At 35.0% G+C, this 115,343-nt stretch carries 99 protein-coding genes and 1 tRNA gene; 49 read left to right on the top strand and 51 right to left on the bottom strand.

All coding sequences use genetic code 11. The features are described 5' to 3' along the window. Positions 1-94 precede the first annotated feature (94 nt). Complete coding sequence (gene folP / locus AC4FQ5_RS14045) at positions 95-949, top strand: dihydropteroate synthase (RefSeq protein WP_491144278.1); 855 nt, start codon at positions 95-97, stop codon at positions 947-949. 286 nt (positions 950-1,235) lie between these two features. Here folP and AC4FQ5_RS14040 read toward each other — a convergent pair whose 3' ends face one another. The 6 genes from AC4FQ5_RS14040 to AC4FQ5_RS14015 all read right to left on the bottom strand — a co-directional run bounded on the left by AC4FQ5_RS14040 (position 1,236) and on the right by AC4FQ5_RS14015 (position 11,503). Further along, a complete protein-coding gene (locus tag AC4FQ5_RS14040) occupies positions 1,236-3,689 on the bottom strand; it encodes a hypothetical protein (RefSeq protein ID WP_491144276.1) in 2,454 nt (817 codons plus the stop codon). A gap of 141 nt (positions 3,690-3,830) precedes the next feature. Beyond that, the gene (locus tag AC4FQ5_RS14035; RefSeq protein WP_491144274.1) at positions 3,831-4,067 is read right to left on the bottom strand and encodes a hypothetical protein; all 237 of its coding nucleotides are present in this window, start codon (positions 4,065-4,067) and stop codon (positions 3,831-3,833) included. Positions 4,068-4,110: 43 nt separating this feature from the next. Continuing rightward, the gene (locus tag AC4FQ5_RS14030) at positions 4,111-6,528 is read right to left on the bottom strand and encodes a hypothetical protein (protein WP_491144272.1); all 2,418 of its coding nucleotides are present in this window, start codon (positions 6,526-6,528) and stop codon (positions 4,111-4,113) included. Positions 6,529-6,672: 144 nt separating this feature from the next. Beyond that, complete coding sequence (locus AC4FQ5_RS14025) at positions 6,673-7,419, bottom strand: hypothetical protein (RefSeq protein ID WP_491144270.1); 747 nt, start codon at positions 7,417-7,419, stop codon at positions 6,673-6,675. A gap of 243 nt (positions 7,420-7,662) precedes the next feature. Then, positions 7,663-10,146: a DUF5686 family protein gene (locus tag AC4FQ5_RS14020; RefSeq protein ID WP_491144269.1), complete on the bottom strand. Its 2,484-nt coding sequence runs from the start codon at positions 10,144-10,146 to the stop codon at positions 7,663-7,665. Between the two features lie 268 nt (positions 10,147-10,414). Then, on the bottom strand, positions 10,415-11,503 hold the full coding sequence (locus tag AC4FQ5_RS14015; RefSeq protein ID WP_491144267.1) for a Gfo/Idh/MocA family protein: 1,089 nt from the start codon (positions 11,501-11,503) through the stop codon (positions 10,415-10,417). 92 nt (positions 11,504-11,595) lie between these two features. On the opposite strand from AC4FQ5_RS14015, the gene AC4FQ5_RS14010 reads away from it, so the two are divergent. Continuing rightward, positions 11,596-11,976: a winged helix-turn-helix transcriptional regulator gene (locus tag AC4FQ5_RS14010; RefSeq protein ID WP_491144266.1), complete on the top strand. Its 381-nt coding sequence runs from the start codon at positions 11,596-11,598 to the stop codon at positions 11,974-11,976. A gap of 130 nt (positions 11,977-12,106) precedes the next feature. Here the strand turns inward: AC4FQ5_RS14010 and alaS are convergent, their stop codons facing one another. Continuing rightward, complete coding sequence (alaS, locus tag AC4FQ5_RS14005; protein WP_491144264.1) at positions 12,107-14,710, bottom strand: alanine--tRNA ligase; 2,604 nt, start codon at positions 14,708-14,710, stop codon at positions 12,107-12,109. A 468-nt stretch (positions 14,711-15,178) separates the two neighbouring features. Between alaS and msrA the strand changes: the two genes are divergently transcribed. After that, a complete protein-coding gene (msrA, locus tag AC4FQ5_RS14000; RefSeq protein WP_491144262.1) occupies positions 15,179-15,835 on the top strand; it encodes a peptide-methionine (S)-S-oxide reductase MsrA in 657 nt (218 codons plus the stop codon). A gap of 29 nt (positions 15,836-15,864) precedes the next feature. On the opposite strand, the gene AC4FQ5_RS13995 is transcribed toward msrA, so the two are convergent. The 3 genes from AC4FQ5_RS13995 to AC4FQ5_RS13985 all read right to left on the bottom strand — a co-directional run bounded on the left by AC4FQ5_RS13995 (position 15,865) and on the right by AC4FQ5_RS13985 (position 18,335). Beyond that, complete coding sequence (locus AC4FQ5_RS13995) at positions 15,865-16,503, bottom strand: hypothetical protein (protein WP_491144260.1); 639 nt, start codon at positions 16,501-16,503, stop codon at positions 15,865-15,867. Positions 16,504-16,584: 81 nt separating this feature from the next. After that, positions 16,585-17,430 carry an ABC transporter permease gene (locus AC4FQ5_RS13990; RefSeq protein ID WP_491144258.1) on the bottom strand — a complete coding sequence of 282 codons (846 nt, stop codon included), beginning with the start codon at positions 17,428-17,430 and terminating at the stop codon, positions 16,585-16,587. A 2-nt stretch (positions 17,431-17,432) separates the two neighbouring features. Continuing rightward, on the bottom strand, positions 17,433-18,335 hold the full coding sequence (locus AC4FQ5_RS13985) for an ABC transporter ATP-binding protein (RefSeq protein ID WP_491144256.1): 903 nt from the start codon (positions 18,333-18,335) through the stop codon (positions 17,433-17,435). A gap of 117 nt (positions 18,336-18,452) precedes the next feature. Here AC4FQ5_RS13985 and AC4FQ5_RS13980 point away from each other — a divergent pair, with 117 nt between their 5' ends. The 4 genes from AC4FQ5_RS13980 to AC4FQ5_RS13965 all read left to right on the top strand — a co-directional run bounded on the left by AC4FQ5_RS13980 (position 18,453) and on the right by AC4FQ5_RS13965 (position 23,327). Further along, the gene (locus AC4FQ5_RS13980; protein ID WP_491144254.1) at positions 18,453-19,802 is read left to right on the top strand and encodes an AAA family ATPase; all 1,350 of its coding nucleotides are present in this window, start codon (positions 18,453-18,455) and stop codon (positions 19,800-19,802) included. A 440-nt stretch (positions 19,803-20,242) separates the two neighbouring features. After that, entirely contained in the window at positions 20,243-21,202 is a 960-nt protein-coding gene (locus tag AC4FQ5_RS13975) for a T9SS type A sorting domain-containing protein (protein ID WP_491144252.1), read from the top strand. 208 nt (positions 21,203-21,410) lie between these two features. Beyond that, positions 21,411-22,523 carry a peptide chain release factor 2 gene (gene prfB / locus AC4FQ5_RS13970; protein WP_491144250.1) on the top strand — a complete coding sequence of 371 codons (1,113 nt, stop codon included), beginning with the start codon at positions 21,411-21,413 and terminating at the stop codon, positions 22,521-22,523. 87 nt (positions 22,524-22,610) lie between these two features. Beyond that, positions 22,611-23,327, top strand: a complete 717-nt coding sequence (locus tag AC4FQ5_RS13965) for a DedA family protein (RefSeq protein ID WP_491144248.1) — start codon at positions 22,611-22,613, stop codon at positions 23,325-23,327. A 162-nt stretch (positions 23,328-23,489) separates the two neighbouring features. Here AC4FQ5_RS13965 and AC4FQ5_RS13960 read toward each other — a convergent pair whose 3' ends face one another. Next, positions 23,490-24,350, bottom strand: a complete 861-nt coding sequence (locus AC4FQ5_RS13960; protein ID WP_491144246.1) for an alpha/beta hydrolase — start codon at positions 24,348-24,350, stop codon at positions 23,490-23,492. 315 nt (positions 24,351-24,665) lie between these two features. Here AC4FQ5_RS13960 and AC4FQ5_RS13955 point away from each other — a divergent pair, with 315 nt between their 5' ends. Both AC4FQ5_RS13955 and AC4FQ5_RS13950 read left to right on the top strand, forming a co-directional pair. Further along, positions 24,666-25,547: a DUF808 family protein gene (locus AC4FQ5_RS13955; protein WP_491144244.1), complete on the top strand. Its 882-nt coding sequence runs from the start codon at positions 24,666-24,668 to the stop codon at positions 25,545-25,547. Between the two features lie 133 nt (positions 25,548-25,680). Next, positions 25,681-26,598, top strand: coding sequence for an acyltransferase family protein (locus AC4FQ5_RS13950; RefSeq protein ID WP_491144243.1), 918 nt, complete (start codon positions 25,681-25,683; stop codon positions 26,596-26,598). Positions 26,599-26,786: 188 nt separating this feature from the next. On the opposite strand, the gene AC4FQ5_RS13945 is transcribed toward AC4FQ5_RS13950, so the two are convergent. The 6 genes from AC4FQ5_RS13945 to proS all read right to left on the bottom strand — a co-directional run bounded on the left by AC4FQ5_RS13945 (position 26,787) and on the right by proS (position 33,559). Beyond that, on the bottom strand, positions 26,787-27,137 hold the full coding sequence (locus AC4FQ5_RS13945) for a prevent-host-death protein (RefSeq protein ID WP_491144241.1): 351 nt from the start codon (positions 27,135-27,137) through the stop codon (positions 26,787-26,789). An 84-nt stretch (positions 27,138-27,221) separates the two neighbouring features. Beyond that, on the bottom strand, positions 27,222-28,343 hold the full coding sequence (gene dnaJ / locus AC4FQ5_RS13940; RefSeq protein WP_491144240.1) for a molecular chaperone DnaJ: 1,122 nt from the start codon (positions 28,341-28,343) through the stop codon (positions 27,222-27,224). Positions 28,344-28,413: 70 nt separating this feature from the next. Next, positions 28,414-28,950: a nucleotide exchange factor GrpE gene (locus AC4FQ5_RS13935; protein WP_491144239.1), complete on the bottom strand. Its 537-nt coding sequence runs from the start codon at positions 28,948-28,950 to the stop codon at positions 28,414-28,416. 228 nt (positions 28,951-29,178) lie between these two features. Then, positions 29,179-30,501, bottom strand: a complete 1,323-nt coding sequence (locus AC4FQ5_RS13930; protein ID WP_491144237.1) for an Nramp family divalent metal transporter — start codon at positions 30,499-30,501, stop codon at positions 29,179-29,181. A gap of 123 nt (positions 30,502-30,624) precedes the next feature. Next, a complete protein-coding gene (locus tag AC4FQ5_RS13925; RefSeq protein ID WP_491144235.1) occupies positions 30,625-31,959 on the bottom strand; it encodes an OmpA family protein in 1,335 nt (444 codons plus the stop codon). A gap of 124 nt (positions 31,960-32,083) precedes the next feature. After that, positions 32,084-33,559, bottom strand: a complete 1,476-nt coding sequence (gene proS / locus AC4FQ5_RS13920) for a proline--tRNA ligase (protein WP_491144233.1) — start codon at positions 33,557-33,559, stop codon at positions 32,084-32,086. 146 nt (positions 33,560-33,705) lie between these two features. Between proS and AC4FQ5_RS13915 the strand changes: the two genes are divergently transcribed. Both AC4FQ5_RS13915 and AC4FQ5_RS13910 read left to right on the top strand, forming a co-directional pair. Next, on the top strand, positions 33,706-34,776 hold the full coding sequence (locus AC4FQ5_RS13915) for a prolyl-tRNA synthetase (RefSeq protein WP_491144232.1): 1,071 nt from the start codon (positions 33,706-33,708) through the stop codon (positions 34,774-34,776). Positions 34,777-34,832: 56 nt separating this feature from the next. Then, positions 34,833-36,239 carry an OmpP1/FadL family transporter gene (locus AC4FQ5_RS13910; RefSeq protein WP_491144230.1) on the top strand — a complete coding sequence of 469 codons (1,407 nt, stop codon included), beginning with the start codon at positions 34,833-34,835 and terminating at the stop codon, positions 36,237-36,239. 171 nt (positions 36,240-36,410) lie between these two features. Here AC4FQ5_RS13910 and AC4FQ5_RS13905 read toward each other — a convergent pair whose 3' ends face one another. Together AC4FQ5_RS13905 and AC4FQ5_RS13900 are read right to left on the bottom strand one after the other, a co-directional pair. Beyond that, positions 36,411-37,130 carry a ZIP family metal transporter gene (locus AC4FQ5_RS13905; RefSeq protein WP_491144229.1) on the bottom strand — a complete coding sequence of 240 codons (720 nt, stop codon included), beginning with the start codon at positions 37,128-37,130 and terminating at the stop codon, positions 36,411-36,413. After that, positions 37,130-37,855: a class I SAM-dependent DNA methyltransferase gene (locus AC4FQ5_RS13900; RefSeq protein WP_491144227.1), complete on the bottom strand. Its 726-nt coding sequence runs from the start codon at positions 37,853-37,855 to the stop codon at positions 37,130-37,132. The genes AC4FQ5_RS13905 and AC4FQ5_RS13900 overlap by 1 nt, the downstream gene beginning before the upstream one ends. 136 nt (positions 37,856-37,991) lie before the next feature. On the opposite strand from AC4FQ5_RS13900, the gene AC4FQ5_RS13895 reads away from it, so the two are divergent. The 5 genes from AC4FQ5_RS13895 (at position 37,992) to AC4FQ5_RS13875 (ending at position 43,927) form a co-directional block, all read left to right on the top strand. Continuing rightward, positions 37,992-39,161, top strand: a complete 1,170-nt coding sequence (locus AC4FQ5_RS13895; RefSeq protein WP_491144225.1) for a THUMP domain-containing class I SAM-dependent RNA methyltransferase — start codon at positions 37,992-37,994, stop codon at positions 39,159-39,161. Between the two features lie 301 nt (positions 39,162-39,462). Continuing rightward, complete coding sequence (locus AC4FQ5_RS13890; RefSeq protein WP_491144223.1) at positions 39,463-40,467, top strand: glycosyltransferase family 2 protein; 1,005 nt, start codon at positions 39,463-39,465, stop codon at positions 40,465-40,467. 186 nt (positions 40,468-40,653) lie between these two features. Further along, positions 40,654-41,412, top strand: a complete 759-nt coding sequence (locus tag AC4FQ5_RS13885) for an NAD-binding protein (protein ID WP_491144221.1) — start codon at positions 40,654-40,656, stop codon at positions 41,410-41,412. Between the two features lie 199 nt (positions 41,413-41,611). After that, on the top strand, positions 41,612-42,067 hold the full coding sequence (locus AC4FQ5_RS13880; RefSeq protein ID WP_491144219.1) for a hypothetical protein: 456 nt from the start codon (positions 41,612-41,614) through the stop codon (positions 42,065-42,067). 231 nt (positions 42,068-42,298) lie between these two features. Continuing rightward, a complete protein-coding gene (locus AC4FQ5_RS13875) occupies positions 42,299-43,927 on the top strand; it encodes an NADP-dependent glyceraldehyde-3-phosphate dehydrogenase (protein ID WP_491144217.1) in 1,629 nt (542 codons plus the stop codon). 159 nt (positions 43,928-44,086) lie between these two features. Here the strand turns inward: AC4FQ5_RS13875 and AC4FQ5_RS13870 are convergent, their stop codons facing one another. Continuing rightward, complete coding sequence (locus AC4FQ5_RS13870; protein WP_491144216.1) at positions 44,087-44,917, bottom strand: alpha/beta fold hydrolase; 831 nt, start codon at positions 44,915-44,917, stop codon at positions 44,087-44,089. 375 nt (positions 44,918-45,292) lie between these two features. Here AC4FQ5_RS13870 and AC4FQ5_RS13865 point away from each other — a divergent pair, with 375 nt between their 5' ends. Both AC4FQ5_RS13865 and AC4FQ5_RS13860 read left to right on the top strand, forming a co-directional pair. Further along, positions 45,293-45,787, top strand: coding sequence for an RNA polymerase sigma factor (locus AC4FQ5_RS13865; protein WP_491144214.1), 495 nt, complete (start codon positions 45,293-45,295; stop codon positions 45,785-45,787). 24 nt (positions 45,788-45,811) lie between these two features. Next, positions 45,812-46,411, top strand: a complete 600-nt coding sequence (locus tag AC4FQ5_RS13860; RefSeq protein ID WP_491144212.1) for a hypothetical protein — start codon at positions 45,812-45,814, stop codon at positions 46,409-46,411. 35 nt (positions 46,412-46,446) lie between these two features. Here AC4FQ5_RS13860 and AC4FQ5_RS13855 read toward each other — a convergent pair whose 3' ends face one another. Next, a complete protein-coding gene (locus AC4FQ5_RS13855) occupies positions 46,447-47,994 on the bottom strand; it encodes a S41 family peptidase (RefSeq protein ID WP_491144210.1) in 1,548 nt (515 codons plus the stop codon). A gap of 150 nt (positions 47,995-48,144) precedes the next feature. Between AC4FQ5_RS13855 and AC4FQ5_RS13850 the strand changes: the two genes are divergently transcribed. Continuing rightward, positions 48,145-49,239 carry an MBL fold metallo-hydrolase gene (locus AC4FQ5_RS13850; protein ID WP_491144208.1) on the top strand — a complete coding sequence of 365 codons (1,095 nt, stop codon included), beginning with the start codon at positions 48,145-48,147 and terminating at the stop codon, positions 49,237-49,239. Here AC4FQ5_RS13850 and AC4FQ5_RS13845 read toward each other — a convergent pair whose 3' ends face one another. Next, the gene (locus AC4FQ5_RS13845) at positions 49,240-49,527 is read right to left on the bottom strand and encodes a GNAT family N-acetyltransferase (RefSeq protein WP_491144206.1); all 288 of its coding nucleotides are present in this window, start codon (positions 49,525-49,527) and stop codon (positions 49,240-49,242) included. Between the two features lie 294 nt (positions 49,528-49,821). On the opposite strand from AC4FQ5_RS13845, the gene AC4FQ5_RS13840 reads away from it, so the two are divergent. Next, complete coding sequence (locus AC4FQ5_RS13840; protein WP_491144204.1) at positions 49,822-50,250, top strand: hypothetical protein; 429 nt, start codon at positions 49,822-49,824, stop codon at positions 50,248-50,250. Positions 50,251-50,385: 135 nt separating this feature from the next. Beyond that, on the top strand, positions 50,386-51,576 hold the full coding sequence (locus AC4FQ5_RS13835; protein ID WP_491144203.1) for an MFS transporter: 1,191 nt from the start codon (positions 50,386-50,388) through the stop codon (positions 51,574-51,576). 198 nt (positions 51,577-51,774) lie between these two features. On the opposite strand, the gene AC4FQ5_RS13830 is transcribed toward AC4FQ5_RS13835, so the two are convergent. The 3 genes from AC4FQ5_RS13830 to AC4FQ5_RS13820 form a co-directional block, all read right to left on the bottom strand. Next, the gene (locus tag AC4FQ5_RS13830) at positions 51,775-53,994 is read right to left on the bottom strand and encodes an NADP-dependent isocitrate dehydrogenase (protein WP_491144201.1); all 2,220 of its coding nucleotides are present in this window, start codon (positions 53,992-53,994) and stop codon (positions 51,775-51,777) included. 104 nt (positions 53,995-54,098) lie between these two features. Then, positions 54,099-55,217, bottom strand: coding sequence for a DUF8740 domain-containing protein (locus AC4FQ5_RS13825; RefSeq protein ID WP_491144199.1), 1,119 nt, complete (start codon positions 55,215-55,217; stop codon positions 54,099-54,101). Positions 55,218-55,229: 12 nt separating this feature from the next. Further along, a complete protein-coding gene (locus AC4FQ5_RS13820) occupies positions 55,230-55,682 on the bottom strand; it encodes a T9SS type A sorting domain-containing protein (protein ID WP_491144197.1) in 453 nt (150 codons plus the stop codon). Positions 55,683-55,844: 162 nt separating this feature from the next. Between AC4FQ5_RS13820 and tpx the strand changes: the two genes are divergently transcribed. The 23 genes from tpx (at position 55,845) to gcvP (ending at position 78,894) form a co-directional block, all read left to right on the top strand. Beyond that, entirely contained in the window at positions 55,845-56,342 is a 498-nt protein-coding gene (gene tpx, locus AC4FQ5_RS13815; protein ID WP_491144195.1) for a thiol peroxidase, read from the top strand. A gap of 86 nt (positions 56,343-56,428) precedes the next feature. Then, positions 56,429-58,774, top strand: a complete 2,346-nt coding sequence (locus tag AC4FQ5_RS13810) for an adenylate/guanylate cyclase domain-containing protein (RefSeq protein ID WP_491144193.1) — start codon at positions 56,429-56,431, stop codon at positions 58,772-58,774. A gap of 9 nt (positions 58,775-58,783) precedes the next feature. Beyond that, positions 58,784-60,796, top strand: a complete 2,013-nt coding sequence (locus tag AC4FQ5_RS13805; protein WP_491144191.1) for an adenylate/guanylate cyclase domain-containing protein — start codon at positions 58,784-58,786, stop codon at positions 60,794-60,796. Between the two features lie 143 nt (positions 60,797-60,939). Further along, on the top strand, positions 60,940-61,524 hold the full coding sequence (locus tag AC4FQ5_RS13800) for an HD domain-containing protein (RefSeq protein WP_491144189.1): 585 nt from the start codon (positions 60,940-60,942) through the stop codon (positions 61,522-61,524). An 8-nt stretch (positions 61,525-61,532) separates the two neighbouring features. Beyond that, positions 61,533-62,411 (top strand): YitT family protein, encoded by an 879-nt coding sequence (locus AC4FQ5_RS13795; RefSeq protein ID WP_491144187.1) that lies wholly within the window; start codon positions 61,533-61,535, stop codon positions 62,409-62,411. A gap of 284 nt (positions 62,412-62,695) precedes the next feature. Next, positions 62,696-63,907 carry a DUF763 domain-containing protein gene (locus tag AC4FQ5_RS13790; RefSeq protein WP_491144185.1) on the top strand — a complete coding sequence of 404 codons (1,212 nt, stop codon included), beginning with the start codon at positions 62,696-62,698 and terminating at the stop codon, positions 63,905-63,907. A gap of 201 nt (positions 63,908-64,108) precedes the next feature. Continuing rightward, entirely contained in the window at positions 64,109-64,699 is a 591-nt protein-coding gene (locus AC4FQ5_RS13785; protein WP_491144183.1) for a Crp/Fnr family transcriptional regulator, read from the top strand. Between the two features lie 78 nt (positions 64,700-64,777). After that, entirely contained in the window at positions 64,778-65,185 is a 408-nt protein-coding gene (locus tag AC4FQ5_RS13780) for a VOC family protein (protein WP_491144182.1), read from the top strand. A gap of 110 nt (positions 65,186-65,295) precedes the next feature. Further along, on the top strand, positions 65,296-65,820 hold the full coding sequence (locus tag AC4FQ5_RS13775) for a DinB family protein (RefSeq protein WP_491144180.1): 525 nt from the start codon (positions 65,296-65,298) through the stop codon (positions 65,818-65,820). Positions 65,821-65,903: 83 nt separating this feature from the next. Next, the gene (locus AC4FQ5_RS13770; RefSeq protein ID WP_491144178.1) at positions 65,904-66,335 is read left to right on the top strand and encodes a VOC family protein; all 432 of its coding nucleotides are present in this window, start codon (positions 65,904-65,906) and stop codon (positions 66,333-66,335) included. 64 nt (positions 66,336-66,399) lie between these two features. Beyond that, the gene (locus tag AC4FQ5_RS13765; RefSeq protein ID WP_491144176.1) at positions 66,400-66,813 is read left to right on the top strand and encodes an SRPBCC family protein; all 414 of its coding nucleotides are present in this window, start codon (positions 66,400-66,402) and stop codon (positions 66,811-66,813) included. Between the two features lie 35 nt (positions 66,814-66,848). Beyond that, on the top strand, positions 66,849-67,091 hold the full coding sequence (locus AC4FQ5_RS13760; RefSeq protein WP_491144174.1) for a DNA-directed RNA polymerase subunit alpha C-terminal domain-containing protein: 243 nt from the start codon (positions 66,849-66,851) through the stop codon (positions 67,089-67,091). Positions 67,092-67,099: 8 nt separating this feature from the next. Beyond that, the gene (locus tag AC4FQ5_RS13755; protein ID WP_491144172.1) at positions 67,100-67,966 is read left to right on the top strand and encodes a VOC family protein; all 867 of its coding nucleotides are present in this window, start codon (positions 67,100-67,102) and stop codon (positions 67,964-67,966) included. A gap of 11 nt (positions 67,967-67,977) precedes the next feature. After that, entirely contained in the window at positions 67,978-68,847 is an 870-nt protein-coding gene (locus AC4FQ5_RS13750) for an SDR family oxidoreductase (RefSeq protein ID WP_491144170.1), read from the top strand. A 31-nt stretch (positions 68,848-68,878) separates the two neighbouring features. Next, positions 68,879-69,307: an SRPBCC domain-containing protein gene (locus AC4FQ5_RS13745; protein ID WP_491144168.1), complete on the top strand. Its 429-nt coding sequence runs from the start codon at positions 68,879-68,881 to the stop codon at positions 69,305-69,307. Between the two features lie 78 nt (positions 69,308-69,385). Continuing rightward, positions 69,386-69,829 (top strand): SRPBCC family protein, encoded by a 444-nt coding sequence (locus AC4FQ5_RS13740; RefSeq protein ID WP_491144166.1) that lies wholly within the window; start codon positions 69,386-69,388, stop codon positions 69,827-69,829. An 84-nt stretch (positions 69,830-69,913) separates the two neighbouring features. Beyond that, complete coding sequence (locus tag AC4FQ5_RS13735) at positions 69,914-70,372, top strand: DoxX family protein (protein WP_491144164.1); 459 nt, start codon at positions 69,914-69,916, stop codon at positions 70,370-70,372. 173 nt (positions 70,373-70,545) lie between these two features. After that, positions 70,546-72,549 (top strand): S9 family peptidase, encoded by a 2,004-nt coding sequence (locus tag AC4FQ5_RS13730; protein ID WP_491144162.1) that lies wholly within the window; start codon positions 70,546-70,548, stop codon positions 72,547-72,549. 397 nt (positions 72,550-72,946) lie between these two features. Then, positions 72,947-73,501 carry an RNA polymerase sigma factor gene (locus AC4FQ5_RS13725; protein WP_129536695.1) on the top strand — a complete coding sequence of 185 codons (555 nt, stop codon included), beginning with the start codon at positions 72,947-72,949 and terminating at the stop codon, positions 73,499-73,501. A gap of 11 nt (positions 73,502-73,512) precedes the next feature. Then, complete coding sequence (locus AC4FQ5_RS13720; RefSeq protein WP_491144159.1) at positions 73,513-73,851, top strand: hypothetical protein; 339 nt, start codon at positions 73,513-73,515, stop codon at positions 73,849-73,851. Positions 73,852-74,084: 233 nt separating this feature from the next. Next, entirely contained in the window at positions 74,085-74,354 is a 270-nt protein-coding gene (locus AC4FQ5_RS13715) for a hypothetical protein (protein ID WP_491144157.1), read from the top strand. Between the two features lie 435 nt (positions 74,355-74,789). After that, the gene (locus AC4FQ5_RS13710; protein ID WP_491144156.1) at positions 74,790-75,440 is read left to right on the top strand and encodes a DnaJ domain-containing protein; all 651 of its coding nucleotides are present in this window, start codon (positions 74,790-74,792) and stop codon (positions 75,438-75,440) included. A 595-nt stretch (positions 75,441-76,035) separates the two neighbouring features. Continuing rightward, the gene (gcvP, locus tag AC4FQ5_RS13705) at positions 76,036-78,894 is read left to right on the top strand and encodes an aminomethyl-transferring glycine dehydrogenase (protein WP_491144154.1); all 2,859 of its coding nucleotides are present in this window, start codon (positions 76,036-76,038) and stop codon (positions 78,892-78,894) included. 75 nt (positions 78,895-78,969) lie between these two features. On the opposite strand, the gene AC4FQ5_RS13700 is transcribed toward gcvP, so the two are convergent. Beyond that, complete coding sequence (locus tag AC4FQ5_RS13700; RefSeq protein WP_491144152.1) at positions 78,970-79,389, bottom strand: DUF1801 domain-containing protein; 420 nt, start codon at positions 79,387-79,389, stop codon at positions 78,970-78,972. A 22-nt stretch (positions 79,390-79,411) separates the two neighbouring features. Continuing rightward, a complete protein-coding gene (locus tag AC4FQ5_RS13695; RefSeq protein ID WP_491144150.1) occupies positions 79,412-80,113 on the bottom strand; it encodes a hypothetical protein in 702 nt (233 codons plus the stop codon). A 316-nt stretch (positions 80,114-80,429) separates the two neighbouring features. Between AC4FQ5_RS13695 and AC4FQ5_RS13690 the strand changes: the two genes are divergently transcribed. Further along, positions 80,430-83,432 carry a LamG-like jellyroll fold domain-containing protein gene (locus tag AC4FQ5_RS13690; RefSeq protein WP_491144148.1) on the top strand — a complete coding sequence of 1,001 codons (3,003 nt, stop codon included), beginning with the start codon at positions 80,430-80,432 and terminating at the stop codon, positions 83,430-83,432. A gap of 353 nt (positions 83,433-83,785) precedes the next feature. Here AC4FQ5_RS13690 and AC4FQ5_RS13685 read toward each other — a convergent pair whose 3' ends face one another. From AC4FQ5_RS13685 to AC4FQ5_RS13650, 8 genes are all read right to left on the bottom strand, one after another. Next, entirely contained in the window at positions 83,786-86,050 is a 2,265-nt protein-coding gene (locus tag AC4FQ5_RS13685; RefSeq protein ID WP_491144146.1) for a multicopper oxidase family protein, read from the bottom strand. A 57-nt stretch (positions 86,051-86,107) separates the two neighbouring features. Next, on the bottom strand, positions 86,108-86,989 hold the full coding sequence (locus tag AC4FQ5_RS13680) for a DUF3347 domain-containing protein (protein ID WP_491144144.1): 882 nt from the start codon (positions 86,987-86,989) through the stop codon (positions 86,108-86,110). Positions 86,990-87,187: 198 nt separating this feature from the next. After that, complete coding sequence (locus tag AC4FQ5_RS13675; protein WP_491144143.1) at positions 87,188-87,394, bottom strand: hypothetical protein; 207 nt, start codon at positions 87,392-87,394, stop codon at positions 87,188-87,190. Between the two features lie 337 nt (positions 87,395-87,731). Beyond that, positions 87,732-89,195 carry a ligand-binding sensor domain-containing protein gene (locus AC4FQ5_RS13670; RefSeq protein ID WP_491144141.1) on the bottom strand — a complete coding sequence of 488 codons (1,464 nt, stop codon included), beginning with the start codon at positions 89,193-89,195 and terminating at the stop codon, positions 87,732-87,734. Positions 89,196-89,241: 46 nt separating this feature from the next. After that, on the bottom strand, positions 89,242-89,613 hold the full coding sequence (locus AC4FQ5_RS13665) for a hypothetical protein (RefSeq protein WP_491144139.1): 372 nt from the start codon (positions 89,611-89,613) through the stop codon (positions 89,242-89,244). Continuing rightward, complete coding sequence (locus tag AC4FQ5_RS13660; RefSeq protein ID WP_491144137.1) at positions 89,610-90,317, bottom strand: AAA family ATPase; 708 nt, start codon at positions 90,315-90,317, stop codon at positions 89,610-89,612. Before AC4FQ5_RS13660 ends, AC4FQ5_RS13665 begins: the two co-directional genes overlap by 4 nt. Positions 90,318-90,381: 64 nt before the next feature. Next, a complete protein-coding gene (locus tag AC4FQ5_RS13655) occupies positions 90,382-90,882 on the bottom strand; it encodes a MepB family protein (RefSeq protein ID WP_491144135.1) in 501 nt (166 codons plus the stop codon). Between the two features lie 577 nt (positions 90,883-91,459). Further along, complete coding sequence (locus tag AC4FQ5_RS13650; protein ID WP_491144133.1) at positions 91,460-92,191, bottom strand: endonuclease; 732 nt, start codon at positions 92,189-92,191, stop codon at positions 91,460-91,462. A 70-nt stretch (positions 92,192-92,261) separates the two neighbouring features. On the opposite strand from AC4FQ5_RS13650, the gene AC4FQ5_RS13645 reads away from it, so the two are divergent. Both AC4FQ5_RS13645 and AC4FQ5_RS13640 read left to right on the top strand, forming a co-directional pair. Continuing rightward, the gene (locus AC4FQ5_RS13645) at positions 92,262-93,617 is read left to right on the top strand and encodes a deoxyguanosinetriphosphate triphosphohydrolase (protein ID WP_491144379.1); all 1,356 of its coding nucleotides are present in this window, start codon (positions 92,262-92,264) and stop codon (positions 93,615-93,617) included. A 71-nt stretch (positions 93,618-93,688) separates the two neighbouring features. Then, complete coding sequence (locus AC4FQ5_RS13640) at positions 93,689-94,636, top strand: SPFH domain-containing protein (protein ID WP_491144131.1); 948 nt, start codon at positions 93,689-93,691, stop codon at positions 94,634-94,636. A gap of 34 nt (positions 94,637-94,670) precedes the next feature. On the opposite strand, the gene AC4FQ5_RS13635 is transcribed toward AC4FQ5_RS13640, so the two are convergent. The 5 genes from AC4FQ5_RS13635 to AC4FQ5_RS13615 form a co-directional block, all read right to left on the bottom strand. Next, a complete protein-coding gene (locus AC4FQ5_RS13635) occupies positions 94,671-95,012 on the bottom strand; it encodes a DUF4377 domain-containing protein (RefSeq protein WP_491144130.1) in 342 nt (113 codons plus the stop codon). Positions 95,013-95,038: 26 nt separating this feature from the next. Next, complete coding sequence (locus AC4FQ5_RS13630; protein WP_491144127.1) at positions 95,039-95,362, bottom strand: Mpo1-like protein; 324 nt, start codon at positions 95,360-95,362, stop codon at positions 95,039-95,041. 260 nt (positions 95,363-95,622) lie between these two features. Beyond that, positions 95,623-95,696, bottom strand: a tRNA-Arg gene (locus tag AC4FQ5_RS13625). Between the two features lie 60 nt (positions 95,697-95,756). After that, positions 95,757-97,526, bottom strand: a complete 1,770-nt coding sequence (locus AC4FQ5_RS13620) for a TonB-dependent receptor (protein ID WP_491144125.1) — start codon at positions 97,524-97,526, stop codon at positions 95,757-95,759. Positions 97,527-97,606: 80 nt separating this feature from the next. Continuing rightward, positions 97,607-100,570: a tetratricopeptide repeat protein gene (locus AC4FQ5_RS13615; RefSeq protein ID WP_491144123.1), complete on the bottom strand. Its 2,964-nt coding sequence runs from the start codon at positions 100,568-100,570 to the stop codon at positions 97,607-97,609. Positions 100,571-100,821: 251 nt separating this feature from the next. On the opposite strand from AC4FQ5_RS13615, the gene AC4FQ5_RS13610 reads away from it, so the two are divergent. Then, positions 100,822-102,489 (top strand): APC family permease, encoded by a 1,668-nt coding sequence (locus AC4FQ5_RS13610; RefSeq protein WP_491144121.1) that lies wholly within the window; start codon positions 100,822-100,824, stop codon positions 102,487-102,489. Next, on the top strand, positions 102,489-102,758 hold the full coding sequence (locus AC4FQ5_RS13605; protein WP_491144120.1) for a hypothetical protein: 270 nt from the start codon (positions 102,489-102,491) through the stop codon (positions 102,756-102,758). The genes AC4FQ5_RS13610 and AC4FQ5_RS13605 overlap by 1 nt, the downstream gene beginning before the upstream one ends. A 203-nt stretch (positions 102,759-102,961) precedes the next feature. On the opposite strand, the gene AC4FQ5_RS13600 is transcribed toward AC4FQ5_RS13605, so the two are convergent. From AC4FQ5_RS13600 to AC4FQ5_RS13550, 11 genes are all read right to left on the bottom strand, one after another. Continuing rightward, positions 102,962-103,783 carry an alpha/beta fold hydrolase gene (locus tag AC4FQ5_RS13600; RefSeq protein ID WP_491144118.1) on the bottom strand — a complete coding sequence of 274 codons (822 nt, stop codon included), beginning with the start codon at positions 103,781-103,783 and terminating at the stop codon, positions 102,962-102,964. A 201-nt stretch (positions 103,784-103,984) separates the two neighbouring features. Further along, positions 103,985-104,503, bottom strand: coding sequence for a DsbA family protein (locus tag AC4FQ5_RS13595; protein WP_491144116.1), 519 nt, complete (start codon positions 104,501-104,503; stop codon positions 103,985-103,987). Positions 104,504-104,505: 2 nt separating this feature from the next. Beyond that, complete coding sequence (locus tag AC4FQ5_RS13590; protein WP_491144114.1) at positions 104,506-104,967, bottom strand: redoxin domain-containing protein; 462 nt, start codon at positions 104,965-104,967, stop codon at positions 104,506-104,508. Between the two features lie 152 nt (positions 104,968-105,119). After that, positions 105,120-105,680: a hypothetical protein gene (locus AC4FQ5_RS13585; protein WP_491144112.1), complete on the bottom strand. Its 561-nt coding sequence runs from the start codon at positions 105,678-105,680 to the stop codon at positions 105,120-105,122. 310 nt (positions 105,681-105,990) lie between these two features. Further along, a complete protein-coding gene (locus AC4FQ5_RS13580) occupies positions 105,991-106,542 on the bottom strand; it encodes an antibiotic biosynthesis monooxygenase (protein WP_491144110.1) in 552 nt (183 codons plus the stop codon). A gap of 12 nt (positions 106,543-106,554) precedes the next feature. After that, a complete protein-coding gene (locus AC4FQ5_RS13575) occupies positions 106,555-108,765 on the bottom strand; it encodes a hybrid sensor histidine kinase/response regulator (RefSeq protein WP_491144108.1) in 2,211 nt (736 codons plus the stop codon). 252 nt (positions 108,766-109,017) lie between these two features. After that, positions 109,018-109,713, bottom strand: coding sequence for a LytR/AlgR family response regulator transcription factor (locus tag AC4FQ5_RS13570; protein WP_491144106.1), 696 nt, complete (start codon positions 109,711-109,713; stop codon positions 109,018-109,020). A gap of 70 nt (positions 109,714-109,783) precedes the next feature. Then, positions 109,784-110,257, bottom strand: a complete 474-nt coding sequence (locus AC4FQ5_RS13565) for a Dps family protein (protein WP_491144104.1) — start codon at positions 110,255-110,257, stop codon at positions 109,784-109,786. Positions 110,258-110,534: 277 nt separating this feature from the next. After that, positions 110,535-113,339: a hypothetical protein gene (locus AC4FQ5_RS13560; protein WP_491144103.1), complete on the bottom strand. Its 2,805-nt coding sequence runs from the start codon at positions 113,337-113,339 to the stop codon at positions 110,535-110,537. A gap of 2 nt (positions 113,340-113,341) precedes the next feature. Next, positions 113,342-114,349, bottom strand: a complete 1,008-nt coding sequence (locus AC4FQ5_RS13555; protein WP_491144101.1) for a hypothetical protein — start codon at positions 114,347-114,349, stop codon at positions 113,342-113,344. 19 nt (positions 114,350-114,368) lie between these two features. Further along, entirely contained in the window at positions 114,369-115,172 is an 804-nt protein-coding gene (locus AC4FQ5_RS13550) for a fimbrial biogenesis chaperone (protein WP_491144100.1), read from the bottom strand. Positions 115,173-115,343: the final 171 nt, after the last annotated feature.

Here is a 115,343-nt window from a genome sequence, read left to right as displayed (position 1 = left end):
TGATTATTTTTTTTAAAGCATATTGATTAATGATTATTTTTGCATTGTGAATATCATAACAGATAAAACTCAAAATTCACAATCTTAAAAAGCCATGCTGTCAAATTCTCAAACACTGAAACCTTTTCATTCAATCAATTGTAATGGTCAATTAGTAGATTTATCTGTCCCGAAGATTATGGGAATTCTGAATCTGACACCGGATTCTTTTTCAGATGGCGGCAGGTTTAACAGTGAAAAATATGCGCTTGAGCATGCTGAAAAATTAATCAATGACGGCGCTTCAATCATTGATATAGGTCCTCAATCTACACGACCGAATGCAGAATTTTTGGATAGTGATGAAGAAATCAGGAGGATTGGAAACATCATTTCATCAGTTAAAAAAGAATTTCCTGAAACTCTAATTTCTTTAGATACTTTTTATGCTGAAACGGTGAAATTCGGTTATAATGAAGGAATTGATATTGTGAATGATATTTCAGGCGGACAATTTGATGAGAAGATGTTTGATACTGTTGCTGAAACAAAGCTTCCGTATATTTTAATGCACGTTAATTCTTCTTATAAAACCATGCATGAAAAAATTTCTTATACAGATATTACATTATCTTTGAATCAGTATTTTTCTAAAAAAACGGACGAATTATTAAAAAAAGGCATCAAAGATATTATTCTTGATCCGGGTTTTGGTTTTGGAAAAACAGTGGAAGATCAGATAAAAATGATTGATGAAGCTGAGTTTTTTGATTTTGGAAATTTTCCTTTACTGATCGGGATTTCGAGGAAATCTTTTATTTATAAACCTTTGGGGAAATCTGCTTTGGATATTAATGAAGAAACGCAAAAACTTCACATGAAAGCTTTAAAGCAAGGAGCGAAAATTTTGCGTGTGCATGATGTGGCTGAAGCCAAGAAAACGATTGATGATTTTTTAAATAATTGGTAATAATTGTTTTAACCGATATATTTTTAGCTGTCAATCCTACATTAAGTTTGTCATTCCGGAGGAATCTAAACTGTCCGATCAGAGCTTGGGAGATTCCTCCGGAATGACAAAACTGTGTTAGAGTTCTTCTAAAGGATAAGATTTTATTACACTCCATCTCAATGTAAAAGGAATCTAAACTGTCTAATCAGAGCTTAGTAGAGATGCCTCCGGAATGACAAAGACTGTGTAGATTTCTTATAAAGTGACAAAATTTATTAAACTTCCCTCTTTATTTAAGTCTATTCTAAAATCCTAATAATTTCAGTTTAAACTGAATGGCAAAATTATCTTTGAATTTCGGACTGTTGTAATATCCGACTCTATAGAAAAATCCTAAGTTGAATTGTGACGAAAGGAAATTATTCCATTCCAAGCCTAATTCATTGTACAAATGATCCAGTTTTTCAAATTCAAATTGGTGGAATTCCTTGTTTTTCATATCACCAATTGTTCCTCTGTAAATAAAGTCAAAGCTTGAAACATTTTTCCCGAAACTTTTAAAATACCAAGGAAGTCTATGCGTTAAATAAGCACCTACAAATTTATCATTATAATATTTTCCACCTTCCATTGTTGCGAAACCTAAGTAGGAAGTCAGGTTAAAATTCAGTCCGCCATGACCGTTTCCTAAACCATTCATTGTGAAGTTTTTCCAGATCGGTGCTTCGCCTGTGATGATTCCACCGTAAGCTCTGATTCCGGTGACGCCTAATTTTGTTTTAAAATTATGCACAAATAGTGCATCAAATCTGCTGAAATTAAAATCTCCGTCTAACGTTTTAAATCCCTGTTCATAATTCAAATAGACTTCCGGTAAATTTTGCTCGTAAGTGTATTTTCCGGTCGGAGTCATGATGTTTTTCGAATTGGGAGAGTATTTTAAAGTGATTGTAGATGAAGCCATATCAAATTGGCTTCCTAAGCCTTTGTAATTGTAAGCAAATTTAGATTCTTCCTGAGTTTTTTTTGCTGAGACATTTACCGTTAATCCATTGGTGATATCATTTTCGTAACTTACTTTAAAACCTTCATATCCATAGAAAACGCCATTGTTTAAGGCAACTCCTGAGTTCATGATTTTCATTCTGAAGTTCCATAAATTTTCTGAGAAACGACCTGCAGCCATCACATCATTAAAATATTCCACACGGAAAAACGAATTTTTATTTAGAGTGGTACGAACGTCAACACCGGCTCCATATTTAAAGTCTTTATCATAAATTCCGTAGGCAAAGTATGCATCAGGAGAAATGTATTTGTTGAATTTTTCGTTCAGTTTTGCACCTGCTCCAAAACGAAAATGCTCATATTTATTGTACCCAATGATTTTTGCCAAATCAAAATCTACTATTCCTACTCTTATTTTTCCTTTCAGTAAACCGGTTAAAGCTTTTGCTTTTTGATCCAACTTATATTTGCTGCTCAGACTGTCAATTTTAGAATAAGTCGTTACTTCACGATCAGTAAGGTTTTCAGTACGATATTGATCAATCAATTTTCCGTCAGAGTTTTTCACATCAATTGTGTAGCCTTTAAAATCCTGTGGTTTTTCTTCAATGGGAGTTTTAAAATCGAAATAATCGGCAGTCGCAAAAGCATAGCTTCCAAATTTCTTTTTAGCACTTTTTTCCGCTTCTTTTTCTTCTTTGGTTTTGCTTTTATCAGACTTATCATCTGTATCAAAAGAGGTAGAACCCATTTTCAGTTTGTAGTTTTCTTTTACCAAAAACCATTTGTTTTCAATGGGCTTCCATATGCTTGTAATACTGCCTTCACTTCTGATTTTGCTGTTGCTTTCTATTTTCTTCAGGGCATAGCTTTCTTTGTCGACATAAATATATCCGTTGAATTTTCTGCTGTTCGCTGCTTCTTTGTAACCAACCTGACGAAAACGGATCACATAATTTTGTCTTCCGTCAATTTCTATAGAATCAGTAAGGAAAAAACGATAAAGATTTCTGTTTTCTTCTTTGATTTCTTTCGGAATTACATTTCTGTTGGAACGGAAAGCCATCAGTTCGTAGATAGGTTCCTTTAAACCTGCAATTTTATTATCAAGGATATTGGTTTTCTCACCGTATTTTTTTGAATATAAACTTTGTGAAGCTCTTTCCCACAGAAACATTTTGCTTTTACCGACTAATTTCATCAGGTTGACAGATTCCAGAGAATCTTTTCTTTCCTGAGCTTTCATAGGTTGCTGCGGAAGATTTTTGAGAGAATCGATTCGGTTGGCGATGTAGGCATTGTAAGCTTTGATGCTGTCTTCATCAAAATCCAATGAAATTTTTTCGTAAGATTTAAATGAATAAGAATCTAAGCTTAGCGGCGAATTCTGTTTATAATTATCATTGATTTTTCTAAGAATTTCTAAAGCTCTCGGATCACTTTTGTCCTCCAGAATTACGGTTTGGATATTTTGGGTTTTAGGATCGGCTTTGCTCAAAAAGACTTCCATCACCTTGTCTACAACCACATCGTCTTCATAAAATCCTCTCGCAGAAACTTCTACTTTTTTACATTTTGTTCTGAAGCTGAGAATCCCTGAAGCGTCGGTTTTCCCTATGGCTTTATCGTTGCAAAGAATGGTTGCATTAGGAATTGCAGCCTGATCAGCAGAATTTTTAACAATAATTTTCGACTGTGAAAAAATGCTGATGCATCCGAAAGACAACAGCAGGATATAAATTTTGTTCATAAAGGATTTCTAACAATTAAATTTGATCAATTTGTTGATTTTACATTTTCCTATTTCAGGAATTTGAAAATCGTGTAAATCAAATCAGCTATGGCAAATAAAGTGCCGCAGATGTTAAAAATTCTTAATATAATTTATTTATCAGTTAAGATGAGCTTGTTTTTCTGCAAATTCTTTAGAGAATTTTATTCTGTCTTCTTCCAGTTTTTCCTGATTACCGGGTAAAATATAATTAAAGAGAATTTTGTTTTCGTTGTCCAGAAAAATCATTTCTTTTTCTTCGCCATCGATCATCTGTGAGAAAATCGACCACATTGAGGTATCTTTTAATCTTAGCAATTCAAAAAACTGTTCTGCTTTTATTTCTATTTTTTTCATTGATTTATTTTAATTACTTATTAATCATTACCGATCACTCATATTAAAACTCCAAGAGTTTTAACTTAAACTGAAAGGCAAAATTCTGTTTAAAACTGTATGTTGTATAATATCCCACTCTGTAAAAAACACCCAAATTGAAGTACGAAGAAAGGAAATTATTCCATTCCAATCCAACTTCCTGATACAAATGATCTAATTTTCTGAATCTGAAATCATGATATTCAGGGTGTTTCATATCACCGATTGTTCCTCTCAATACAAAATCTAAACTCGAAACATTCTGTCCGATACTTTTAAAATACCACGGAAGTTTGTGAGTAAAATAATATGCAACAAATTTATCATTATAAAATTTTCCGCCTTCCAAAGTTGCAAATCCTAAATAGGAAGTAAGGTTAAAATTAATATCCCGGCTCGGCGACGCCAAACCGTTCATCGTGAAGTGTTTCCAGATTGGTGCTTCACCCAGAACCAATCCGCCGTATAATCTCACTCCTGTTGTTCCTAATCTTGTTTTGAAATTCTGTACATATAAGGCATCAAAACGGGTATAATTAAAATCTCCGCCCAGTGTTTTAAAACTTTGTTCAAAATTAAAATACAATTCGGGATATTTCTGATCGATCAGCGATTTTCCCTGTGGAGTCATGATATTGGCAGAGTTTGGAGAATATTTCAACGTTACCAGTGTGTTGAAATTTTCGAAAGTTGCCCCGCTGTTTCTGAAATTATAATCGAATTTTGCCTCTTCAGTATTTCTTCGTGCGGCAAAAGCTAACGTCAGACCGTTGGTTACATCATTTAGATAAGATACAGAAGCACCTTCATAACGGTAGTATTTATCATTGTTGATATTGTTTCCATAGTTCATCATCCGCATTCTGAATGTCCAGAGTCTGCGGTAAAATTCGCCGGAAGAGTTGACATCATCGTAATATTCAATCCGGAAAAATGAATTCTTATCCAAAGTCGTTTTAATATCCAGCCCAATTCCGTATTTAAATTTTTCGTCACCCAAACCATATGCAAAATAATAATCCGGTGAAAAATATGGATTAAAATTTTCATTGAGTTTCCCTTTTAAACCCAGTCTGAAACCTTCGTATAAGTTGTAATTGATGATTTCTCCAATATCAAAATCAAAACTTCCGGATCGTACCTGTCCGTTAATTAAGCCTGTTAAAATTCTTGCTTTACGGTCGATATTGTATTTTTTTCCTAAACTGTCGATGACGGAATAGGTATTTTTTTCTCTTTCAGATAAAGGCTCGGTCCGGTATTTTTGTAAAGTTTTTCCGTCTGCATTTTTTACTGTGAAAGTGTATCCCTTAAAATCTTTAGGATCTTCTTCGGTTGGTGATTCGTAGTCAAAATATTTTGAACTCAGATAGGCATAAGTCCCGAAACTTTTTTTGTGCTTTTTTGAGTAGCTTTCTTCATTTTCAACAGTTTTTTCAGGATTATTCATCTTCATTCGGCTCATTCTCAATTTTACGCTTTCTTCAGCAAGAAACCATTTATTATTAAATAAAATCCAGGTACTTGAAATATTTCCTTCGTTTTTATCTTTGCTGATGCTTTCTATTTTTTTTATACCGAATGTTGCCTTGTCTATATAAAGATATCCGCTGAATTTTCTCCTTTTAACCGACTTTTTATAACTTACTTCACGAAAACGGATAACATAGTTTTCTCTTCCGTCAATTTCAATCGAGTCGGTAAGATAAAATCTGTATAAACCACGGTTTTCCTGCCTGATCTGATCCGGAATTTTATCTCTGTTTCCCTGTAAAGCGATCAGTTCATAAATCGGTTGTTTCAGTCCGGAAATGCGGTTGTCGAGAATATTGACTTTTTCGCCGAGTTTTTTAGAATACAGAAATTCCTGGGCTCTTTCCCAAAGAAACAATTTGCTTTTAGAGAAAATCTTCCTTGCAGAGACATCATTGATGGAATCTTTTGTTTTTTGCTTTTTAAATAAATTAAAATTGCTGTTAAAAACTTCGTTGTATGCAGAAATACTGTCCTGATCGATGTCTAAAGAAATTTTTTCGTAAGATTTATAGGTATAAGAATCTAAACTTTTTGGCGAGTTGCTTTTAAAAAGCTGATCGACTTTTCTCAGGATTTCCAAAGCTTTGGGATCACTTTTGTCTTCCAGAATAACGGTTTCGATGGACTGTGTTTTTGATGAAGTATTGATAAGAGTGACAGTCATCTCATCTTCTACCAAAGCACTTTCTTTAAAATAATTCTCTGCGGTAATCTGAATACTTTTGCATTTGGATTTAAATTCTAAAAATCCGTTGCCATCTGTTTTCCCGATAATTTTGTTGTTGCAGGAAATTTTTGCGTCTGCAATAGGTGTTCCTTTGATTTCATTAATTACTGTAAGCTTTGATTGTGAATAACCAAAAAAGAAAGCCCACAGAAACAGAACAATAAGAACCCTTTTCATAACAAATTTGTCGGTCAAAATTACTGATATTTCTTCTTTCAGGAAAGTTTTTCAGGGATCAATTTTTTAAAGATAATGCATGAAAAACTCCGGAAAAATTTAATTTCCGGAGTTGATTTTTATTTTTAAGAAAAAGAAATGATATTATTTCAAATCGCTTTCGGTAATCACAATTTCTTTAATGACTTTCCCTTTAGAATCGGTGTAAACATATTTTAAATTATTGACACCTAAAACTGCAGTCTGTTTGAAAATCTGTTGAATTTGCGGAGTCTTGATCATTTCGTCTTTCATCAATTTATCTGCACCTTCAACGTTCAGCATTTTAATGTAGCTGTCCGGAACTTCATTGGTATAAACAAGATTTTTATCTTTATCAGCTGTGATGCTTACAATTTTTGTTCCTGTAGTCTGATCAACCATCGGAAGATTTTTGTTGAATGTTTCAAGGATTTGATTAAGCTGATCGCTGTTTGGTTTTTCTCCTTCTGCGATCGATTTAAAATCCACAGATTTATTAAGGTTATTCTTGTCGATTGTTTTATCGACGATCACTTTTGAATCTGCGCTGTAAACTTTCAGATTAAATTTAACTCCGCTTTCAAAAAGTTCTTTTCCTATTTTTTCACTTTTAATTGCCTGAGCAATCAGATCGGGAAGAGATTTGCTGACCAGTTCGCTTTCAAGATTGTCACTCTGATAGTTTGTATTGACATCAATATTGACCTGATCTGCATTTGTGGAGCTCGCTTTTGTTGATTTGATCATCTGATTCATCATCATGGATGATGAATTGTTGTACATCCTGACAAAATCCTGAATTTTGTCTTCTTTCGTTTGACACGCCATAAGCATCAACGAAGCAAAAATAATTGTGAATAGTTTTTTCATAAATAATATTTAAGAAAAGATACTAACAAAACAGAAACCATTTCACTTCTGTTTAACATTTTTATAAATATTTTCAATTAGCTATAACTCACTTTCTAACACTATGCTTGTTATCCGTAGGAATCTAAACTATTTCATGAGCAGTGTACTGAGATTTCTCCTGAATGACAAAACGACTGGTGAATTTTAGCGTTATGATTGAAAATTGATACCAAAAACAATCTATGACAATGAAAATTTTTTTTAATTCAAAACACTAAATCTCAATTTAATCCCAAAGTTATCCTTGAATTGCGACGTCTGATAATGTCCCAATCTGTAAGAAAATCCAACCCCGAAACTTCTGCCCAAAAATCGATTCCAGATCAACCCGACTTCCTGATAATAATGATCGAGCACCTGAAAATCAAACTGATGATCGCCTCTGTTTTTAAAATCACCGATTGCAGATTGATATTCCAGTTCGATATTTGAATATCTCGAACCAATCGTTTTAAATCTGAACGGTAAGTTTTGTGAAACCTTAAAGGCTACAAATTTATCGGCAAAGAAAGTTCCCGAAGGCATTGTTGCAAAAGCCAGATTATTCGGAGTGTTGATATTTGAATACCAATGATCCGGATTTCTGTCGTTCTGACCGGCAATCTCAAAGTTCTTCCAAATTGGTGCGGTTCCGGAAGAAATTCCACCAAAAAGTTTCAGACTGGTGATCCCCAGTTTTGATCTGAACTGATGAATGATCAATGCATCGGCTCTATAATAATCTAAATCTCCGCCTAATGCATCAATTCCTTTTTCGAAATTCATATAAATCTGTGGAAAACCTTTCTCATAAGTATATTTTCCGCTTGGCGTCATGATATTTTTATCGTTTGGTGAAAATTTTAGAGATAGAGTAGTGCTTACATTGTCAAAACGGTTCCCTAAATTTTTGTACTGATAATTAAAAAGTGCTTCCTGTTTCTCTTTATTCACGGCGATTTTCATGCTTAATGAGTTGGAAATATCATATAAGAATGACGCTCCCCATTTTTGATTTTTATAAAAATTGGCATTGTGCAGATCTAAATTCAGGTCATTCACTTTCATCATCATATCCCACATGTTATTGCTGAATCTTCCTGCTGCAAAGACATCATCCACATAATCGATCCTGAAAACCGAAGTTCTTCTGGAAGACAATTTCATGTCAAGACCCAAACCGTATTTCCAGGTGTGATCTTTAAATCCGTAACCGAAATAACCGTCCGGAGAAAATGTTTTGTTGAATTTCTCATTTAATTTCACCCCGGCTCCCAAACGCAAACCCTGATATTTATCGTAGCTGAAAAATTTAGTCAGGTCAAAATCTATCATTTTGTAACGCAGATTTCCTCGCATCAATTGGGTCAGAAAACTCAGTTTCTTTTCAAAATCATGTTTCTGTACAAAGCTGTCGATCTTCACATACGTTGCGCTTTCTCTTGCGGTCAGGCTGTCGGTTCTGTATTGCTGAAGCAGACTGCCGTCAGCATTTTTCACCTCCAGAGAATAGCCTTTAAATTCAGATGCTTTCTGCGCTTCATTCAGTTGGAAATCGAAGAAACGGTTTTTCACATACAGATAATTTCCGAAAGTTTTTTGGTTGTATTTTTTTCGGTCGCTCAGTTTTTCGCCTTTCTTTAAAGTATCCGTTTTTATGCTGTCTTTTTTTGAAGTATTAAATGTCTGGTCGCCCATTTTCAGCTTGATGTCTTCATAATCAAGAAACCATTTTCCATCAATCGGTTTCCAGACAGAGACAATGTCGGCTTCGCTTTTCTTTCTACTGGCACTTTCAAACTTTTTCAGCGCATATGTTTCGGAATCCACATAGATTTTTCCGTTAAACTTTCTCGGATTCTGCTTTTTCTTGTCGGTGATTTCCTTGAATTTGATGACATAAGTTTTTCTGCCGTCTAATTGCAAAGTATCCGACAGATAATAATTAAAAAGCTTTCTGTTTTCCGGTCTCAACTGTCTTGGAGTTCTGTCTAGATGAGAAAGATTAATCGCCACAGCCTCATAAATCGGATTTTTAAAACCCGACATTCTGTTGTCGATGATGTTGGTTTTCTCGCCGAACTTCTGAGAATATTTATACTCCGTCGCTTTTTCCCAAAGAAACATCTGACTTTCCTGGGTAGCGTCGAGCAGATCTTCGCCGATCAGAGAATCCTTCTTTTCGCTTTCTTTTTGCTTAAATTCTGATTTATCAACCTTCGAAAGAGAATCTTTTCTCGTTTCGAGGAAATTTTTAAAAGTATCAATTGAATCTTTATCGACATCAATCGAAAATTTCGAGTACGATTTGAAATTGTAAGTATCTAAAGATTTGGGCGAGTTTTCTTTTTCTCTTTTATTCACTTCATCCAGAATTCTAAGTGCACGCGGATCACTTTTATCGGTGATCACCACTTTATCAATATTGCTCTGTTTTTCAGACAGCGGCTGCATCGCCACTTCCATTGCTTTTTTAACGTCAACAGTGACATCTTCAAAATTACTTGCGAGAATTTCAACTTTCTTACATTTTGTTTTAAAAGATAAGACGCCGTCAAAATTGGTTTTTCCCAAAAGATTATCGTCGCAGTAAACGGCTGCATCACGAATCGGTTTTTTATCGGTTTTACTGAAAACTTTCACTGAAGTCTGCCCGAAACAGAACACCACAAAAAATAAAAAGAGCGGAGATAGAAGTTTGGTCATCGAGTTTTTTATTAATAAGACAAAACTATTGATAAGAAGGTTACAAAACCATAACGGAAAATATAATCTTTTGTTAAAAATAATAGTTGGCTGTATTTGCTTTATAGAAAGCTGATTATTGGGTTTTTCAATTCTCGTGATGAGGATTAATGGGATTTATTTAAGAGATTTTAAGGCTTGTCTTTAAAACAAAAACTTCTCGATACGAGTTTCTACAAAACTCTACTCGAAGTGACGACTCCGTTTACACGAAACAAGATACGCCCCGTTAATCGAACTTCGTCGCAGACAGTTCTATAGCATTCAGCAATTCAAAAAGTTGTACAGCATTATCAAAGGAAGGTGCTTCTCGGGTATTGTTTTTAATGTCGCCTGCGAGCAACTTATAGATTCGGGCAACATTTCCTACTATTGGATCTTCAGGAAAATTATTCATAATCTCCGCAGGGACTTTCATTAATTGGAGTTCTTTCTCAATTCCTTTTGCTCCAAAGATGGATAGGGGCATCAGCTGTCCGTGCCCTAAATCACCTCTTACCTGTATGTCGCCTTCTGTTCCGTTAATTTCCCATAATAAATTAGTACCTCGTGAAACGCCACCCCGATAATGTACAGAAATAGCCGCACCATTTTCTAATGTACCGATTACCATAATTTGATCCTCCGCTGTTTTCGATTTTACCTCACCTGTTTCCAATACTTTCACCGTATCGAAATTGCTTATCATTTTGGAACTGAGCTCCAAAAAACTTCCCAATACACTGGTAACACCGGCCAATGTATGTGCCAATGGTATCGTCAGCATTGTAGCGCCGTTTGCTTTATCCGACAAATAAGATAAATCTGCAACGGTCTCCTTCCCCCAATTTCCGCCCGAACCAATCAAGGTTGTAGATAAAACTTTCCCTACATAACCATCCTTAATGATTTGCTTCAAATACAAAATTTCGGGTGCTACCACCATCTGAGTTCCTACAACTGCCACAACATTTTGTTTCGCAGCTATTTCGGCTAAAAGTCTGGTTTCTTCCAAGCCATTCCCCAGTGGATGTTCACAATAGACATGTTTACCTGATTCCAATGCAGCTTTTACCAACTCAAAATGATAGGGCACTTTTACGGTAACGATGACCAGATCTATTTCTGGCGAGTTGATCAGTGCTTCTGCATTTTCAAACGCATAGGGAATTTGGAATGCTTCTGAAGCTCTTTCTGCACTCTGATAGGTCGTATTGGCTACACCAAGAATTTCAAAATCATCTCCCAAAAACTTTAATGCCGGTATATGTGATTTTGATGCCCAATGACTATCGGGATTTAAACCTATAATTCCGACTCTGATACGATTTGTTTTCATTTTTCCTTTTAATTGAATTGCAAATTTACAAGCAAACAATTAGCTTTGTATAGCACACATGCAATTGTATGGTACAAACAAAAATGTAAGTAATGGCAAAAACTAAAGAAACCTCGACAAACAATCAGAATAAAATTTTTATTACCGATTGTAACGTTACCTACGCCGTTCAGTTGGTGGGAGGCAGGTGGAAACTTCCTATTTTATTACAGTTGGAAAAAGAGAAAAAGCGTTTCGGAGAATTAAAAAAAATAATTTCCAATATCACCGAAAGAATGCTCACTCTACAGTTAAGAGAATTGGAAAAAGATGGTTTAGTAATAAGAACGGTCTATGCAGAAGTTCCGCCAAGAGTTGAATATGAATTAACGAAAATTGGAAAGGAACTGATGCCTGTTTGCAAAGAACTGCATCAATGGGGAGCAAAACATAAGATGGCAGTATTTGAAAGTGATAACACTAAAGTAAAATAGTAATTGTTCTAAGTAATTTATTTAATGAGGACATCAATAATTTTTGATATATAAAGAATCCCTTTCAAAAAACTGAAAGGGATTCTTCATTATAGCAACCGTAAAGCGGTAGTATATCCTTGTAAATTAATTAAAGATTCAAAGCCTTCTGATAAGCATTTTCCAGACCATCAAGATTCTTTCCGCCTGCAGTTGCGAAGCCCGGATTTCCTCCGCCGCCGCCTTGGATTTCTTTTGCTAAATCTTTCACAATCGTTCCTGCCTGATAACTTGAAGCCAGATCATCGGAAATTCCAACGGTAATCATTGGTTTTCCGTCGTGATCTGATAAAACAATCGTCACAGAAGTCGGGATCTCTTTCTTCAACTGGAATACAATATCTTTTACCGAACCTGCATCCAGAGAAGTTTTCTTGACCAAAAGCTGTTTGTCGCCTTTGTGTTCGTAAGCCGTTTTCCAGTCACCGATTTCGCCTTTTGCTTTTTCTTTTTTAAGAGATTCAACTTCAGATTTCAATGCTGAATTTTCTTCGATTAATTTCTCGATTGATTTTACGATGTCTTTAGATTTAAGCAATTGAGAAAGTTCAACCACCTGTTTTTCTAAACTCTTGAAATATTCTTCAGATTTGTCTCCTGAAATCGCTTCAATCCTTCTGATTCCTGCTGCAACAGAACTTTCAGAATTGATTTTAAAATGACCGATTTCGCTGGTATGTTTTACGTGAGTTCCACCGCACAATTCTTTCGAAGTTCCAAACTGGATCATTCTCACGCTATCGCCGTATTTTTCACCAAACAATGCCATTGCACCTTTGTCGATTGCCTCCTGAATTGGAATATTTCTAAACTCTTGAAGAGCAATATTCTCCTTAATCTTTGCATTGACTTTTTCTTCAATCAAAGCTAATTCTTCCTCCGTCATCTTACTGAAATGCGAGAAGTCAAAACGCAGATAATCAGGACCCACGAATGAACCTTTTTGTTCAACATGAGTTCCTAAAACTTCTCTTAAAGCTTCGTGCAACAAGTGGGTTACAGAGTGGTTTGCCTGAGAATTTTTTCTTTCAGTTGCGTTTACTTTAGCATAAAATACAGCTCCTGCATCTTTCGGAAGTCCGTTGATTAAGGAAATGATCAATCCGTTTTCCTTTTTAGTTTCTAAAACTTCAAAGCTTTCAACCGCATTTTCCAAAACACCTTTATCACCGATTTGTCCACCACCTTCAGGATAGAAAGGGGAGTTGCTCAACACCACCTGATAAAATTCTCCGTCTTTATTTTCTACTTTTCTATATCTTGTAATGTAAGTTTCCGCTTCAATTTGGTCATAACCTACAAAATTTTCAGGTTTTTCTTCTAAAACAACCCAGTCGTACACTTTAGAGGCTGAGTCTTGCTTGGAACGTTCTTGTTGTTCTTTTCTTTTAGCTTTAAATCCAGGTATATCAATCGTCAAACCTTTTTCTTCTGCAATAATTCTCGTTAGATCATCAGGGAAACCATACGTGTCGTACAATTCAAAAACCTCCTGCGTCGGCAATACTTTTTTACCATCAGAAATAGTCTGCTGAATTAATTTATCAACTCTTAACAAACCTGTTTCTATTGTTTTTAAGAAAGATTCTTCTTCACTTTTTATAACTTCAGTAACTAATTTTCCTTGCTTTTCCAACTCTGGGAAGAATTTTCCCATTTGATTTTGAAGAACGGCCACCAATTCAAAAAGGAAAGGTTCTTTTCTGTCTAAAAATCTATAAGCGTAAGAAATTCCTCTCCTTAAAATTCTTCTGATCACATACCCTGCACCTCCGTTTGAAGGCAACTGTCCGTCTGCAATTGCAAACGAAACCGCTCTGATGTGATCTACGACAACACGGATCGCAATGTCTTTTTCATCGGTTAAAATTCCGGTATATTTTTTACCTGAAAGCTCTTCAACTTTAGCAATCAACGGCGTAAAAACATCAGTATCATAGTTGGATTCTTTCTGCTGTAAAGCCATACAAAGACGCTCGAATCCCATTCCTGTATCAATGTGTCTTGCAGGAAGATTTTCCAGAGAACCGTCAGCTTTTCTGTTGAACTGCATGAAAACGAGATTCCAGATTTCAACCACTTGAGGATGGTCATTATTCACCAATTCCAAACCTGAGATTTTAGCTTTCTCTTCGGGAGTTCTCAAGTCTACATGGATTTCAGAACAAGGTCCGCAAGGTCCGCTTGCTCCCATTTCCCAAAAATTATCTTTTTTGTTCCCGTTGATGATTCTGTCTTCAGAAACAAATTGTTTCCACAAATCATAAGCTTCAGTATCTCTTTCAAGATTTTCTTTTTCGTCGCCTTCAAAAATGGTTACGTACAAATTTTCTTTAGGGATACCGTAAACTTCTGTCAACAATTCCCAAGCCCAAGAAATGGCTTCTTTTTTAAAATAATCACCAAAAGACCAGTTTCCCAGCATTTCAAACATCGTGTGGTGATACGTATCACGACCTACATCATCCAAATCGTTATGCTTTCCGGAAACTCTCAGACATTTTTGTGTATCGGCAATTCTCGGTGCTGTAGGAGTTTTGTATCCTAAGAAAAAATCTTTGAACTGCGTCATTCCCGAGTTGGAAAACATCAGTGTGGGATCGTCTTTTAACACGATCGGTGCTGATGGAACGATAAGGTGGTTTTTACTTTTAAAATAGTCTAAAAACTGTTGGCGTATTTCCTGTGAAGTCATTTTTTATAGCTTTTGATATCAAAAAAATTGATAAGGATGCAAATTTAATATTTTTAAGTGATTGTAAGATACTGTTGTTGGGAATTTATAGATGTTCTGAATTGTTTTTACTAAAGTTAAGATGTTTATTCAAAAGTCGTCTTTGTTATTACGCAGGAATCTTTCCAGTGAAATTCAAATGTTTAGATTCCTCCGGCATGACAATTTGAGCACATATTTTTTTAAAAAATTAATTCTTTCAAACTCAACAAAAAAACACCAACCCAAAATTTGGAAAAATATGATCAAAAATTTTCATTTAAACTTTAAATCAAAACCGTTCTGATTTGTTTTTTCGTATATATAATTAGGTAAAATCGTCCTGTGAAAATTCTTGAAAATCCAATTTAATTTTAGCGTGAAATTTGCATCTAACTAAAGTGTTCTAAAAATTACATCAACAAAATGATTAAGCATAACAAACAAAAAATGAAAAACATATTCATATTACTCGGAATGTTTCTCGGAATCGCTGTATTTGCAGCAGGTTGCGGAGATTCAAAAAAAATGAAAACAAAGGAAATCAACAAAGAAAAAGAAAATGAGACCATTATGGATGGAGCCAATGTAAAAGAAGTTTACTTCGCAGGTGGATGTTTTTGGGGAACTGAACATTTATTTCAACAAGTGAGAGGAGTTGTGAAAACCGAAGTAGGATATGCCAACGGAAAAACAAAAAATCCTACGTATGAAGAAGTTATTAGCCATACAACAGGTTTTACGGAAGCTGTGAAAGTGAAATACGACGCAGATGAGGTAGATTTGAAACTATTGATTGAGCTTTATTTTAAATCAATCGACCCTACGACTTTGAACAGACAGGGAAATGATGTGGGAGATAATTACCGTAGCGGAATTTATTTTACGGATAAAAATACAGAAGCCATCGTAAAAGCTGAGGTTGAAAAATTATCCAAAAATTATTCTAAGCCGGTCGTTGTAGAAGTTGAGACTTTAAAAAATTTCTATAGAGCAGAAGATTATCATCAGGATTATCTTAATGCAAATCCGGGTGGATATTGTCATATTGAACCAGGGCTTTTTGAAGAAGCTAGAAATGCAAACCCACCAAAAGCGAAAAAATAAAAATAAAAGTTGTTGAAAGGCAGCTTTTTTTAGTTTAAAAATCTTTCTTTAAAGCTGAACATTGATATGTTTAGGAAGATTAAGAAGCCGAAGATTATGTATAACGCTTCTTTTGGAAGTTGCTTTATGAAAAATTGAGAATCATCGAAAAATGTTGGCTTATATTCATCACGAATTACATCATTACAAAGTAAACAATCATATTCAATCTCTTTTGCATTTGGATCTCTGTAAAAATGCCCCGCAAAAATATGTCCCGTTTTATCTAAATCTAAACCATAAGTTTCTTGTTTAGCAATAGCCATATCGTTAAGTAAAGATGCAAAATCACCATAAGTATTGTTGTTATCTAAAATAAATTCGATGCCGGTTTCTTTTTCATTTCTTTTTTGCAGTTCCTTAAGTTTTAAAACGTAAAATTTAGAATTGTTTTTTGCGGAATTTGGCTCAACGATTATTTTTTGATACTTCCAATTTCTTAATGGCTCGAAAGTCATGAATTGCTCTTTTAGAGGAATATTAGGATTGTATTTTGCAGGTAAACCCAAATCCATAACATTTGGAATTGGTTCATTTAGTTTTCGGTTTCCGAAATACCAAAACAAAACAGGAATCAATAATGCACTTATCAATCCCGGAACATAGTATATTTTCTTCCCTGAAATCATGGGTTTAAATTTAAATAAAAAAAGTGACTCAATAATGAATCACTTTAGTATTTGAATAATTTATATCTGATAAAAAGAAAGTTACCAGTCTCTTCTCTTTAAAATCAAATAAGAGCCAATGATAAAGATGGCGCACCAAACGAGACAGGCAATCAAACTTTCTGTAGGGTAAGTGAATTCATACTTTAAACCCATTGCTTTTGCCATATTCAGTCTCAGCATTGGGTTTGGAATCAGGCTCGACATACTTTCCAATGGGAAAAGCTTACTGAAGAAAAATTCATTTTGAAGAATTTCATTTCTCTGAGCTCCCTGCATTCCCGTTAATCTTGAATACGCTTCAATTCCTCCGATTACAGCTTCTCCAACCCAGATCACGAAAAATGCCAGAAATACAAATACCGATTTTCTTAAAAGAATTGATAAAAACATAAGGAAACAGAAAAAAGAAAATAGTTTCACGAAATAATTTCCAATGAAAAATATTTCTTTAAAAACCATTTCAGAATCCTGTACAGTAGAATAGTTTTTACCTAAAAATAAGGTGATTGCAAAAACGATTGCGGTAGAAATCACGGTAAAAATCGTAATGGTAATGAGTTTTGAACCAATGAATTCTTCTCTGCTCAGTCCGTCAATGGTATTTTGCTTAAACATTCGGTTACTGAATTCCTGTGAAATAGAAAACACAATGATTAATCCTAAGAATATCTTGAGCAATGCAACAGTCCATGTTGTAAAATTCCAGATTCCCGGGAAATCGTACATTCCCTGTTCTTTCAGGTTGATCGGATTTCCAAAAAGCTTAAGATCTGCTAAACCTATAAAGAGAAGAGCAATCAAAATGGCAAAATAGAGGATCGTAAAAACCTTAAATGGTCTGTAATTCAGGTTTTTGTAATATTCGAGTTTTAATAATTTCATCATGATTAATTGTTGTTTTTTACAAGTTCAAGGAATTGGGTTTCAAGAGATTGTTTTTTCTTAGCCAGATGAGACAAGAAAATACCTTTTTCTGCAAGTTTCTGATTTAAGCCTGATGCGGAAATCGAAGCATCGTCACGAACTTGTGCTTTAACGATTTCACCATCAATTTTTGCTGAGGTAAACCACTGAAGTTCTTCTAAAGCGGTCAGAAGTGAAGCATTGTTGTCAGCTTTCAGTTCAAAATAGCCATCGTTGCTGGTCATTCCGTCAACGGCTCCGGAATAGATAGCATTTCCGTCTTTCAGAACAATTACGTGGCTACATATTTTTTCAATCTCATCCAAAAGGTGACTTGCAATAATGATAGTGATCCCCTGTTTTGCAATTGTTCCGATGATTTCTCTGATCTGAATGATTCCTTCAGGATCCAAACCATTCGTTGGTTCGTCCAAAATCAAAACTTCAGGATTATTCAGCAAAGACGAAGCAATCGCCAAACGCTGTTTCATTCCTAAAGAAAATGTTTTAAAAGTGTCTTTTTTTCTTTCCAAAAGTCCCACTGTATTTAAAACTTCATCAATTCTTGAGTACGGAGTTCCTTTGATCTCAGCAACAATTTTAAGATTGGTTTCTGCACTTAAATAAGGATAAAAATTGGGCTGTTCGATGATCGCACCGATTTTTTTCAGCGTTTCAGAATCCGTTCCCTTTTTTCCAAACCAAAACCAATCGCCGCTTGTAGGATTGATGGTTGAAAGAAGCATCCCGAATGTGGTAGATTTTCCGCTTCCGTTGGGACCGAGAAGTCCGTATACATTGCCTCTTTCCACATCAAAGGAAATATTGTTGACAACGACTCTCTTGAATCTTTTAGTCAGATTTTTGACTGATAAAACTTTTTCCATGTAGTTTGTTTATACTCTAAAAAGTCTCTCTTTTTTGTGAAATGTTACAAGTCAGACAGAAATAAAAACAATTTTTAATATTAAAATATTAAATTTGATTGAACTAACAGATGATTTATGAAGTTAACAGAACTTGCAAAAGAACTCAGTGTATCGCCGGAAAGCATTAAATTTTTTATCCAGGATTTTGATCTTGATTTAAGTGACTGTATCTCAACTAATTTTGAGGTGAAAAAAGATTTTGAAAAGTTTGCCCGTGAAAATGCAGATTTTCTGAGAGATTATGAAAAAGATTTAGACAAAAATAAAACCCTGGATCACATTGCTAAAACCATCAATCAGCCAAAAGAAAAAATAGAAAAGGCAATCAAAGATACAGATCCCAATATTTTTGATAACGGGTTTTTCCGCTCATCGATTTCCAGTTATGGGATTGATCAGAAACTGGGTGGCAATTATTCATTCGTATATGATTATTTTGGGTACAAAACCAGTCTTCAAAAACGTGATTTTATAGGCTACAGAGATTTGTTTTTTTATATTTCTACGGTTCTGGAACCTTTTTTAAATGAAAAGCAGATCAAAGACTGGGGAATTCACAAACCTGCCGGAATTATTCTTTACGGACCTCCCGGAAGTGGTAAAATTTTCTGGGCAAATAAAATTGCTGAAATTATCAACTATAATTTTAAGGAAGTAAAAAAGAATTATTTGGGAACTTCTTACGTAGACGGAAACAAAACCGATTTCAATGATTTCTTGGTCAATACGATGAATGCCGACAAAGTTTTGCTTTTTATGGATGATTTTGATCAAATTATGACTGAGAGAAAAGCAGAGAAAGACATTCCCTCATGTAATCTGGAAGCTCAGGAAATTATCCTTCATTATATCAGCAAATTTGAAAAAGAAGATCTTCTGATGATCGGGTCTGCCAATTCTGTTTCAGAGATTGATAAAGAAATTATGGCACCCGGAAGATTTGATGTTTTGGTTCCCGTGTTTCCTCCAAATGCTTCCGAAAGGTCTGAAATCATTTTATATATGATGACAAAAGGTCTGGAAGAAGACTCGCTTTTGTACAAGATTCTAAAAAATAATAAAGCCGACAAAATCCCATTCTGGAATAATATTGCTTCAAAAATGAAAGTTTTCAGCAATACCATGCTCATCGATTTTACCCAAAGTCTGAAAAAACGTATAAAAAATCTCTACCAAAAAAACAGAAACGAAAAATTGGTAATCGATCAGAAAATTCTGAGTGCTGCGTTACGTGACGCTGCAAGTAAGCTTACAGAAGAGTATCTGGAGCAGATCGCAAGATTTTTGGCAGATGTTATTATCAATAATCCCGAAGATTTTCAAACAAGAATCAATGCATTAAAAACTGAACTTGAAACATACCGTATTGTGGAAGAGCCGAGAAGAGCGATCGGTTTTCAGCATAATGATGGTGATGAAGAATAAGTTTGAAACTTTTATTTAAGTCAAGTATAAAAATAGAGCGATTTTTTCTTGGCTGACTTGTAGTATTTCTTATTTTTTATTCAGTATTTAAGAGTTTTCCTTTCCATTAATCAGCTTTGTAAATTATCGGATGATTTTATTTTATTAGTGATAATAAGTTTTTATCATTCGATAAATTCTGTCTTATAATGTCTTTGGATTCTTCAAACGACATAAAATAATCAATTTAAAGATCAGTAAGTATTTATTGAGTAGCCGTTTTTTATTGTAGAGTATGTCTAGAGTAGTGCATTTAACAACGGCTCTTCTATATTTGTTCATGTTTTCCTGTACCAGGTGATTTGAAATTATCCTGATTTTCAAAATTTCACTCTGCAAAAACATAAAACTGAACATGACTCATTTAAATAAAAACTAATCAAAAATTAATACGAAAATTTATGAAAAGAAAACTCTTCTCTCTTGGCATTATCTTTACTTTGACTCAGGTAAATGCCCAAACTTACCAAAAATTATCACTCTCAGGATTCAATGCAGATGTCATTGCAAATGGAGTAGGATCAGCGTTAAGTTCTACAACTGCAAGTTTAGACAAGGATACAGATAATTTTGCGTATATGTCAAAAGATTTTAAAGTAAATTCATCGGCTACAGCTCTTACTTACGGATTGCCCGAAACCGGACTTATCACTTCTGCAGTGGCAACAACAAGCGGATTATCCTATCAGCTGGCTTCTTATTCTGCCAATAATTCTTTAAGACTTCCCAATGCAAACGACACGGGAACTCTTACTTTGACAACTCCGTATACTGCAAACAATGTATATGTACTCGCTGTGAGCGGAAGCGGTCCTTCGGTTGGCGATATTACGGTTAATTTTCAGGATGGGACTTCGCAGGTTTTTTCAAGTACAACTTTTCAGGATTGGTATGGTGGAAGCAGCTTTGCAATACAGGGAATCGGCAGAATTAACAGAGCGTCAAATGCTTTGGATGCGGGAGGAGGAATCAATCCAAGAATTTATCAGATTCCTTTAGCTATCAGTGCTTCGAACCAATCTAAACCCATCATATCTGTCACATTCAAAAAAACGTCTACTGAAGTAACAGTGATGAATATTTTTGCAATCTCGGTACAGACAACTCAGCTTTCAGTTTCTGACACAAAATTGGTGAGAGAAAAAACAGTTTATCCTAATCCGTTTTCAAGCGAACTAAATTTTGAAAATATTTCAGATATCGTTTCCATTGATGTTTTAGATGTGTCAGGAAAAACCATTAAACAGAATTTACAACCGCAACCAAAAATGGATTTATCATTTTTAAATAAAGGAATTTACATCATTGTTTTAAAAAATAAAAACGGAACATCTTTTTCTCAGAAAATTGTCAAAAAATAGTTTCTTTAATTAGAAAACGCTTTAAAAATTACTCAAACCGTTTACTTGTAAGCGGTTTTTGTATGTAACACCAATGAAATTTAAAGTGATTTAATTCACAAAATGATTTTGCATTATCACAAAAAATAAGCTGAAATTGTTCAAACCTAAATTTCGGGAATTATAAACTCTCAATTTTAAATCTTATTTTTGCAAAAAAGAAATATTCGTGATCAATAACGACCAGATAAAAGAAATTCAATCAAGAATTGAAGACCTTCATAAATATCTTCAAATCGATAAAAAGAAGATAGAAATCTCCAATGATGATGAAAAAACTGCGGCTCCGGAATTTTGGGATAATCCTAAAACTGCTGAGGTTTTTTTGAAACAGCTCCGTTCAAAGAAAAAATGGGTAGAAGATTATGAAGAGATCAACACTCAGTTTGAAGATCTGCAGGTTTTGATGGAATTTGCAAAAGAAGATCCGGATTCTGAAAAAGAACTCGACGAAAGCTTTCCGCTTTTGATGGAGAAAATTGAAAATCTGGAATTTAAAAACATGCTTTCCAATGAAGGGGACGAGCTGTCAGCGGTTCTGCAGATTACAGCCGGGGCAGGAGGAACTGAAAGTTGCGACTGGGCGGCAATGCTGATGAGAATGTACACAATGTGGGCAGAAAAACAAGGTTATAAAATCAGAGAACTCAATTATCAGGAAGGGGAAGTTGCAGGAGTGAAAACGGTAACCTTAGAAATTGAAGGTGAATTTGCTTTTGGTTATCTGAAAGGAGAAAACGGTGTTCACAGGCTGGTAAGAATTTCACCTTTTGATTCTAATGCAAAACGTCACACAAGTTTTGTTTCAGTTTATGTCTATCCTTTGGTAGATGATACAATTGAGATCAACATCAATCCTGCCGATATTTCATTTGAAACAATGCGAAGTTCCGGAGCGGGTGGACAAAACGTGAACAAGGTAGAAACTGCGGTTCGTCTTCGTCATGCACCAACAGGAATTATCATCGAAAACTCAGAATCGCGTTCTCAGCTTCAGAATAAAGAAAAAGCAATGCAGCTTTTGAAATCCAGACTATACGAAATGGAACTGGAAGAACGGTTAAAAGCCCGTAACGAAATCGAAGCCGGCAAAATGAAAATCGAGTGGGGAAGCCAGATCAGAAATTACGTAATGCATCCTTATAAATTGATAAAAGACGTTCGCTCCGGTCATGAAACTTCAGATGTTGATGCAGTAATGAACGGAAATCTCACCCCTTTCCTCAAAGCCTTTCTGATGGCAGATGGAACGGCGGTTTCAGATGATGATCTCGACCTTTAAAATATCATGTTTACATTTCTGTTAAAATATGCTAATATATTTTCAGCATAATTTTATTAAGCTTATTTTTGTTCATCATCATTACTTATGGAAGATTTCAATAGCTGGAGAGATTTATTAAACCCTGAATTTTATATAAAAATGGGTGGGTTTTGGCTTATTTTGTTTATCATTTTTGCCGAGACAGGGTTATTTGTAGGGTTTTTCCTTCCGGGAGATTCACTGTTGTTTGTTTCAGGAATTTATGCGGTCGAAATCATCAAAGAGACCTTCGGATCTACAGGAAGTGATTTCTTAGATACTACTATTCTGGCTTCTGCAGTAGCGGTGGCGGCAATTATCGGTAATCAGGTAGGGTATTGGTTTGGAAACAAAACAGGACCGGCTTTATATAACAAAAAAGATACGTTCTTATTTAAAAAGAAATATCTTTATCAGGCACACGATTTTTTTGAAAAAAACGGAGCTTTAGCTATCATCATGGCAAGATTTTTACCCGTGGTAAGAACTTTTACACCCATCATCGCCGGAATTGTAAAGATGGATAAAAAAGATTTCCTCAGAGACAATATCATCGGTGGTGTTTTGTGGTCTTTCTTGCTGATTTTTGCAGGACATTATCTGAATGAGCTGTTTGCGGTACAATTCGGGATTGATCTTAAGAAAAAATTAGAATACATCATCATTGTTATTGTGTTGATTACAACCTTACCGGTGATTCTTAAATTTATGTTGGGAGCACCAAAAGAAAATCCGAAACTGGAGGATGAGACTTTGGAAGACCTGATCGATAAAGAGAAATAATTATTTTAAAAAAATAAAAAGAATGTTTGTCCTTCCGGAGAAATCTAAACGTTCTAATTTCATTGCTGAGATTGTCCGGAAGGACAAATATTTTTTAAAAATATTAAAATTGATTTTAAACAGACTTTAAAATATAAAAAAAATAACCTGCTCAAAAGCAGGTTATTTTTTTATCCATTCCAGAATATTTGGATAAATGATGCTGTCTCTTTTCTTTTTACTGAAAAATCTCGGTGCGTGACCCGTGTTTTCCATAAAAACCAATTTGTGAGGAACGTTCCTTGCTGTCAGGGCAGAATCTAATGCCAATCCCTGCTTTTGGTTTACCAGAAAATCCTGATTTCCCTGAAACAAAAGTGTCGGAACATTTGTAATATTGGCAATCGGACTTGCTTTCTGAAATTCATCAGACAGATTTTTCCTCTCAAATTTGCTTCCCACCATTTTCTGAACTGTTCCTGATGTGTATTTTGAATAAAATGAATTCAAGTACTCATGCGAATAAAAATCAGTCGGACCGCTCAGCGAAATAATTTTCTTGATTTTATCTGAATTCTGATAGCCGTAGAGTAATGCTAAATGTCCTCCTGCACTTTCGCCCAAAAGAATATAATTGTCCGGTAAAAGCTCAGCCTTTTCTGCTAAAGAATTGAATTTTTCAATGACAGAATTGATGTCTTCAAGTTGTTCTTTGTAAGTTAAATGTTTGGAAACCAAGCGGTAATTCATATTAATGCTTGGAATATTATTTTCAAAAAGCATTTTCTGAATTTTGATCATATGTTCTTTTCTACCATATTTCCAGGCTCCCCCGTGAACAATTAAAACAACTGGCGAATCCTGAGTATACTCTGCAGGAAGAAAAACATCCATTTTCTGACGTTTGTGTTCACCATATTTTAGATTGTAAATTTTCTGACTGTCTTTCCCCACCCAAACGCGAAATTTAGAATTACAAGAATTTAATACTAAGCCTATCAATCCTAAAACAAAGAAATGGTAATTGAGAATCAGCTTTTTCATAGAGTAAAGGTAAGAAGAAAATATTTTTTTTAAAGGAAATTATTTGTTTAGATCTGTTGAAATAAATCATTACCTCAAAATTTATATAATGTTGTCATACAGGAAGCATCTAAAATATTAAGCTTAGATTTTGTAAAATGACAAACTCTTCAGATAATGTTCTGTTTGATCTTATTTTTATAAATGAATTTTAATAATTTTTTTCATCAATATCATTTTCATGAAAAATCCTCAACTAAAAACAATCCCCAATCCCAAATTAAAACATTATTTTTGTCTGGATTTTAACCACTATTAAAAAAATATTAAAATATTATGGCTTCTGGTTTTTTTGCGATTTTAGACGATATCGCTGCTTTAATGGATGATGTTGCTGTAACAAGCAAAATTGCAACTCAAAAAACAGCGGGAATTTTAGGAGATGATTTAGCGGTAAACGCAGAAAAAGCAACTGGCTTTATGTCTTCGCGGGAAATTCCTGTGCTTTGGGCAATTACAAAAGGTTCATTTATCAATAAACTGATTATTCTTCCTGTCGTATTTCTGCTCAACTGGCTGTATCAGCCTGCAATCAATTACGTTCTGATCTTGGGAGGCTTTTATCTTGCTTTTGAAGGTGTAGAAAAAATCATTGAATTTTTATTTCACCGAAAGAAAGAAGGGCATGAAGTAATAGAAGAAAGCGAAAAAGAAGAAAGCGCCGAAGATTCTGAAAAGTCAAAAATAAAATCTGCAATAACCACTGATTTTATTTTATCTATAGAAATCGTAATCATCGCTTTGGGGACGGTTTTAGAAGAAAGTCATCCGTTTATCACCCAAATTCTCGTGACAAGTTTGGTGGCATTCATTGCTACAGTAGGTGTATACGGAATTGTTGCCCTTATCGTGAGAATGGATGATGCAGGGTTTAAATTAATTAAAAAAAGCAACGGAAAAGGTTTTTTTGCCAAGCTTGGTCAGTTTCTGGTTGATGCTTTGCCTTGGATTATAAAATCTTTGGGTGTGATCGGTACTGTTGCATTGATCATGGTTGCAGGTGAAATTTTTGCCCACAGAATAGATTATCTTCATCATTTTTTACCAACGTGGCCTGCAATACTGAAACAGGTGGTTTTTGGTTTAGCTGGTGGTTTAGTAGGGGTTGCACTGTTCACAGTGGGAAAGAAAGGGTATTCTTTAGTAACCAAGAAATAGTTTAATGATAAAATATCAATATCCTGCTTTGATTCAAGTCGAGGCAGGATTTATTTTTTAATGAAATTTCATTTACTTTTGTGCTTAAGAAACATCTGGAAATTCAGTATAAATAGTTTAGTTGTCTTCGTTTATGGGTAGAAATTTAACAATTGATATTTTAAAAATTATACTGGCATTTTTTGTCGTGTTTCTGCACATGAATTTTCTCAAAGAAACTTATCCGGTTTTAAGTTATGTCTTGGTGAATGGACTTTTTAGAATAGCTGTTCCCGTTTTTTTAGTCATTACAGGATTTTATTTCTTTCACATAGATCATTCTAAGAAGCTTAAAAAATGGCTTTTCAGAACGTTTCTTTTGTACACAATCTGGATGATGATTTACATATCGTATTGGAAGGATAATGAACAGGTGTTATTGACCCTGATTTTTGGTTATCATCATTTATGGTATCTGATCGGAACCTGTTTTTCGGGAGTTATTCTTTTTCTGTTGCGAAAACAAAATTCTTCTTTACTGTTTTTTCTTGCAGTATTTTTATTTTTGATCGGCTATGGAGTACAGATCTTAGGAAATCTTCATTATTTCGAAAAAGAACAGGATTCGGTTTTGAATATGTATCTTCTCTATCGAAATTTTCTCTTTGTGTGTTTCCCTTTTTTGACCATTGGTTTTTTAATTAACAGACACCAGACAGATCTGTCAACATATAAAAATTCTTATCTATTGTTGATCCTATCGGTTTTTTGTGTGATGTCAGAAGCATTTTTCAATTATTATTCGGTAAGTGCAGAAAGTACAGATATCTTATTTTCGTTGCTATTTGCCTGTCCTTTAGTGTTTTTATATTTTAAAAATGTTTACATTAAAACCAACACCAAAATTTTAGCAAACCTTTCAACAGCGATTTATGTTGTACATCCGCTGATCATGAAATCAAGTTTTTATATAGAAATTCAATCTTTTAAAGTCTTGATTTTCTTGTTGTTATTGATTCCGATAAGCTTTGCTTTGGTTTTTCTCAACAATAAATTAAAGTATCTGCTTTAAATTTAATCCGTACATCTCTGGTCTGAATCAAACTTAAAGCAGATACTTTAATTCACATATTTTAAACTTCTCAGATGAATTTTTTCACCTGAGTTTTTGCTGTCGTGATAAAATAAATACCGTTTATTATCTATTTAAACTGATTGATGCTCTATTTCAGTAATTGCTTATAGAAATACAGAAATTTTTTAATTTAAATTATAATTCATAATCACCAATCTCAAAATAAAATGAACAAAGTCTTGTTGTGCATCATTTCTGCTAATGAGCTTGTTTTTGTATTCGTAAGTACTGAAAACTTTGATTAAGGTTTTATAAGTATTGTAATCTTCATCCTTAATTCTGAGTTTTACGTGTCCGTCTTTTCTTTTGATAAGTTGGTCATCTAAAGTTCTGACCTTAAATAACACATCGCATGATTTTGGAACCAAACCATAATATCTTTCTACAATATTTACTTTGAAAGCATCAAAGACAATTGTATTAAAAACAAGATTACCATTAGAATCTGGTGTGCGAAGCTGAAGTTGATAGTTCATATTGAGTTTCTACCTTTAAATATATAAAATTAAAAATTAGATTAAAGTGAAAAAAAGAGACTTATGCAAAGCCTCTTTTTTTATTTAGTTGAATAAATCCTTCACTTTATCAAAGAAAGTTTTTTCCTTTCCGGATGGCTCTGCAACCATATCACCGCTTGACATTTGTTTTTCAAAGAAATCTTTCTGTTCCTTATTCAGCGTCTGTGGGGTCCATACATTGATGTGGATAAACATATCACCTTTTCCGTAGCTGTCGATGCTTGGTAAGCCTTTTCCTGCCAATCTCAATATCTTTCCGGATTGAGTTCCTGCATCAACGGTAATTTTTACTTTTCCGCCAACGGTCGGGATTTCTTTTTTCGTTCCCAAAGCTGCTTCAGCAAAAGAAACGTACAGCTCCTGATGAAGATTATCACCTTCTCTTTTGATGGTTTTATCTACTTCTTCCTCTACAATCACAAGTAAGTCTCCCGGAACGCCGCCAAATGGCGCATCGTTTCCTTTTCCTCTCACATTCAGCTGAATGCCGTCTCTTGCACCTGCAGGAATGTTGATGGTAATTTCCTCTTCATCTTTTATTAAACCTTGTGCATTGGCTCCTGCAGGAATTTTATCGGCAACTTTACCGATTCCCTGACAGGTTCCGCAAGTAGTCTGAGTCTGCATCTGTCCGAACATCGTGTTCATCACCTTCATCTGAACTCCGGCTCCGTTACACGTAGGACATGTTTTTGAAGTGGCGCCTTCTGCCATCTTCATTTTTTTTACTTTAAGAGTTTTTTGAGTTCCGTTTACCATCTCTTCAAGATTCAGCTTGATTCTGATTCTCAAATTAGAACCTTTCACCTGCTGACGACCACCGCCGCCACCGCCGAATCCTCCGAAACCACCGCCACCGAAGATGTCACCAAACTGGCTGAAGATGTCTTCCATATTCATTCCACCGCCGAAACCACCGCCGCCAAAACCTCCTGCTCCGCCAACTCCTGCGTGACCATATTGGTCATAACGCGCTTTCTTGTTGTCGTCACTCAGTACTTCATAAGCTTCTGCTGCTTCTTTAAATTTATCTTCAGCTTCCTTATCGCCCGGATTTTTATCAGGGTGATATTTGATTGCCATTTTTCGGTATGCTTTCTTTATTTCGTCGGCACTCGCAGATTTGCTGACCTCAAGAACCTCGTAATAATCTCTCTTTGACATATTTTTATAAGTAATGAGTAATGGGTAATAAGTAATCAAATATTGATTGCTTATTACCCATTACTGATAATTAATTTCCTGTTACCACTTTTGCAAAACGAATTACTTTGTCACCTAAAGTATATCCTGTTTCGATCACATCTACAATTTTACCTTTCAAATCTTCCGAAGGTGCAGGGATTTGAGTAATCGCCTCGTGGAAGTCTACATTGAAACTATCTCCTGCTTTTACTTCCATTATTTTTAAACCTTTCTCAGTCAGTTTGCTTTTGAATTTCTGATAAATCAATTCAACGCCCTGAAGATCGGTAGGATTGCCATTTTTGGCAATTTCTTTTAAAGCTCTTTCAAAATCATCTAAAACGCCTAACATAGAAACCATCATTTCCTGGTTGGCATAAGTGAAGAATTCCATCTTCTCTTTTGATGTTCTTTTTTTATAGTTTTCAAACTCTGCGTACAATCTGATGTAACGGTCTTTTTCTTCTGCCAAAAGTTCTTCGGCAGTAGGCGCTTCTGTCACATTTTCCTGTGTTGTTTCTTCAGTTTGAGTGATGTTTTCTTCCTGATTATTGATATTTTCTTCGTTGATATCCTGATTTTCCATGTTTCAATAACTTTTTATACTCCATGTTTGTCAAAGATTTTGCCAAAGAAAAAATCAGGACATTTAGGCAGATATTGTCATTAGTCAAATGTTGAAAAATTGACTGAAACCCTAGCCCCGATTGCAGTGGAAATCCTTTTTTGAAAAAAAAGATTGCAACGGAAAGCGGGAAAAAGCTCTAAAAAAATGATTTGATGCTAAATTGACGATTTGCAATCATCTCAAAAATTATTCTCCGAAAAACGTTTGATATAAAAGATAAAGATTCAGAATAATAATGACACCGGAAATAATCCAGACACAGATTTTCAGAAAAGGTTTGTTTGCAAATTCTCCCATTTTGGCTTTGTCATTAGTAAACATCACCAATGGTACAACCGCAAAACTCAACTGCATTGACAAAATTACCTGACTTAAGACCAAAAGATCAGTCGTGCCCTGTTCGCCATAGATAATGGTCACAATCAATGCCGGAATTACAGCAATTAATCTGGTGATGAGTCTTCGCAACCAAGGTTTTAATCTGATATTTAGAAAACCTTCCATTACGATTTGTCCGGCAAGTGTTCCTGTAAGTGTAGAATTCTGTCCGGAGGCTAAAAGTGCAATCGCAAAAGCAATACTTGCCATTGATGCACCTAAAATCGGTGTCAACATTTTGTAGGCATCATTGATATCTGCAATGTGTTTATTTCCGGTTGTGTGAAAAGTTGCAGCCGCCAGAATTAAAATTGCAGCATTGATAAAAAATGCCAGCAATAGCGACACTGTACTGTCTAAAGTTGCAAATTTTATCGCTTCTTTTTTTCCTTTTGTATCTCTCGTATAATCTCTGGTTTGAACGATACTGCTGTGGAGATAAAGATTGTGAGGCATTACTGTTGCCCCCAGAATTCCTATCCCGATGTAGAGCATGGCAGGATTGGTAATGATTTCTTTCTGTGGAATTAAGCCTCCTAAAATTGCATTGATTTCAGGTTTGGAAATGATAATTTCATATCCAAAACATGCGAGAATGATAAATATAAGACCTCCGACAATACTTTCGATCCAGCGAAAACCTTTTGCCTGAAGCAGTAAAATGATCAGCACGTCAATAGTTGTAATGACAATTCCCCATGTTAACGGAATTCCAAAAAGTAAATTTAAAGCAATCGCAGAACCAATGACTTCTGCTAAATCACAGGCGGCAATGGCAATTTCGCAGAAAACCCAGAGTATAAAATTTGTGGTAGGTTTAAAATGATCTCTACAGGCTTGTGCAAGATCTCTTTCTGCAACTACACCTAATTTTACAGATAAATGCTGCAAAACCATTGCGAAAATATTGGATATTAAAATCACTGAAAGCAGAGTATACCCGAACTGTGCTCCTCCTGCAATATCTGTTGCCCAGTTTCCGGGATCCATATATCCTACGGCGATCATTAAGCCGGGTCCGGCAAATGCAAGGTATTTTCGCCAGAAACCTGAACCTTTAGGTATTGAGATTGAGGAGAAGACCTCAGGTAATGAGTGGGATGTTTTATCTTTTCGCCAGGCGTTTTTCATACTGAAGTTTCATATTGTTAGAAATGACTAACAAATTTAATTAAATAAATGAAATGAAAAAGGTATTCACATAAAAAATCCCGAAAATATTCCTTCGGGATTTAATTTGATATTTAAATAAGATTATTTTGTAAATCTTACTGCCATTTTTCTGTCGGCAGCTCTTTCTTCGTCTGTTGCAGCTGCATCAACTGTCGCAAACTGACTTCCGTAGCCATCTGCTCCTGTCACTTGTGCTCCAACACCTTGTTTAGATAACCAATCTTTGATATAAGTAGCTCTTTCACCGGAAAGTTTTACATTGTTAGCCTCGTTACCGACTTTATCAGTATATCCGCCAATTTTGATTTTAGCTTCAGGATATGCTTTTAAAATAGCTACTAAATTTTCTAACTGACCTTGAGAACCTGCCTCCAATTCTGTTGAGCTTCCCATTTTGAAGTTAACGTGATCAAAATTATACCAATTATCTTTTAAAGCTGCATCATCAGCTGCACTTGCATAAGATCCGCTTTTCAGGAAAGTAATCATGTTGTCTTCCATTCCTCCTTTATAACCTTTTAATGCTGTACCGTTTAAATCGATATTTTCATCAACTTTAGTAGTTGTCATTGTGGTCGCAGTGTCATTCTGCATTGAAGAACTATCTGTTGTTGTATTCAAAGAATCACCTGCAACAGTTGTCGTTGTAGTGGTTTCTTTCTTATTGCACTGCTTCCATAAAAAGTAAGACGCAGCAATCAATAATAGTAAAGGTAAAAGCCATTTCCAGATTGATCCGCCGTCAGAAGTTGTAGGTCTTTCCGGAAAAGTTCCGCCATCAGCAACACTTTTCGTTACTTCGATTTTAGGCTCCTCATTTGAAGCAGGAGTTGGCGTCGGAGTAGGTGTAGAAACTGGAGAAGTTTTAATGGCATCATTATCATTATCAAACTTATATCCTTTTGCCCAGTCTCCAACATTTAAAGATGCTAAAGAAAGTCCTGCTGGTAGCAATGATGAAACGATACCTTTCTGATCATTCAGTAAACTTGAAATTCCTGACTGATCAAGATTATTATCTGCTGCGTATTTTCCTACTGCACCCACAGTTGCTCCTGTGACTAAATTAAGTAATGAAGATGAAGAATTATTACTTATCCCAGCATAGGTTGCAATAGAATTGACTAATCCACCAAGTTTATCACCAAAAATAGAAGATAACAAACTCTGTACCCAAGTATTGTTAGATGCAAGTTCAGGTAAATTTCCTAAAATTCCCTGCGAAGGTGCAGCCTGAATTGCATCTAAAACTGCCGGATTATCTGAATTGTTCGCCAAACCTCCCACAACTGCGGGTAACAAACCTCCGATAGCTTTTGAAATACCGGATTCACTTTCGCCTAATTGCGATGCAGCCTGTGTTACCAATGCAGAACCAAGCTGTCCTTTAATAAGATCAATAATGTTTAATGACATAATAAATTATTTGATTAATGTGATATAAATTTAATCAAAAATCTATCCAAATGTTAATTTCAAAAAAAAATCTTTAAAAATTTCATCAATTTTTAAAGATTTCCTAATTTTATTAAGCTGGATGTTAATATGCTTTCGCAAATAAAACTCGTCTGGCTGATGGTTTTCCTGAAATTAGAGAAACACCTTCTTCGATATCATCATCCAAAGGAATACAACGGATTGTAGCTTTAGTTTCATCTTTTATCTGTGCTTCTTCTTCATCTGTTCCGTCCCAATGTGCATAGATGAAACCTCCTTTTTCTTCTAAAACTTTTTTAAATTCCTCATACGTGTCAACTTTTGTAATATTGTCTTTTCTGAAGTCAAAAGCTTTGGTATACATATCTTGCTGGATGGTTTTCAAAAGATCTTCAATGTAAGAATCTAAACCTTCCAATGGACGTGTTTCTTTCGTAAGGGTATCTCTTCTTGCGATTTCGACAGATTTATTTTCTAAATCTCTTTGACCCATTGCAATTCTCAAAGGCACACCTTTTAATTCGTATTCGGCAAATTTCCAGCCCGGTTTGTTTTGAGTATCGTCATCAAATTTCACAGAAATTCCTTTTAATTTTAATTTATTCTGAATTTCTAAAGCAACCTCACTGATTTGATTTAACTGCTCTTCACCTTTGAAAATAGGAACAATCACCACCTGAATCGGAGCTAAAGTAGGAGGTAAAACCAATCCGAAATCATCAGAGTGCGTCATGATCAAAGCACCCATCAAACGTGTTGAAGTTCCCCAGGATGTTGCCCAAGCGTGCTCTATTTTTCCTTCCTTGTTGGTGAATTTCACATCAAATGCTTTTGCGAAATTTTGACCTAAAAAGTGAGAAGTTCCAGCTTGAAGTGCTTTTCCATCCTGCATCAATGCTTCGATGCAATAGGTGTCATCTGCACCTGCAAATCTCTCAGACGGAGTTTTTACACCCATAATTACAGGCATTGCCATGAATTTTTCTGCAAAATCTGCATAAACGTTATTCATTTTTTCTGCTTCTTCCAAAGCTTCATCCTTTGTAGCGTGAGCTGTGTGACCTTCCTGCCACAAAAATTCGGAAGTTCTTAAAAATAAACGGGTTCTCATTTCCCAACGGACAACATTTGCCCACTGATTAATCAAAATCGGCAAATCTCTGTAAGATTGAATCCAGCCTTTATAAGTATTCCAGATGATGGCTTCTGAAGTAGGACGTACAATAAGCTCTTCTTCTAATTTTGCATCCGGATCAACAATCAGCTTCCCAGGATTATCAGGATCGTTTTTTAAACGGTAATGGGTTACAATTGCGCATTCTTTGGCAAAACCTTCAGCATTCTTTTCCTCAGCTTCAAATAAACTCTTGGGAACGAATAGCGGGAAGTAAGCATTAACGTGACCGGTCTCTTTGAATCTTTTATCCATTTCGTCACGCATTTTTTCCCAGATCGCATATCCGTAAGGTTTTATAACCATCGATCCCCGCACTCCCGAGTTTTCAGCTAAATCTGCTTTTACAACCAATTCATTATACCATTTGCTGTAATCTTCGCTTCTTGAGGTTAATTTTGCCATTAATTTTATTTTAATATTTTTAACTTTTCTATATTATTGTAATCTAAAAATAAAAATCTATTTTTGATAGATATTTGTAACCAATAATTGGTATATTTTTGGTACAGATTGCAAATATAATTTAAATTAAAAATTTTTACATTATCATGAAAAGAAATATACATAAAAATTTACTTGGGATGCTAAAGTCTAAAGGGGTTTTAGCTGTTGCAGGTGGTTTACTATTAATGTCCTGTGGTGCTCAGGTAGGAGGTTATAGTGAAACTGACGGGGTATATTATGATCCTAATAAAGATACACTACCCGAAGGTGTGATCATCAATGGTGATCAGGGAAACAGAGTAGGAGAGTATTATGACTACTATCCGGAATCCAGTATTGTAGAAAATTCTCAAATCAACTCTGCAGAATACGAAACCAGATATGATTCATGGATTAATTCTAATAACAATGGTAATGCCACAGATTCTGACTGGGGCAACTTTGCAGGAAATGAGACCAACATCTACGACAACTCTTGGGGTTGGGGAATGGGATGGGGTTCACCTTGGGGATGGTATGGCGGTTACAGTCCTTACTGGGGATCTGGCTGGGGCATGGGAATGTCATTCGGCTGGGGAAGCTCTTGGGGATGGGGCGGATACAATCCATATTGGGGTATGGGATGGAATTCTCCTTACTGGGGAATGTATAATCCTTACTGGGGATATGGAGGTTATGGCGGCTGGTACGGTGGCGCAGGATATTGGGGTGGTAACTACTACAGACCTGTTTACAGAAGAAGTGGTGCAAACGGAAGAGGATTTACAAACAATACAGTAGGGATCAATAAATATAATGGAAACAGTTCTGGTTTCAGAAACGGCAACAATGGTTCTGGCATGAGAAATGGTCAAGGTCAGGGTGGTTTCAGAAATAACAATGGCGGTTTCAGACAGGGGACGACCAATGGTGGTTACAGACAAGGAACTATGAACGGTGGTTTCAGAAATCAGTCTGGAACAAGAAATCCTAACTATCAACAAAGACCTAATTATAATACAAGACCAAACTATAACCAACAATCTCAGCCAAGATCAAACGATAACGGTGGTTTCAGATCAGGAGGTTTCAACTCTGGAAGCAGCGGCGGCGGATTTAGATCCGGTGGTTCTTCTGGCGGAGGAGGAATGAGATCAGGCGGCGGAGGCGGCGGCTTCAGATCAGGTGGTAGATAATTAATAAAAAACTCAATAACTATTAATAAATAATGTTAAAAAAATCTTTAGTCATAATGAGTATTTCTGCAGCATTTTTTGTGCAGGCTCAGGATATTTCAGTAATCAGGAACTCGATTGATGTATATTCAAATACTCCAATGGTAGGTTCTTCGAAATTCAATGCGATGGCTGGCTCAAACGGAGCTTTAGGTGGTGATGGTACTGCGTTGCTTACCAACCCTGCGGGTATTGGTGTGGCGATTGCGGGAGATATTTCAGGAACTTTATCATTTACTAATAATAAAAATACAGCGTCTCTAGCTGGCTCATCAATCAACTACAATATTGATAAGTTCAATGTTGGGAACGTAAATGGTGTGGCAACTTTTCAGCTGATGACAGAAACTCCATGGAAGTTTATTAATGTAGCTGCCAATATTTCAACAACGTCTTTAGAAGATTATATTGAATCACCGGGAAATTCTAATGTTTCCATTGCCAAAAACCTTGTTGATTCAGGTGGAAATAATGTTGTAGGAAATATGTCTTATTTAGGTCATGCTTACAACAGATATGGTACTCAGACTAAATTCAATGTAGGTGTGGGTGCCAATTATAATAATGCTTGGTACTTTGGAGCCAGTTTGAATATGCATGGTGTTGATATGGAGCAATACGACAGTGCGGTTTTCGGATTAGATTTAGATAATTCTGTTACTACTTTTGATAAACAATACACTCCATATTCTGAAAAATCAAGCGGTTTTTCCGGAAGTTTAGGTATTATTGGCAAAATGAGCAATCAGCTGAGATTGGGTGCTTCAATCGAATCGCCAACTTGGTGGACGATTGATAGAGCCTACAGAGATTATTATGATGGCGGAGATGGTATTTACTACGATAATTTTGTGGAAGACAGAACTTTCAGATCTCCAATGAAAGCGACTGTGAGTGGTGCATTCGTTCCAAACAAAAATTTTGCGATCAATGTTGACTATACTTTAGGTTTAACGAAACCAAGATATAAAGTACAAGGAGCAGCAGAAACTGAATTGAATTCTTTCTTCAGCGACAACTACAAAAATTTATCAGAAATTAAGGTTGGTGCAGAATACAGAATCAAAGCTTTGAGATTGAGAGGTGGTTACTCTTACGCTTCAAGTCCGTTTGATACGACTACGATCAATGCTTTTTCTAATACGGGAAGCGTAGGAAATAACAGCTATAGCAACTTTATTTTAGGAGACAGAAGTACAATTGGTGCAGGTATCGGATATGATTTCGGACCATTTTATATTGATGCTGCTTATCAAAACATTACTTCAGATTATAAAAACCCGTTTTTGGCTGGATATGAGTTTGATAATTACAATACAGGATATTACTCAGGAGATTTTGACGTAACAACTCCAAATTCAGTAGTGTCAGATGTGAAAAATGTAAGAAACAATTTCTTCCTTACTCTAGGCTGGAAATTTTAAACAGAAATTTTACTTAAACATATAAAAAGGCTTCGAATTATTTCGAAGCCTTTCTTATTTTATTGAATTAAATAAGTTGTGTAGATAAAGACTTTTTTAAAATCTGCCTAATTTGCTAAATCTGCGAGAGCCTAAAAATTTAAACAACTCATTTAATTTAAATTGAATCGATTAATGATGATGACCATGATCATGCGAATGAAACAAATGCATTACCAGAGCCAAAGAAACTCCCAACATCACCAATCCAATTTTTGACCAGTTGATATTATGGTTTTTATTGCTTTCAAAAATAATCACTGATGAAATATGTAAAAAAATTCCACCCACGATTGCTAAGAAATATGGCTGTAAATCAGGATTAAAATAATTTCCTAATAACATTCCCATTGGTGAAGCTAATGCAAATAAAGCAACAATCAACAATGAAGGATACGAAGCTTTTGCACCTGATCTGTTAAATAAAAAAGCGCCCAAAATAAACGAAATCGGAAGATTGTGAAACAAAATTCCTAAAAGATAAGGTGACAACGGATTGGTTTCATTTGCCAAAGGAATTCCCTCAATAAAAGCATGAATGAAAAGTCCTACCATTAAAGCGACAGGCAAAATATTGCTGCTTTCATTGTGGTGATGAAAATGTCCGTGCTCAAAACCTTTGGTCAGTGCTTCTAGAATCATCTGAAGTAAAACCCCGCCGATTACGAAAATTCCTAAATTCTCGCTTACTTTTGAAGAATATACCTGTGGAAACACTTCGTTTAAACAGATTGTAATCAGAAAACCTGCACTTAAAACCAGAAGATTTTTTGCAAACTGCTCTTTTTTACCAAAGAGTTTTCCGAGAAAAACTCCCGCAATTACACTTAAAATCAGTAAAATAAAAATCATTATTTTTTCTTAAATAAATTGATGCAACGAGGCGTAATTTCTTTCTGAAAATCATTCAGCTGATAATCTCCCCAGATTTTTATCCTTTCAAAACCACATTCTTCAGCGTAGTTTTTTATCGTATCCAAAGTATGAAGTTTTACTTTTTCAAAAAAATGATAAGATTTGCCTTCATCTTCAAAACGAATATCTTTAATAATATGTCTTCCTTCGATTTTTTTGGAAACATTAAAATCAATACCTTCTCTATGAACAGTCGTTTCCGGAACGATGACGCTTCTTACATATTCTTCGTTCAGATAATCCAGAACAAAATATCCGTCAGATTTTAAAGCATTGTAAACAGACTGGAAAACATTTTTATCATCAGCTTCATTATCAAAATATCCGAAGCTTGTAAAGAGGTTGAAAACTGCATCTACAGGTTCGGAATCGATGGGATTTCGCATATCATGAACTTTAAATCGCAGACTTTCATTTTCAAATTGTTTATCAAATTCAATACTTTGATGAGAAAGATCCAAGCCAAGAACGTTGTAGCCCAATTTATTTAAAAAAACCGAGTGTCTTCCTTTTCCGCAGGCAAGGTCAATAATCTTTGAAGATTGGGGAAGTTCAAGTTCCTCTGTCAATTTTGTAATAAAATTTTCTGCCTCTGTATAATCCCTGTTATTGTAAAGCAAATGATAATAAGGCGTATCAAACCAAGATTCAAACCATTCCATAATGCAAAAATAACTAAATTTGTGCGGTTAAAAGAAATGTATTTTAAATATTGAAGAATTGAGATATTCAATTAAAGCAAAAATTAAATATATAATATTCTGATTATTAAATAATTAAATCTTTTAATTGCAACTTATGGATACAGAAAATATAAAAATTCAGATAAAAACATTCTTCGGATTAGAAACTGTTTTAGGGGAAGAAATCAAAAAACTGGGCGGAAAAAACGTAGAGCTTAAAAATCGTGCAGTAAATTGTGAAGGAGATCTTGGTTTTCTTTACAAAATCAATTATTCTGCAAGAACGGCGCTGAAAATCCTCGTTCCAATAGAAGAATTTAAAGCCTACAACGAAACTAAATTTTACGAAAGACTTTTCAAATTTGAGTGGGACGACTTTATGAGTGTTGATCAGACTTTTGCGATCGATTCTACGGTGAATTCTGAAAGATTCAGTCATTCGCAGTTTATGACGTTTAAAATGAAGGATGCGATCGTTGATTTTTTCCAAAACAGATACGGAAGAAGACCAAGCATTGAAACGAAATCTCCGGATATTAAATTTCACCTTCACATTGATAGAGAACTGGTGACGATCTCTCTGGATTCTTCCGGTGATGCTTTATTTAAAAGAGGATACAGAAAAGAACAGGGTGAAGCACCGATCAACGAGGTTTTGGCAAGCGGAATGCTTCAGTTAGCAGGTTGGGACGGAAAAGGAAACTTTCTTGATCCGATGTGCGGTTCCGGAACGCTTTTGATTGAGGCTGCGATGATCGCAATGGATCTTCCGGCACAAATTTTCAGAAAGAGATTTGCTTTTCAGAACTGGAAAAACTATGATGAAGCTTTATTTACTAAAATCAAAGAATTCAGAATAGAAAGGATAAGAGAATTCCACGGAAAAATCGTTGGTTATGATATTGATGGGAGAATGCTTGATGCAGCGAGAGACAATATAGAATCTGCAGAAATGGAAGACGTCATCGAAGTAAGAAGAGAAAATTTCTTTGATACCAAGAAAGATATGTTTCCGTTATTAATGGTTTTCAATCCGCCTTATGATGAGAGAATTTCTATCAATGATGATGATTTCTACAAAAAAATAGGAGATACTTTCAAAACAAATTATCCGAATACTCTGGCATGGCTGATTTCTTCAGATCTTGATGCTCCAAAGAAAATCGGATTGCGACCTTCAAGAAAAATCAAGCTTTTCAACGGAAAACTGGAAACCAGATTTTTGCAGTATGAAATGTATGAAGGAACGAAGAAGTTGCATAAAATTGAAAATAAAGAAGACTAAAATACGTTCTGAATATTTAATTTCAAAATAGCTTTATAAAAAATAGAACTTCATTTGAAGTTCTATTTTTGTTTATTAGAAGCCGATTTGTCATTGTTTAATTGAATCTCTTTATCATTGTTATGCCGCATTTTTGTCATTCCGCAGGAATCTCGACGGTAAATTTTACATAATAATATTTAATTCTATGTTTGATTCCTGCGAAATGACAAACTTTGTGATTCGTTGTTTTTATATTTTAATTAACGGTAAACTGTTTGTAAGTTCATTCCCGAATAATTAATTTTGAAAAAAATTCCACTTGAATCCGACCATTTCCATTGTTGTTGCCATATTTAACCGTAGAGACGAGCTTTTTGAACTTCTCAATTCGCTGACTTTTCAGACTGATAAAGTTTTTGAGATCATTATTGTTGATGATGGATCTTTGATCGATCTTAAACCTACTATTGGTAATTTTGATGGAATTTTAGAGATTAAATATTTCAGAAAAGACAATTCGGGCCCTGGTTTGTCGAGAAATTATGGTTCAAAAAGAGCTTCCAACGAGTGGCTTGTTTTTGTAGACAGCGATGTGATTGTAGAGAAAGATTACATTCAGAATATCAAAAAAAACATTCTCACCATTCCTTGTGATGCTTTTGGAGGTGCAGATAAAGCACATAAAGGGTTTAATCTGATGCAGAAAGCAATTTCCTATTCAATGACTTCGGTTTTTACAACAGGCGGAATCAGAGGAAATAAAAAAGCGGTTTCAAAATTTCAGCCAAGAAGTTTCAATATGGGAGTGAAGAAAGAAGTTTTTGAAAAAGTGGGCGGTTTTTCCGAAATGAGAATCGGTGAAGATCCGGATTTATCGATGACGCTTTGGGAAAACGGTTTTACAACTGCTTTTTTCGATGATATTGCAGTTTATCATAAAAGACGTGTGGATTTTGGGAAGTTTTCAAAACAGGTGTACCAATTTGGTTGTGCAAGACCAATTCTCAATCAAAGACACCCAAAATATGTGAAAATCTCTTTTGCATTTCCTACTTTATTTTTATTAGGATATATTTTAGGATTTATAGAGTATTTTATTATCGGAAGAGGCATTATTCTCGCATTTTACGGATTGTATACTTTTATGGTTTTGATTCATGCAATGATTGTTACAAAAAATATTGCAATTGCCGGAATGGCTGTTATTTCAACTTATATTCAGATGTTTTCGTACGGCTACGGATTTTTAAAATCTTGGATTTTGCTGAATGTTTTCAGGATGAAACCAGAAGAAGCATTCCCAAAACATTTTCACAGAAACTAGTGAATGATCGATTTTTCAGATTAAATAATCATAAACCGAGAGGCTGCCAAGTTTTTAGTTTATAAAGCTGATTGATTAAAATTAAGAATTAGGTTGATGGAGTTCTGAAAAAATTCTTCCTATTAACACGGATATTTTGGAATTCTTAAATTATATACTAATTACAACAGATATTAAGTATTTTATATGAAAAAATTAGGAATTATCGGTTGTGGTTGGTTGGGAACTCATATTGCAGAAAGATTATCAAGCCAATATGAGATTTTCGCAACAACAACTACACCATCGAAAATTAGAGAGTTAGAATCTAAAGGCTATCATGCTGTTTTGGCAAGTTTCTCCGACGAGCTCGATTCAGAAATGAAAGAATGGGAAGCTGCATCAGATTTAGATTCTATCATTATCAGCGTCCCATTTTCCGGAATCAGAGGTGCGCAAATTCCGATGAATGGCAAACGGGAGAACCTGCTCAACTTTCTGGGAGATTATAAAGGTCAGTTGTTTTTGATGAGCTCTACAGGAGTTTATCCTCAGGATGAAAAAGAATTTACAGAAGAAGATCAACCTGCCAAAAATGTGGAAAGTGAAAGTTTCATTCTGGAAAAATTTCCTTACACCAATATTTTGAGATTAGCTGGATTGATGGGAGATCAAAGGCTTTTAAAGAATTACAATATATCCGACCTGGATCAGTTGGTGAATCATATTCATTACACGGATATTTGTGCAGTTGTCGAGAAAATGCTGGAAAATCAATCTCTATCAAAAGTGTATAATGTAGTTGCACCTGTGCATCCGAATAAAGAAGAAGTTATTAATGCTCAAAAGGATTTATCTTACGAAGGAGAGAGAACGACAGTTGGCAGAACTATTTCACCTGAAAAATTGATTAATGAATTGAATTTTGAATTTCAATATCCGGATCCGAGATATTTTCATTTGTAATGTTTAAGCCTATAAGTTGGAAAGTCTTTATTAAATTTAATTAAAGAAATTTATTATTTTTTGTCTCGTATTATGATATTAAAAATATAAAATAAAATTATGATAGCTGAAATAGAAAAATTTATCGAAATTCAAAATAATATTGATGAGATTCTAAAGAATTCACCTTTCAAAATGTCATATTAATACACATTATTCTTTGAAAAAATATTTCGCCCAACATTATAAAAAACAATTCATATTAAAAACTGAAGATCATAAGGAGATCGGAAGAATTGATGATGAAAGCAGTTTCTTTTTCAGAAGAAATTCGATTGAATATAAGCTCAGAACATATGATATTAAAAATGTCGGTTTCCTTAAAAATGACGTTGAGCTTTACCTGAATAAAAAAGTTATTTATTTTACAGATTTAGCTAAAGAAAGAATTATAAAATTGGGAGAAAATGTAAAAATTTATAATTTTAAATTGCTTGAAACGAAGAAGTTGTTCGAAAAAGAGAAATTGCTGATAGAAATCCGTACTGAGAATAAAAATTTTAAAAATCTGATTTATCATGTTGAAGTTGATGATTCTGTTGATGATTTGTTAATTCTGCTTTTTCTTCATTATTCAACGAAAGAATTTAATTCTATCGGAGGTGATGGAGATTAAAATGATCAGGCAATTTCTGATTGTTGGAGTATCTCAAAATTTAATTTTTAAAGCTTTAATCCTTATTCCTAAATAATCTTGTCTGAAGAATTTGCCACAGTAGAGATTAAATTTAATTCAAACACCCGAAAAATAGAGCAAATCTATGAATTGGCTATTCCGAAAGTCAATCTTTAGCTCTAACTTTATTCTTTCAAATTTTCAAATTCAAATTATTAAAAAGAAAAATTTATGAGTTCAGCAAATACAGAATTATTTAAGGAAATTTTTAAAAGCGAAAACGAGATTCCTGAAGAATATAAAGTTGAGGAAATTCATCAGAGCGTCTATCTATTAAACGGCGAATTGGTAGAGTGGAAGGGCGAAGTCACAGAAATTTATTCACCGGTTTTCATCCGAACCGGAAACGGTTTAGAAAGAAAATTGTTGGGGAGTATTCCCAATATCGGACCAGATGAAGCAATGGAAGTTCTTGATGCTTCGGTAAAAGCATATAATAATGGTCTTGGAGAGTGGCCAACTATGTCTGTGGAAGGCAGAATTAAGTGTATGGAGAAATTTGTGTATTTAATGATCAAAGAACGTGATCTCATCATCAAATTGCTCATGTGGGAAATCGGGAAAACTTTGCCGGATTCTACCAAAGAATTTGACCGTACCGTAGATTATATCAACCAAACCATCGATGCCTTAAAAGATCTTGACCGTGAATCTTCACGTTTTCAACAGGCAGAAGGTACGATTGCGCAGATCAGAAGAGCACCGCTGGGAGTGGTATTGAGTATGGGACCTTTTAATTATCCATTAAATGAAATTTTCACCACATTGATTCCTGCTTTGATTATGGGAAATACAATCTTATTTAAACTTCCTAAACATGGTGTTTTGGCACATTATCCTTTATTAAAAGCATTTAAAGAAGCTTTCCCGAAAGGAACGGTGAATACATTGTATGGTAAAGGTTCAGAAATTATCACACCCATTATGGAAAGCGGAAAAGTAAATGTTTTGGCTTTCATCGGTTCAAGTAAAGTTGCGAACGGGCTAAAAAAATTGCACCCAAAAGTCAACAGATTAAGAGCTATATTAAGTTTAGATGCAAAAAATGCAGCCATTGTTACCAAAAATGCCAATCTCGATATTGCCGTAAGCGAAATTATTCTCGGAGCGCTTTCTTTCAACGGACAACGTTGTACTGCTCTGAAGTTAATTTTTGTACAGAAAGATGTTGCAGAAGAATTTACTCAAAAGCTAACTGCTGCAGTCTCTGCCTTGAAGCCAGGCTTACCTTGGGAAAAAGACGTGAAAATTACACCGCTTCCTGAAGCCAATAAACCACCGTATCTTCAGGATTGTATTGAAGATGCATTATCAAAAGGCGCAAAAGTTCTGAATGAAAATGGTGGGTACAACGAAGAATCATTCGTTTTTCCTGCCGTAGTTTATCCGGTAAACAATGATATGAAATTGTATCATGAAGAGCAGTTCGGGCCGATTATTCCTGTGGTTCCTTTTGAATCGATTGATGAGCCGATCGATTATCAGGTGAATGCTTCGCATGGAATGCAGGTCAGTATTTTCAGCGAAGATGCGCTGGAAGTTTCAAAACTGATCGATCCTTTTGTGAATTTGGTGAGCCGTGTAAATATTAATTGTCAGGCTCAGAGAGGTCCCGATGTTTTCCCGTTTACCGGAAGAAAAGATTCTGCGGAAGGTACACTTTCTGTTTTTGATGCGCTTCGTTCGTTCTCGATCAGATCACTGGTTGCTGCAAAATCTACGGAATCTAATAAAAATCTTCTGAACACGATTGTCAGAGATCATGATTCTAACTTTTTGAGTACAGATTATTTGTTTTAATGAAGATTTTATTGTTATATTTTTTAATCAATATCTTTTTAAAATTAGTTATATGTAATAATATAGAATCTATGCGTGAAAATTATTGAAGAGGAAATATCTAAGATAAGTAACGGGCAGCCAATTATTTGGCTGCCCGTTGTTCTATGTGAATATATTTTAATTAGCTGTTAAAAACTGAACCAAAACATTGTTTAATTTATCGGCGTGTGTCACATTAAGTCCGTGAGGTGCGCCTTCTATTACGATAAAATCATTATTCACAATTCCCTGTGCAGCCTGTCTTCCGGCAGTAGCAATAGGAACTACTTTATCATCGTCACCATGTACAATCAATGTTTTCACTGTGACATTTGATAATTCAGGACGGAAATCTGTGTTTGCCCAGCTTTCAGCACATTTTATTGTAGCGATAGGAGAGGCGCATGAAGCAATACTCCAATCATATTCCAATTGTGCTTCGCTAACGGTTTGTGACAGTAATCCGTAATTGTAAAAGTTTTTGTGGAAGGTTTGGAGGAAGGTAACTCTATCTTTTTTCAGGTTTTCCATGATTTCATTTAAATCTGCTTCAGGAACACCGTCAGGATTATCTTCTTTCTGCTTTACGATAGGGATGATTGAAGAAATTAATGCGATCTTATCTACGTTTTCAGTACCGTAATTGGATAAATAACGTACTACTTCGCCGCCTCCCATTGAGAATCCGAAAAGGATGACGTTTTTTAATTCTAATTGTGTAATTAGTTCGTGAAGATCGGCAGTCAGTCCGTTATAATCATATCCGTCAAGCGTTGGTGCTGACTTTCCGAAACCTCTTCTGTCGTAAGTAATAACACGGTAACCGAGCTCCAAAAGTACAGGAACCTGCAGTTCCCATGATTTTCCGCTCAATGGCCATCCGTGAATTAAAATAATAGGCTGACCTGTACCAAAGTCTTCATAATAAAGTTCAAAATTTTGGCTGTCTTGTTTTTTAATGTAAGGCATATTGATATTTTTTGTGATGTGATTTTTTTAAACACAAATTTTGCGCCACCACAGGTGTGAAATAAAGATGTGGTATCTGTTTTTTGAATTGATGAAGAAATTTTCGGCTTCTCTCAGGCTTCAATTATCCGAGTAGTTTCTCATTCTGAAGAATCTCAGTGTTTAAATTAATTTTTATTTAGATTCATCCGGAATGACAAAGTGAATAAAAATTTAATTTTAAAATGTAGATGTAAACCTGTAAAGATTATTTGCTATAAATATTAACCTTGACTTAGGTTGATGAATAGCACATAAATTATTTACATTAGATTTATCTTGAAAAAAATGTAACATTTATTTTAAACCACTACTAACTCCACAGAGTTGAAAGCCATGACCTCATTAGAACAGGAATTTTTACATAAGATCGAAAAACATAAAGGAATCATTTTTAAGATTTCCAAAATGTACATGGATGATAAGGATGACCGAGACGATCTTTTTCAGGAAATTACCTATCAGGTCTGGAAAGCGTATTCAGGTTTCAGGGGCGAGAGTGAATTTTCTACCTGGTTGTACAGAATTGCTTTAAATACCGCCATCGTCTTTTTAAAATCTGAAAAGAAAAGAAGTTTCATCGAAAACGAAGATTTCACGGATTATAAAATCATTGAGGATGAATACGATCACGAAAAGGAAGAAAAACTTTCTGAAATGTATAAAGCGATCAATCAATTAAATCCTATCGATAAAGCTTTTATCTTCTACTATCTGGAAGATTTCTCAGGTAGAGAAATTGCTGACCAAATGGGAATCTCCGAAGGAAATGTGCGGGTAAAAATGAATCGCGCAAAAAATAAACTCAAAGATATCTTAAACTCAAAATAAGTTTTAATTTAAAAAATAACAAAAATGAATATAGATGAACTGAAAAACGCATGGAACGATGATGTTTCAGACGAAACACCAGAAATCAGTATCGAACAAAACAATAAGATCAATCTTCCACTCGAGAAAATCAGAAAAAATATGAGAATGGAATTCTGGTCAACAATCGGAATTTTAATCTTTGGCTTTGCTGTTGTATGGATCCCCGTTCCCGAAGCTCCGTTTAAATTTAAGTTTTATCTGACAGTATTGTTATTTTCAATGGTGATCGTAGTATCATTTTTCTTCAGTAAATTTTTTAAATTGTATAAAGACATAAGCAGTCCGATGATGAAAACTTATGATTCTCTCAGGGATTTGATGTATCAGTTTGATCTGAATAAACAGTATTATCTTTCATTTATGCTTTCATTTGTCCCTTTTTTGGTGTGTGAACTGATTATCGTGATTGAATTTCTTCCTCACCGTAAACCCTTGAGTGACCTCAAAGTTGCCACAACGATTATCTCTGCGCTTGGAGTCGGGCTTTTCGGATTGTTCCTAATTGGAAAATATTGGTACAGAATTTTTTATGGAACGTATGTTCAGCAGATTGAAAATCTTTTGAATGAGCTTAAAAAGTAGATTTGAAATTTCCTGATTTTATAATTTTTAATGCCTCAGTCTGTAATTTTTCTACTTTCTTTCTCCTTCTCAATTTCCTGCTTCACCCAATCAAGCTGTACATCCTTTTTATCAATAATATCCTGCATACTCTGATGAATTTCAAAATCTGGGAGAACACCTCCCTGAGAATTGGTAAAATCTATGTTTGGCTGAATGAGCAGCAGACCAATCGGCAAATCTATTTTCGAATACGGAAGTTTTTGATAAGAATAGAATCCGGCAACTGTTCCGTCATTGGCACCACCCGTTTCTTCGCCTACCAATGTTGCTCTTTTGTCAAATTTCAGTTTAGATGAAATAATAGATGATGCGGAGAAACTTCCACCATTGATTAAAACATACACCTTTCCTTTGAATACATTCTTCTTAGGTTTTGTAAATTTGTTTTCTTTCATTTTATAGTAGGCGATTCCGTCTTTTCCTTTGTAGACACTGAAAGCCTGTGAAAAAAAATATCCGGGATAAAGCAGACTTTTTAAGGTGTATTGTAACGGATTTGATTTCCTGAAATAATTGGTTTTTAAAGGTGTGGTTCTCGAAGTTAATTGAGATGGTTTAATCAGAACAAATGGTTCCGGAGCAAGATAAGAATACAATTGATTGATTTCATACAGCGAACCTCCATAATTATTTCTAATATCGATAATCAGATAAGAAGATTTCGCATTTTTTATTTTAGCAAAAGATTCTTTGTAAAAGCGGTCTGAAAAACTCCTTGAAAAGCTCTGTATCTTCATGTAAGCAATGGTGCTGTCCTTATCCAGAAACTTAAAATTTCTATTGTAAGAGCTTGTTGATGCTACATAATCATTGACTTTCTTTTCTTCAGTTCTTTTCTTATCAAGTTTATCTTTTTCTAATTCTTCTTTGTTCTTAGATTCTCTTGTAAGATTGACAATTCTTTTTTCATTATCAAAGAGTGTTTCAACTTTTGCACTGTCCATTATACCTTTTTCAGCAACGTAGAAATTGAAAAAAACATCTTTAAGGTAATAATCCTGAAACGTCGTATTATAGCCGTCGCTGCTGATTAATTCCCGATACTTTTTGAGATAATCGGAGACTGCACTTCCGTTTATTTTTAAAATCTCAGTACCCGGTTTTATATTTTCTATAGAATCTTTATTTTCTATAATATAGAGATGATTGTCTGAAACAAAATATTCAAAACGTCCGAAAAGTCCTTTCTTATTTTTTAAAACTTTAATCTCTTTTCTGTTAAACTTTTTAGCTGGTATTCTCAATGCCAAATGTCCCTCCCGGATTTTTGCAATGACGGGTTGTAATTTAAAATAAAACTGAACCGGCGTGAGTGGGTAGCTGATCGTTTTTTTAAGGCTGTCAAATTTAAAATCAAGCTCCTGTTTTGAAATGTACCAATGGAGTTTTGGATGCATTTCCTGAAGTTTCTGATAGGTAAAATCAACATCCTGATGTAGTTTTTCGGGTGCGATGGTAGATTGTGTATGCTTGTTTTCTGTTTTTATCGAAGTGCAGGAAGCTAAAATCAACAAAAAAAGTGTGTATAAAAAGTGTTTCAATGAGATTAGTTTTTTTTAAGATTAAATTTAAAAAGTTTCAAATAATTTTATTCAAAAAAAGTAAAATTTATCTTCAGCCGTCATAATAAAATCCGACAGCATAAAAATGTGCGGAAAGTTATACATTTGAAGCTTATACTCAATTAAAAAATGATCTATTTAATCATCATCGTAGCACTTATTGTTGCAATAACATCTGTTGTAATGTCTCAACAGGTTTTCGGTGCAGAACCAAAAGGAAAACGTCTGGAAAGAATGCTCAATTCTGAACATTACAAGAATAAACAGTTCCAGAACCTGAGTTATACACCATCATTAGCAGAAGGTTATAGTATGACGAAAGTGATGTACGACTTCTTTTTTAAAAAGAAAGATCCCTTTTTGAAACCTCACCATAACGTTCCTGCGGTTCATACCGATTTAAAGAATTTTCCAAAAGATGAAGATGTTTTTATCTGGATGGGGCATTCTTCTTATTACATACAAATCGATGGTATTTCGTTTTTGATTGACCCTGTTTTGAGCAGCTATGGTTCACCTTTTAAATTTTTTAATAAAGCTTTTGCCGGTGCAGATCTATTTAAACCTGAAGATATTCCGAATATTGATTATCTGGTAATTACGCACGATCATTATGACCATTTGGATTATCCGACAATTAAAGCAATTCGGTTAAAAGTTGAAAAAGTAATCATGCCTTTAGGAGTCGGAGCGCATTTTGAAAGATGGGGTTATAACGAAGATCAACTCCTGGAAGAAGAGTGGGGCGCTTCTCTTGAACTTAAGAATGATATCAAAATTACCTATACTCCAGCAAGACACTTTTCCGGAAGAAAACTACACCGGAACAATACGTTATGGACTTCTTATGTATTAGAAACTCCGCTAAAAAAAATATTTTTGGGTGGTGATAGCGGATATGATACCCATTTTAAGATGATTGGCGAAAAATACGGACCATTCGATTATGCGATCATGGAAAACGGTCAGTACAATGCAGCCTGGAAATATATTCATGCCTTGCCGGAAGACGTTATTCAGGCTAGTGTAGATATTCAGGCGAAGAATATTATTCCGGTACATTCGGCGAAGTTTGCACTCGCTCTTCATCCTTGGAATGAACCTTTACAAAAAGTGACGGCTTTAGGAAAAGAAAAAAATCTGCAAATTCTTACTCCGAAAATCGGTGAGGTTTTAGATTTAAATAAAACAGATCATCAGTTTCAGGTTTGGTGGCAGGATTGATTATTCGTGCCATATTCCTTTGTATCTTTTCGGATGGTTTTCAAGTTGCTGTCTCACAAAGTCGCATTCCGGATCGATCATGAGATCTTTTTCTTCGGCAAAGCGTACCAACTCATCTAAAAGCATTTTGGCATATCCGTGACCTTCAAGATTTTCATCGATCTTGGTGTAATAAACATTCATCAGGCGACCGTCAACTGCGATAGACATATAGCCGACTTTTTTACCATCGATTAAAAGCTGTAATTCGTCCTGATATGGAGTTATTTTAAAAGTTATATTTTCCATAATTTTTGAAATTTGGTTGAGATCTTCAGAATAATTCTCTTCTTTAAAATTACAAATTAAAATAATAGGTTGAGATTGTTTATGAAATCTAATGGTAATTTATATTTATTTAAAATTAAAAATATGTGAATCTCTGCAATATTTCAGAATTTATAAATTGGCAATATATGTCTTTGATTGCTGTAAAATATTAAATAAAATGATGGTTTATTTGTGTTTAACAAATTTTTATGAGCCTTATTTACTTTGTTTGGCATCTATATTGACAATAATAAATGAATAAAAATTATCAAAATGAAAAAAATTATAATTACAGCATTATTGCTCGGAACTTTTAGTTTGGGATATGCGCAATCTGATTACTACAATGATTACAGGAGAAGCGTAACAGATGTTAACTGGCAAACTGTTGCTGCAGATCTGTTACTTTCTGCAACACAGAAAAACCAGTTATATTCGCTTAATGACCGATATCCGGATTATGACGGATGGAACAGAGTTTATGCAAACAGTCCTGACAGATGGCGAACAGACCGTTATGCTGAGATCGAAAGAATCTTAGGAAGAGACAAATATGTTAAATTTAAAAATAAGTACTATAAAGGACAAAATCCTGTAGCTGTCTACAATCGAAATAAAAATAACGATAAAAGATACAATCACATGGATAAAAAAGCAAAAGTTTATAAATCTAACAAAGGAAAAGTTCATAAAAACAAGTAAACTAATTATCTTTATAAATATTTTCAAAAAGGAAATGACTGTTCGTAAGTTCAGTCATTTTTTGTTTTTTTATGTTAAGTTATCAGTCTAACTTTGCAGCGACCAAATTTCAAATAGAACTTAAAGGCAGATAAAATGAAAACGCTCAAAGAAAAAAATAAATTCATTGCTACCATATTGGCTTTTGCAGTCATTCCGATGTCGGGTTTGGCAACAGACATTTATTTACCATCGATGCCGAGTATGGCTACAGAACTTCATCAGCCGGAAAGCAGCATTCAGCTTACACTTTCTATATTTCTGATCAGTTATGGGCTTACCCAGTTTTTTGCAGGAAGCGTCGTCGATTCATTCGGAAGGTTCAGGGTTTCTGCAATTTCTTTGGCTTTATTTGTTGTAAGTTTTTTAATTACCGCTTTCACAAAAGATATTCTGGTAATTTATGCGATGCGTGTTTTGCAGGGGATTTTGTCAGGATTTGCGGTCGTCTCGAAAAGAGCATTTTTTGTGGATGTTTATGAAGGAGAACAGCGAAAACATTATCTGAGTATCATGACCATTGTCTGGTCTGTTGGTCCGATCATTGCGCCTTTTATTGGCGGCTATCTTCAGAAATTATTTGGATGGCAATCTAATTTTTATGTTTTGGCAGGATACAGTTTGATTCTGCTGATTTTAGAGCTAATGTTTTCTGGTGAAACTTTAAAAATAAAAAAGCCATTTCAGTTCGAGTATGTGCTCAAAGAATATGATCTGATGTTCAGAACCAAAGATTTTTTTTACGGAATGCTGATGTGTGGTGTGAGTTACGCAATGGTGATTTTCTTTAATCTTTGCGGAGCTTTTATCATCGAACACAAAATGGGATATTCTGAAGTTGTTGCAGGGTACGTTTCTCTCATTCTTGGTTTTGCCTGGATGACAGGCGGTTTTTTAGGAAAAGCTTTAATTAAGAAAGCATTTCTTCCGAAAATCAGATATGCCAATTTTATTCAGATATTTTTAATTGTATTGATGATTTTTTGCTCATATTTTCTGAATAACATTTACAGTTTGGTTGCTTTTGCATTTGTTATTCATGTGACGGCAGGATTTATTTTTAATAATTATTTTGCGTACTGCATCGGAAGATTTCCCAATTCTGCAGGTATTGCAGGAGGTTTGACGGGTGGGGTTGCCTTTATTATTACTTCAGCCATCAGTTACGGAATTGTGGCTTTAATTAAACCAAAAATTCAGCTTGAAGTTGCAGAAGGATATTTTGTTTTGGGAATTTTAGGATTGATTATTTTGAGTATTACCAAATTAAGAAAAGCGCATGTTTGATTGTAAATTCTTTTTAATATAAATACGAATTACACAAATGCTTTTCAAAAAAAATGATATATGTTTGTCATTCCGCAGGAATCTAATCCAAGTCTATTTTAATTTTGATTAAATTCAGTTGTAAGTTTATCATTCTTGTTTGTACAAAACAAAAAAGCTCCTTAAAAAAGGAGCTTTCAATTTATATTAATCCGAGAATTAAATTCCGTCAACAATTTCATTTAAAACGGTGCTTGGTCTCATTGCTTCATACGTTTTATAAGTATCAGTTTTGTAGTAACCGTCAATATTTTGAGGCTTACCTTGAGCACCAATCAATTCAGAGTTGATTACTTCTTCACTTTCCTGCAACGCTTCTGCAACCGGAGCAAATTGTTGAGATAATTCTGCATCAGCTGTTTGATTTGCTAAAGCTTCCGCCCAATACATCGCCAAATAGAAGTGTGAACCTCTGTTATCGATTTGTCCAACTTTTCTGGCAGGAGATTTATCTGTAGCTAAAAATTTTGCGTTTGCCTCATCCAATGCATCTGCTAAAACCTGGGCTTTTGTATTTCCCTGAGTTTGTGCTAAATGTTCCAAAGAAGCTTGTAAAGCTAAGAATTCACCTAGAGAATCCCATCTTAAATATCCTTCTTCTAAGAATTGCTCAACGTGCTTTGGAGCAGAACCTCCGGCTCCAGTTTCGAATAAACCACCCCCATTCATCAAAGGAACGATAGAAAGCATTTTAGCAGAAGTTCCAAGTTCAAGAATTGGGAAAAGATCAGTTAGGTAATCTCTCAATACGTTTCCAGAAACAGAAATCGTATCTTTTCCTTCTCTTGCTCTTTTCAAAGTTTCCGTCATTGCGTCTTTTACATCAAGAATTTTAATGTCAAGTCCGTTGGTATCGTGATCAGCTAAATATTTTTCAACTTTTTTGATCATTTCTCTGTCGTGCGCTCTTCCTTTATCTAACCAGAAAATGGCAGGAGTATCAGAAAGCCTTGCTCTGTTTACTGCTAATTTTACCCAGTCCTGAATCGGAGCATCTTTCGTCTGACACATTCTGAAAATATCTCCTTTTTCAACTTTTTGAGAAAGAAGAACGCTTCCAGCTTCATCCTGAACTTCAATTGTTCCTTCAGCAGTTGCCTGGAAAGTTTTATCGTGAGATCCGTATTCTTCAGCTTTTTGAGCCATCAAACCAACGTTCGGAACAGAACCCATTGTGGTAGGATCTAATTTTCCGTGAGCTTTCATATCGTCAATTACAGACTGATAAAAACCAGCATAAGAACGATCCGGAATGATACAAATAGTATCTTCTTCTTTTCCTTCTTTGTTCCACATTTTTCCGCCGCCTCTTACCAAAGCAGCCATAGATGCATCAACAATGATGTCAGAAGGAACGTGGAAATTCGTAATCCCTTTGTCAGAATTTACCATTGCTACTCTTGGTCCGTTTGCCAAAGCCGCTTCAATATCAGCTTTGATCTCGGCTTCCTGAGCATTTCCTTTTATTTTATCAAAAAGATCAGCCAGACCATTATTTGGATTTACATCTAAAGAATCAAAAGTCTCAGCGTATTTAGTGAAAACATCTTTAAAGAAAGTCTCAACGATCGCACCGAATACAATTGGATCAGAGATTTTCATCATTGTAGCCTTCAGGTGAGCCGAAAGTAATACATTTTTATCTTTAGCTTCTTGGATCGCTTCCTTTACGAAAGATTTCAAAGAGTTTAAATTCATCACAGAAGAATCGATTACTTCTCCTGCCTGTAGACCTGCAAAATCTTTTAGTAAAGTCTCTGCACCGTCGTTTCCTTTAAAAACGATTTTATATTTTGTAGCATTCTCAAGAGTGGTTGAAGTTTCAGTTCCGTAGAAATCTCCACTGTTCATGTGAGCAACATCAGTTTTGCTGTCAGAAGCCCAGTCACCCATTCTGTGAGGGTTTGCTTTTGCGTAGTTTTTAACGGCTTTTGGAGCACGTCTGTCAGAATTTCCTTCTCTTAACACAGGATTTACAGCACTTCCTAATACTTTTGCATATTTAGCTTTGATTGCTTTTTCCTCGTCATTTTTCGGTTCTGCAGGATAATTTGGGACAGCGAAACCTTTAGATTGTAATTCAGCGATTGCAGCATCCAATTGAGGTGCAGAAGCTGAAATATTTGGTAATTTGATAATGTTTGCGTCAGGTTGAGTTGCCAATTCACCCAATTGAGCCAAAGCGTCATCAGTTTTCTGATCATCTTTCAAAAACTCAGGGAAGTTTGCTAAAATTCTTCCTGCCAAAGAAATATCCGGAACCGCGATCTCAATGTTTGCTGCTTTGGTAAAAGCTTTTACAATCGGTAAAAACGAATGCGTTGCCAACATGGGAGCCTCATCTGTAAGTGTGTAATAGATTTTTGATTTTTCTGACATTATACTGTTATTTATTATTTAAAGTTTTAGTTTCACAAATTTAGTAATTATCATTGTTTTATCAGGAGTCTTTGCATAAAAAAAGAGGCTCTTGCCTCTTTAATTTATATTTGTGTTATAAAATATGTACCAGTTCCGTTAAATTGTAAAATAAAAGTAATTTTATAATTTTTTGGTGTACTTGTAGTATTAGGAAAATTGATATAATCGCCATTTAAGTCGAAACTTCCGTCGTTTAAATTATCGCCTAATGTTTCGCTGTAAGCATTAGTATTCAAAGAAATTTTAAATGCTTTTGCATTTGTATTGGTTACTCCAGAAACATTTATGTTAAAAACATTAGTAGATACTCCATAAGTCAATCCAGATACTGTAGCAGTTCCATTATCAAATATTATTGTAGGATTAAAATTATTAAAATATACTCCATAAAAAGTAACTCCATTAATATTTCCTTGAGCAGCTACTCTAATTTGATAAAATCCGTTTGAATTGATCAAATATTCATTTCCATTAGGAATAAGATCATTACCACTACTAGATCCATAAGTTTGAGCTCCTGAATTTTGAGCCCCAGTAAATTTAAATGTACTATTAGCTGCAAAATATTTATATCCTATTTTATCACCGTTAGCTAATCTTAACAGTTCGGCATTACTTGCATTGTACGAATTATAAGAACCGTACATATATAAATTTGTAGGTACTATCTGACTAACTGTATTAGAACTTGTAGGCAAACTCAAAATTCCCGCATCATTAACGCTTAAAGAATAATTAGTTCCATTCGGAGAAACCAAGGTCAATGCTTGTCCAGCTCCTGTTACAACAGTTTTACTTACCTGAGAATAAGGAACACTCATTAGCTGATTTACTCCAACATTTGTATAATTACTTCCACCTGCAGGATCCATTTCTACTTTTACAAATTTTGTGTTTGCTCCCCAGTTGATTGCTCCAAAACTTCCTGTCGTAGGAGTTCCTTGTCCGATATTTAAATTAACCAAACCTTTTGAGTTAGTCATTTTTGTATGAGTTTCTGTATATAAAACTGTTCCGGTAGCGGAGTTTTCCAAAATGCTTATTTTTAATGCAACGTTTCCGTTTGCAATCGGAGCTCCTGCTGTATTGAATGCGATTGTCTGATAACTAAAAGCTTGCGGAACTTGTGCACTTAATAATGTTGCTAAAAATAATCCTATTGTAGCGTATAATTTTTTCATGTTGAATAGTTTTTAAGGTTTTTTAATAATTTTGATAGGTTTAAGGTCAGGATTTTTGAAAGTGATCATGTAAACACCTTGGTTTAATGCTCTTAAATCCAGTTGGTCTGATTGCAATTTTGTCTTCAAAACAAGTCTTCCTGCAAGATCAAAGATTTCAACCTCGTCGATTTTTGATTTTGAATTTAATTTGACATATATAAAATCGGCAGTAGGATTGGGATAGATTTTTACAGTCTCTTTTTCCAGTACACTTACACCCAAAACCTGTAAAACAGTTTGATAGAGCATTCCCATTGTTCCCGAATTATTTTGATCAGGATCAGTCGGAATTACATAGATTTCTCCGACAGAATGTGTGAAGTTATCTGCAGAAACAGCTCCGGAATTGATATTCCCAATAACAGATTGGGCAAATCCAAAAACAGGTACAGCAAATAACAATAGAGTAATTTTTTCTCTCATAGTCATTTATTTTAAAGATGCGAAAGTAATTAAATTTTCATTTAGAAAATATGATTTTAATTATAAGTTTTTTTATTTTCACTTTAAGAATTATTTAACCTTATTTAAAATGTAATCGTCCTAAAATTGAATAAATTTGATAAAACTTTAAAAAAATATATTATGTCAAAGATCACATTAAAAGGAAACGAAGTAAATACATTAGGAAAACTTCCTGATGTAGGATTTACAGTAAAAGATTTTGCTTTGGTAGATTCTAGTTTAAATGTTAAGACTCTTGAAAATTTCGATGGAAAAAAGAAGGTTTTTAATATTTTCCCAAGTATTGATACGCCCACTTGTGCTTCTTCCGCAAGAAAATTTAATGAAGAAGCAAATAATTTAGAAAATACTGTAGTAATCAATGTTTCTAAAGATTTACCATTTGCTTTAAACAGATTTTGTGCTGCTGAAGGTCTGAATAATGTGGAAACACTTTCGGATTTCAGAGGAACTTTCGGTGACGATTATGAAGTAACGATCACAGATTCTCCGATGAAAGGTCTTTTGAGCCGTGCCGTAATCGTGACTGACGAAAACAATAAAGTCGTTTATACAGAGCAGGTTTCTGAGATTGCAAACGAACCAAATTATGAGGCCGCTTTAGACGCTTTGAAATAATAAAAAAGTATTTCTCACCAATTTGAAATCATTCTGTTAGTTTAATAGAATGATTTTTTTATTTTTGTAGGTAAAGCAACCAGCCATTGAAAAATAAAACTATATCATTTTTTACAATCTGTTTTCTTTTTTATGGAAATACAGTTTTTAAAGCGCAGGAATCTCCTGTAATTGTTGATCTGAAAAGTAAGCTTTTAAAATCAAAAGACGAAAAAGAAAAAAATCAGCTGATTCGGGATCTCGCAAATGAATACATTAAAGCTAAAACTGTAGACAGCATTCTGGTTTATGGAAAAAAATCTATACCCTATTTAAAGAAAACGAATGACTTTGTAAGATTAGGTAATGTAAATTTGGTCCTAGCTCAAATTTTAACTTCAAATCTTACTTATAAAGACTCAGAGTTTTACCTTAAGGAAGCAGAGAAATATTATAGAATAGCAAACAATTCTGATAAAAAAGCTGTTGTTAACTATTACTTCGGTTTACTTTATTCTTACAAGAAACAATTTGCTGAATCAACAGATTATTTACAAAAAAATATTCAATATTATCTTGATGGGAAAGAAATAAACAAAGAAAACAAGTATTATATAATGCTAAGTTATCAAAGTTTGTTTTCAAATTCTTTTGTGCAGCAAAATTATGGTGAGTCATATAAATATCTCAACACCTATATTGATTTTATAAAAAAGAATTATCCTGAAAAGATAGAGTCTGCTTACGAAATGTTGGCAGGCTTTTATCTTACAACAGACGATTCAAAAAAAGCGCTGAATGTTTATAAAAATCTTCTACCTATCTACACCAAACAAAAAAAGTATGAAAATTTAGCATATGTAAACAGAAATATTGGAACTTCATACTATGGTCTTAAGAAAATGGATTCTGCCAAAATTTATTTGAATGAAGCACTCAGATACTACGAATCTAAAAATGATCATGAGAAAATGGCAGATATCAGTAATATTTTGTCTCATATTTATTTTGATGATAAAGACTATCAAAAATCTGAAGATTTAATAACCAAAGCTATACAGTTGTCATCCGAAAAAAGTGATAACAATTTTAATCATAAATCCTATTATTCAGCTGTAAAGGTTTATAATATGTTTCGGGATAGTGCTCAGGTAAGAAAAGATGTACATAAAAAAGCAGAATTAGAAAATATTATCAAAGATCTTAACAAAATCTCTTTAGCTGCACAAAACGAAAGATGGTATGTAGAACCAGGTGTGACGATTACAAACTATACTACACTTTCTAATGCTTACGAACTTTTGGGAGACTATAAAAAAGCTCATATGTATTTTCAAAAAGCAATGAATGAAAAAGACAAAGCTTATGGAAATGAAAAAATGAAAGAACTTTCTGATCTTCAATCTGAAATCGAAGTTGCAAATGAAAGATCAAGAGTGAAGCTTGAAGAAGAAACCAAAAGAATTCAGTTGCAGAAAGAAATGGAATTGAAAGCACTCCGTTTTGAATATGAAAAAAAACAGGCCGCTGCAAAAACAGAAGAGGAAAGAAAAAGATTGGCGCTTGAAGAAGATTTAAAAAGAAAAGAAATTCAAATAAAATTTGATGAGGAGCAAAAAGCTGTGGCATTAAAATACAATCAAGAGAAAAATATTGCGAGAATTAATCAGGAGAAAAAAGATGCCGTAGCAAAAGCTGATTTAGAAAGTTCACAAAATCAAAAAAATATTTGGGCAGTGGGTGCAGGTTTATCTTTATTATTATTAGGTTTTGCAGGCTTTTCATACAATCAAAAACGTAAAGACAACAAGAAAATCGCTGAAGAAAAACAAAAATCAGATGATCTACTGCTCAATATTCTTCCATACGAAGTCGCTGAAGAATTGAAAGAAAAAGGAAAAACCAATGCAAAACATTTTGATGAAGTTTCAGTTTTATTTACAGATTTTGTCAACTTTACAGCAAATTCAGAAAGAATAGGGGTGCAGGAAGTTCTCAATGAGCTGAATACCTGTTTTACAGAGTTTGACAGGATCATGGAGAAATACAATTTAGAAAAGATAAAAACTATTGGTGATGCGTATCTTGCGGTAAGCGGATTACCGGTTTCCAATGCTCAGCACGCAAAAAATGCAGTGAATGCAAGTCTGGAAATTCTTTCTTATATTCAACAGCGGAAAGAGCAGAACCCAAATGCCTTAGATATCAGAATCGGAATTCATTCCGGACCGGTGATTGCCGGAATCGTGGGTGTGAAAAAATTTGCTTATGATATTTGGGGAGACACGGTAAATACAGCCGCAAGAATGGAGCAGAACAGTTCTTTAGGAAAAGTAAATGTTTCTGAAGCAACCTATCTGTTAATAAAAGAAGATTTTACATTTGAGCATCGAGGAAAAATCGAAACCAAAGGTAAAGGTGCAATGGATATGTATTTTGTTAATCAAATTTAATTTATCAGTGTGAAAAAAAATCTACTCTTTAAATTTCTATTTTTTGCATTCGTTGTGTTGCAAACATTTTCTTTTGCTCAAAATTCTCTTGAGAAACCGAGAGTTTTTACGGATAAAGAAATTAAAACTGGTGCGTCAATCAATGAAGCCAGCAAATTTTTTGCAGGTGATAATCCTGCTTTTGCTTTGCCGGACTTTAATGATTCTGCTTGGCAATCTGTAAAATTTGGATCAAAAAAAAATTATAAAAAAGATCAGGTATATTGGGTCCGTTACTATTTTAAAATAGATTCTGCATCGACTAATCAGTCCTTATGTTTTGATATTAATCAACTCGGTGCATCGGAACTTTATCTGAATGGGAAAAAGCTCGAAACTATCGGAAAAATTGGAAACGAAAAATCAAGAGAATTTAGAATTAAAAATAGAATACCTGAGTTATTTACCTTGGATAATACTCAGGTAAATGTTTTAGCTATAAGATTTTTGCCGATTGTCGGAAGCAAAAAAAAGACCGTCAATTGGAGTCCTTTTGCAATTAGTGTAGAACTTACTTCGGCGAATAAATTTATCAAATCCAAAACTGAAATGGTGCAGTATTTCAATTTTTACACCATGCTGATTTGCGGAATATTTGGAGCGTTAGGATTTATTCATCTTTTACTGTTCATTTTTTATAGAAAAGCCATTTATAATCTCTATTTCTCTACATACAATTTTTCAATTTCTTTGATGAGTTATATGGTATTACTCTTTTCAGAAATGCGTAATCCATTAGATATAGATTCTTACACATTTTTTTCATTTCTTGCGGTGATGGTATTTGGAACTTCGCTTACAGGTTTTGTCAATACATTATTTGGAAGAACTAAAAGAAGGCTGAAAGTAATGTTGATTATCTCGGCTGCAATTTTTGTTCTTTACTATTTCAGTGCTACTACTGCAGCTAGTTTGGCATTTTTTTACCTTTCTTTTGTTGCTTTTGAATCTTTTTATTTAATCGTGAGAGCGATGATTAGAAGAGAAAAATCGGCATTCATAGTTGGTGGTGGTGTTTTGGTGTTTTTTCTTTTTATTGTAATGTCCATCATCCTTATGTTTTTTAATAAGACAAATACGATTGATATAAGTGAATCATTTGGTGATGATTTTCTAAGTTATGTGCTGATTTTTATTTTTATCAGCTTTCCTATTTCGATCTCTGCTTATCTGGGATGGCAATTTGCATCAACCAATTTAAGTCTTGTAAAACAGCTCGATGAAGTCAACCGACTTTCTGATATTAATCTAAAACAAGAACAGGAAAAACAACAGATTCTTCAGGATCAAAATGATTTACTTGAAAAACAGGTTGATGAAAGAACTTTTGAATTACAAAAAGAAAAGCAGAAAACAGAAAACTTACTCCTTAATATCCTTCCACATGAAGTCGCAGAAGAACTGAAGGAAAATGGGAGCTCTGAAGCCAAATATTATGATGAGGTCACTGTTTTATTTACCGATTTTGTTAATTTTACCCAGAATTCAGAGAAGATGGGTGCCGAAAAAATGTTGGTTGAACTCAACGAATGTTTTACCGCTTTCGATATGATCATGGAAAAACATGGCTTGGAAAAGATAAAAACCATTGGTGATGCGTATTTGGCAGTCTGCGGTTTACCGCTTAAAAATGAATGTCACGCATATCAGACTACTTTGGTAGCTTTAGATATTATTGAATTTATTGAAGAACGAAAAAAGGTAAACCCAAATGCTTTGGATATAAGAATTGGAATCAATTCAGGCTCTTTAATTGCAGGGATTGTAGGGGTGAAAAAATTCGCTTACGATATTTGGGGAGATACTGTAAACACCGCAGCCAGAATGGAACAGAACAGCGAAAAAGGAAAAATAAATATTTCTGAATCTACTTATCAGTTGGTAAAAGACAAAATAGTTTGCGAATACAGAGGTAAAATTCATACGAAAGGAAAAGGCGAAATGGATATGTATTTTGCAATTGAAACTAAAAAAGATTTATAAAAAAATATATTAAAAACTTTGTAGCCTTTGCTAAGTGAAACGTCTTTTCGAACTTAAAAACAAGTAATAATCAAAAAAATCTTAGCGAACTTTGCGTTAAAATTTTACATCATAAAAAAATAACCCATTCTTTATTTTTAAATATGGAATACGAAAAAATAAAAAGACACATTTTAAATCTGCTCAAAGAAAAACTTCCTGAGCATTTATCTTATCACAGTGTAAACCACATTAAAGACGTTATAGAATCTGTAGAGCAGATTGCTGTTTCTGAAAATGTGAACGATGAAGATCTGGTATTACTCAAAACTGCGGCATTATTTCATGATACCGGATTTTTGTATGGCTCAAAAAATCACGAAGAAAAATCCTGTGAGATCGCACAGCAATATCTGCCTGATTATGAATATTCTCAATCTCAGATTGATAAGATAAACGGGATGATCATGGCGACAAAAATCCCGCAGACTCCGAATAATAATTTAGAAGAAATTCTCGCAGATGCCGATCTGGATTATTTGGGAAGAGATGATTTCTTTGTGATCGGAGACAAATTGTTTGAAGAACTTTCTATGTTTGGAATCGTCAATTCAGAACAGGACTGGAATCTTCTTCAGGAAAAATTTCTAGAAAGCCATCATTATTTTACCAAAACTGCGATCAATAACAGAAAGCAAAAAAAACAGGAAAATCTTGATATCATCAAATCAAAACTAAAAAACTACTGATCATTATTATGAGCTCAGCAACCAAACATGGCCCGCTATTTACCATTTCAGATATTATTTATCTGGTTTTAGGAGTAATTTCTGCGAGTTTTGCTTTAAAATCTTTTCTGGTTCCCAACCACTTTTTAGATGGTGGCGTTACCGGAATTTCACTTTTATTGTACGAAGTCTATCATTGGAATTTAGGACTGACTTTATTTATTTTAAATATTCCTTTTATTATCCTTGCTTATTTTCAGATAGGGAAACATTTTGCAATCAGAAGCAGTCTTACCATTCTTTTAATTGCTTTGACCATGTATTTTATTCCCTTCCCCGAGTTGACGCATGATAAATTATTAGTCGCTATGTTCGGAGGCTTCTTTTTAGGAATCGGAATCGGACTTTCCATGCGTGGAGGCGGAACTTTTGACGGAATGGAAGTTTTAGCATTATTGACCTTCAAAAAAAGCAGCTTCAGTATTACTGAGATTATTCTGGGAATGAATGTCGTAATTTTCATCATCGCTGCCGTTTTCTTAAAAGTAGAAACCGCTTTGTATGCGATTATGACTTATCTCGTTGCAAGTCAGATCACAAAATATGTCATTGAAGGGATCGAAGCTTACACCGGTGTAACCATCGTTTCCGGAAACAGTGAAGAGATCAAAAAAGCTTTGGTTTTAACGATGAACAGAGGAATCACGGTTTACAAAGGAGAAAGAGGTTTTATGAAAGAATCTTTTGAACACAGTTCTGATGCAGATATTATTTTTACGATTGTCACAAGACTTGAAGTAAGAAAATTACAGAATATCGTACGTGCAATCGATCCGAAAGCATTTATTTTTACCCAAACCGTCAGAGAACCGCAAGGCGGAATTGTAAAGGAAATTATAAAGCATTAAAGTTTAAATTAATATTGAATATTACCTTGTGGAAATTTGTTTTCGCAAGGCTTTTTTGTTAATTTTAAACACAAACAGCACAAATGTATTACACAAATAAACACAAATGTTTTCATCAATAGGAACGGGCTTTAGCCCGTTTAATTAAGTGAAAAATCATAATGGCTTTAGCCAAAATTTATAGTACTCTTTTCGTGAAATTTGTGAAAAGAATTTGTGTTCTTCGTGTTTAAAAACTGCTTCAAATCATCAAAATTATTTATAATTAAAACTACCTTTACGGAATGAAACGCTCCGGAACCGCAACATTACCTCTTCACTACGGAAAAGTCCCGCCCTGGCTTTACGAGCGTATGTCGATACTCGGACTTTCAATTGTAGAAGTCATATTAGCCGATTACGGAAAAGATGAGGTTTTGAAAAGATTGGCAGATCCATTCTGGTTTCAGAGTTTCGGTGCTGTCATGGGAATGGATTGGCATTCTTCAGGAATTACCACTTCAGTAATGGGATCGTTGAAACAAAGTATCAATCCGAGATCCAAAGAACTAGGAATTTATATTTGTGGCGGAAAAGGCAGGTTTTCAAAAGAAACTCCTAATGAACTTCTTATTATTGCCGATAAAACAGGGTTAAATGGAACTGAGCTGGTTCGTGCAAGTAAACTGTCTGCAAAAGTCGACAATACGGCAATTCAGGATGGGTATCAGTTATATCTTCATAATTTCATCGTTTCAGACCAAGGAAATTGGGCAGTTGTACAGCAGGGAATGAACGATGCAGACGGAACGGCAAGACGTTATCATTGGCATTCTGAAAATATGGAATCTTTTGTTGACGAACCCCACAAAGGGATTCAGGGAATCAATCAGGGGCAGATTCTGAATCTGACAGCCAGTGAAGCTAAAGAAAACCGAAAAGGAATTCTTGAAATTTCTCATACCCATTCAGAAAAAATCATGCAGGATTTTGCCAATCTGATTTTACCATCACATCATGATGTTCGTGCTTCTGATGTCGATTTAAAAAAATTGGGAACACTCCTGTACATGACCAGAGAAAACCAGCCTGAAAATTTTGAAGAACTATTATTACTAAAAGGAGTTGGACCGCGTACTTTACAAAGTCTGGCTTTGGTTAGCGAAGTTATTCACGGTGCACCGTCAAGATTCCGTGATCCTGCGAGATTTTCTTTTGCGCATGGCGGAAAAGACGGGCATCCGTTTCCTGTTCCGATCAATGTTTATGATGAAACGATTACTATTTTGCAAAAAGGAATCGAAAAATCAAAACTGGGAAATTCAGATAAATTAAAATCGATCAATAAACTTCACACCATCATTTCTGAAGCTGAGAAAAACTTTACTCCGGATTTTGATATTAACGATGTGATTGAAGAGGAGCGCCAAAACTCATGGCGATTCGGTGGTAAAACCGTTTTCGGGGATGCTGAAAAACCTTCAAAACCAAAGCCGATTCAGCTTTCTTTATTTTAAAATTAAATTTTAAATTATAGTTGATTATCCACTTTGTCATTCAGTAGGAATCTCAACGGTTTAAACCAAACTCTTCGCTGAGATTCTTCCGGAATGAGAAAATGAATGTGTAAATTTTTATGTGTTAAAAACTTTTTTGATTTAAATATTTCACCATTCCAATAAAAATTTTAATTTTAAAAAATTAAAAACATAGATTGAATGACAAGCAAAGCCTTAGAAATCTGTTATGATTTTCCTTTTTTTCTGGATGAAGAACTTGTTGAAATTTTTCAGGCTCATGAAAAGGTCTGTTTCCAGAAAGGAGACTACATTCTCGAAGAAGGAAAAACGGCCAACGAATATTATATTCTTGAAAAAGGTCTTGCCCGATCATTTGTCAATGATTTTAACGGAAACGAAGTAACCACAAATTTTTTTGTGGAAAACGAAATTATTATTGATGTTTCTTCGCTTTTCCAAAGAATTCCGACTCAGGAAAATATCGTCTGCATTACAGATTGCGAATGTTGGAGGTTCAGTTTTGATACTTTTCAGGAACTTTTTCATAAAATTCCCAACCTCAGAGAATGGGGAAGATCCTGGATGTCGCAACAGCTTTTCATATACAAACAACGTTCTGTAGAAATGTTCACATTGTCTGCCACGAAACGTTACCTCAATCTTTTAGAACAAAAACATCAGGTGATACAGTTTGCCCCTCTTAAGCAAATCGCTTCATATCTTGGAGTTACAGACACTTCATTAAGCCGAATCCGTAAAGAATTGGTCTCTCATCCGAAGAAAATTTAAATCTTGCCTTATGACAAGTTGATTTTCGGGGTGACTTGGTAATTTTGGTTAAAAGTTTTTAACATTAAAAATTACAAAATGAAAATTAATCAGATCTATGTCAACCTTCCTGTAAAAGATATTCAGAGAACAAAAGAATTCTGGAGTAATGTAGGATTTACAATTAACGAACAGTTTTCAGATGAGAAAGCGGTCTGTGTGGTTTTAAACGATAATACATTTGTCATGTTTTTAACCGAAGAATATTTTCAGACTTTTTCTGAAAGACCTGTTCCAAAAGGAGACACTACACAGGTTTTGGTTACCATTGGTTTAAACAGTCGTGAAGAAGTCGACGAGATTGTAAATGCAGCAGTTGCAAACGGTGCCACTCAACATGAGGAACCTCAGGATCACGGATGGATGTATCAAAATTCATTTTGGGACATCAACGGTCACGGCTGGAATGTGATGTTTGCAGATATATCTCAAATGCCTACTGAATAATATTAAAAACAAAAGCCACAAAATTGCATCCAATTTTTACAAATAAATCTGCGTAATCTGCAAGATAAAAGAATCTGTATAAATCTGTGGAAAATAAAAAATCAAACAATATGGACACACCAAAATCAAAAAAATTAGACATTATTATTCCCGCATTCCGTGGACACAGCCAAAACTTTATGATGGTTCTTGATAGAATTTCCGAAGAAGATGCTTTGAAAAGAATTGAAGGCAGAACTAATCACATTATTTGGATGGTTGGGAATTTCCTTGATATGCGTTATGCAATGGGAAATGTACTAGGAATCGAAGAAGAATTTCAATTCAAAGAATATTTCTCTCAGGGAAAAGCCTTGGATGAAAGTTTCAAATATCCGACTTTACAACAGCTAAAAGAAAGTTTTCATAAAATTTCACCTGTAGTGTATCAAAAATTATTGGAAGTTTCTGACGAAGATTTGGATAAAGATTTCCCAATGGGAATGAACATCGAATTTTTCCCTGAAAACGTTCTCAATTTTGTCGGAATGTGTATCGGTCGTGAAGATTATCTTTCCGGGCAAATCGGATTAATGCGCAGAATTCTTGGCTATGAAGGAATGAAGTATGACTTTGATGAGAATATGAAGTATTGATTAAAGATTAAAGATTAAAGATTAAAGATTAATTTCAACTAACTAACTAACTAACTAACTAACTAACTAACTAACACGAAATCATGGCAAAATTAAATCCATACCTCAATTTTGATGGTAAAGCAGAAGAAGCATTTACGTTTTACAAATCTATTTTCGGCGGAGAATTCGTTGGCGGAATCCACAAAATGGGAAATGCTCCCGGAACAGAAAATTTATCTGATGAAGAGAAAAACCGTGTGATGCACATCGCATTACCGGTTGGTGGCGATCTTCTGATGGCTTCAGACATCGTTCCGTCATTCGGACAGACCTTAACGGTTGGAAACAACAATTACGTTTCTATTTTCCCCGATTCAAGAGAAGATGCAGACCGAATTTTCAAAGCCCTTTCGGAAGGCGGAAATGTTGAAATGCCTCTGGAAGATCAGTTTTGGGGTGACTATTTTGGAAGCTTTCAGGATAAATTCGGTGTTTACTGGATGATTAATTATAACGAAGAGTACACAAAATAATCTTATATTTAAATAATAAAGGGTAACTGAATTTTGGCTGCCCTTACTTTTAAAAAAATAGGCAATGGATCCGATAAAAATAGACATCACGATTTTAGCACCCGTAGAAAAAGTCTGGGATTATTTCAACACCCCGAAGCATATCATGAAATGGAATTTTGCTCACGAAAGCTGGGAATGTCCAAGATCTGAAAATGACTTGAGAGTCGGTGGAAAATTCAACAACAGAATGGAAGCCAAAGACGGAAGTTTTGGTTTTGACTTTATTGGAATTTATGATGAGGTTATTCCGAATGAAAAGATTAAATATCACATTGAGGATGGTAGAAAGGTAGAAGTCATATTTGAAAAGATAGACGAAAATACAACAAAGGTTACTGAGATTTTTGATCCTGAAAAACAAAACTCAGTCGAAATGCAGCGTGATGGTTGGTATGCAATTCTGAACAACTTCCATAAGTATGTGGAAAATCATTAAAATATTTTTCTTAACTCATGATCAATTTAGTAATAATGGCAAAGTTTTTAAAACCCATTTGTACTGATCGTCATGCGGTGTCTGACAATTTTTTGGAGGGAATTATTGCAATGCCCGCAAGAAGAGCCCTGGAAAAAGAAAAGATAGATTCTTTAGAAAAACTCGCAGACTATTCTGAGAAAGAAATTTTACAGCTTCATGGCTTCGGAAAGAATACGATTGAAAAACTGAAAAATTACATGAAAGAAAGTAATATTTATTTCAAAAATCAAAACTGAATTTTATAATGATGAACAACGATATATTTCCATGTCTTTGGTATGACAGAGATGGCAAAGAATCAGCAGAATTTTACTGCAAAGTTTTTAACGGAACCATCACAGAAGATACACCTGTGGTATTAAATATTGATCTTTTTGGTCAGAAACTGATGCTTTTAAACGGCGGTCCGCAATTTGAAAAAAATGCTTCGGTCTCTTTTATGGTCATGTGTGAAACGGAAGATGAAGTTCAGAAATATTGGGATCAATTGGAACAGGGAGGAATTGCTTTGATGCCTCTCGATTCTTATCCGTGGAGTAAAAAATACGGTTGGGTTCGCGATAAATTCGGAGTGACATGGCAATTGTATTTGGGTGAAAAAGACAATGAGCAGAAAATTATTCCGACTCTGATGTTCATTCATCAAAACAATGGAAAAGCAATGGAAGCGATGGAATTGTATACCCAGATTTTCCCAAATTCCAGGATTGGGAGAGTTTTAAAATATGGAGACGGAGTAGGAGATGAAAACCATGAAGTTCCGGAAAATGTACAGCACGCTCATTTTGAAATTGACGGTTATTCTATGTTCTGCATGGATAATTCTTACGATCACAAATTTGACTTCAACGAAGGAATTTCTATGGTTGTCATGACTGATGATCAGGAACAGACAGATCATCTTTGGAATTCACTTACTAGCGATGGAGGAAGAGAAAGTATGTGCGGTTGGCTGAAAGATACATTCGGATTCAGCTGGCAAATTGTTCCGAAAAAACTGATTCAGCTGATGAGTGATCCTGATCAGGAGAAAGCTCAGAAAGTTGTTCAGGCAATGATGAAAATGCAGAAAATCATCATTAAAGATCTGGAAGAGGCTTATCATTCCTAAATCTTTTCGGCTTGCTGTTTGATGTGATTGCGTTAAAAAGATTTGCTTATGAAAACGCAGAACAGGTCAAAATCTCTCTCAAAAGTACCCAAGACGGTCTTTATCCTGAGATTATCAGAAAAAATTATTTAGGAAGCAAAAAACTGATCAACAAAAAAGCGATCATTTCCGGTGGTGACAGCGGAATCGGACAGTCTGTAGCCGTTCATTTTGCCAGAGAAGGCGCTGATGTTATCATTATCTACAAAGAAAGTGATAAAGATGCTAAAGAAACCCTGAAACTTGTAGAAAAAGAAGGTCAGCAATGTATCTTAATGAAAGGGGATATTTCAAAGAAAGCATTTCGGAATAAATGCCTGGAAAAAATAAAGAAAGAATGGAAAGAAATTGACATTCTCGTTAACAATGCCGGAATTCAATTCCCGAAAAGTGACGTTGAAAAGATTTCCGACGATCAGATTTCCGAAACTTTTAATGTCAATATTGTTTCAATGATTTCTTTTACCAGAGATCTTTTAAAACTGATGAAAAAAGGCGGAAGAATAATCTGCACAACTTCTGTTACCGCATATCGCGGAAGCGAACATTTGATTGATTATTCTGCAACGAAGGGAGCGATTGCCACATTTATCCGTTCACTTTCGGTAAATCTTGCTGAGAAAAAAATATTGGTAAACGGAGTTGCTCCGGGACCAATCTGGACGCCTCTAGTGAAAGAAACTTTTGAAGATATTGCATCTTTCGGAAAAGATACTCCTTTAAAAAGAGCAGGGCAGCCATCGGAAGTCGCTCCGGCTTATGTTTTTCTTGCTTCTGAGGATTCAAGTTTTATAACCGGAGAAATTATTCACATCAACGGCGGCGATTTTGTCGGAGGATAATAACCTTATTTAAACCTAACTGTAAAAATATATGGAAACTTTAGAATATAATATTGAAATAGATGCTACTCCGGAGAAAGTCTGGAGTGTACTTTGGGACGATTTGAGCTACAGACAATGGACTTCTGCTTTCACGGAGGGCTCGTTTTATATCGGAACATGGAAAGAAGACAGCCTGATGAAATTTTTTGATCCTAATAACAACGGTATGTACAGCCGTGTTTTGAAAAACGATCCCAACAAAGAAATGAGTTTTATTCATCTGGGAGAAATCTACGATGGGGTAGAAGTTCCTCAGGATTGGGGAAATGCTATAGAATCTTATATTCTGGAAGAAACTGAAACCGGAACAAAGCTGACGGCAAAAATCAACTCTTCTGAAGAATTCAAAGGTTTTTTTGAAGACAAATTTCCGCGGGCTCTTCAAAACGTTAAAAATCTGTCTGAAAATCAGTTATAAATCTCAATATTCAAGAATTTTCACTAAACTATTATTAATAGCAGTAGTTTACTGTATATTTAAAATAAAAATAAAATTATGGAAACTTTATCTTACGAAATCATCATTAATGCACCAAAACAAAAAGTATGGGATGTGCTTTGGGGAGAAAACACTTACAGTGAATGGACAAAATTTTTCAGTCCGGGTTCTCAAATGAAATCTGACTGGAAAGTCGGCGGAAAAACATATTTTGTCAATCAGGAAGGTGAAGGTATGGTCTCAACAATTGACAGTCTGGAAGAACCTGATCAGATTATTTTTAAACATCTCGGAATGGTAGATAAAAATGGCGTGGAAGACACTGAAAGTATGGAAATTAAACAATGGAGCGGTTGTTTTGAAAAATATATTCTCATAGATTATGATGGTAAAACTAAACTTCATACAGAAGTTCAGGTAGAAAAAAACTGGGAAGAACATATGAATAACGGTTTCAACAAAGGTCTGGAAGTTGTTAAGAATCTTGCAGAAGCAAATTAGTTTAAATCATATGGTTGCTCATGTATAATTTGTCGGGTTATGGCTTTTAACTTAGCTTTGTTGTCATTAAAATAATTTGATAATATGAAATTACTGAGCATTCTTTTTGTGACATTTATTTTAGCTTTAGTAGGAAGCAAATTTATTCAGGGAAACTGGAATTTTTTATTTGCCGGAAATTTGGGAATGGCAGTTTTTATCATTTTTACCGGATTTTCTCACTTTAAATTTCAGAAAGGAATGGCATTAATGATTCCTGATTTTATTCCGGCTAAATTATTCTGGGTGTATTTTACAGGAGTTTTAGAAATTGCCGCAGGAATCGGATTGATGATTCCTTCAATTCGTGAGATGACCGCAATTTTATTGATCATTTTTTATATTCTGGTTTTTGCAGCCAATGTCAATTCATCTAAAAAGAATGTCAATATTTTCAAAGGTGATTATTCAGGTCCCGGAATGGCTTATTTGTATAAAGAAAGAATTCCGATGCAGATTATTTTAATTGCATGGACTTGGTATTTCGGAATTTATTTAAATTAAATCAGAGAAATTTTTACATTATTATAAAACCGGATAGCATTTACTTTCCGGTTTTTTTGTAAGTAACTTCACGATTGGAGAAAAGGGTGTAACAATTTTGTGCTTTTGGTTGTCTAATTAAGATATAATTAATTGAAATAACTGATCATTTTAAACTAAAATCCATACATATTATGAATATTAATACTAAAATTTTGACTACCGCTCAAGTGGTCATATCAGCAATAATGATGAATGCACAGACCTCCACAACAAAATTACCTGGTGATCCGACATTGGTTTCTTCTAAAGCTACTTTAGAAAAGCTGATTTCGTATGATAAAGGAAACTTTAAATACAAGGTTGAAGATTATTTTGCAAGACCAAAGTCTTCACAGTTTAAAATCTCGCCAGACGGGAAATATTTGTCTTATAAAGAAAAGGATAAGGACAGCAAAAATCATGTTTTCGTAAAAGACCTGGCAACCGGAAAAGTTACCAAAGCGCTTGTGGAAAAAGAAGATCTGATCAGGAGTTACGGATGGTTAAATAAAAAACGTCTTTTTTATACTCAGGACAGGAGTGGAAATGAAAATCTCCATTTGTATGCAGCAGATATTGATGGAAAAAACCTTAAAGACCTCACGCCTTTTGATGGGGTAACTATTGGTTTGGTGCAGATCATCAAGGATACCGACTTTGTTGTGGTCACCATGAATAAAAACAACAAGCAGATTTTTGAGCCTTTCAAAATAAACTTTGTTACAGGTGAAATGACTCAGCTTTTTGAAAATAATGACCCCAAAAATCCGATTGACGGTTACCTTTTTGATAAAGAAGGAAATTTGAGAGGCTATACGATTTTAGAAAACGGTTTAACAACAAAAACGTACTATAAGAATTTGCAGTCAGGAAAGTTTGATCTTATAAAATCTACAGACTGGAAAGATACATTCAGCATCATGATATTTAATGATCATTCAAAAAATAAAGATGAGGCATATGTTGTTACGAATCTGGATAGCGACAAATCGAGAATTGTTCTGTACGATTTGAAAAAAAATGCGGTCATTAAAGAAGTTTATTCTAATCCAACTTTTGATGTGAACTCTGTAAGCATAGCTGGTAAAAACAGAAATTACGAATTAGATTATATCAGTTATAATGGCATCAAAAATGAAATCATTCCTGTAAGTCAATTTTATAAGGAAGTTGATACTCATTTAAAATCTGAGTTTGGTGACAAACAGTTTTATGTAGTTTCTTCGGATGATAGCGATTCTAAGCTTTTAGTGGTGGTTGACAGTGATAAGCTGTACGGGAAATATTACGAGTATGATGTAAAATCTAAAAAATTAAAACTTCTTGTCGACCTTATGCCTCAGTTAAAAGAAGAAGACATGGCAGAGATGAGACCTATCGAATTCAAAAGCAGAGATGGTCTGACAATTCATGGGTATATTACATTGCCAAAAGCAGCTGTTGATGGTCAGAAAGTTCCTTTGATTGTAAATCCTCACGGTGGTCCGCAGGGAATCAGAGATGATTGGGGATTTAATCCTGAGACTCAATTATTTGCAAGTCGTGGGTATGCAACTTTACAGGCTAACTTCAGAATTTCTGGCGGTTATGGTAAAGAATTTCAAAATTCTGGCTATAAACAGATTGGTAGAAAAGCAATGGATGATGTGGAAGACGGAGTGAAATATGCCATTTCGCAAGGTTGGGTAGATAAAGATAAAATTGCCATCTATGGCGGAAGTCACGGTGGTTATGCTACTTTGATGGGATTGATCAAAACTCCGGATTTATATTCTTGTGGTGTTGATTATGTAGGTGTTTCAAATATCTTCACATTCTTCGATTCTTTCCCTGAATATTGGAAACCTTACAAAGAAATGGTTAAGCAGATATGGTACGATTTGGATAATCCTGAAGAAGCTAAAATTGCGAAAGAAGTTTCACCTGTTTTCCAGATTGATAAAATTAAAAAGCCATTGTTTGTGGTTCAGGGCGCAAATGATCCGAGAGTTAATATTAATGAATCAGATCAAATCGTAAAAGCTTTAAGAGGTAAAGGTTTTGAAGTTCCTTATATGGTAAAATACGACGAAGGACACGGATTCGGAAAAGAACCTAACAGACTTGAATTGTATAAATATATGCTGGGTTTCTTCGCTGAAAATTTTAATAAATAAATTTCAACAAGTTTATAGAACGAACGGGAAGTATTTTACTTTCCGTTTTTTTTTGTTTTGAAGAGCAAAACAATGACTCATTTCTTAAAAATATTTCAGCGCACAGAATTCCCCTCCTTTGGAGGGTGGATCAATTTTCAAAGAAAATTAAGACGGGGGTGGTTCTATAGCCCGGATAGAAACGGCTACCCCGCAGCAAGCCCTTCGGCAGGCTCAGGGCAGGCTTGCTTGCGAGGAGTAATAGTGGATAGCCGGATCAGCTCCCGAAAAAAATCTTACAACAAAAACACGATTAACAGACGAAAAATTGAAATGTCAAAAAAAATCTTTACATTCATTAAAGTAAAACAAAAAGTACAATCGTCATAGCAATATGGAGATTGCCGAGAAAATAACAATGCCACAGAAGGAAAAGGAAAACATTATTTCGCAAACCGTATCGAGTTACGGAGGAAAACTGATGTCTTTCATTCGCCCGAAAGTGAAAAATACCGAAGATGCGGAAGATATTCTGCAAGAAGTTTGGTATCAGTTCAGCAGTTTGACCAATCTTTCTGAAATTGTAAATGTCGGCGGATGGTTGTATCGCGTTACTTCAAATAAAATCATCGATAAATACAGAAAAAAGAAAACCGAAAACCTTGAAGATTTCGTCTACGAAGATGAAGACGGTTCGTTTTCGATAAAAGATATTCTGTTGCTCGACGACAGCGCCGGACCCGATGTGAAAATGTTTCAGGATGAAATCTGGAAGAAATTGTTTGAAGCTTTAGAAGAACTTCCCGAAAAACAGAAACTGGTCTACATGGAAAACGAACTGAACGACAAAACTTTGCAGGAAATCGCTGATGAACAGGGTGAAAATATAAAAACCATCATCAGCAGAAAAAATTATGCAGTGAAGCATTTGAGAAACAGATTGAGACAGTTGTACGAAGATTTAAATAATTAGAAATAAATAAAATGAACAATAAATATAAAAAAAGCTGGGCACTTTTAATTTTATGTCCGCCCTTGATTTTCCTTGCCGTTGCATTGATTGTGATGTGGCTTTGGAACTGCATTTTACCCGAAATTATCGGTGTGAAAAGTATCAATTACTGGCAGGCGATGGGAATTTTGGTATTGAGTAAAATTCTTTTCGGAGGTTTTCACGGGAAATTCGGAAGGGGAATGCAGGATATGAAAGAAAAGCATCTGAGACATAAAATGGAAGGAATGTCTGAGGAAGAAAAAGAAAAATTCAAAGAAGTCTGGAGACAGAAATGCTCAACAGGATTTTTCAACAGAAATAACGAATAGTTTAAAATTTTTGAAGTAGTAAAGTAAAAACTAAAACGAATTCGTCTCTATAAAAAAGAAGTATCTGTCTTATTAATAATAAAAAACCTTGTGTTCTTAGCTGAGTGAAACGCCTTTGCGAAACTTAAAAACAGTTAGCTGGTAAAAAAAACTTTGCGGACTTTGCGTTAATATTTTGATTTTAGTAAGACCTATTTAAAAACAAGAAGTAGTAAAATTTAAAATTTAAGAAAATGAAAAATTCAGTATTAAAAGGTGTTCTAGGAGCACTTGCCGTTGCCGGAGTTGCAATGGTCGCCAAAAAAGTAATTGAAAGGAAAAGATTTGTAAGAGGTATTTTCAATGAATACGGAATCAAAGAAAAATCACCTTTCGGATTGGCAGACAAAATCAGAGAAATGGATGACGAGCAATATCAGGAATTGAAAGGAAAGTTTAAGAAAGAATTTGCTTCAAGATGCTGCAGAAAAGATGCGAAGAAAGAAGATTTTACAGAAGCATAATAAAAAGTAACTAAATTGAAATTGTTTAGTTCCGGCGCGGGAAGCTTTGCTTCCCGCGCCGGAACTTTTTTTGTAGCGAATGATTTTTTTGCCACGAATGCACGAGTTTTTATACATTAAATCAACATAAAATTTGTCATTCCGGAGGAATCTTGGCAACGAAGATAAATTAATGCTTAGATTCCTGCGGAATGACAAACACGGCAATTTTTCACTCATGATAAAAACTAAATAATACTGCTACCATTTGCTGAGTGCAATCGTAGATTAGATTTTGTCAAACACTCTTGCAAACTAAAAAAATTCTTAATCAATCTTAAAAATATCTTATCGACCTTTGCGTTAAAATTATATGCTTATAATGATAAAATTCGTGCATTCGTGGTCTCTTTATTTTTGTCCGCAATAACAAAATTCTTATTTTTGTTATCCTAAATGAAAGACTACTACTATTTTCTAGGGATTTCTCGTGATGCTTCAGATGAAGACATCAAAAAATCATACCGGAAACTTTCATTAAAATACCATCCCGATAAAAATCAGAACGATGATTTTTTTGCAGAACGTTTCAAAGAAATTCAGGAAGCTTATGAAACACTCAGTGATAAGGGAAGAAGAATTACGTATGATCAGAATTTGGAAAGTCTCCAGAAAAGTTTCAGATATACCGTTCCGCCAGTGATAAAAACTTTTTCGGCGAATAAAATTCATGCAAAAAAAGGAGAGGAGATTATTATTACCTGGCAAACACAAAATGCTGATGTGGTGAAAGTTTTACCTTTTGGATTGGAAAAAGCCTATGGTGAAAGGATTTTTAAAATCACAGAGTTTAAAGAAGGTAAATTTCAGCTTTTGCTTCATGCAACCAATTCTCTCTTGCACAAAACTGCCGTTCAGGGAATTACCATTACTGAGGTTTTTGAAAGTGACGGTGAAAAGTTTAGAGATAGAGCGGAAGAACTCTTTAAATCACAGCCTCGAACTGCAACAAATCCTAAAGGTCAGCCAAAAATTTTTCGCTTAATTTTTGGATTATTGATTTTAGCTTTAGCAATTTATTTTTTAATCAGCAGTCTAACTAACTAAGCCAATTTCTTATTTCCAGGGCATTTTTTGCAACGTTTCCCTTTTTTAAATTTTTTACAACAAGATTTTTTATCGCCACAGAATATTTCTTCATTCTTGAAAGAAAATGCCGGAGCCAATGGCGGAACTTTAAACGGAGTAATGATATTCATGCTGCAAATATATTAATTTAGAATAAATATAATTAATAAAATTTAAAATTTCTTTAAATGCTGATTAACAGATGGTTTGAGGTGATGTTTTAAATCCGATTTAGCATTTATTCATACTTTTCTATAACTAGAAAAACTTCGTGAGCACTTATAAGTAACACGGCTTTGTGAAACTTAAAAACAATTAAGAGTAAAAAAACTTGGTGTCCCCCGTGTTCAAATTGAGCTATTAGTACAAGAACTTTATAACCCAAATTGTTTCGATAGAAGATTTAAATAAATTCCACTTTACTACTTGTAATCACACATTGATAAGATTCAAAGCACTAATTATAAAGCCAATAGCAAAAAGCTAATTACTATCAGCTACTTAGGTTGCGAAATCATTTTAAAAATCGTAATTTTACGAATCTTTTTTTTCAAACAAAATCTAATATATAAAAATGAATACAGAACAGTTTGTGAGCCGTCACATCTCCTTAAATGAAGCCGATAAACAGGCTATGTTGGAAAAAGTTGGCGTTTCAAGTATCGAAGAATTGATTTCTCAAACCATTCCATCATCTATCCGTTTAGAAAATGATCTGAACATTTCAGAGCCACTTTCAGAATATCAGATGCTGAATCATTCGAAAGAATTGGCAGCAAAAAACACCGATTATACAAGCTATATCGGTTTTGGATACCACAATACCTTGTTGCCATCGGCAATTCAGAGAAATATCTTTGAAAACCCAAGCTGGTATACGGCGTATACTCCTTATCAGGCGGAAATTGCCCAGGGAAGATTAGAAGCGTTGCTTAATTATCAGACTGTTGTGTGCGATTTGACGGGTTTTGCTTTAGCAAATGCATCTTTGCTTGACGAATCTACAGCAGCTGCAGAAGCAATGCATATGTTCTTCAATAACAGAACGAAAGATCAGAAAAAAGCGGGAGCAAATAAGTTTTTTATCTCTGATTTAGTTTTACCTCAAACCGTTTCTGTTTTAAAAACAAAAGCTGAAGGTTTAGCAATCGAAATCGTTGAAGGTGATCACAAAACGCACCAGTTCGACGAATCTTACTACGGAGTTTTATTGCAATATCCAGGTAAAAATGGAATTGTTTTAGATTATACAGAAGATATCACTGAATATAAAAAATTAGACTTACAGGTTGTTGTAGCTTGTGATCCGATGGCTTTGGTTAAATTGAAATCTCCTGCGTCAATGGGTGCTGACTGTGCGGTTGGTACTTCACAGAGATTTGGTATTCCATTAGGTTATGGTGGTCCTCACGCAGCATTTTTCTCTTGTAAAGAAGATTACAAAAGAGATATTCCGGGAAGAATCATCGGTGTTTCTCAGGATATGTACGGAAAACGTGCTTTGAGAATGGCTTTGCAAACGAGAGAGCAACACATTAAAAGAGAAAGAGCAACTTCAAACATCTGTACGGCTCAGGTTCTTTTAGCGGTTATGGCAGGAATGTACGCTGTTTATCACGGTCCGAAAGGATTAAACTATATTGCTGACCAGATTCACTTTAAAGCAAATGCTTTGAAAGGCGGATTAAAAGCTTTAGGTTATCAGACGGTTGAAGAGCCGATTTTTGATACAGTGAAAATTGAGATGAAAGAAGATGAGAAAGCACGACTGATGAGAATGATGCTTGATCACAGACTGAATCTTAATTATTTCACAGAAGGAGTTGTAAGCATTGCAATCAATGAAAGTACAACATTGGAAAAATTAAATGTTCTGATGGCTTCTTTCGCTCAGTTTAAAGACAAGCAGACATTTAAATTAGAAATAAAAGAAGGATACAGTATTCCTGAAGAAAATCTTAGAAAAGATGAAATTCTTACGGAAGAAGTATTCAACAAATACCATACAGAGACGGAGTTGATGCGTTATATCAAACGTCTTGAAAGAAAAGATTTATCTTTAACTCATTCAATGATCTCTCTTGGTTCTTGTACAATGAAGCTGAATGCTGCGACTCAGATGCTGCCACTTTCGTGGGCAGACTGGGGAAGTGTTCACCCATTTGTACCGGTAAATCAAGCAGGAGGGTATCAGGAAATGATCAAAGAATTAGAGAAAGATCTTTCAGAGATCACTGGTTTTGCGGGAACTTCACTTCAGCCAAATTCAGGAGCACAGGGAGAATATGCAGGATTGATGGTAATCAGACAATATCATATCTCAAGAGGTGAAGGTCACAGAAATGTAGTGTTAATTCCACAGTCTGCACACGGAACAAACCCGGCTTCTGCAGCAATGGCAGGGATGAAGATTGTAGTTGTTAAAAATCTTGAAAGCGGAGAAATTGATTTCGAAGACTTCAAAGCAAAAACAGAACAACATTCTGAAAACTTATCTTGTGTGATGATCACATATCCGTCAACGTACGGATTCTTTGATGCTAATATTAAAGAAATTACTCAATTGGTTCACGATCACGGCGGACAGGTTTATATGGACGGTGCAAACATGAACGCTCAGGTAGGATATACAAGTCCGGGAAATATCGGAGCAGACGTTTGTCACCTTAATCTTCACAAAACTTTTGCTATTCCTCACGGAGGTGGAGGTCCAGGTGTTGGTCCGATCTGTGTTGCGAAGCACTTAGTTCCTTTCTTACCAACGAATGCAAACATTAAAGTAGGTTCAAAAGAAGCTATCGAAGGAATTTCTGCTGCACCTTACGGTTCTGGATTGATCTTAAATATTTCCTACGCTTACATCAAGATGTTGGGAACTTCAGGTTTGAAGAAAGCAACTGAACATGCAATTTTAAATGCCAATTATTTAAAAGAAATCTTAGCAGAACATTTCCCTATTTTATATTCAAATACAGAAGGTAGAGTAGCACACGAATGTATCGTAGATTTCCGTCAGTTCAAATCTTTAGGAATTGAAGTGGCTGATGTTGCAAAAAGATTGATGGATTATGGTTTCCACGCACCTACGGTTTCTTTCCCGGTTGCAGGAACATTGATGATCGAGCCGACTGAATCTGAAAGCAAATCTGAAATCGACCGTTTTGCAGAAGCTCTTATCGCCATCAAACATGAGATCGACGAGATTGCCAACGGTGATGCTGATCAGTCAAACAACGTATTGAAAAATGCTCCTCACACCGAGCAGTTGGTAATTTCTGATTCTTGGGATAAACCATACAGCAGAGAAAAAGCTGCTTATCCGTTGGATTGGGTTAGAGATCACAAATTCTTTGCCTCAGTTTCCAGAGTTGATGAAGCTTACGGAGACAGAAACTTAGTTTGTACTTGTGAGCCGATTGAAGCTTATATGTAACTAAAGTTTTTTAAATATAGAAAATCCCTTTCAATTTTGAAGGGGATTTTTATTTAAAATCAAAGATTAGTATAATTATTGTTTAATTGCACTTCTTATAATCTCTTCAAGTATTTCAACATTAATCTCTTTCAGTGTTTTAAACTTAATGCAATATCCACTTACACTCGCTTTTCCTAGTCTTTGTCCATAGGTTTCAGCTAAGAATTTTTTATCTTCAATACCCATGATATAAACAGAAATCCCGGTTGTGTTTGCACTGAGACCGATTTTATAAAACTCTTTTGTTGTTCCATTCGTGTATTTTATAATGTGAGTTCCGTATCCTATATTGGGATTTGAAACTGTTTTGTTTTCATTGTCTTTACCGTCGAGAAACCATAATTTTGAATCAGGCATTATTTGCATAATGATCTGATGAAGAGTGTTCATTTCACTTTGTTTTGGTTCAGGTTGCGTGTATATATAATTTTTAATTTGTTGTTCTACATTCATAATTTTAAAATTTCATTGCTTCTCATTTTTGTCGCTTCTTAATTTCTGGAATTACAATTTGCAAGGAATTTCTAACGGAAGTTATTATCAAGCAACTAAGTGGATTTCCACAAGTCCATAAATCTCCGTAACTATTTGTGTCACCAATAATATTCTTTTCAACAATAAACTTATTTTCTTTTTTTGAAAAAACTTTTAAAGTAGAATTCATTACATAGTTATTTTTTGATTTTGTAATAACCGGATTTTCAAAAGTTATAAAATAATCAAGGTTATTTTTTGTGCAATAATATTCAATATTTTTATTGGCTTCTTCTGAATAATTAATCCCTGAAATTTCGGAATAAGGTTCGTACTCGTTGAAAGCCATATGTAAGACCGCAACAGAATATAAAAAAATCTCAGAGATTTGATAATTTTTAAGATTAGACTCAATACTATCCATATATTTTAATTGTAGTTGAGCATCTTTTTTAGTTTTTTCAAAATTATCTTTCATGTCTTCAGGATAATCTTTGAAACTGATCATGTCTTTTAGCTGCTTTTTTTGCTTGTAAAAAGTCTTAATATTATTGCTTACAATTGTGTCTTTATATTTATTCAGTTCTTTTGGAACTGAAACATTTTCAGCAGACATGACTTGTAATTTTATTGTTTTCTTTTCACTTTTTTGAGCAGTCAAGAGTTGAGATAATAAAATCAAAAAAAGTAGTGGAACTTTCATAAACGATCAGTTTGTAATATTTTTAACATTTGTCTTTATCAACCAAATATATTTCTCTAAAAGTAAATAAATATCAACAGCAAAACAATTATAAATTCAAACTCAAATCAAAGATAAAATCTGAATTTTAAAATTAAAAAAATAAAAAATTTTAGATTGTTCTCTCCTATGATTTTCAATATGTTAAAATCCATTTATATGACGCAAGAATAAGGGATTGATCTTGTAAATATTTGATTTTTAGGAAGTAGCAGGATGGTGCAGGATGCCTGTGTTTGGGTTTGTGGCTAGATTGGTTCATATAAAATTAATATTTATGAAATACAAATCTTTACTGTTTAAGCAAACACTTAAATCCTTAGTGCTTTGTGGAATTACACTATCCACAATTGATTTGAACGCTCAGACACTGGCATTTCCTGAAGCTACAGGTTTTGGAAGATTTACTACAGGAGCAAGAGGTGCAGCCAATCCTCAGATCTATTTAGTTACCAATTTGAATGACAGCGGTGCAGGTTCATTCCGTGATGCGGTAAGCCAGCCGGGTCGTTTTGTCATTTTTAAAGTGGGAGGCATTGTTAATTTACAATCAGTAGTTGCTGTTGCTGCAAATACAACAATTGCAGGTCAGACTGCTCCAGGAGAGGGTATTTTGTTTTTAGGACCGAGAGTCTCATTTACCGGAGCCAATAATACGATTGCGCGATATATGCGTATCCGTTATGGCGGAACGTCTCAAAATCAGGATGCATCCGGAATCGCCAACGGAGCCAATATCATTTTGGATCACATGACCTTTACCTGGGGAACAGACGAAGTTTTTTCCGTGAACTGGGATAATAACGGTACAAGTCCGGATAACATTACGATTCAGAATTCTATCATCGGACAGGGAATGCATCGCCACAATCACTCTGCAGGTGGATTGATGCAGCCGCCACCGGGAGGAAAAATCAGTCTGATCGGGAATTTATACATCTGTAATAAAACCCGTAATAACAAGATCAAAGGGATTAATGAATTTGTGAACAACGTTGTTTATAACTGGGGTAATTACGGAAATACCTATGGTCACACACAATCCGGTGAAGCTTACATTATGGGTGGAGATTCTGCAGGAGCTTCGTATGCCAATATCATCAATAATTATTTTATCGGAGGTCCCAATACGAGTGATACAGTTTCTACACCTTTCAGCGTAGGAAATGCCAACTTCAATTTATTTGGCTCAGGAAATTATTTTGATAACAATAAAAACGGAGTTCTGGACGGAACTTTAGTTCCACAGGATTTAACGGGATATCCGGTAGGAGATATTACAGCACTACAGCCGACTTCTTATGATTATCCTATGAAAAATCCGACCTTAACAGCACAGGCTGCATATACTAATATTGTAGCAGGTGTTGGTGCATCATATCCGGTACGTGATCAGGTAGATCAGTTAATGATTTCAGATCTCTCTTCAAAAGGAACAACTGCTACTTATGTTTATGTACAGACTGATTTAACGACTCAATTTGGTTTTATCAATGGTGGTGCAGGACACATTTATGGTGCTCCCGCTCCTTTAGATACGGATAATGATGGAATGCCGGATGCGTGGGAAACTGCTAACGGACTTAATCCTAATGTTGCAGATGCTTTGGCGGTAAGCACAACAAATGCTCCGTATTTAAACATTGAAGTATATATTAATAGTTTACCTAATACAGCTCCTCCGGCTTTCATCATTCCACCATCTAATTTAAATTTCACAAATGCATTGACAACAGGAACTCCTGCTGCAAGTTCTTTAACAGTCAATTGGAATGACAATGCCACCAACGAAACCAATTATGTACTGGAGCGTTCTCCTAATGGTAATACATTTATGGTAATTGCAACTTTACCTGCGAATACAACGAGTTATAATGAAACTGGGTTGACGCCAAATACTCAGTATTATTACAGGGTGAAAGCCACCAATGCTACAGAGTCTTCGGTATACACAGCCAACACATCTGTTACTACACCTCCGGTTCCGTCGGCTCCTGCACAGGCAACGGCTCCTGTTCCGGCAAATAACAATGTTAATGTAGAACTAAACGGAGGTAATCTGCTTTTAAAATGGACAGGAAGTACCAACACAACAAGTTATTCTGTTTTTTTCGGAACAGATCCTCAAAACTTGACAAATGTTGCTACAGTACCTTATTCTGCCGCACCTTCTTTTCAACTTACAAATTTAAATACAGCAACCAATTACTACTGGAGAATAGATTCTTCCAACGCATTGGGCTCAGTAACAGGGAATGTGTGGACTTTCCGTGCAATTACCCCTTCTCTTGTCGGTAACTGGCCGTTCTCAGAAGCTCCTCTATCGGGTGAGCAGATTGCAGATCTCACTTCATATGCCAATAACGGGATATTAAATCTGGCTTATGATAATGCTAATGTGAGAGTAACAGGAAAAGAAAACTACGCTATTGATCTGGCAACCGCTCCCAATACTCCGTACATAGCAAGTATTCCGCATCAGGATCAGATTTTATTTAATACAAATTCTTTTACCGTTTCTTTCTGGATGAAAGCTCCTGCGAGCATGATTCCATCTTCTTCGGCAACCAGTCTTTATGTATTGTGCAAAGGTTCAATAACTAAAAATACGGCAACCGGAGCAACCGGAAAACGTTTTAATGTGGAAATAAAAGGAGGTCAGTTGAGATATGCTATTGATGACGATGTTACGAAAAAAGAAATCACCTCACCCATAGCCAATTATTTTAATAACAACTGGGTGCATGTTGTGATCCAGAGAGATGTTACAGCTCATAAAATGAGAATTTACACCAATGGTGCCTTAAGTTCTGAAGGGGACGAAACTGCCGTTACGGGTATCGGTGAAGTCAGTGATCTCATTATAGGAAATATCGGTGAACTTGAATTTTTGTCAACAGCCAATGCTCCGGCTCCTTATAAAGGTGCATTTGACGAACTGAAAATGTATAATTACGCATTAACTCCGGCGGAAATATCTGCCTTGTATAATCAGGCAGTATTAGGTAATGCAGAATTCAGTATCAGTAAAAATGTGGGAACGGTCTATCCAAATCCTGTAAAAGATCAGATTTTCATTAAGCTTCCCGAGTATAAAAAATCTAGTCTGACAGCAACCATAATCGATATGAACGGAAAAGTGATCATCAAAGAAAAAATAAATGCTAACGGAAACGGAATATTTAATTTAAATATTGCCGGTAAAAAAGTATCAGGAAATTATATTCTGAATGTTTCGGGAGATAATTTAAATAGTAATTTTAAAATTATTGTTCAGTAAAATTAGAGCACACTTAGTTTATTTCATATTACATTAGAAGAATCCTTTCAAATTTTTGAAAGGATTTTTTATTGTCACCATCAATCTAAAATTTCCCTCCAAGGGAGGGGAATTTTTTTGTGGCGTATAAGTTTATCTTTTTTTTCAATTTATCATTTTCGAAAAGACTGTAAAGTGTTGAAGGATAATAAATTGTAATTGATTGCCTTTACGAAGTGGTTGATTGTGAAGTGGGGGAATAGAAGCACTTTACTTAAAAAAAACTAATGTTCAATTAAGTAAGTCTTCCCCAATTTCACAAAGCCCTTGTTATCGGCTGCTCTTCTTTCGTCCGTGTATAATTTCTATTAGTTTTAATAATTTAAAAATAGTCCAAACCCAAGTCCCATATCGCTGTCGTAATGTGTGGAAATTCCTAAATTTTTGTTTACTATATAACGAAGTCCTGCCATATATTCTTTGTCGGTATTTGCCATAAATGAGGCTCTTAATCTTTTTGAAATTGGAATATCTTCTCTCATAAGTTGTATTCGTACATTTCCATCGTGATAAATCTCGGTTTGTAAAATTACAAGCATTGGTAAAGTGTATGCAACACCTAAACTAAATTGCTGGCGATTATCTTTAGTATTGGTTTGCCCGAAAAGATTTTTTTCTCCGTGGACATTTCCATTTGCATCGGTTTCTAATTTTCTATAACGCCAATCAAACCCAATAAATGGCATTAACCATTGCATTTTTCCAATGTATCGTCCAATATGTGTTTCGGTTTCGTAGCCGTGATGGTCGTTATAGCCCAATCGCCATTCTGTTCCGATGCTCCATCTTGTATTTTGTAGCATTGCCATTCCATCGTTTCCGTTGGTGGCAAAGTCATTTTCTGCCATAAAATGAAATTTACGGTCGTCTGCAAATAGTTTTCGTTGGGCTAATTTTGGGTTTGGAATTAATGGATTTTGGGCTTGATTTTCGTAACTAAAAACCCTGCCCATTCCACTCATCATATGGTAAAGAATATGACAATGAAAAAACCAATCACCTTCAACATTGGCGTTAAATTCCAAAGTGTCGGTTTCCATTGGCATTATGTCCACTACGTTTTTTAATGGTGCATTTTCTCCTTGTCCATTTAGCAATCTAAAATCGTGTCCGTGCAGGTGCATTGGATGTCGCATCATTGAACCGTTGTATAAAACTATTCTTACGTTTTCTCCTTTTTTGATAAGAATTTTATCGCTTTCAGAAACCACTTTATTGTCTAAACTCCAAACGTAGCGGTTCATATTTCCCGACAGTTCAAATTTTAGTTCTTTTACTGGTGCATCTTTTGGAAGTGTGGTTTTTTGGGGAGACCTTAGCATCGCATAATTAAGTGTCAGTATGTCTGCCAAAGCATTTGCATTGTATCGGTTTGGGTCGTTATCGCTTTGTTTAGGTTTGCTCTCGCCTGTAATTTCAGGATACATTACTACATTCATATCCATTTGGTTTAAGCTCATATTCATTCCCATATCGTCCAAATCTCCATTCATTTTCATCATATCGTTCATCATCTTCATACCTTCAAAATATTTCAATCTTGGCTGTGGCGATTTGAGTTGTTTGATGCCATTACCGATATATAATGAAGCTGAATTAGTACGGTCTTCGGTGGTTGCTAAAAATTCAAACGCTGTATTTTCGGCAGAAATGGTAACGATTACATCATAGGTTTCAGAAACAGCAATAATTAATCTGTCCACTTCCACAGGTTCCACATCGTTGCCATCGTTGGCTACCACCGTAATTTTGCCACCTGCATAGGTGAGCCAAAAGTAAGAGGAAGCACCACCGTTAGAAATTCTTAACCGCACTTTATCGCCTGCTTTTAATTCCTTACCATCAATGTTTTTTATGTCGGTGCTTGGCTTTCCATTTATCAATATTTTTTCATAATATACATCGCTTACATCCATTGCTAACATTCTTTTCCATTCGTTTTTCAGTTTGGTTTTAAAATGCCCTGCTTTTATGGCTTCGGCATAACTTTGAACCGAGTTTTTTTTCAATGCAGGATAGTCGTTTGCATTGTGTAACATTCTGTGAATATTTTCAGGCTTTACGTTTGTCCACTCGCTTAAAACGATAGGAACGGTTGGTAAATCGTCAATTCCTTTTCTAAATGTTGGATCATCGGGTCTTTTTAGCATTATAAAATTGCCATACATTCCAATTTGCTCTTGCAAGCCCGAATGGCTGTGATACCAATGTGTTCCGTTTTGAATAATTGGAAAACGATAGATATGTGTGGTATTGGGCTTTATCGGCATTTGTGTAAGATTGGGAACTCCATCTTCTTTGTTAGGTAAAAACAGGCCGTGCCAATGTAAAGAGGTTTCTTCTTTCAGCAAATTATGTACGTGAATTTCTGCTGTGTCGCCTTCGGTAAAGGTCAAAGTTGGCATTGGAATTTGTCCGTTTACGGCAATGGCTCGCTTTTCTTTGCTTGCAAAATTTACCAAAGTATCTTTTACAAAAAGGTCGTATCGAACTGTTTTTTGAGCGAATATATTTGTAATTGCAAATAGTAAAATAACTATCGGCAACAGTTTTTTTGAAAGAAAATTTTGTATATCCATTTTAAGATTTTCATTTTTAAAATTATTAATAGGGTAGCTGAAGGCTACCCTAAATTTTTATTTTATTGTTTCTACTACTTTGCCACAAGTAAGCATTTGAGAGCCGTAATATGGATTTTTTACTGCATTTTCTTTGCTCAACCAATTTGCACCTTTACCGTCATTTGCCATTGGGCAAAATTGGTAATAAGTTGGTGTTTCAGTTTTAGAAACCTTGATTAAAGCATACATATTTTTAGAAAGTGTCATAAAATGGTCTCTTTGATGTCCTGCATCTTTGGTATCTGCAATATGTTCCGCATCAAAAGCCAAATCTTTTGCTACTTTCATCCAAATAGTATGTTCTTCGGTTGTCAGTTTGTCCATTTTTACCGCATTGATTACGGTTAGTAAATCTTTTGCTTTTGCTGATGCAATATTTCCATCTGTTTTTACCAAGGCATCTTTAACAGCAAAATAATTGTCAAAAACGGCTTTCAGTTGCGGTACATCTTGCTTTGTTTCTGTCATAGCTGTATTGTTATGTGCAGAATGGTTTTCTTTTATTTCCGCTTTTGTACTGGCTGCCTTTGTAGAAGTTTCAACTTTTGCTACAGTTTGTGCTTTTCTTTCGTATTGACAACATTCAGGAAGTTTTGCATACACATCGTTTGGAGCAAGAAATTTTTCACTGTCGTAGCCACTCAACGCAATTCGCTTTAAGATTTCCTCTTTGTTAGTCTTTTTTGCATCGTAAGTAATCGTTGCCATTTTGGTGTCTTTGTTCCAATCCACTTTGGCAATTTTTTTGGAGTTTCCAGCTTTTTCAATAGTGGTTTCGCACATTCCACAATTGCCGAATATTTTTACACTTTCGGTTTTAGCATTTTTTATTTGAGCGTTACACGCTGTGAATGATAACAATACAGAAATTGTCATCAATATTTTTATTGATCCCATTTTTGAAAATTTTAAATTTTGTAAATAATTGTATTTAAAAGCAAATAATTTGCTTTCAATTGGACAAATCTATGGCTGTCAAAGAAGAAATTTAACCTATATTAGGTGGTGTCCAAATGGAATAGAAACCCGAGGAAAGGTAGGTTTCGTTGTAATAAGATTTTACTTTTTTGCTTTCAGTAAAACAATTTTTTGTTTTTAAATCAGTTGAAAAAGGTAAGTTGAAAGCATAATGTACAACTGGGCAACTGCAAGATGGATGTGTGCATTTTCCACCGCAACCGTCTTCATTTTTGCCGTTTTTCGATTGGTGATTTTTGCAACAATCTTTTTTTTCTGTCTTGTCCGATTTGTCTTTTTTGCAAGAAGAAGTTTCAGTTTTCGTTGATTTGGTTTCACAAGCATAAGTGAGCGTTGGTGTCGCAAAGAAACCAAGTGTCAAGATTATGAGTAATATGTGAAACTTTTTTGTCATTCTGATTTTATAACGGTCAAAGGTACAAAATAATTTTATTTGTTGGTCTGCCGATGTTTGCACGGTCGTTGGTAGAACAACCGATAATGTTTCGGGGCTCTGCGCTCGGGAGGGAAATCGAAGCACAAAAGCTAAAGCTCAATTGAAAAAACCACCGTTGAATTTTGCACTTCAGTCCGCCTTACGCAAAACCCTTGTTAACTGCAGTATTTTTATTTCAAATAAAAACCCTGACTAAAGCCAGGGTTCTAAAATATGTAACCATTTTTATTTTTTCTCAATCTTTACCAATCCTTGTCTGGTTGCTAAATAAAGATTTCCTTTTTCATCAAATGTCATTGTTGAGATGTATGATGTGGGAATGTCTGAGTTTTGATTATGATAATTTTCCCAGCCATCTTTTAAATCATATCTTATTAATCCAGCTCTGTCTGTTGAAATCCAGACAACCTTGTCGGCTTTGTCGTAAAGAATACAGTTTGTGTGATTAAATGGCATTCCTGAATTTTCCGTTGTATATTGCTTGAATGTTCCGTCTGTATTTCTGATTGCAATACCTTCATTTTTATTTACTTGCCCTTTTTCTCTAGGATTAAATTCGTATAATGTAAAATAAAGATTTCCATTTTCATCCTCATCCATCGAAGTGATACATTTTCCTTTCAGTACCGATGAAGTATTTTCAAAATTTGTAGATTTTCCATTTTCATCAATCATTACTGTCCCGCTAAAAGTGCCAATCCAGATTCTGTTTTTAGAATCTCTTTTCGCAAAAGTAACTCTGTCGGAAGGAAATTCTTTGACTTTACTTTTATTAATATTTGTCCACTTTCCGTTTTTATAAATCGTTAATCCTTCATCAGAACAGAAAAATACCTCTCCGGTTTTAGGATTGTTAATGATTTTGTAGGCTCCATCAATACCGATTTCTTTAGGGTCATATTTTGTCCATTTATTATTGTCGAAACTGTAGATATTATTAGTTCCATACACCCATTTATTATTGTCGTTATCAGAAGCAAGTGCGTAATATGAAAAGAATTTTCCTTTATCAGTGATGTTTTGCTCTGCGTTTTTAAAATCTTTTCCATCAAAAGTTACCAAACCTTCATCAACAGTTAACCAGACCAAACCATTTTTATCAATTGCTACATGATCATTCATATTATTCGGAAGACTGGAATTATTTGAGTTCCAGACTGTAATTTTATAGTTTTTCAGATTTTCATTCTTATAATCAAAGGTTTTATTAAATATTTCAGGGCTTTGAGGCTTATCAAATGATTTTGTAAAAGCTTTCACATCCACTCTTTCTATATTTCCTTTGATCTTGCCTTCATTGATGGTGAAAACCAAGTTAATCGACGACTTTTCTTCTTTCTTTCCATTAGTAACTGCAGGTGACCAATTTTTAAACTTATTTAATTTTTCAATGATCTTTACGGTAATGGGATTTTTCGACTGGTCGGTATGACTTAGAACGCAACCTTTTCCTTTTGAATCAATAAGTACCTGAAACTGAATAGCACCCTTTAATCCTTTTAAATCTAAAGACTCCTGCAGTTCATTTTGCAGTTGTAAAAAATTCTCTTCAATATATCCAGCTTTTACATCTCCACAATCAAGACAAAAACGATCTGTTTTGCAATTGTCTAATTTTATTGGGAAAATATTTTGAGCATTAAGGTTTGCTGATAAAGCAATCGTTATAACAAGGAATGTATGTTTCATGATAAGTTTTTAGTTTATTTTTTTATCAAATATAATTTTTATCTTTCTAATCTATTAAAATTCTATAATCAAAAATTTCTTTTCTGTTCTTTAGAATTGAATCAAAATCAATGGGACTAAAATTAATTTTTCTATGATAATATTCAAAATCGTCATGGTAGATTTCCAAAATCTTTTCTTTTATTTCTTCATCCCGATTTTGTAAATATTTTTCACAAAGACAAAGTGCCAATTCTTGTTTTGCAGATTCAAATTTCCATTGATTTCCTGCTATATATTGATCATTTATTTTGAGTTCTTTTTTCTCATCAAGAACATCATATTCAATCATACAAGATTTAAAACTCACTTCTCCTGTATATTTTTTGTTACACGAAAAAAATATTGTCAAAAGCAAAAATAAGTAGATTAATTTCATTTTTTAGATTCCAGTTGTTCGATCAAATTTCCCTTCACCACTGTAAAAGCATAATCCTTCGCTTCAGCAAACGAAATCTCATATTTCCGTGCAATATTTCTTAAATTTTCCGGGAATTTTGATAAAAGCTGATCATAAAAACGATCCAGAAAATCCCTTGACGGCATTTTGTATTTAATTTTGAGCTGAAAACGTCTGATAATCGCTGTATCAATGATTTCTGCATGATTGGTGGCACAAAGTAAAAGCGCATTTTCGGGATAATAATCGATTAATTGAATCAAAGTATTGACGAGTCGTCTCATTTCGCCCACATCTTTGTCGTCGCTTCCACGAGCTTTTCCGATTTGGTCGAGTTCATCTAAAAATAAAACAGATCTTTCTCTCGCAGCTTTATCGAAGATCATTTTGATGTTTTGTGAAGTTTCGCCGATTCTTGAGGAAACAATGTTGCTGAGATTCAGAATGATGATATTTTTACCTAAAGCATTTGCAATCGCTTTTGCCGTCATGGTTTTTCCGCAACCTGAACTTCCTTCTAGAAGGATTTTGTTGTTAACGGGAAGTCCGTATTCCATCAGTTCTTTGGCGTAAGTCCGTTCTTTGATGAGCTGTACAAACTGCTGTTTATTTTGTGGTGTAAGGAAAACATCATCGAGCGTTACTTCTTCTTTATCCTGAATGATGAGGTTGTACAGATTCATTTTTAGCTTTGTTTAAACTGTTGTCCTAGCAAAGATAATTCTTTAGAATCTTTTTAGAATTTAATTATAAATCGAAGTTTAAAATCGTTTTGAATTTTTCAAGATAATTTTTATCTGAAAAATTAATGAAAAAATTTTTCTGCCAAGCCTGAGTTTTGGTCGCTTGCCTATTTTCAGGAAAGTTCCAATCCGGATAAACTCTGAAGCCGCGTTTTCCTTCCTTGGAAAAGGTTGTCAGAATTTGTTTTTGAGACAGAATATTTTTAGGAAAAAAGAAAAATCCGCATTTTTCATTGTCTTCACAGGCAATGATATAAAAATCAAAGGGATCTTCGAAAGTGAAAGGTTCGGTTTGTTTACTTAAAGGATTTCTCTTCCACAAAGTCACAAATTGTCCGGTTTTCTTAGGAGTGATTTTAGCTTTTCTGAATTTGATGCTGAACTGATCAAGGCTGAAACTGTGACCAAAATATTCTTCACATTCAGAATCAGGCAGAAGATGAGAAATGATTAAACTAAGTTTAGAAAAAACTAAATTTTGAAGTTGCCAAGGTTCTGTAATCATTTATTATGTTTTTTGCGCTGTTTTACTCCGGTTGAGTAAAACAGCGGGCAGTATTGTTGATTACTGCAAACATAATAATATCAGCTGATAAATTTGCTGAATAGTAGGTTTTTTATTTCCTATTAGTTGTTTTCTCTTTTTACTGTTGCGATGTAAGAAGAAACTAAAACTGCGCATGTTGCTACTCCGATAATTGCGATCATAATTTTTAAATTTTTATTTATATTAATATTTATTGCGAATTCTGTAATGCAATATTACGGCTTTCAAATTATATTGACAATATAAATATTATGATGTATATCAGTTTGTTACGGTATTATTAAGTTGTTTTAGCCTAAATGTTAATTAGCTTATTTTAAAATTTATGTGTAAAATGGCTGTAAAATAAATTATTTTATTCGTAAAATAATGTGAATTTGTTAATGTATTCGTATTTTGCATTTGAGACTTAATAATTCAAATATTATAAAATGCTTTGCATAACAAAAATTAAAGCACTTAAAAATCATGCTTCAACGATCAAAATGAATAAAATTTAATGAGCTAATTTTCGATTTTCAGTTTGGTAGCAAGATCAATATAATTTCTGATCATTCTGACAGAAAAAGCTCGTGCGTTTGCTTTTTCCCGTATCTTTTTTAATGACTTCTGCACCACAGACCAGACAGTTTTTCTGATGATAGATCTGAAAATGCTTACTTAATACATTTGCTTTTTTCCATTTTTTAAAGTCGAAGCCGTAATTTCTTGCTTCTGCAATGATTTCTTTAAGCTTTTTCGGCGGTAAATTTCCTATCAGACTTTCCGGATGAATACCAACTCTGAATAACGCTTCATTTTTGATAATATTTCCAACGCCGGAGAAAATATCCTGATTCATCAGTGCATCACAAATCATCAGTTTCGGTGTTGCTTTTAGAGTTGCAGCTGTTTTTTCAGGATCCCATCGGTCACTCATGATATCAGCTTCCCAGTTGATTTTTTTTAGAAAACTTTCATCAATGATCTTAACAGAGCAAGTATAAAAATACATTCCGCCTTCTTTGAAAGTCAATCCCAATCGGAGCGTGTCAATGTCTTTCCTTTTATATAAGCTGTAAGATCCGAACATTAATAAATGAATTTTAAAAATGATTTTATCAAAGATCAGATACGTTTGTTTTCCGAAAGTTTTTATTTCTCTTAAAATCTCTCCATTTATTTCAGATGTATCAGAAACTTCGCTTCCGTCAACTTCAGATACTTTTTCACCTACAAATTTTTGCAGATCTTCTTTCATAAGAACAATTGTGGGACCTTCAGGCATAATATTGTTTTCAACAAAAACTCAAATATTATTCCTTTAAAAGTAAAATTTGAATTAATTTTGGAAAATGATGAATTTGAACCAGATTTTCACGAGTCAGCGTACCGGGAACAATCCCAATACGGTTGCTTCAAGAACAGATTTTCAAAGAGATTTTGACCGTATTATTTTTTCTTCTGCATTCAGAAGATTACAGAACAAAACCCAGGTTTTTCCGCTTCCGGGAAGTGTTTTTGTACACAACCGATTGACGCATTCACTAGAAGTGTCGTCTGTAGGAAGAAGCCTTGGAAGTGTGATCGGAGAATTTATTTATGATCATTATAAAAGTGATCTTACAGAAGATTCTAAAAATTTTTACCAGCATAATTTGGGAAATGTAATTGCCGCAGCATGTCTCTGTCATGACGTGGGAAATCCCGCTTTCGGACATTCAGGAGAAGATGCAATTGCCAGCTATTTTGACCGGAATGAAAATGATCTCAAACCCAAATTCAACGAAAAAGAGTGGGCTGATCTGGTTAATTTTGAAGGGAATGCCAATGCTATTCGCGTTTTGGCTCAACAGCAACAAGGGAAAGATGCCGGTGGAACTCAGCTTACGTTTGCAACTTTAGCAAGTATTGCAAAATATCCCTGTGAAGCAATTGCCAAGAAAAAAGGTATTATTCATCGAAAGAAATTCGGCTTTTTTCAAAATGAAAAAGATATTTTCCTTGAAATTGCAAGAGGGACAAATTTAATTTCTGAAAGTGAAGATCCTCATATTTTTAAACGACACCCTTTTGTATGGCTGGTAGAAGCGGCCGATGATATCTGCTACAATATTATCGATATGGAAGATGCTCACAGATTGGGGATTGTTTCAACAGCGGATTGTAAAAACCTGTTTTTTGAACTCGTAAAATCCGAAACCGATGATGTAGACAGAGTGAAGAAAAAGCTTGATTCTATCGGAAATGACAACGAAAAGATTTCCTATTTAAGAGCAAAAGTAATTAATGCTTTGATTAATAAATCGATCTCAATGTACAAGCAGAATTTCGACAAAATTCTTGAAGGAAATCTCGACAAAGCTCTGCTTGATATTTATAAAAGTGAAAACAGGGCTTTGCAGGATATAGAGAGCTTTTCGGTTGAAAAAATATACAATCATAAAGCAGTTGTGGAAATCGAAAATGCAGGATATAATGTAATGTACGAGCTTCTTGACCATTTTATACCTTCAATTTTAAAATCTGAAGATAAAATCAAATCTTACGATACAAAAGCATTAAAATTAATCCCCAGACAGTTTATCTATGAAGAGGGAAGTGATTACCAGAAAGTTTTGGGTGTGGTTGATTTTGTTTCAGGAATGACAGATAACTACGCAACTGATCTTTATCGGAAAATAAAAGGAATCGATATCGGAATGACAATGTAATTTATTCATTTACATTTCATTATTTGCGTGGAAAATTGTATCTTATCACCTAATTCATAAATAAAAACAATATGGTGTATTTAGGTATTCTGGTCTTTTTCGGACTTGTCACATTATTCGCTTCATTTTTTACGGTAAAGCAAGAATCTGCAGCTGTGGTGGAGAGATTAGGTAAATTTTTAAAGGTTAGTCATGCAGGTTTGCATCTGAAAATTCCTTTTCTGGATCAGATTTCAAAACGTCTGAATCTTAGAATTCAGCAATTGGATGTCATTATTGATACGAAAACTCTGGATAATGTTTTCATTAAAATGAAAGTTTCGGTTCAGTATCAGGTGATCAGGGAAAATGTGAAAGATGCTTATTACCGCTTGGAAAATCCTGAAAATCAGATTACGTCTTACGTATTTGATGTCGTACGAGCTGAAGTTCCGAAAACAAAATTAGACGATGTTTTCGTAAGAAAAGATGATATTGCAATTGCTGTTAAAAGTGAATTGCAGGAGGCGATGCAAAGTTATGGTTATGATATTATCAAAGCTTTGGTTACAGATATTGATCCGGATGAGCAGGTAAAACACGCCATGAACAGAATCAACGCTGCAGAACGTGAAAAAACCGCTGCAGAATACGAATCTGAAGCTCAGAGAATAAGAATTGTTGCGGTTGCAAAAGCCGAAGCAGAATCTAAAAAACTTCAGGGACAAGGTATTGCTGATCAAAGAAGGGAAATTGCAAAAGGTCTGGAAGAGTCTGTGAAAATGCTGAATGCAGCAAATATCAATGCGCAGGAAGCTTCTGCATTGATCGTGGTTACGCAGCATTATGATACGTTAAATTCTATCGGAGCAAACAACAGAAGCAATTTGGTTTTGTTACCGAATTCTCCTACAGCAGCAAGTTCGATGCTGAATGATTTGGTTGTTTCTATGGCGGCGACTCAAAAAATGGAAGAATATAGTAAACCTCTATTGCCGAATCCTCCTACAAACAGAGGCGGACATCACGAAGAGCTTTAAAATACATCCCTTTTACTATCTGAAAGGGATTTTTTTATTTCTTAGTTTTGGAAACCTGTTTTACCAAAGTGTATTTGATTGACGAACCATCCATTGGCGGATTGGTTGATTTTTCTGTTCTTACTCTTAAGACATATTCAAATCCAGGTTCGAAAGTGAATCCTTCAATATTGCTGTAGAAATTTCCCCAGTTATCTGATTCTTTTTCTTTTACCTGAAGACACTTCATGGGTGCAATTCCGGTGCAGTCGACGGTATTTGAAGCTACAATAAAGATTTTTTCATCACCTGAAGCTGTATTTGGTATCGGTTTGCATTGTATTAATAAAGCTGCTATTGCGAATGTGCAGCTTATTGTTTTTGAAAAATTTTTCATAATACAAATATTAGTGGTAATCAAATTTAAGCTTTTTGTTGAGTTCTGAATTTTTGTTTTCCAATCAGCAATTCAAAAAACAATCTGAAGTCTGAGATCAAAGACCAAAGCGGATACTTGAAAGTTGCAGGTCTGTTTCTTTCAATAAAGGCATGGCTCAGCCACGCAAAACCGTATCCGAATATCGGAATATACCATAGAAATCTTTCTTTTCCTGTATAAATTACAAAACCTATTACGGCAAAAACAAATAAAATTCCTAAGAAGTGAAAAATTCTTGTCCCTGATTTTCGGTGCTCTTCGAGATAAAATTCATAGAACTCCCGGTATGTATTGATTTTTTTAGACATGGCGTTGGTATTTTAAATTCTTAGAAAAACGTCAGCAATAATTTCGCCAATTATTTATGATTAAATCCGGGTGAATGCAGATTAACCGTTCCACATAATCAAATGACAGTATTAACCGAAGCAAGAAATGTACTGATGGTGCATTTAATGACCATTTTCATTCTATTTTAAACTTAGCCTTTTTAAAATATAATAAATTGTAGCGGGATGTAAAAATAAAAAAAGGAAAAAGCACTACTGAAAGTGCCTTTTCCTTTGCGTGACCTCGGAGGGATTCGAACCCCCAACCCTCGGAGCCGAAATCCGATATTCTATCCAGTTGAACTACGAAGCCGTTTGTGTTATAGTGTCTAAGAGTGATAAGGTGTCACAGTTTGTCTATAACTCTACCGCATTAAAACGTTATTTTCACTCCTCCCAAAATCTGTGCACCAAGAACCTTATATCCTTTGTACGTTTGGTATTTTGAGCTCAGAAGATTATTTCCGAGTGCGAAAATACTGAAATTTTTGTGAACTTTATACTCTGCAGACAAATTTAAATCTGCATACCCACCAACTTTATCATTGGTATCCTCTGTTGACTGAAAAAACGATGGTGAATTTCCAAGACCTTCAAAGGTGTAAGAATTTGTTGTTCTGTCAGTTGCAAAGATTCCTTTGAAGCCTAATGACAGCTTTTTCTCAAACATTGTATATTTTGCTCCGATACTTCCCGTAACTAAAGGAACGTTGTAAATATTGTCATAATTCTTCAAATCATACTTTAAGAATCGTACATCGGCATCAACAATCAGGTTTTCCAGCGGGAAATATTGCAGACTTCCTTTAATATCACTTACGTTTCCGTCATCATAAACTGCAGAAAACGTATTGGCAAAATCGTAACCCGGACGGTCTAAAGTAAATGTATTGTCGAACAAATTATTCCCCTGGAAGAACATAATATTTCTCATTTTTCCGAACCCTGCAGAAACGTCATACTTAAAGGTTTCATCGATATCACCTCTCAAACCTGCATAAAAATGATATTGCGTTTCAGTCGGTCTCAACATTTGGTCAGAAACCAAAAATGGATTTTCCTGCAACAATTCAGAATAAGTATTCAGTTTTAAACCACCATCAACTCCACCATAAAACTTAAATTCTTTAGCAGCAGCCACCTGAAATTCAGCCTGTGGAAACCAGTAAGTTTTATTATTTTTTAATTCTTCAGCTAAGATTACATTTGAATTTCTTGCATTTAAAAAAGAAAAAGAAGAACCCAACATCAAATAAGATTCACCTTTTGCAAAAGTGACTTTCGGGGCAATATTCGCATTGAAAAACGTTGATGAATTTTCGTTTAATAAAGCAAAATCTGTTTTTACGGTTTCCAATCCTAATCCCAGATCTGCATTCAAGACAATTCCGTTATCAGAAAGCTTTACAGCGTGCTTTGAAAGGTTTGCCAAAATGGAGGCCTGATTTTCTTTAGCATCAAAATGATCACTCAAAAATGAAGATTTTACCCTTACGTCATTTAAAATTTCATTAGAATAAAAATCATAATAGCCGTTTACTTTAAACTGATTGACTTTTTGTTTTAAATCTATATCCGCAGAAGGAGTCAATGCATAAATTCCGTAATAATTGTAATTATCTAAACCGTATTCAGCATTCACATTGATTTTTCCTTTTTCACCATAAGAATTTAAGAAAGCTCCCAAAGTCGCCGAACTTTGATTAGAATCCCAATCGTAAACTTTCTTCAAACCATTGGTAGAAAGCACATGAACATCTGCTCCCACTTCGATTTTATTCTCAAGCGTTTTAGAAATATTGGCATCCGCTAAAATCTTTCCATAATTCCCCATTCCGAATTGAAAATAGTTGTTCTGAGCCGTTGCATCAAATTTTGGCGCAACATCTTCACTCTGAATAGTCGAAGTTTTAAAATCTGAAACCGCAGGAACGTCTGTAATAGTATATTTTACAGGATTTGCTGATTTCTCTTCCGGCGGATAGTTTTTCACCGTTTCTACAGAAGTTTTCTTCTTCTCGATTTTTTTTACTTCCGGTTCTCTTTTCTTGTTAAGAATCAGTTTTTCCTCTTTGATCTGAGAAAATGCCACAGACGAGATTCCCAGAAATAATATAGATAGTATTTGAATTTTCTTGTTCATATATGTTGTATTAATGTATAAAGTAAAAAGTATTAATGATTAAATAACATCGATACATCTTACATAAATACGACAGTACATTATTTTTTAATCAATTTTTTAACCTCTTTCGCTTCTGCAACAATTTCCGGGAAATCTGCATAATTGGCAATGATCTGATCACAAGTGTAACTCGCCTGATAATTATCTTTCAGACCAATATAATTTTTCGCCATCAACACCAATGCTTTCGCTCCCCAATAATCTTCTGAAGCGTAGTTATTCGCCAATTTGAAAATCGTTTCGTTAGAAGATTTGAATGCTTTTCCTTTGTTTTGGTAGAATGCTTTAGCGTATAAAGCTTCTGCCGCAACTTCTGTGTTTGACGATTTTTCAAGTGAAGTATAAGCTGTCTGTGCATCTTTATCTTTTCCTGAATTCATCAGACTTCTCGCCTTGATTACTTTTGCAGTTTCAATAACCGCAGCCGAGTTTTTGTTGTTGGCAATTACGGCATCGGCTAATTTTTCAGCCTGTGAAAAATCTTTTTCTTCCGCATACATTTTCATCAGTTCTACATTGGCGTAGTTTCTGACGTTGATGTTGGAAGAATTTCTGATATTTTCCAAATACTTTTTAGCTTCAGCAGAATTTCCCTGAGCGATGTAAATCTGTGCAACACGGGTTTGCGCGTCATCCTGATAATCGTTCTGAATATTTGCTATTTCCTGCAAAACCAATAATGCTTTTGTAGGATTATTGGTCTGATAATAACTTTCACCCAGCTCATATTTAGCCTGATAAAGACCTTCACCTGTCGGATTCTGAGTTAGATATTTCTCGTAATAAGAGATAGCATTTTTATAATCTTTCTTGGTGAAATACTGTTTTCCGGTTGATAAATTGATTTCGTCAATCTCAGAAGCATCGATATTGACACCTACATTTCTCGCAAAATCAGCATATCCTGAAACATCACCGTTTTTAGTAAAAATAGGTTTTGCAGCCTGAACGATTTTCTGTGCGTAAGCTGTATTTTTATACTGTTCGCCAATAGATCTTAATTCAGACAAAGCTTTATCACTTTGGTTCTGGTCAATATAATTCTGTGCTCTGTAAATGGAAGCATTGGCAACCAAATCTTTATCAGGAGAAGATTTTATGACCTTTCCGAAGAAATCATTAGAATTGGCAAAATCATTCTGAGCTGCATAGGCAACCCCCATTTCGTATTGTGCATCATCAATATATTCCGAATCCGGATATTTAGAAATCAATGATTTTAGATTGGTGATTTTTGCTGCGTTATCATCTTTGAATCCTAAAGCCAACGCTTTTTGGTATAAAGTATAATCGGTAGCATCTTCGTTTTTATCATAAATCGCAATTGCCTGATCAAGATCGTTATTAGCGTAATTGATATCCGCTAAACGAAGTTCTGCATCATTTTTAAATTCAGGTTTCGGATTTTTTAAATATTGTGTAAAATACTGCTCAGCCTGATCAAATTTTTTAGATTTAAAATAAGCATAACCGATGTCGTAAGGCAACTGCTGCTTTTCAGGGAACGTTTCATTAGTCAGTTTTTCATACCGGGCAATCGCAGAAGGATAATTTCCTTTCTGATAATACACTTGGCCCAACCAATACAAAGCTCTGCTATTGAATTCCTTATTTAAATCAAATTCTAAACTTCTGAGAAAGTATTTTTCCGCTTCGTCGAAATTCCCTTTGTTAAATTCTTCCGTTCCTAATAGATAAGAAACTTCCTGATCTACTTTATCCGTTTCAGGAGTGGAATTCGGCAATTTATCGATCGCATTCAAAGTTTCTTTAAAGTTTCCTGAGTACAGATAAGATTTTACCAAGAGTGATCTCATCTCTGCTGTTTTAGCCCCACTCGGATTTGCCGTAATATAATTCTGAATCACGGTTGTCGGGCTTTCAAAAGGATTTCCGATGTCGTAACCTAATTTTGCATACTGTTCGTGAGCCAGCTGCTTTACACTCGCATCATAGTCCATCTGATAAGACGAACGGAATGCCGAAAGTGCTTCCTGCTTTTTTTCTACCGCCAAATATGCATTTCCCAATTGATAGTAAGCATTCTGAGCCAAAGCTGAATTGCTGTTTAACAACTGATTATAATAAGAAACCGCTTCATTATATTTTTTAAGCTGGGCTGCCACAAATCCCATTTCATACAAATCGTTTTCAGAGGGATTCTGCTGAACGCTCAGATAATCTTTCAGATGCGGGTAAGCCGATTCGTAATCATTCTTCATGAAATAACTTTCACCGATGATTTTATGAACTTCCGCTTTGTAAGATTCTGAAATATCTTCATTCAACAACGCATTTCCTTCCGATATCGCTTTATCGTAATCTTTATCATTGTAATGCATCTGAACATAGTACGGACGCACGAGTTTTGAAAATTTAGGCTGATCTTTTACCGAATCAAAATATTGGAAAGCCTGATCGTTCTGACCTTTTGAATAAAATAAATGTCCCAGCATATAAGCAATATCGCCTTTCTGAGAGTCATCTGCAGTTTTATAAGCTTCTTCCAGTGCATCAATCGCACCTTTAGAATCGCCTATCATAAATTTAGCATACCCCAGTTTCAGAACATACTGTGTATTTTCTTCACGGGTCAATTGATACTGATTAACTTTTTTCAAAGTTTTCAAAGCCTCGCTGAAATCTTTCTTGGCCAAATAATAATCTGCCAAAGGTAAATTTGCCTGAGCAAAATATGCAGAGTTCGGATATTCTTTCATAAAAGCAGTCAACCCTTCTTCAGCATGATTTTTTTGAAGGATGACCCCGATTACATTATCAAAAAACTGTGCAGCTTCTTTTTTCGACTGCTCCAGATTCTGATTGTAGAAATACTGTCGTGCATACTCATATTGAGAAGCATTGTATACTTTGGTTTGATATAGATTCTGAGCAAGATTAAACCTGTAGTTTTCCTTTTGGGTAAAGTATTGAGACTGTTGCGCTTCGGAAACTCCGAAATAGAAAACAGCAGCCGCTAAAAGTATTTTTTTTGATTTCATTAATATCAAATTTTAACATGGGTAAGCCTTCAAAAATAAGACCGTTTATCTTAAATTTAAGATAAGTTTTTATCCACAAATTATCAACGAAAATATCGAAAAGATATTGTATAAACAAGTCTTTTCACATAATGTTAGTATGTGGATTATTTTTTAATACTAATTAACTTTTCAACAAGAAATATTAAGAAAATCTTAATTATTTCACAGAAATAATTACATTTGTTTTTTTCAACATAAATCGTCATTGAATGAATCAACTTTTCAGAAGAAAACAATACTCAGAAACAGATACATCTACAAGTCTATTACGGGTTTTGGGAGTTTGGGATATCGTATTTTTCGGTATTGCAGCAATTATTGGAGCCGGAAGCTTCAGCAGTTTGGGTGAAGCAGTTTTCAGAGGTGGTCCCGGTGTTATTCTTCTCTATTTGATTTGTGGTTTTGCCTGTGGTTTTACCGCATTATGCTATGCCGAATTTGCGAGTAGAATTCCAACAGCGGGTTCTGCTTACACATATGCTTACGCCAGTTTTGGTGAATTAATCGCCTGGATTATCGGCTGGGCTTTGATTATGGAATATTCTTTCGGAAATATCTACGTTGCATTCTCATGGTCAGATTATTTTACAAGCTTTCTTGAACGTCTCGGAATGCATATTCCTGATTATTTGACTTGTAGCTACACAGAAGCTCATAAAGCATTCTTAAACGGTTCTGAAAACAAAGAACTTATCAATGCATGGACAAATGCACCGCTTTTTGGAAGTTTAAAATTCATCGTTGATATTCCCGCATTGGTTATAAACGGATTAATTACCTGGCTGTGTTATCGCGGAGTAAAAGAAAGTAAAAACTTTAACAATTCTTTAGTGATATTAAAACTTGCCGTAATTGTTTTGGTTATTCTGGTTGGCTTTTCATACATCAATACAGAAAATTGGACCCCCGTAAGTATAGAAGGAACGAGATCCTTTATGCCGAATGGTTTTGCCGGAGTAATGAGCGCCGTTTCCGGAGTTTTCTTCGCTTACATCGGTTTTGATGCTTTGAGCGTGCTTTCTGAAGAAACAAAAGATCCGCAGAAAACTTTACCAAAAGGAATGATTATTTCTTTGGGTTTATGTACTGTCATCTACATTTGCCTGACTTTGGTTTTAACCGGAATGGTTGATTACAGAAAATTTGATGGTGTGGGAGATCCTCTATCTTTTATATTTGAAAAAACAAATGCAAATGTCGCATGGATGGAGCTTACCGTCTCATTTGTAGCGATTGTAGCGATTACAACAGTTTTATTGGTTTTCCAGATGGGACAGCCAAGAATCTGGTACGCAATGAGCCGTGACGGATTGATGCCGAAAAAGTTTCAGGAAGTTCATCCCAAATATAAAACACCTTCTTTTGCAACGATTGTGACGGGTATTGTAGTAGGAGTTCCCATTATTTTTACCGATAAAAGTTTCATTCTTGATTTTACAAGCATCGGAACGATCTTCGCTTTTGTATTGGTATGTGCAGGAGTTTTGATGCTTCCTCCAAAAGAAAAAATCAAAGGCAGATTTCACCTTCCTTATATTAATGGAAAAATCATTTTCCCTGTGATTTTTATCGGAGCTTTGGCGGGATTTTACTATTTACAGCCAGAATTTTTTGATACTTTAATGGATTGGAAAGATCCTAAAAATGGAGAATTCAGAGCTTCTATTTTCTTTTTTATCTTAATTAATTTAGGACTATGTGTATTGACTTTCATTAAAAACTTTTCACTGATTCCTTTAATCGGATTAAGTTCTTGTCTGTATCTCCTTACCGGGATGAGCCACGAAAACTGGTTCTGGTTCGGACTCTGGTTTGCCGTAGGTTTGGTGATTTATTTCTGCTATGGATATCAGAACAGTAAGTTGAGAAAAGCATAGTGAAAGTGAAAAGTTGTAAAGTATTATTACCAATGGTTTTATTTGGTATAGGCTGTGCTGCAATGATGGGATTGCCGTACTCGATGGTGTCACCATCAATTCCGCCAGATAAAAGAGGAGTTTATATGGGAGTTATCAATATGATGATCGTAATTCCTATGTTGATCCAGACATTAACATTCGGTTCTGTTTACAAATATTTTTTAGCAAGTAATCCGTCTAATGCCATCATTATGGCAGGATTCTTATTTTTACTGGCATCTGAGTAGAGTCAGATTGACATACTGTACAAAATATTTCTTAACTTACTGTATCAATTTAGCTTGCAGGATTATCAGCAATTTAAAATTGATTATCATGTCTGAATAGTCTTTTTGATATTCTCAGTTTCAGGTGACGGTACAACAATCCACCACAATAATCAAAAAAGGGTGAACCAAATGGCTCACCCCTTATCTTATTTCATTTTTATTTAAGATTGGATAAATTCCAAAATATCTTTATTAATGGTAGCCGCTTCGGTAGTCGGCATTCCGTGAGGAAACCCCGGATAAGTTTTTATCGTTCCGTTTTTCAGTAGTTTAATTGATTTTAAAGCCGCATTCTGATAAGGAACGATTTGGTCATCTTCACCATGAAGCACCAAAACAGGAATGTCAACAGCCTGCAGATCTTCTCTGAAATCTGTTTCGGAAAACGCTTTGATACCCTCGTAATGAGCCACGATTCCACCCATCATTCCCTGTCTCCACCAGTTTCTCTGTACACCTTCTTTCACATCTGCACCTTCTCTGTTATATCCGTAGAAAGGGATTGTAAGGTCAATATAGAACTGCTGTCTGTTGTTAAGAGTCTGATCTCTGATGTTGTCAAAAACTTCCATCGGTACACCATCCGGATTACTTTCACTTGCAACCATAATTGGTGGAACAGCACTGATTAAAACTGCTTTTTTCGCTCTTCCTTTCGCATATTTATTCACATAGCGGATTACTTCACCACCACCTGTAGAGTGCCCGATGTGGACAACATCTTTCAGATCCAGAAATTCTACCAATTCGGCAGCATCTGAAGCGTACTGCTCGATGGTATGACCATAAATATTCTGGCTGGAACGGCCGTGACCTCTTCTGTCGTGAGTTACTACTCTGAAGCCTTTCTGTAAAAAGAAAATAACCTGTGCGTCCCAATCGTCCGAAGACAATGGCCATCCGTGGTGGAACATCAATACTGGTCCTTCTCCCTGGTCTTTGTAAAAAATCTCTGTTCCGTCTTTCAATTTTAGTGTGCTCATGATTTACTTTTTTTTAATGTTGTGATTAATTTATTTTAAAATGTTGTTGTCTTAATTCTTTAGCAAATTTAGTTCTGTGAAATTCAATTCATCTTAACCTAGGTTAAAATCGTTTACTCCGGTACGTTTTTTTTGCGCAGCTTTACCCTTCTTCTTTTAAACAGAAACTTCCAATTGCTTACTTGTCAAAAGATTTTTGATTTAATTTTCGGTACTTTCCTCCAATAGCTCAAACAAATCTTCTGCACCGCCACTGAATTTTTTTCCATTTACAAAGAAAGACGGAGTTCCGTTTACACCGCTGATAATACCGCTTTCAAAATCTGAATCTACTTTTTCAGCCAATCCGTCACCTGCAAGATCTTTTTCGAACTGTGGAATATTCAGTTTTAATTTTTCTGCAAGCTTTATAAGAAAATTATTATTCAGATGTTGTTGGTTTTCAAAGATCGCATCATGCATTTCCCAGAATTTCCCTTGTAAACCGGCTGCTTCTGCTGCAAGAGCTGCAGATCTTGCATATGGATGCATTTCAGATAGCGGGAAATTTCTAAAAACAAATTTGATCTGATCTCCGAATTCCTTCATCAGTTTTTTGAGAACAGGATAAGCGGCTCCGCAATATGGACATTGATAATCTCCGTATTCTATAATAACAAGGTCGGCATCTGGGTTGCCTTGTGCGTGGTCAGTGTTGCTGACGGCTGGTTTTAATGACATAATTATTTTGTTTTAAGGTTTTCTAAGGCATCTAAAATTCCGTCTGCTCCCGGATTAATTGCTGTTGGCGACAGATAGCTCCATTCAACGATTCCATCTTTGTTGATAACGTATAATGCGCGTTTACATTCACCTTCTTCCTCGTCATAAACACCATATTTTCTTGCGGTTTCTCCTTTGGCTTCAAAATCTGCCAACAATGGGAAATGTAAATTTCTGGATTGTGAAAAAGCCAGATGACACCACTTGCTGTCTACAGATATTCCGAAAATCTCTGCGTCATATTGTCTGAAAAACTTTAGCGTTTCGTTGTACAAAGCCATTTGGTCGCTACAAACCGGGCTCCAGTCGGCAGGGTAAAAAGCAAGGACAACATTTTTTCCTTTGAATTCTGATAACGTAATTTTCTGGTCGGGCGTTGCAAATAATGTAAAATCGGGGGCAACATCATTTTTCTGTAACATAATATTAGTTTTTTTGAATTTTGTTATCGTAAAATAAAATTCTGAATTTACGATACGAATGGGTGTTTCTATTTTATTTCTTCCGTAAAGTTACTTTGGTTTTTTCATTCTAAAGAGCTTTTGGGTAAACGGGCAAAATGAGTCGCTGAGATTCAGGAAAAGGGCTGATTGTATTTTCCTGTCAATGCTTTATTTTCTATACTTTTTGCAAAGTTGGGTGTTTCTTCGTGGTTGTGAGCATCTGATGCGGCTTGTCTGGATGCAGAAGCATCAACGAGCCGAATGTCATGTTCTTTCAGATATTCAAACATTTCCGGTGTGGCTGTTGCGTGGATTTCGTTGGTGTACAGTGTGGTGCTTTCATCAATTTTTGTTGCTTTCAGCTCCCATAAAACCTGAACTTTAGTCCGTCCGCCTTTGGTAATAGAATCAGAGATCGAGAGCATACGACAGTAATCAGCGCGGTGTTCCACAGCTACATAATGCTGCACCATCAATGCATCACCTATTGTTTCTACATTCAGGGAAACCGGTTGTCCGTCATAAGTAGTAGAAATAGCCGCTCCGATATGTTGGGTAGAGCATCTCTGATATTCTGCATCGGGAAGATTCAGTAGCCAGTCTGCGATATTTACTTTTTCGATAGGCGCATTGATGATCGCTGTTACAGTAGAGTGGGATAATGCATTTTCCGGGGTTTGAGTAATTTCCATAATGTTTTGATTTTTGATTGTTACATTAATTTGTTGATGTAAAGCTACTATCAGATCAATTCAAAATCAGTTGGAATTCGATGAATAGGCAGAAAGTGTCGTTGAATAAGTAAAAAAAGAAATCAATTAGATTAAATAAGAACTCATGGGTATTCAGTTTGTCATCCCATAGGAATCTCAACTACATATTTAAAAGAATAACTTAGATTCCTGCTGAATGAAAAAAAACTGAACAATAACTTTATTATAGACAAAAAATCACTGGAAAATTTCAGTGATTTTTAATTTATCAGTTGGATATAAATCTCAATTATTTATATAGCCATTTTCTAATCAGCTTGGTATAATTCGGCATTACTGCAAATACCATCAAAAAAACAATACATCCCGAAATGATAAGCCCATCAAAATAATGATTGACAGGAATTTGTAGAAACCTTAAAAAAGGTAATACAAATAAGGGAATCAGGATTGATAACGGATATATTGCAGACCAGGTTGCCAAATATTGCTTCCAGCGTACGGGAACTCTATTGTCTGTTTTTTCATTGTAAAATAGAAAATCCAAACCCGATCTGATCTGGTAATTATCTTCTTTCGTAAACAGCGGATGTACTTTTTCAATCATTTTTTTACGCTCATCAGATTCCATCCAGCTTCTGAGGTTATCGATGGTATCAAAACGGATAATAACAGTATAAACAAAGGTCAGATTAGGAATAGGGCGAACAATCTGCCAGTCGATAAAACCAGGAGCATTCCTGGAAACCGGCAGGATCTCATCAAGCCATTTTTCATATTCAGCCTGTTTCCCATCTAAAACGTGATGGGTAATGACCACAGATGCACCTTGTGTTTCCATAATTATGGGATTTTATAATTGCTCCATTATTTTTTTCGCTTCTTCAACTGCAGATCTGACGATGCTTTTTACACTTTCTAAAACATTCTCCACAACTGTATTCTGCTCTGTTGTCATTTCCAGTGTGGTGAGATTTTTTTCCAGATGGGGCAGAAGTCCCATAATTGCCACACTCGATTTCAGGTCGTGTGCTCTTAGTTTTACAGTTGTGAAATCCTTATTTTCGTAAGCAGTCAAAAGTTGTTCCAGATGTTGAGGGACGTTATTGATAAACTGCTGCGTTACAGTTCGTTCAAAATTTTTATCGCCGCCGCTTACAGACTGCATATAAGATAAATCCAGATATTGAAATGTAAGCTGAGTACTTACTTCTTCATTCGTTTGATTCTGTTTGGTTTCCTGTAATCCGAATCTGGATATTAATTTAAACAGCTCTTCCTCTTTGATGGGTTTTGAGATATACTCATTCATTCCGCGGCTCAGGCATTTTTCCCTTTCGCCTGCCAATGCGTGCGCGGTCATTGCGATGATGGGAATATCAAGTTTTAAGACCTCACGGATTTGCCTTGTGGCAGCATAGCCATCCATCTTTGGCATTTGTATATCCATCAGAATAAGATCATACGTCTCACTGATCAATTGCTCAACTGCTTCCGAACCGTTAGAAACAATATCGAAACTGATATTCCACTGCAAAAGCAGATGCTTCATCAGGCTTTGATTGATAGCGTTGTCATCTACCACCAAAATCCTCAGCGGTGCATTGGCTTTATCTTTAAAATAGTCGGTATTAGCAGTCGGAAGGATAGTAAGCTGTTCTTCCGAAATGTCGTACGGAATATAAAAATGAAACACTGTTCCTTTTCCCTGCTCGCTTGTGACTTCTATATCGCCTTTTTGCAGCAATATGAGACTTTTTACAATTGATAAACCGAGTCCTGTTCCGCCATAATTTCTGGTAGTTGAATCTTCACCCTGATTGAATCTTTCAAAGACTTCATTCAGTTTTTCTTTATCAATCCCGATTCCCGTATCTGAAACTTTGAAACCGATGATGACTTCGTTTTCAGATTGCTTTTTGTTGTAAATTTCGATATTAATGCTTCCCTGGTGAGTAAATTTGATGGCATTCCCGATAAGATTGACCAAAATCTGTGTCAGTCTGGTTGCATCACCAATCAGTGTGTCCGGAATTGAGGCTTCAATTCTGCTGGTCACCGTCAGTCCTTTTTCTTTTGCACGTTCTGCAAAAAAAGTTTCTACAGAATTCACCAATCCGTTGATGCTGAATATTCCGGGTGTTATGCGCATCATTCCAGCTTCTATTTTTGATAAGTCTAGAATGTCATTGATGATCGCCATCAGATTTTCCCCCGATCGCTGGATGGACGATACAAATTCTGCAGAGGTAGAGTCCAAAGGTCTTTTCTGCAATAGATTCGTAAAGCCGAGAATTCCGCTTAGCGGTGTTCTGATCTCATGGCTCATATTGGCAAGAAAATTTTCTTTGGTTTGTGCAGCTACAGAGGCTTTTCTCTCTGCAACGTCCAGCTCCTGAATGAGCAATCGCTGCCGGCTGAACTGGCGGAGAATATGAAAGCCTACAACACCACCGCTCAAAACCAGCAGAAGTAATAATGAGATGTCATACAGCCTTGCTTTTTTTCCCATCTCCTCACTTTTTTTACTGAGATTCACCATATCGATGCGGCGGTCTTCATAGATTTTTGCCGTAATCTCTGTGATTTCGTTGGAGATCCTTCTTGCGCGTGGATTGGCAATGGATGTCTGATCATCCATATTTCCCAGCATATTGTAACGCTGAAGAAGCTTTTCCTTGACAAGCTTTTTTTCCATTGCGAGAACGCTGAGCCGGTGTATCAGTTTTTCCTGTCCTGCATCTGTATTGTCTTTTGAGAGAGAATCGAGAAAGTTTTCCACTTCATCTATCTTTTGGTCTATTCCGTTCAGATGTGTAGTATCATTTGTTGCGATAGATGCCCTGATTCTGCTTTCAACACTCAAAATGTCGCGGTCTATTTGTCTGAGATGGTTGCTGGAACGCAACTCATTGAGAAGGATATTGTTGTTTCGGATAAGTTCCTTCGTGTTTTTAGCCGAATTGATCTGAACGGCAATCAGTAACAAAGAACCGGCTATGAATGTGAGGATGATAAAATAACTGAACCGTTTGTTGCCCATTACTGAAGATATGTTTTTCATAAATGAATATGTTATTTTTTATCATAGAGTTTGTCATTCTGTAGGAATCTAGGCGGTCTTGTTTTACTGTGTTTAGATTCTTTCAAAATGACAAATGTTGTATCAGACTCAAATGTCTAAATTTGCGTGGCGTAGCCTGGCTTGAACGGAGCTCTTTTTATTTTTATTAAAAATAAAAAAGCGGGAGTCCTTCGACTTAGCTCAGGATAAATTCAGACGGATTAAGCTGCCCAAATAATTAATAATAGCCACCTAAAAAACATTCATTCGGGTGTTGAGTGCTTTTCGGTAAGCATCTGCAACGGGGATGAACTTCCCATTGATCATAATTCCGCCATCCTGTAATGTATCAATCTTGCCGACAGAAACGATGTATGAGCGATGAACTCTGATAAAATGATCTTTAGGCAAACGTTCTTCCGCTGTTTTCATCTTTCCGTGAATAGCAAACATTTTTTCGCGTGTATAAAATTTTACATAATCACCCATCGCCTCGGCATAGAAAATATCATCCAGCTTCAAACGTCTTGTAATATTGGAATCTCTGACAAACAAAAATTCATCTTTGGTCATTTCTACATTTTCTTTTCTGCTTTCAAGAATCGATTGCACTTTGCTTACTGCCTGTAAGAATCTTGCAGGCGTCACCGGTTTCAGGATATAATCTGCGATATTCAGCTCAAAAGCTTCAAGTGCATATTCTTTGTTGGAAGACATGAAAACGATAATGATATCTTTTCCGGAAAGGTTTTTCGTGAGTTCCAGTCCTGTCATTTCCGGCATTTCGATATCGAGGAATATGAGATCTACCTGATTGGTCTGCAGGTGATTGTAAGCTTCAATGGCATTTGAGAATTCGTTGACAATCGTAAGATTGGGAAACTGTTTTGCCAGATGTGCCAAAGTTGTTCTCGCAATATCATTATCATCCACGATCAGAGCTTTCATAAGAATAGTTATTTATGGTTGACACAAATATAATTATTCCTTTTTGTATTTCTAATATTTCCAGGGCTGATTATCTGAAGTAAGAACGTATCATCCATGCCATTTCTTCATGGGTTTCCATCAGCCCTGTAATGAAATCACTGGTGCCATAATCTCTGTATTCTTCTGCAAAAGGAGTGATGTTTCCACGTAGGAATTCAATGATGCTTTCGTGGTCGCTCAGCAAGTCTTTCATAAAGCCGGATCCGTCATTTGTTCTTTCGCTGTACTCTGTAAGATGGGTAAGCTCCAGGTAGATTTTCATTGTTGCGGGAGCGTAATGTCCGATTTTACGCATACGTTCGGCTACGCTGTCGACCAGCTCATCCAGCTGTCTGTACTGCTGTTCGAAGAAGATATGATTGGCGTGGAAATTGTCGCCCGTCACATTCCAGTGTGCGTTTCTGGTTTTGGTGTAGAGGAGAAATTCGTCAGCGAGTAATTTTGCCAGTTGTTCTGCCACTGCTTCTGTGTTTTGTTCTGTAATTCCGATTTTTGCTTTCATAAGAGTAGGATTTAATATTTAGCACTTTTGCTTTTTTCTACTGTAAAGATCTGTCGGAATCTTACGGAAATGAGATGGTTTTCGGTGAACAGGCAAAAACGGTCGGTAAGAAGATTGTTTTAAATGTTAATAAGAGATTATCAATAATGAGTTTATTGAATTATCAAAAATGTTCGGGCTTGAGATTAATTAGCAATCTTTCATCTTGTCTTTTATCTACAAATTCTAAGTGTAATATTTAGACAGAAAAAAAGCATTACGGTTATGATAATCTGATTTAGTTACCAAATTTTTTAGAATGTATTTTCTTCTCCTTAACTTTTATCACAAACTCAGGAAGTGTATAGAGTTCTCCGGCTTTTATAGAAAATGCAGCAAGTTCTGTCTCGCAGTATGTATTTTGGGGAAGTGTACTGATATTCAGTGAGACGGTATAATTTCCTGTAGGTAAGAAAGAAATAAACTCACCGTCATCGTCTGTATTTACGGTTTCCACCAGGGTGTTGTCTTTATAAATATTAAATATGATTCCATTTGCTCTGGGATTGAAATCAACTGCTGTTTTATTGTCAAATTGATATTTTACATGTCCTGCAACAGTACCGTTCTGATGAAGCGGGATCGCAATTTCAAGAGTGTACTGATTGACATCCAGCATTTGGTCATCATAATACCAACCTTCCTGCACAGACTGTTTTAAACGGTATTTCCCAAACGGTACATTCTTATATGAAATCTTCCCTTCAGAATCGGTTTTAAAAGCAATATTATTGATGTTGATCAGGTAACCTGAAGCTATTTTTTCATCAGAATCAAATATATTGTTATTGTTGTTGTCATGAAAGGCAAAAGCGTAAATATCAGATTTTTTCTTTGTGCTTAAAGTTGTTTTCTGCAAGTTTAAGGTGACCCCTGCTTCAATGGTAAAAATGTTGTTTCTGATGTTGGCTGATGAATAGTTATATATCGATGAATTTATAAAAAACTCGTACAATCTTGTATGCCATTTCAGATTACAAAATGCTGAAGGTGATCTTCCGTAGATGTTATCATCAGTATAAGAGAGTCCGGATGTGACGCTTAATTTGTCTTTTAATAAGATATTGCTGTAATAAACAGATGCGCTGAGCTTTTTATATTTCTCATTTTTATCAATGAGTTGCGAGAAAGCGTATTCTGAAAGATAATAACTTCCTGACTGATATTGAGAAGCAAAATTAATTTTTCGGTAATTATAATTGGCAATAAATTTTCCCTGAAACTGCTGGCTTTCTTCGTTTGGGTACTGTGCAAATCCCAGCTCAAGAGCCAGAACAGCAGAATGTTTCCTGTTTTCACTGATCCAGTTGGTATTCTCTACAATTCTGTGGGCTTTGATTGATAAATGGTTATTTTGATTTTGTAATAGAAAAGTATTGTACGAATTAGATTTTTCCAGTTGATACTGGTATGCAAAAGAATAACCCACTGACCCTGTTTTTGCCAGATTCAGTCCGGTTTCCATTTTAATATTGTCCGAAGAAAGCTGAGTGTTATAAAAATAATATTTAGGCGAATAATTAGTATAAAAAGCATTAATGAAGGCATAATGTTTTTGAAAGACCGTCAGATTGGCATTCTGCTGGATCTGCAAACTCCCTCTTCTGTTTCCGGGATAATAGTCTGAACTGTAAAAGATATTTCCGTTGAGATTCAGTTTTTTTATAATTCCTGAATACTGAGATTCAAGCGCAAGAGAAGGTTTGGTAATTCCGTTCTGGTCATAAAAGCTTATTCCACCGTATAGTTTTGATGAGGTCTGCCAAAGATTATTGAAGCTGTGCGTAAATTCAGTTCCGAGCAAATGGTGTTTTGCTTTCTCAAAAGGGTCATTTTTAAAAATATAGATGGATGAAAGATTTCGGGAAAAATTATAAGGATTAAGAATTCCTTTAACATAAAAACCGTATCCGTTTTTCAGAAAAGAATTTTTCTCCAGCAAGCTGAAACTTTGTTCAATGAAACCTACCTCAATTTTTTTGTCTTTTGCGGAATTTAAAAAACTGTACTCTATGCCTCTGCCAAAAAGTGAAAGCTCCAGAAGTTTACTGATATTTCCCAGTGTAAATTCGCTTTTCTCGCGGCGGTAAGAAATATAGGTGTTGTTGACCACAGGATCAGTCTGCGAATTCATCATAAAAATATTTCCGTTGATAAAAATGTATCCCGATGGGACATTAAAACCACCGCTTCCTAAAACCTGATACATATCAATATTGTCTCCCACTCTGCGATAGCTTGTGGTAATCGAATTTTTTGTACTGCTTGCAAAACCATTCTGCTGCTCATCCTGAAATTTCTGAGTGTTTGAAATGCTCTGTACAGAAATTCTGGTCGTACCGAATATTTCTTTATCAGGATCTTTAAATCCGGTAACGTTTATATCAAAAATATTTTGTTTCAGAAGCTCCTTTGAGGGTAAAAAGCTGAATGTGAACATAGAATCCTGTTGCGGACGTAATGTTCCGTGCTTTTCAATAAAAAGACTGCTGTCATTATGGTTGGGGATTTTAAAAACCACTGTTGTCTGCTGCGCTCTGTTTCCTTTGTTGGAAACCTTGATTCTGATTTTTATAGAATCCTGACTGTTGTTTCTGAAAATCTGTGAAGTTTCGGCGATCATTTGGAGAAGACTGGTTTCCTCTACTTTATGAGTCACTGTTTTTTCATTGATTTTCTGATCGTAATGATCGGTTAAAATAAGATTGATGTTGGCATCTCCTGCATCTGCATTATTGCTGACAAAGAATTTCAGAGAAACAAATCTTCTTTCATTTTTCTGCAGATCAAGCATAATATCATGTCCCAGAATAGATTTGAATCCTTTAGGAGTTGATATTTTTATTTTACCTTTAAAATTTTCATTCGTATTGTTTTCTACGACAATTACCAGATCAATAATTTTTGATTCTTCACTGTACGATTTTTCATGGATATCAAAAAGGATATTTTCCGTTTTGGTCTGAGCCAACAAAAATAGCGGACAAATCAATAGCAGAAAAGTCGTAAAGTATTTAAAATTCTGAATACGAACGGGTAACATTATTATTGCGGAGTTATCTCGTATTGTAATGTCGCAGAATATTCATCGGGTTTGGCATTAATGAAGTATTCGTCATTAGGTTTTGTGAAATACTTGATGGTATAGTCAAGATTTGCACCCTGCGTTGAAGAGCCTTTTGCAATGGTCTGTGAAACGGTATTTAAAAAAACCGTGTTAAACGATGAACCGTTGTTTTGTGTTGCAGGCAATATATTCATCTGAACATTGCTTACCGGGATTGTTTTTCCGCTTGCCGATATGAAATTATTTTGAATAGCCCTCACTGTTATCTGAAAATTTGTATTGGCTTTTACGGTAAGCGCATTGGGATAAGTAACGCTTTTACCGTCTTTATAATCCTGCATACTGCTAAATTCCAAAAGACCATTGGTCGCGTTGCTGTTTACTTTCAGTGAAAGTTCTGTACTTGGAGGAGGTGTTCCGGAAAGTGTACCGATCTGAAATTGAAACTGATGATCCATCTTTCCGATAATCATATTATTTTGATCATAGGCGGTAAATTCTATCGGGGCTGTAAAGGTAATCCAGGCAGGATAATTCCCAAGATATGCTCCGCCTGCAACGATAATGCTGAATTTTAACTGTAAATTATAATAACCGTTATTTTGGCTCGGCTGATTATACAAAGGTGCATTTGATTTTGGAATTAACAGAAAATCTGAACCTTCTGTAACAACAGTGTTGAGAGGGATGCCGATTTCTGCTATTGTTGGAACAGGATTGGGATGAGCCTGCCCTGTTGATGAAACCGGCTGAAAAGATATCTTATTAGCAGGAAAAATGTATGATCCGCTGTTGGCAGTAATGCTGCTTTTCAGACGCGCTGTTAACCTCCAGTTTGGGATATTAAAATTTCCGTTTCCGGCAAAGGTAACGGTATAGGCATCAGGATTTGTATTTCCCTGATATGAGTTGATCTGAAGATAACTGTTCGTCCAGGATGAAAATGATATTTGAGCATGTAACCGGGTGATAAGAAAAAATATCATTATAAAAAAGCAGAACTTTTTATTCATAACTAAAATTTAATTCGCCCATTTCCAGATTTTCTGCATCACCGTAATCTATAAGTACGGATGCGGTGTATTTGCCTTTTTCAAGCGGGGTCGGAAGTGCGATTTCCATTTCCCGTTTGTTTCCTGGCATGGTGTAAAATACCATCGGGCTCAAAGTTGATTTTTTACCGTTATCAGCATTTAAAATATCAGTTGTCACTTTACCGTCAACCCATATTTCGGCCTGATTTTCAAAATTCAGTGTCAGCGACTTTCTTGCTGCATCAAATTTTAGATCAGTTATTTCAATTTTTTTCTTTGTTGCTTCCGGTTTTTTATGAAATATTTTAATTCCTGAGCGGATGCTTACTTTTATATTTGCGCCCTTACTGTCAACATCATCCACCGGATTCATCTGGCTCACGTACAGCAAAGCGGTGTGGGCAGACAAATTTTCTTTTGACAGAGTAGGTGAGGTGATCGTTATTTCAATATCACGTCTTTCTCCGGGTGCCAACGAAAAATAGTTGTCTCCTTTTTTGATGGTAATCCAGCCGGCACAGGAGTTGGGAAGTGTATTGGCGGGATGCATCTGGTTTTCTCCTTTTGTATCATATTCCCAGTCGCCAAGACTCACTGCGAGGTCAAGGCTGTTTTTTGCACTTACATTGGTCACGGTTATTTTTTCGGTATTACTGATACCGGGACCAGATTCAAAATAAAGTCTCGGTGGCGATACTGATATTCCGGTTTGTGCTTTTGTATTGAAAGCAAATACAAAAAATAGTAAACAGAACAGCTGAAATTTATTTTTCATGAAGAAAGTACTAATAAAGAGAAGTGCTGCAAAAACTGCAACACTTCTCTATAGATTTTAAGTTTCCCGGGATTATTGAGATACGATAGTGTAGGTCAGTTCAGTAGTGTATACTGTAGGATCTTGTCCTGCAATATAGTTGTTCAGGTAAGCGTTTGCACCTGCTCCTTT

It is taken from the genome of Chryseobacterium sp. DT-167 (assembly GCF_058310155.1).
This window is presented reverse-complemented; position numbering and strand designations above follow the sequence as displayed.

Coding starts and splice junctions, on each gene's coding strand:
- folP (WP_491144278.1), top strand. CDS start 95: ATGCTGTCAAATTCTCAAACACTGAAACCTTTTCATTCAATCAATTGT.
- AC4FQ5_RS14040 (WP_491144276.1), bottom strand. CDS start 3,689: ATGAACAAAATTTATATCCTGCTGTTGTCTTTCGGATGCATCAGCATT.
- AC4FQ5_RS14035 (WP_491144274.1), bottom strand. CDS start 4,067: ATGAAAAAAATAGAAATAAAAGCAGAACAGTTTTTTGAATTGCTAAGA.
- AC4FQ5_RS14030 (WP_491144272.1), bottom strand. CDS start 6,528: ATGAAAAGGGTTCTTATTGTTCTGTTTCTGTGGGCTTTCTTTTTTGGT.
- AC4FQ5_RS14025 (WP_491144270.1), bottom strand. CDS start 7,419: ATGAAAAAACTATTCACAATTATTTTTGCTTCGTTGATGCTTATGGCG.
- AC4FQ5_RS14020 (WP_491144269.1), bottom strand. CDS start 10,146: ATGACCAAACTTCTATCTCCGCTCTTTTTATTTTTTGTGGTGTTCTGT.
- AC4FQ5_RS14015 (WP_491144267.1), bottom strand. CDS start 11,503: ATGAAAACAAATCGTATCAGAGTCGGAATTATAGGTTTAAATCCCGAT.
- AC4FQ5_RS14010 (WP_491144266.1), top strand. CDS start 11,596: ATGGCAAAAACTAAAGAAACCTCGACAAACAATCAGAATAAAATTTTT.
- alaS (WP_491144264.1), bottom strand. CDS start 14,710: ATGACTTCACAGGAAATACGCCAACAGTTTTTAGACTATTTTAAAAGT.
- msrA (WP_491144262.1), top strand. CDS start 15,179: ATGAAAAACATATTCATATTACTCGGAATGTTTCTCGGAATCGCTGTA.
- AC4FQ5_RS13995 (WP_491144260.1), bottom strand. CDS start 16,503: ATGATTTCAGGGAAGAAAATATACTATGTTCCGGGATTGATAAGTGCA.
- AC4FQ5_RS13990 (WP_491144258.1), bottom strand. CDS start 17,430: ATGATGAAATTATTAAAACTCGAATATTACAAAAACCTGAATTACAGA.
- AC4FQ5_RS13985 (WP_491144256.1), bottom strand. CDS start 18,335: ATGGAAAAAGTTTTATCAGTCAAAAATCTGACTAAAAGATTCAAGAGA.
- AC4FQ5_RS13980 (WP_491144254.1), top strand. CDS start 18,453: ATGAAGTTAACAGAACTTGCAAAAGAACTCAGTGTATCGCCGGAAAGC.
- AC4FQ5_RS13975 (WP_491144252.1), top strand. CDS start 20,243: ATGAAAAGAAAACTCTTCTCTCTTGGCATTATCTTTACTTTGACTCAG.
- AC4FQ5_RS13965 (WP_491144248.1), top strand. CDS start 22,611: ATGGAAGATTTCAATAGCTGGAGAGATTTATTAAACCCTGAATTTTAT.
- AC4FQ5_RS13960 (WP_491144246.1), bottom strand. CDS start 24,350: ATGAAAAAGCTGATTCTCAATTACCATTTCTTTGTTTTAGGATTGATA.
- AC4FQ5_RS13955 (WP_491144244.1), top strand. CDS start 24,666: ATGGCTTCTGGTTTTTTTGCGATTTTAGACGATATCGCTGCTTTAATG.
- AC4FQ5_RS13950 (WP_491144243.1), top strand. CDS start 25,681: ATGGGTAGAAATTTAACAATTGATATTTTAAAAATTATACTGGCATTT.
- AC4FQ5_RS13945 (WP_491144241.1), bottom strand. CDS start 27,137: ATGAACTATCAACTTCAGCTTCGCACACCAGATTCTAATGGTAATCTT.
- dnaJ (WP_491144240.1), bottom strand. CDS start 28,343: ATGTCAAAGAGAGATTATTACGAGGTTCTTGAGGTCAGCAAATCTGCG.
- AC4FQ5_RS13935 (WP_491144239.1), bottom strand. CDS start 28,950: ATGGAAAATCAGGATATCAACGAAGAAAATATCAATAATCAGGAAGAA.
- AC4FQ5_RS13930 (WP_491144237.1), bottom strand. CDS start 30,501: ATGAAAAACGCCTGGCGAAAAGATAAAACATCCCACTCATTACCTGAG.
- AC4FQ5_RS13925 (WP_491144235.1), bottom strand. CDS start 31,959: ATGTCATTAAACATTATTGATCTTATTAAAGGACAGCTTGGTTCTGCA.
- proS (WP_491144233.1), bottom strand. CDS start 33,559: ATGGCAAAATTAACCTCAAGAAGCGAAGATTACAGCAAATGGTATAAT.
- AC4FQ5_RS13915 (WP_491144232.1), top strand. CDS start 33,706: ATGAAAAGAAATATACATAAAAATTTACTTGGGATGCTAAAGTCTAAA.
- AC4FQ5_RS13910 (WP_491144230.1), top strand. CDS start 34,833: ATGAGTATTTCTGCAGCATTTTTTGTGCAGGCTCAGGATATTTCAGTA.
- AC4FQ5_RS13905 (WP_491144229.1), bottom strand. CDS start 37,130: ATGATTTTTATTTTACTGATTTTAAGTGTAATTGCGGGAGTTTTTCTC.
- AC4FQ5_RS13900 (WP_491144227.1), bottom strand. CDS start 37,855: ATGGAATGGTTTGAATCTTGGTTTGATACGCCTTATTATCATTTGCTT.
- AC4FQ5_RS13895 (WP_491144225.1), top strand. CDS start 37,992: ATGGATACAGAAAATATAAAAATTCAGATAAAAACATTCTTCGGATTA.
- AC4FQ5_RS13885 (WP_491144221.1), top strand. CDS start 40,654: ATGAAAAAATTAGGAATTATCGGTTGTGGTTGGTTGGGAACTCATATT.
- AC4FQ5_RS13875 (WP_491144217.1), top strand. CDS start 42,299: ATGAGTTCAGCAAATACAGAATTATTTAAGGAAATTTTTAAAAGCGAA.
- AC4FQ5_RS13870 (WP_491144216.1), bottom strand. CDS start 44,917: ATGCCTTACATTAAAAAACAAGACAGCCAAAATTTTGAACTTTATTAT.
- AC4FQ5_RS13865 (WP_491144214.1), top strand. CDS start 45,293: ATGACCTCATTAGAACAGGAATTTTTACATAAGATCGAAAAACATAAA.
- AC4FQ5_RS13860 (WP_491144212.1), top strand. CDS start 45,812: ATGAATATAGATGAACTGAAAAACGCATGGAACGATGATGTTTCAGAC.
- AC4FQ5_RS13850 (WP_491144208.1), top strand. CDS start 48,145: ATGATCTATTTAATCATCATCGTAGCACTTATTGTTGCAATAACATCT.
- AC4FQ5_RS13845 (WP_491144206.1), bottom strand. CDS start 49,527: ATGGAAAATATAACTTTTAAAATAACTCCATATCAGGACGAATTACAG.
- AC4FQ5_RS13840 (WP_491144204.1), top strand. CDS start 49,822: ATGAAAAAAATTATAATTACAGCATTATTGCTCGGAACTTTTAGTTTG.
- AC4FQ5_RS13835 (WP_491144203.1), top strand. CDS start 50,386: ATGAAAACGCTCAAAGAAAAAAATAAATTCATTGCTACCATATTGGCT.
- AC4FQ5_RS13830 (WP_491144201.1), bottom strand. CDS start 53,994: ATGTCAGAAAAATCAAAAATCTATTACACACTTACAGATGAGGCTCCC.
- AC4FQ5_RS13825 (WP_491144199.1), bottom strand. CDS start 55,217: ATGAAAAAATTATACGCTACAATAGGATTATTTTTAGCAACATTATTA.
- AC4FQ5_RS13820 (WP_491144197.1), bottom strand. CDS start 55,682: ATGAGAGAAAAAATTACTCTATTGTTATTTGCTGTACCTGTTTTTGGA.
- tpx (WP_491144195.1), top strand. CDS start 55,845: ATGTCAAAGATCACATTAAAAGGAAACGAAGTAAATACATTAGGAAAA.
- AC4FQ5_RS13800 (WP_491144189.1), top strand. CDS start 60,940: ATGGAATACGAAAAAATAAAAAGACACATTTTAAATCTGCTCAAAGAA.
- AC4FQ5_RS13795 (WP_491144187.1), top strand. CDS start 61,533: ATGAGCTCAGCAACCAAACATGGCCCGCTATTTACCATTTCAGATATT.
- AC4FQ5_RS13790 (WP_491144185.1), top strand. CDS start 62,696: ATGAAACGCTCCGGAACCGCAACATTACCTCTTCACTACGGAAAAGTC.
- AC4FQ5_RS13785 (WP_491144183.1), top strand. CDS start 64,109: ATGACAAGCAAAGCCTTAGAAATCTGTTATGATTTTCCTTTTTTTCTG.
- AC4FQ5_RS13780 (WP_491144182.1), top strand. CDS start 64,778: ATGAAAATTAATCAGATCTATGTCAACCTTCCTGTAAAAGATATTCAG.
- AC4FQ5_RS13775 (WP_491144180.1), top strand. CDS start 65,296: ATGGACACACCAAAATCAAAAAAATTAGACATTATTATTCCCGCATTC.
- AC4FQ5_RS13770 (WP_491144178.1), top strand. CDS start 65,904: ATGGCAAAATTAAATCCATACCTCAATTTTGATGGTAAAGCAGAAGAA.
- AC4FQ5_RS13765 (WP_491144176.1), top strand. CDS start 66,400: ATGGATCCGATAAAAATAGACATCACGATTTTAGCACCCGTAGAAAAA.
- AC4FQ5_RS13760 (WP_491144174.1), top strand. CDS start 66,849: ATGGCAAAGTTTTTAAAACCCATTTGTACTGATCGTCATGCGGTGTCT.
- AC4FQ5_RS13755 (WP_491144172.1), top strand. CDS start 67,100: ATGATGAACAACGATATATTTCCATGTCTTTGGTATGACAGAGATGGC.
- AC4FQ5_RS13745 (WP_491144168.1), top strand. CDS start 68,879: ATGGAAACTTTAGAATATAATATTGAAATAGATGCTACTCCGGAGAAA.
- AC4FQ5_RS13740 (WP_491144166.1), top strand. CDS start 69,386: ATGGAAACTTTATCTTACGAAATCATCATTAATGCACCAAAACAAAAA.
- AC4FQ5_RS13735 (WP_491144164.1), top strand. CDS start 69,914: ATGAAATTACTGAGCATTCTTTTTGTGACATTTATTTTAGCTTTAGTA.
- AC4FQ5_RS13730 (WP_491144162.1), top strand. CDS start 70,546: ATGAATATTAATACTAAAATTTTGACTACCGCTCAAGTGGTCATATCA.
- AC4FQ5_RS13725 (WP_129536695.1), top strand. CDS start 72,947: ATGCCACAGAAGGAAAAGGAAAACATTATTTCGCAAACCGTATCGAGT.
- AC4FQ5_RS13720 (WP_491144159.1), top strand. CDS start 73,513: ATGAACAATAAATATAAAAAAAGCTGGGCACTTTTAATTTTATGTCCG.
- AC4FQ5_RS13715 (WP_491144157.1), top strand. CDS start 74,085: ATGAAAAATTCAGTATTAAAAGGTGTTCTAGGAGCACTTGCCGTTGCC.
- AC4FQ5_RS13710 (WP_491144156.1), top strand. CDS start 74,790: ATGAAAGACTACTACTATTTTCTAGGGATTTCTCGTGATGCTTCAGAT.
- gcvP (WP_491144154.1), top strand. CDS start 76,036: ATGAATACAGAACAGTTTGTGAGCCGTCACATCTCCTTAAATGAAGCC.
- AC4FQ5_RS13700 (WP_491144152.1), bottom strand. CDS start 79,389: ATGAATGTAGAACAACAAATTAAAAATTATATATACACGCAACCTGAA.
- AC4FQ5_RS13695 (WP_491144150.1), bottom strand. CDS start 80,113: ATGAAAGTTCCACTACTTTTTTTGATTTTATTATCTCAACTCTTGACT.
- AC4FQ5_RS13690 (WP_491144148.1), top strand. CDS start 80,430: ATGAAATACAAATCTTTACTGTTTAAGCAAACACTTAAATCCTTAGTG.
- AC4FQ5_RS13685 (WP_491144146.1), bottom strand. CDS start 86,050: ATGGATATACAAAATTTTCTTTCAAAAAAACTGTTGCCGATAGTTATT.
- AC4FQ5_RS13680 (WP_491144144.1), bottom strand. CDS start 86,989: ATGGGATCAATAAAAATATTGATGACAATTTCTGTATTGTTATCATTC.
- AC4FQ5_RS13675 (WP_491144143.1), bottom strand. CDS start 87,394: ATGCTTGTGAAACCAAATCAACGAAAACTGAAACTTCTTCTTGCAAAA.
- AC4FQ5_RS13670 (WP_491144141.1), bottom strand. CDS start 89,195: ATGAAACATACATTCCTTGTTATAACGATTGCTTTATCAGCAAACCTT.
- AC4FQ5_RS13665 (WP_491144139.1), bottom strand. CDS start 89,613: ATGAAATTAATCTACTTATTTTTGCTTTTGACAATATTTTTTTCGTGT.
- AC4FQ5_RS13660 (WP_491144137.1), bottom strand. CDS start 90,317: ATGAATCTGTACAACCTCATCATTCAGGATAAAGAAGAAGTAACGCTC.
- AC4FQ5_RS13655 (WP_491144135.1), bottom strand. CDS start 90,882: ATGATTACAGAACCTTGGCAACTTCAAAATTTAGTTTTTTCTAAACTT.
- AC4FQ5_RS13650 (WP_491144133.1), bottom strand. CDS start 92,191: ATGCCTGAAGGTCCCACAATTGTTCTTATGAAAGAAGATCTGCAAAAA.
- AC4FQ5_RS13645 (WP_491144379.1), top strand. CDS start 92,262: ATGAATTTGAACCAGATTTTCACGAGTCAGCGTACCGGGAACAATCCC.
- AC4FQ5_RS13640 (WP_491144131.1), top strand. CDS start 93,689: ATGGTGTATTTAGGTATTCTGGTCTTTTTCGGACTTGTCACATTATTC.
- AC4FQ5_RS13635 (WP_491144130.1), bottom strand. CDS start 95,012: ATGAAAAATTTTTCAAAAACAATAAGCTGCACATTCGCAATAGCAGCT.
- AC4FQ5_RS13630 (WP_491144127.1), bottom strand. CDS start 95,362: ATGTCTAAAAAAATCAATACATACCGGGAGTTCTATGAATTTTATCTC.
- AC4FQ5_RS13620 (WP_491144125.1), bottom strand. CDS start 97,526: ATGAACAAGAAAATTCAAATACTATCTATATTATTTCTGGGAATCTCG.
- AC4FQ5_RS13615 (WP_491144123.1), bottom strand. CDS start 100,570: ATGAAATCAAAAAAAATACTTTTAGCGGCTGCTGTTTTCTATTTCGGA.
- AC4FQ5_RS13610 (WP_491144121.1), top strand. CDS start 100,822: ATGAATCAACTTTTCAGAAGAAAACAATACTCAGAAACAGATACATCT.
- AC4FQ5_RS13600 (WP_491144118.1), bottom strand. CDS start 103,783: ATGAGCACACTAAAATTGAAAGACGGAACAGAGATTTTTTACAAAGAC.
- AC4FQ5_RS13595 (WP_491144116.1), bottom strand. CDS start 104,503: ATGTCATTAAAACCAGCCGTCAGCAACACTGACCACGCACAAGGCAAC.
- AC4FQ5_RS13590 (WP_491144114.1), bottom strand. CDS start 104,967: ATGTTACAGAAAAATGATGTTGCCCCCGATTTTACATTATTTGCAACG.
- AC4FQ5_RS13585 (WP_491144112.1), bottom strand. CDS start 105,680: ATGGAAATTACTCAAACCCCGGAAAATGCATTATCCCACTCTACTGTA.
- AC4FQ5_RS13580 (WP_491144110.1), bottom strand. CDS start 106,542: ATGGAAACACAAGGTGCATCTGTGGTCATTACCCATCACGTTTTAGAT.
- AC4FQ5_RS13575 (WP_491144108.1), bottom strand. CDS start 108,765: ATGAAAAACATATCTTCAGTAATGGGCAACAAACGGTTCAGTTATTTT.
- AC4FQ5_RS13570 (WP_491144106.1), bottom strand. CDS start 109,713: ATGAAAGCTCTGATCGTGGATGATAATGATATTGCGAGAACAACTTTG.
- AC4FQ5_RS13565 (WP_491144104.1), bottom strand. CDS start 110,257: ATGAAAGCAAAAATCGGAATTACAGAACAAAACACAGAAGCAGTGGCA.
- AC4FQ5_RS13560 (WP_491144103.1), bottom strand. CDS start 113,339: ATGTTACCCGTTCGTATTCAGAATTTTAAATACTTTACGACTTTTCTG.
- AC4FQ5_RS13555 (WP_491144101.1), bottom strand. CDS start 114,349: ATGATATTTTTTCTTATCACCCGGTTACATGCTCAAATATCATTTTCA.
- AC4FQ5_RS13550 (WP_491144100.1), bottom strand. CDS start 115,172: ATGAAAAATAAATTTCAGCTGTTCTGTTTACTATTTTTTGTATTTGCT.